At 70.2% G+C, this 111578-nt stretch carries 123 protein-coding genes and 1 pseudogene (1 of these 124 running past the window's edge); 92 read left to right on the top strand and 32 right to left on the bottom strand.

The window, feature by feature from the left end; translation table 11 throughout:
* The 5 genes from AB0M56_RS33220 to AB0M56_RS33200 form a co-directional block, all read right to left on the bottom strand.
* Positions 1-1160, bottom strand: the 5' portion of a protein-coding gene (locus AB0M56_RS33220) for a hypothetical protein (protein ID WP_364183418.1). Its footprint begins 340 nt before the window's first position; only the first 1160 of its 1500 coding nucleotides appear in the window; it begins with the start codon at positions 1158-1160; its stop codon lies off the left edge, out of view.
* Positions 1161-2318, bottom strand: coding sequence for a hypothetical protein (locus AB0M56_RS33215; protein WP_364183415.1), 1158 nt, complete (start codon positions 2316-2318; stop codon positions 1161-1163).
* Positions 2319-2334: 16 nt separating this feature from the next.
* Positions 2335-2658, bottom strand: coding sequence for a hypothetical protein (locus tag AB0M56_RS33210; protein WP_364183412.1), 324 nt, complete (start codon positions 2656-2658; stop codon positions 2335-2337).
* Complete coding sequence (locus AB0M56_RS33205) at positions 2655-3221, bottom strand: YbaB/EbfC family nucleoid-associated protein (protein ID WP_364183410.1); 567 nt, start codon at positions 3219-3221, stop codon at positions 2655-2657. The genes AB0M56_RS33210 and AB0M56_RS33205 overlap by 4 nt, the downstream gene beginning before the upstream one ends.
* A 182-nt stretch (positions 3222-3403) precedes the next feature.
* On the bottom strand, positions 3404-3892 hold the full coding sequence (locus AB0M56_RS33200; protein WP_364183407.1) for a GNAT family N-acetyltransferase: 489 nt from the start codon (positions 3890-3892) through the stop codon (positions 3404-3406).
* Positions 3893-4033: 141 nt separating this feature from the next.
* Here AB0M56_RS33200 and AB0M56_RS33195 point away from each other — a divergent pair, with 141 nt between their 5' ends.
* From AB0M56_RS33195 to AB0M56_RS33000, 40 genes are all read left to right on the top strand, one after another.
* Positions 4034-4192 (top strand): hypothetical protein, encoded by a 159-nt coding sequence (locus tag AB0M56_RS33195; protein ID WP_220246074.1) that lies wholly within the window; start codon positions 4034-4036, stop codon positions 4190-4192.
* A 370-nt stretch (positions 4193-4562) separates the two neighbouring features.
* On the top strand, positions 4563-4937 hold the full coding sequence (gene rpsL, locus AB0M56_RS33190; protein WP_003102113.1) for a 30S ribosomal protein S12: 375 nt from the start codon (positions 4563-4565) through the stop codon (positions 4935-4937).
* Positions 4937-5407 carry a 30S ribosomal protein S7 gene (rpsG, locus tag AB0M56_RS33185; protein ID WP_220246075.1) on the top strand — a complete coding sequence of 157 codons (471 nt, stop codon included), beginning with the start codon at positions 4937-4939 and terminating at the stop codon, positions 5405-5407. The genes rpsL and rpsG overlap by 1 nt, the downstream gene beginning before the upstream one ends.
* A gap of 63 nt (positions 5408-5470) precedes the next feature.
* Positions 5471-7570 (top strand): elongation factor G, encoded by a 2100-nt coding sequence (gene fusA / locus AB0M56_RS33180; RefSeq protein ID WP_364183403.1) that lies wholly within the window; start codon positions 5471-5473, stop codon positions 7568-7570.
* 126 nt (positions 7571-7696) lie between these two features.
* Entirely contained in the window at positions 7697-8890 is a 1194-nt protein-coding gene (gene tuf / locus AB0M56_RS33175) for an elongation factor Tu (protein WP_086675505.1), read from the top strand.
* Positions 8891-9313: 423 nt separating this feature from the next.
* Entirely contained in the window at positions 9314-9619 is a 306-nt protein-coding gene (rpsJ, locus tag AB0M56_RS33170; protein WP_003102098.1) for a 30S ribosomal protein S10, read from the top strand.
* Between the two features lie 31 nt (positions 9620-9650).
* Positions 9651-10307, top strand: a complete 657-nt coding sequence (gene rplC / locus AB0M56_RS33165) for a 50S ribosomal protein L3 (RefSeq protein WP_220246078.1) — start codon at positions 9651-9653, stop codon at positions 10305-10307.
* Complete coding sequence (gene rplD, locus AB0M56_RS33160) at positions 10304-10993, top strand: 50S ribosomal protein L4 (protein WP_220246079.1); 690 nt, start codon at positions 10304-10306, stop codon at positions 10991-10993. The genes rplC and rplD overlap by 4 nt, the downstream gene beginning before the upstream one ends.
* Entirely contained in the window at positions 10990-11301 is a 312-nt protein-coding gene (gene rplW, locus AB0M56_RS33155; RefSeq protein ID WP_220246080.1) for a 50S ribosomal protein L23, read from the top strand. Before rplD ends, rplW begins: the two co-directional genes overlap by 4 nt.
* A 15-nt stretch (positions 11302-11316) precedes the next feature.
* Entirely contained in the window at positions 11317-12153 is an 837-nt protein-coding gene (gene rplB, locus AB0M56_RS33150) for a 50S ribosomal protein L2 (protein WP_354878480.1), read from the top strand.
* 18 nt (positions 12154-12171) lie between these two features.
* A complete protein-coding gene (gene rpsS / locus AB0M56_RS33145) occupies positions 12172-12453 on the top strand; it encodes a 30S ribosomal protein S19 (protein ID WP_153035997.1) in 282 nt (93 codons plus the stop codon).
* 31 nt (positions 12454-12484) lie between these two features.
* Positions 12485-12904, top strand: coding sequence for a 50S ribosomal protein L22 (rplV, locus tag AB0M56_RS33140; protein WP_220246082.1), 420 nt, complete (start codon positions 12485-12487; stop codon positions 12902-12904).
* Positions 12904-13758, top strand: coding sequence for a 30S ribosomal protein S3 (rpsC, locus tag AB0M56_RS33135; RefSeq protein WP_220246083.1), 855 nt, complete (start codon positions 12904-12906; stop codon positions 13756-13758). Before rplV ends, rpsC begins: the two co-directional genes overlap by 1 nt.
* Positions 13759-13761: 3 nt before the next feature.
* Positions 13762-14181, top strand: a complete 420-nt coding sequence (rplP, locus tag AB0M56_RS33130) for a 50S ribosomal protein L16 (RefSeq protein WP_004558864.1) — start codon at positions 13762-13764, stop codon at positions 14179-14181.
* Positions 14181-14426: a 50S ribosomal protein L29 gene (gene rpmC / locus AB0M56_RS33125; RefSeq protein ID WP_220246084.1), complete on the top strand. Its 246-nt coding sequence runs from the start codon at positions 14181-14183 to the stop codon at positions 14424-14426. The genes rplP and rpmC overlap by 1 nt, the downstream gene beginning before the upstream one ends.
* Entirely contained in the window at positions 14423-14701 is a 279-nt protein-coding gene (rpsQ, locus tag AB0M56_RS33120; RefSeq protein ID WP_220246085.1) for a 30S ribosomal protein S17, read from the top strand. The genes rpmC and rpsQ overlap by 4 nt, the downstream gene beginning before the upstream one ends.
* A 73-nt stretch (positions 14702-14774) precedes the next feature.
* The gene (rplN, locus tag AB0M56_RS33115; protein WP_004558867.1) at positions 14775-15143 is read left to right on the top strand and encodes a 50S ribosomal protein L14; all 369 of its coding nucleotides are present in this window, start codon (positions 14775-14777) and stop codon (positions 15141-15143) included.
* Between the two features lie 3 nt (positions 15144-15146).
* Positions 15147-15461: a 50S ribosomal protein L24 gene (rplX, locus tag AB0M56_RS33110; RefSeq protein ID WP_204091700.1), complete on the top strand. Its 315-nt coding sequence runs from the start codon at positions 15147-15149 to the stop codon at positions 15459-15461.
* A 1-nt stretch (position 15462) separates the two neighbouring features.
* Positions 15463-16026 (top strand): 50S ribosomal protein L5, encoded by a 564-nt coding sequence (rplE, locus tag AB0M56_RS33105; RefSeq protein ID WP_220246086.1) that lies wholly within the window; start codon positions 15463-15465, stop codon positions 16024-16026.
* A 4-nt stretch (positions 16027-16030) separates the two neighbouring features.
* Positions 16031-16216: a type Z 30S ribosomal protein S14 gene (locus AB0M56_RS33100; RefSeq protein WP_220246087.1), complete on the top strand. Its 186-nt coding sequence runs from the start codon at positions 16031-16033 to the stop codon at positions 16214-16216.
* An 82-nt stretch (positions 16217-16298) separates the two neighbouring features.
* A complete protein-coding gene (gene rpsH, locus AB0M56_RS33095) occupies positions 16299-16697 on the top strand; it encodes a 30S ribosomal protein S8 (protein WP_220246088.1) in 399 nt (132 codons plus the stop codon).
* Between the two features lie 16 nt (positions 16698-16713).
* Positions 16714-17253: a 50S ribosomal protein L6 gene (gene rplF / locus AB0M56_RS33090; RefSeq protein ID WP_220246089.1), complete on the top strand. Its 540-nt coding sequence runs from the start codon at positions 16714-16716 to the stop codon at positions 17251-17253.
* Entirely contained in the window at positions 17250-17657 is a 408-nt protein-coding gene (rplR, locus tag AB0M56_RS33085) for a 50S ribosomal protein L18 (protein WP_364183395.1), read from the top strand. The genes rplF and rplR overlap by 4 nt, the downstream gene beginning before the upstream one ends.
* Positions 17658-17688: 31 nt before the next feature.
* Entirely contained in the window at positions 17689-18336 is a 648-nt protein-coding gene (rpsE, locus tag AB0M56_RS33080; protein ID WP_155548876.1) for a 30S ribosomal protein S5, read from the top strand.
* A gap of 1 nt (position 18337) precedes the next feature.
* Positions 18338-18523 carry a 50S ribosomal protein L30 gene (rpmD, locus tag AB0M56_RS33075; protein WP_364183392.1) on the top strand — a complete coding sequence of 62 codons (186 nt, stop codon included), beginning with the start codon at positions 18338-18340 and terminating at the stop codon, positions 18521-18523.
* Positions 18520-18966, top strand: coding sequence for a 50S ribosomal protein L15 (rplO, locus tag AB0M56_RS33070; RefSeq protein WP_354878493.1), 447 nt, complete (start codon positions 18520-18522; stop codon positions 18964-18966). The genes rpmD and rplO overlap by 4 nt, the downstream gene beginning before the upstream one ends.
* Positions 18967-19584: 618 nt before the next feature.
* Positions 19585-20892: a preprotein translocase subunit SecY gene (gene secY / locus AB0M56_RS33065; RefSeq protein ID WP_220247338.1), complete on the top strand. Its 1308-nt coding sequence runs from the start codon at positions 19585-19587 to the stop codon at positions 20890-20892.
* Complete coding sequence (locus AB0M56_RS33060) at positions 20889-21443, top strand: adenylate kinase (protein ID WP_364183388.1); 555 nt, start codon at positions 20889-20891, stop codon at positions 21441-21443. The genes secY and AB0M56_RS33060 overlap by 4 nt, the downstream gene beginning before the upstream one ends.
* Before the next feature lie 44 nt (positions 21444-21487).
* Positions 21488-22264, top strand: coding sequence for a type I methionyl aminopeptidase (map, locus tag AB0M56_RS33055; protein WP_364183385.1), 777 nt, complete (start codon positions 21488-21490; stop codon positions 22262-22264).
* Positions 22265-22593: 329 nt separating this feature from the next.
* On the top strand, positions 22594-22815 hold the full coding sequence (infA, locus tag AB0M56_RS33050; RefSeq protein WP_004558881.1) for a translation initiation factor IF-1: 222 nt from the start codon (positions 22594-22596) through the stop codon (positions 22813-22815).
* Between the two features lie 38 nt (positions 22816-22853).
* Positions 22854-22967: a 50S ribosomal protein L36 gene (gene rpmJ, locus AB0M56_RS33045; RefSeq protein WP_004558882.1), complete on the top strand. Its 114-nt coding sequence runs from the start codon at positions 22854-22856 to the stop codon at positions 22965-22967.
* A gap of 204 nt (positions 22968-23171) precedes the next feature.
* Positions 23172-23552 carry a 30S ribosomal protein S13 gene (gene rpsM, locus AB0M56_RS33040; protein ID WP_204091690.1) on the top strand — a complete coding sequence of 127 codons (381 nt, stop codon included), beginning with the start codon at positions 23172-23174 and terminating at the stop codon, positions 23550-23552.
* Positions 23549-23734 (top strand): hypothetical protein, encoded by a 186-nt coding sequence (locus AB0M56_RS33035; RefSeq protein WP_354878502.1) that lies wholly within the window; start codon positions 23549-23551, stop codon positions 23732-23734. The genes rpsM and AB0M56_RS33035 overlap by 4 nt, the downstream gene beginning before the upstream one ends.
* 18 nt (positions 23735-23752) lie before the next feature.
* On the top strand, positions 23753-24160 hold the full coding sequence (rpsK, locus tag AB0M56_RS33030) for a 30S ribosomal protein S11 (protein WP_004558885.1): 408 nt from the start codon (positions 23753-23755) through the stop codon (positions 24158-24160).
* Positions 24161-24183: 23 nt separating this feature from the next.
* Positions 24184-24789, top strand: coding sequence for a 30S ribosomal protein S4 (gene rpsD, locus AB0M56_RS33025; protein ID WP_326568113.1), 606 nt, complete (start codon positions 24184-24186; stop codon positions 24787-24789).
* A 107-nt stretch (positions 24790-24896) separates the two neighbouring features.
* Positions 24897-25970 carry a DNA-directed RNA polymerase subunit alpha gene (locus AB0M56_RS33020; protein ID WP_220246098.1) on the top strand — a complete coding sequence of 358 codons (1074 nt, stop codon included), beginning with the start codon at positions 24897-24899 and terminating at the stop codon, positions 25968-25970.
* 43 nt (positions 25971-26013) lie between these two features.
* On the top strand, positions 26014-26583 hold the full coding sequence (rplQ, locus tag AB0M56_RS33015) for a 50S ribosomal protein L17 (RefSeq protein ID WP_364183381.1): 570 nt from the start codon (positions 26014-26016) through the stop codon (positions 26581-26583).
* 73 nt (positions 26584-26656) lie between these two features.
* Complete coding sequence (gene truA, locus AB0M56_RS33010) at positions 26657-27493, top strand: tRNA pseudouridine(38-40) synthase TruA (protein WP_364183378.1); 837 nt, start codon at positions 26657-26659, stop codon at positions 27491-27493.
* 11 nt (positions 27494-27504) lie between these two features.
* A complete protein-coding gene (locus tag AB0M56_RS33005; RefSeq protein ID WP_364183375.1) occupies positions 27505-28143 on the top strand; it encodes a class I SAM-dependent methyltransferase in 639 nt (212 codons plus the stop codon).
* A 112-nt stretch (positions 28144-28255) separates the two neighbouring features.
* Positions 28256-28930 (top strand): alpha/beta hydrolase family protein, encoded by a 675-nt coding sequence (locus AB0M56_RS33000; RefSeq protein WP_364183372.1) that lies wholly within the window; start codon positions 28256-28258, stop codon positions 28928-28930.
* Positions 28931-28988: 58 nt separating this feature from the next.
* Here AB0M56_RS33000 and AB0M56_RS32995 read toward each other — a convergent pair whose 3' ends face one another.
* Entirely contained in the window at positions 28989-29708 is a 720-nt protein-coding gene (locus AB0M56_RS32995; RefSeq protein WP_220246102.1) for a hypothetical protein, read from the bottom strand.
* Positions 29705-30943: a type VII secretion protein EccE gene (eccE, locus tag AB0M56_RS32990; RefSeq protein ID WP_364183369.1), complete on the bottom strand. Its 1239-nt coding sequence runs from the start codon at positions 30941-30943 to the stop codon at positions 29705-29707. The genes AB0M56_RS32995 and eccE overlap by 4 nt, the downstream gene beginning before the upstream one ends.
* A gap of 534 nt (positions 30944-31477) precedes the next feature.
* Between eccE and eccB the strand changes: the two genes are divergently transcribed.
* The 3 genes from eccB to AB0M56_RS32975 are packed head-to-tail and all read left to right on the top strand — an operon-like array spanning position 31478 to position 34614.
* Positions 31478-33118 carry a type VII secretion protein EccB gene (gene eccB / locus AB0M56_RS32985; RefSeq protein ID WP_364183366.1) on the top strand — a complete coding sequence of 547 codons (1641 nt, stop codon included), beginning with the start codon at positions 31478-31480 and terminating at the stop codon, positions 33116-33118.
* 54 nt (positions 33119-33172) lie between these two features.
* Entirely contained in the window at positions 33173-33502 is a 330-nt protein-coding gene (locus tag AB0M56_RS32980) for a hypothetical protein (RefSeq protein ID WP_364183364.1), read from the top strand.
* Positions 33499-34614, top strand: a complete 1116-nt coding sequence (locus AB0M56_RS32975) for a WXG100 family type VII secretion target (protein ID WP_364183361.1) — start codon at positions 33499-33501, stop codon at positions 34612-34614. Before AB0M56_RS32980 ends, AB0M56_RS32975 begins: the two co-directional genes overlap by 4 nt.
* A gap of 390 nt (positions 34615-35004) precedes the next feature.
* Here the strand turns inward: AB0M56_RS32975 and AB0M56_RS32970 are convergent, their stop codons facing one another.
* Together AB0M56_RS32970 and eccD are read right to left on the bottom strand one after the other, a co-directional pair.
* Complete coding sequence (locus AB0M56_RS32970; RefSeq protein WP_364183359.1) at positions 35005-36666, bottom strand: S8 family serine peptidase; 1662 nt, start codon at positions 36664-36666, stop codon at positions 35005-35007.
* A gap of 8 nt (positions 36667-36674) precedes the next feature.
* A complete protein-coding gene (gene eccD / locus AB0M56_RS32965; RefSeq protein ID WP_364183356.1) occupies positions 36675-38042 on the bottom strand; it encodes a type VII secretion integral membrane protein EccD in 1368 nt (455 codons plus the stop codon).
* A 404-nt stretch (positions 38043-38446) separates the two neighbouring features.
* On the opposite strand from eccD, the gene eccCa reads away from it, so the two are divergent.
* The 5 genes from eccCa (at position 38447) to AB0M56_RS32940 (ending at position 45839) form a co-directional block, all read left to right on the top strand.
* A complete protein-coding gene (gene eccCa, locus AB0M56_RS32960; protein WP_364183353.1) occupies positions 38447-42457 on the top strand; it encodes a type VII secretion protein EccCa in 4011 nt (1336 codons plus the stop codon).
* 58 nt (positions 42458-42515) lie between these two features.
* Positions 42516-44552: a type VII secretion-associated protein gene (locus tag AB0M56_RS32955; RefSeq protein ID WP_364183350.1), complete on the top strand. Its 2037-nt coding sequence runs from the start codon at positions 42516-42518 to the stop codon at positions 44550-44552.
* Positions 44553-44562: 10 nt separating this feature from the next.
* Entirely contained in the window at positions 44563-44928 is a 366-nt protein-coding gene (locus AB0M56_RS32950; protein WP_220246109.1) for a hypothetical protein, read from the top strand.
* Between the two features lie 244 nt (positions 44929-45172).
* A complete protein-coding gene (locus AB0M56_RS32945; protein ID WP_220246110.1) occupies positions 45173-45496 on the top strand; it encodes a WXG100 family type VII secretion target in 324 nt (107 codons plus the stop codon).
* A 58-nt stretch (positions 45497-45554) separates the two neighbouring features.
* On the top strand, positions 45555-45839 hold the full coding sequence (locus AB0M56_RS32940) for a WXG100 family type VII secretion target (RefSeq protein ID WP_364183346.1): 285 nt from the start codon (positions 45555-45557) through the stop codon (positions 45837-45839).
* 149 nt (positions 45840-45988) lie between these two features.
* On the opposite strand, the gene AB0M56_RS32935 is transcribed toward AB0M56_RS32940, so the two are convergent.
* Positions 45989-46804, bottom strand: a complete 816-nt coding sequence (locus AB0M56_RS32935) for a DUF4333 domain-containing protein (protein ID WP_364183343.1) — start codon at positions 46802-46804, stop codon at positions 45989-45991.
* Positions 46805-46826: 22 nt separating this feature from the next.
* Positions 46827-47717: a hypothetical protein gene (locus AB0M56_RS32930; protein WP_364183340.1), complete on the bottom strand. Its 891-nt coding sequence runs from the start codon at positions 47715-47717 to the stop codon at positions 46827-46829.
* A gap of 269 nt (positions 47718-47986) precedes the next feature.
* Between AB0M56_RS32930 and rplM the strand changes: the two genes are divergently transcribed.
* From rplM to AB0M56_RS32885, 9 genes are all read left to right on the top strand, one after another.
* On the top strand, positions 47987-48439 hold the full coding sequence (rplM, locus tag AB0M56_RS32925) for a 50S ribosomal protein L13 (RefSeq protein ID WP_220246114.1): 453 nt from the start codon (positions 47987-47989) through the stop codon (positions 48437-48439).
* A gap of 50 nt (positions 48440-48489) precedes the next feature.
* Positions 48490-48960 (top strand): 30S ribosomal protein S9, encoded by a 471-nt coding sequence (gene rpsI / locus AB0M56_RS32920; protein WP_364183552.1) that lies wholly within the window; start codon positions 48490-48492, stop codon positions 48958-48960.
* A gap of 442 nt (positions 48961-49402) precedes the next feature.
* A complete protein-coding gene (gene glmM, locus AB0M56_RS32915) occupies positions 49403-50740 on the top strand; it encodes a phosphoglucosamine mutase (protein WP_364183337.1) in 1338 nt (445 codons plus the stop codon).
* A 134-nt stretch (positions 50741-50874) separates the two neighbouring features.
* Positions 50875-51186 (top strand): hypothetical protein, encoded by a 312-nt coding sequence (locus AB0M56_RS32910; RefSeq protein ID WP_364183334.1) that lies wholly within the window; start codon positions 50875-50877, stop codon positions 51184-51186.
* On the top strand, positions 51183-53795 hold the full coding sequence (locus AB0M56_RS32905; protein WP_364183331.1) for a hypothetical protein: 2613 nt from the start codon (positions 51183-51185) through the stop codon (positions 53793-53795). The genes AB0M56_RS32910 and AB0M56_RS32905 overlap by 4 nt, the downstream gene beginning before the upstream one ends.
* Positions 53796-53818: 23 nt before the next feature.
* Positions 53819-54277, top strand: coding sequence for a hypothetical protein (locus tag AB0M56_RS32900; RefSeq protein ID WP_364183328.1), 459 nt, complete (start codon positions 53819-53821; stop codon positions 54275-54277).
* Between the two features lie 122 nt (positions 54278-54399).
* Entirely contained in the window at positions 54400-54699 is a 300-nt protein-coding gene (locus AB0M56_RS32895; protein WP_364183325.1) for a hypothetical protein, read from the top strand.
* A complete protein-coding gene (locus tag AB0M56_RS32890) occupies positions 54696-56081 on the top strand; it encodes a hypothetical protein (protein ID WP_364183323.1) in 1386 nt (461 codons plus the stop codon). The genes AB0M56_RS32895 and AB0M56_RS32890 overlap by 4 nt, the downstream gene beginning before the upstream one ends.
* Before the next feature lie 453 nt (positions 56082-56534).
* Entirely contained in the window at positions 56535-56906 is a 372-nt protein-coding gene (locus tag AB0M56_RS32885; protein ID WP_364183320.1) for a hypothetical protein, read from the top strand.
* Positions 56907-57708: 802 nt separating this feature from the next.
* Here AB0M56_RS32885 and AB0M56_RS32880 read toward each other — a convergent pair.
* Both AB0M56_RS32880 and AB0M56_RS32875 read right to left on the bottom strand, forming a co-directional pair.
* Positions 57709-58539: an alpha/beta hydrolase gene (locus AB0M56_RS32880; protein ID WP_364183318.1), complete on the bottom strand. Its 831-nt coding sequence runs from the start codon at positions 58537-58539 to the stop codon at positions 57709-57711.
* Positions 58540-58595: 56 nt separating this feature from the next.
* Complete coding sequence (locus tag AB0M56_RS32875) at positions 58596-59180, bottom strand: dihydrofolate reductase family protein (RefSeq protein WP_364183315.1); 585 nt, start codon at positions 59178-59180, stop codon at positions 58596-58598.
* 917 nt (positions 59181-60097) lie between these two features.
* On the opposite strand from AB0M56_RS32875, the gene glmS reads away from it, so the two are divergent.
* The 8 genes from glmS (at position 60098) to tsaE (ending at position 69612) form a co-directional block, all read left to right on the top strand.
* Positions 60098-61960: a glutamine--fructose-6-phosphate transaminase (isomerizing) gene (gene glmS, locus AB0M56_RS32870; RefSeq protein WP_364183312.1), complete on the top strand. Its 1863-nt coding sequence runs from the start codon at positions 60098-60100 to the stop codon at positions 61958-61960.
* A gap of 14 nt (positions 61961-61974) precedes the next feature.
* A complete protein-coding gene (locus AB0M56_RS32865; RefSeq protein WP_364183310.1) occupies positions 61975-63456 on the top strand; it encodes an NAD(P)H-hydrate dehydratase in 1482 nt (493 codons plus the stop codon).
* Between the two features lie 85 nt (positions 63457-63541).
* Positions 63542-64345, top strand: a complete 804-nt coding sequence (locus AB0M56_RS32860; RefSeq protein ID WP_364183307.1) for a DeoR/GlpR family DNA-binding transcription regulator — start codon at positions 63542-63544, stop codon at positions 64343-64345.
* Positions 64335-65798 carry a xylulokinase gene (gene xylB, locus AB0M56_RS32855; RefSeq protein ID WP_364183304.1) on the top strand — a complete coding sequence of 488 codons (1464 nt, stop codon included), beginning with the start codon at positions 64335-64337 and terminating at the stop codon, positions 65796-65798. Before AB0M56_RS32860 ends, xylB begins: the two co-directional genes overlap by 11 nt.
* Positions 65799-65801: 3 nt before the next feature.
* Positions 65802-66905 (top strand): sn-glycerol-3-phosphate ABC transporter ATP-binding protein UgpC, encoded by a 1104-nt coding sequence (gene ugpC, locus AB0M56_RS32850; RefSeq protein WP_364183301.1) that lies wholly within the window; start codon positions 65802-65804, stop codon positions 66903-66905.
* 42 nt (positions 66906-66947) lie between these two features.
* A complete protein-coding gene (gene alr / locus AB0M56_RS32845; RefSeq protein WP_364183299.1) occupies positions 66948-68066 on the top strand; it encodes an alanine racemase in 1119 nt (372 codons plus the stop codon).
* Positions 68063-69154, top strand: a complete 1092-nt coding sequence (locus AB0M56_RS32840; RefSeq protein WP_364183297.1) for an alpha/beta hydrolase — start codon at positions 68063-68065, stop codon at positions 69152-69154. Before alr ends, AB0M56_RS32840 begins: the two co-directional genes overlap by 4 nt.
* Complete coding sequence (gene tsaE / locus AB0M56_RS32835) at positions 69139-69612, top strand: tRNA (adenosine(37)-N6)-threonylcarbamoyltransferase complex ATPase subunit type 1 TsaE (protein ID WP_364183294.1); 474 nt, start codon at positions 69139-69141, stop codon at positions 69610-69612. The genes AB0M56_RS32840 and tsaE overlap by 16 nt, the downstream gene beginning before the upstream one ends.
* On the opposite strand, the gene AB0M56_RS32830 is transcribed toward tsaE, so the two are convergent.
* From AB0M56_RS32830 to AB0M56_RS32820, 3 genes are read right to left on the bottom strand one after another with little or no spacing between them, the layout of a single operon-like run.
* Positions 69609-70115 (bottom strand): NAD-dependent epimerase/dehydratase family protein, encoded by a 507-nt coding sequence (locus AB0M56_RS32830; protein ID WP_364183291.1) that lies wholly within the window; start codon positions 70113-70115, stop codon positions 69609-69611. The genes tsaE and AB0M56_RS32830 overlap by 4 nt on opposite strands.
* A 32-nt stretch (positions 70116-70147) precedes the next feature.
* Positions 70148-71464 carry a carboxyl transferase domain-containing protein gene (locus AB0M56_RS32825; RefSeq protein ID WP_364183288.1) on the bottom strand — a complete coding sequence of 439 codons (1317 nt, stop codon included), beginning with the start codon at positions 71462-71464 and terminating at the stop codon, positions 70148-70150.
* Positions 71461-72882 (bottom strand): acyl-CoA synthetase, encoded by a 1422-nt coding sequence (locus tag AB0M56_RS32820; RefSeq protein ID WP_364183549.1) that lies wholly within the window; start codon positions 72880-72882, stop codon positions 71461-71463. The genes AB0M56_RS32825 and AB0M56_RS32820 overlap by 4 nt, the downstream gene beginning before the upstream one ends.
* Before the next feature lie 156 nt (positions 72883-73038).
* Here AB0M56_RS32820 and tsaB point away from each other — a divergent pair, with 156 nt between their 5' ends.
* Genes tsaB through tsaD form a run of 3 tightly spaced genes read left to right on the top strand, consistent with a single transcriptional unit; the run spans position 73039 to position 75229 of the window.
* Entirely contained in the window at positions 73039-73704 is a 666-nt protein-coding gene (tsaB, locus tag AB0M56_RS32815) for a tRNA (adenosine(37)-N6)-threonylcarbamoyltransferase complex dimerization subunit type 1 TsaB (protein WP_364183285.1), read from the top strand.
* Positions 73701-74183: a ribosomal protein S18-alanine N-acetyltransferase gene (gene rimI, locus AB0M56_RS32810; protein ID WP_364183283.1), complete on the top strand. Its 483-nt coding sequence runs from the start codon at positions 73701-73703 to the stop codon at positions 74181-74183. Before tsaB ends, rimI begins: the two co-directional genes overlap by 4 nt.
* Positions 74183-75229, top strand: a complete 1047-nt coding sequence (gene tsaD, locus AB0M56_RS32805) for a tRNA (adenosine(37)-N6)-threonylcarbamoyltransferase complex transferase subunit TsaD (protein ID WP_364183280.1) — start codon at positions 74183-74185, stop codon at positions 75227-75229. The genes rimI and tsaD overlap by 1 nt, the downstream gene beginning before the upstream one ends.
* Positions 75230-75312: 83 nt before the next feature.
* On the opposite strand, the gene wecB is transcribed toward tsaD, so the two are convergent.
* The 3 genes from wecB to AB0M56_RS32790 form a co-directional block, all read right to left on the bottom strand.
* Complete coding sequence (gene wecB / locus AB0M56_RS32800) at positions 75313-76473, bottom strand: UDP-N-acetylglucosamine 2-epimerase (non-hydrolyzing) (protein ID WP_364183546.1); 1161 nt, start codon at positions 76471-76473, stop codon at positions 75313-75315.
* Between the two features lie 627 nt (positions 76474-77100).
* The gene (locus tag AB0M56_RS32795; protein ID WP_364183276.1) at positions 77101-77274 is read right to left on the bottom strand and encodes an LPXTG cell wall anchor domain-containing protein; all 174 of its coding nucleotides are present in this window, start codon (positions 77272-77274) and stop codon (positions 77101-77103) included.
* A gap of 21 nt (positions 77275-77295) precedes the next feature.
* Positions 77296-78060 carry a choice-of-anchor P family protein gene (locus AB0M56_RS32790; protein WP_364183273.1) on the bottom strand — a complete coding sequence of 255 codons (765 nt, stop codon included), beginning with the start codon at positions 78058-78060 and terminating at the stop codon, positions 77296-77298.
* A 346-nt stretch (positions 78061-78406) separates the two neighbouring features.
* Here AB0M56_RS32790 and xrtP point away from each other — a divergent pair, with 346 nt between their 5' ends.
* Positions 78407-78949, top strand: a complete 543-nt coding sequence (xrtP, locus tag AB0M56_RS32785) for an exosortase P (protein WP_364183270.1) — start codon at positions 78407-78409, stop codon at positions 78947-78949.
* A 53-nt stretch (positions 78950-79002) separates the two neighbouring features.
* Positions 79003-80331: a glycosyltransferase gene (locus AB0M56_RS32780; protein ID WP_364183543.1), complete on the top strand. Its 1329-nt coding sequence runs from the start codon at positions 79003-79005 to the stop codon at positions 80329-80331.
* Between the two features lie 49 nt (positions 80332-80380).
* On the opposite strand, the gene AB0M56_RS32775 is transcribed toward AB0M56_RS32780, so the two are convergent.
* From AB0M56_RS32775 to AB0M56_RS32750, 6 genes and pseudogenes are all read right to left on the bottom strand, one after another.
* A complete protein-coding gene (locus AB0M56_RS32775) occupies positions 80381-82300 on the bottom strand; it encodes an N-acetylmuramoyl-L-alanine amidase (RefSeq protein ID WP_364183268.1) in 1920 nt (639 codons plus the stop codon).
* A gap of 98 nt (positions 82301-82398) precedes the next feature.
* On the bottom strand, positions 82399-82935 hold the full coding sequence (locus tag AB0M56_RS32770; RefSeq protein ID WP_364183265.1) for an SAM-dependent methyltransferase: 537 nt from the start codon (positions 82933-82935) through the stop codon (positions 82399-82401).
* Positions 82936-82945: 10 nt separating this feature from the next.
* A complete protein-coding gene (locus tag AB0M56_RS32765) occupies positions 82946-83113 on the bottom strand; it encodes a hypothetical protein (RefSeq protein WP_364183263.1) in 168 nt (55 codons plus the stop codon).
* A 179-nt stretch (positions 83114-83292) separates the two neighbouring features.
* Positions 83293-83679 (bottom strand): annotated as a pseudogene (locus AB0M56_RS32760) (arsenate reductase ArsC); the annotation flags it as partial.
* Complete coding sequence (locus AB0M56_RS32755; RefSeq protein ID WP_364183260.1) at positions 83676-84368, bottom strand: MIP/aquaporin family protein; 693 nt, start codon at positions 84366-84368, stop codon at positions 83676-83678. The gene AB0M56_RS32755 and the pseudogene AB0M56_RS32760, both read right to left, overlap by 4 nt.
* Complete coding sequence (locus AB0M56_RS32750; RefSeq protein WP_364183257.1) at positions 84365-84715, bottom strand: metalloregulator ArsR/SmtB family transcription factor; 351 nt, start codon at positions 84713-84715, stop codon at positions 84365-84367. The genes AB0M56_RS32755 and AB0M56_RS32750 overlap by 4 nt, the downstream gene beginning before the upstream one ends.
* An 85-nt stretch (positions 84716-84800) precedes the next feature.
* On the opposite strand from AB0M56_RS32750, the gene arsM reads away from it, so the two are divergent.
* From arsM to AB0M56_RS32720, 6 genes are all read left to right on the top strand, one after another.
* On the top strand, positions 84801-85538 hold the full coding sequence (gene arsM / locus AB0M56_RS32745) for an arsenite methyltransferase (RefSeq protein ID WP_364183255.1): 738 nt from the start codon (positions 84801-84803) through the stop codon (positions 85536-85538).
* Positions 85539-85566: 28 nt separating this feature from the next.
* The gene (locus AB0M56_RS32740; RefSeq protein WP_364183253.1) at positions 85567-86145 is read left to right on the top strand and encodes a cadmium resistance transporter; all 579 of its coding nucleotides are present in this window, start codon (positions 85567-85569) and stop codon (positions 86143-86145) included.
* 214 nt (positions 86146-86359) lie between these two features.
* A complete protein-coding gene (gene groES / locus AB0M56_RS32735; protein ID WP_009072407.1) occupies positions 86360-86653 on the top strand; it encodes a co-chaperone GroES in 294 nt (97 codons plus the stop codon).
* A gap of 97 nt (positions 86654-86750) precedes the next feature.
* Positions 86751-88367 (top strand): chaperonin GroEL, encoded by a 1617-nt coding sequence (groL, locus tag AB0M56_RS32730; RefSeq protein ID WP_364183250.1) that lies wholly within the window; start codon positions 86751-86753, stop codon positions 88365-88367.
* A gap of 81 nt (positions 88368-88448) precedes the next feature.
* Entirely contained in the window at positions 88449-89117 is a 669-nt protein-coding gene (locus AB0M56_RS32725) for a hypothetical protein (protein ID WP_364183247.1), read from the top strand.
* Positions 89118-89143: 26 nt separating this feature from the next.
* Entirely contained in the window at positions 89144-89650 is a 507-nt protein-coding gene (locus AB0M56_RS32720) for a PadR family transcriptional regulator (RefSeq protein ID WP_364183244.1), read from the top strand.
* Positions 89651-89678: 28 nt separating this feature from the next.
* Here AB0M56_RS32720 and AB0M56_RS32715 read toward each other — a convergent pair whose 3' ends face one another.
* The gene (locus AB0M56_RS32715) at positions 89679-90419 is read right to left on the bottom strand and encodes a 3-oxoacyl-ACP reductase family protein (protein WP_364183241.1); all 741 of its coding nucleotides are present in this window, start codon (positions 90417-90419) and stop codon (positions 89679-89681) included.
* Positions 90420-90513: 94 nt separating this feature from the next.
* Here AB0M56_RS32715 and AB0M56_RS32710 point away from each other — a divergent pair, with 94 nt between their 5' ends.
* Complete coding sequence (locus AB0M56_RS32710) at positions 90514-91167, top strand: TetR/AcrR family transcriptional regulator (protein WP_364183238.1); 654 nt, start codon at positions 90514-90516, stop codon at positions 91165-91167.
* Between the two features lie 6 nt (positions 91168-91173).
* Here AB0M56_RS32710 and AB0M56_RS32705 read toward each other — a convergent pair whose 3' ends face one another.
* Positions 91174-91494: a WhiB family transcriptional regulator gene (locus AB0M56_RS32705; protein WP_364183236.1), complete on the bottom strand. Its 321-nt coding sequence runs from the start codon at positions 91492-91494 to the stop codon at positions 91174-91176.
* 190 nt (positions 91495-91684) lie between these two features.
* On the opposite strand from AB0M56_RS32705, the gene AB0M56_RS32700 reads away from it, so the two are divergent.
* The 5 genes from AB0M56_RS32700 to AB0M56_RS32680 all read left to right on the top strand — a co-directional run bounded on the left by AB0M56_RS32700 (position 91685) and on the right by AB0M56_RS32680 (position 96219).
* Positions 91685-92626 carry a MerR family transcriptional regulator gene (locus AB0M56_RS32700; RefSeq protein WP_364183234.1) on the top strand — a complete coding sequence of 314 codons (942 nt, stop codon included), beginning with the start codon at positions 91685-91687 and terminating at the stop codon, positions 92624-92626.
* Between the two features lie 9 nt (positions 92627-92635).
* Positions 92636-93496, top strand: coding sequence for a hypothetical protein (locus AB0M56_RS32695; protein WP_364183231.1), 861 nt, complete (start codon positions 92636-92638; stop codon positions 93494-93496).
* Between the two features lie 131 nt (positions 93497-93627).
* Positions 93628-94224, top strand: a complete 597-nt coding sequence (locus tag AB0M56_RS32690) for a response regulator transcription factor (protein ID WP_020662719.1) — start codon at positions 93628-93630, stop codon at positions 94222-94224.
* A 435-nt stretch (positions 94225-94659) separates the two neighbouring features.
* Positions 94660-95232 carry a sigma-70 family RNA polymerase sigma factor gene (locus tag AB0M56_RS32685; protein WP_220247347.1) on the top strand — a complete coding sequence of 191 codons (573 nt, stop codon included), beginning with the start codon at positions 94660-94662 and terminating at the stop codon, positions 95230-95232.
* 54 nt (positions 95233-95286) lie between these two features.
* Positions 95287-96219 carry an anti-sigma-D factor RsdA gene (locus tag AB0M56_RS32680; RefSeq protein WP_364183540.1) on the top strand — a complete coding sequence of 311 codons (933 nt, stop codon included), beginning with the start codon at positions 95287-95289 and terminating at the stop codon, positions 96217-96219.
* A 130-nt stretch (positions 96220-96349) separates the two neighbouring features.
* Here the strand turns inward: AB0M56_RS32680 and AB0M56_RS32675 are convergent, their stop codons facing one another.
* Complete coding sequence (locus AB0M56_RS32675; protein WP_220247349.1) at positions 96350-96745, bottom strand: DUF5319 domain-containing protein; 396 nt, start codon at positions 96743-96745, stop codon at positions 96350-96352.
* A gap of 129 nt (positions 96746-96874) precedes the next feature.
* On the opposite strand from AB0M56_RS32675, the gene guaB reads away from it, so the two are divergent.
* Positions 96875-98386, top strand: a complete 1512-nt coding sequence (gene guaB, locus AB0M56_RS32670) for an IMP dehydrogenase (RefSeq protein ID WP_220246151.1) — start codon at positions 96875-96877, stop codon at positions 98384-98386.
* A 278-nt stretch (positions 98387-98664) separates the two neighbouring features.
* Positions 98665-99162 carry a hypothetical protein gene (locus AB0M56_RS32665; protein WP_364183228.1) on the top strand — a complete coding sequence of 166 codons (498 nt, stop codon included), beginning with the start codon at positions 98665-98667 and terminating at the stop codon, positions 99160-99162.
* On the opposite strand, the gene AB0M56_RS32660 is transcribed toward AB0M56_RS32665, so the two are convergent.
* Entirely contained in the window at positions 99065-100342 is a 1278-nt protein-coding gene (locus tag AB0M56_RS32660) for an MFS transporter (RefSeq protein WP_364183225.1), read from the bottom strand. The two genes, AB0M56_RS32665 and AB0M56_RS32660, sit on opposite strands and share 98 nt — an antisense overlap.
* A 279-nt stretch (positions 100343-100621) precedes the next feature.
* Here AB0M56_RS32660 and AB0M56_RS32655 point away from each other — a divergent pair, with 279 nt between their 5' ends.
* Entirely contained in the window at positions 100622-101761 is a 1140-nt protein-coding gene (locus tag AB0M56_RS32655; RefSeq protein WP_364183222.1) for a GuaB3 family IMP dehydrogenase-related protein, read from the top strand.
* Between the two features lie 54 nt (positions 101762-101815).
* On the opposite strand, the gene AB0M56_RS32650 is transcribed toward AB0M56_RS32655, so the two are convergent.
* On the bottom strand, positions 101816-102403 hold the full coding sequence (locus AB0M56_RS32650) for a GNAT family N-acetyltransferase (protein WP_364183538.1): 588 nt from the start codon (positions 102401-102403) through the stop codon (positions 101816-101818).
* 172 nt (positions 102404-102575) lie between these two features.
* Between AB0M56_RS32650 and AB0M56_RS32645 the strand changes: the two genes are divergently transcribed.
* The 6 genes from AB0M56_RS32645 to AB0M56_RS32620 all read left to right on the top strand — a co-directional run bounded on the left by AB0M56_RS32645 (position 102576) and on the right by AB0M56_RS32620 (position 108120).
* A complete protein-coding gene (locus tag AB0M56_RS32645; protein ID WP_364183219.1) occupies positions 102576-104282 on the top strand; it encodes a GMC family oxidoreductase in 1707 nt (568 codons plus the stop codon).
* 16 nt (positions 104283-104298) lie between these two features.
* Positions 104299-104991 carry a maleylpyruvate isomerase family mycothiol-dependent enzyme gene (locus AB0M56_RS32640; protein WP_364183216.1) on the top strand — a complete coding sequence of 231 codons (693 nt, stop codon included), beginning with the start codon at positions 104299-104301 and terminating at the stop codon, positions 104989-104991.
* A 197-nt stretch (positions 104992-105188) separates the two neighbouring features.
* Positions 105189-105434, top strand: coding sequence for a hypothetical protein (locus AB0M56_RS32635; RefSeq protein ID WP_364183213.1), 246 nt, complete (start codon positions 105189-105191; stop codon positions 105432-105434).
* A gap of 10 nt (positions 105435-105444) precedes the next feature.
* Positions 105445-105993 (top strand): hypothetical protein, encoded by a 549-nt coding sequence (locus tag AB0M56_RS32630; protein WP_364183210.1) that lies wholly within the window; start codon positions 105445-105447, stop codon positions 105991-105993.
* A gap of 33 nt (positions 105994-106026) precedes the next feature.
* Positions 106027-106608, top strand: coding sequence for a hypothetical protein (locus tag AB0M56_RS32625; RefSeq protein ID WP_364183207.1), 582 nt, complete (start codon positions 106027-106029; stop codon positions 106606-106608).
* Between the two features lie 54 nt (positions 106609-106662).
* Positions 106663-108120 (top strand): FAD-dependent oxidoreductase, encoded by a 1458-nt coding sequence (locus AB0M56_RS32620; RefSeq protein ID WP_364183204.1) that lies wholly within the window; start codon positions 106663-106665, stop codon positions 108118-108120.
* A 41-nt stretch (positions 108121-108161) separates the two neighbouring features.
* Here AB0M56_RS32620 and AB0M56_RS32615 read toward each other — a convergent pair whose 3' ends face one another.
* On the bottom strand, positions 108162-109607 hold the full coding sequence (locus AB0M56_RS32615) for an aldehyde dehydrogenase family protein (RefSeq protein ID WP_364183201.1): 1446 nt from the start codon (positions 109605-109607) through the stop codon (positions 108162-108164).
* A gap of 89 nt (positions 109608-109696) precedes the next feature.
* Positions 109697-110740 carry an alcohol dehydrogenase catalytic domain-containing protein gene (locus tag AB0M56_RS32610; protein WP_364183198.1) on the bottom strand — a complete coding sequence of 348 codons (1044 nt, stop codon included), beginning with the start codon at positions 110738-110740 and terminating at the stop codon, positions 109697-109699.
* A gap of 136 nt (positions 110741-110876) precedes the next feature.
* Here AB0M56_RS32610 and AB0M56_RS32605 point away from each other — a divergent pair, with 136 nt between their 5' ends.
* Positions 110877-111488 (top strand): rhomboid family intramembrane serine protease, encoded by a 612-nt coding sequence (locus tag AB0M56_RS32605; RefSeq protein ID WP_220246162.1) that lies wholly within the window; start codon positions 110877-110879, stop codon positions 111486-111488.
* The last annotated feature ends 90 nt before the right edge of the window (positions 111489-111578 follow it).

Raw genomic sequence — 111578 nt, 5'->3', positions numbered from 1 at the left:
TCGAGAACAGTCAGCTGGGTCTGGGGCGACACGTCGACCAGCGCGGCCAGGGAGGTCAGGACGGGCAGCAGCCCGAGCAGCACCAGGGCCAGCGCGATGACCGTGCGCGTGGTCAGAGAAACCGAGGTGACCGGCTGCCGGTCCGCCGCCTCGCGGAAGCGGTTGACCGGCGTCCGCAGGAACCCGCCGCGACCGCCGTTCCAGGAGTTGTAACTCGTGTCGGACCCGGCGGCGATCGCGGCGAACGCCTTGTCCCCGGCCCACACCTCCCACACCGGCGCGGGCACGACCGCGGCCAGCATCGCGAGCCGGCGGGAGTTGCCGAACATGCGGTCCTCGGTGAGTGCGCCCGACTCGGTGGTCCACATCGCGTCGCCGTGGAAGGCCACCGAATGCACGCGGAACCACAGGTCGTTCAGCATGAAAGCGCGCACGTCGTCGGTCAGGGCGGCCGCGGCGAACTCGGGGTCCGAGGTCGTCACGGTGAACCGGCGGTCGAACTCGGCGTCGACCTCGAAGCTGTCCAGCCCGAGGTCGGGCTTCAGCCAGCCGAACGAGTTCCGGGTGATCCGGGCGTCTTCCAGAGGAGTGAAGTGCTCCGGCTCGAACGCCCCGGTCCGCGGCGAGATCACCAGCGCCGGCACCTTCGGGATCCGCAGCTGCACCGATGAGTTGATCGAGTCGATCTGCTCGGCCACCTTGGCGATCGCGGCGCCCCGCTCGTTCGGGTCGACCGGGTCGCTCGAGTACTCGCTACCCAGGACCCGGTGGCCCTGCTGGTCGAACTCGACCGTCGTGCGCACGGGACCGGGGTCCGGGTGGTCGAGCGCCACTCCGCGGCCGCGGTGGGGGAGCACGCCGAACGTCTGCTTCCTGGTCGAGCCCGCGATCCGGGCGATCCACGTGCGCTGCCGCCAGCCTCGCCACACCACCAGGGCGGCGAACGCGACCGGGAACGCGATCCAGACCAGCTGGGGCACGAAGCTGCCGGTGCCCGCGGAAAGCCAGTACAGCGCCGTTGCGGAGAACGTCACGCCGCACAGGGCGTACAGCACGGTCGCGGCCACGCCGCTGCGCCGTTCAAGCCGGCCGGCGAGCCACAGCAGCACGAAACCCAGCACGAAACCGCCGACGACGAACCACGGTTCGAACAGGTCCATCTACTGGTCCATGTCCAGGTTCTCGCGGGTGTCCTCTTCGGAGTGGTAGCCGGCCGCGTCGCTCCCGCCGCGGGACTTCAGGATGTCGCGGGTGTTGTCGACCGCCTTGTTGACGAAGTCGAAGCCGGCCTTGCCGCTGTAGGCCGAGCCCTTGTCGAGATCGCCGAGCTTTACGCCGGTCACCCCCTTGAGGGCCTCTTCGCCACCGGCCTTGAGCGAGTCCTTCAGCGCCTCGACCGTTGCCATGCCGCGGGAGTTCGTCGCCGAGGCGATCGCGCCGGTGGCGGCCTTCTCCATGCCGGGCGTCATGCCGGGGGCGCCCGACGGGGTGAGCTTGCGGCCCTGCTTGATCAGGTCGTCGGTCCACTTCGAGAGAAAGGTCATGAACTTCTGGAGCAGCTCGCCCAGCTTCCCCAGTTTCGAGGTGATCCTGGTGAACGCACTGGCCGTTTTGGCGATCGAGGCGGTCATCGCGGCGGCGACCGACGAGCCGAGGCTCACGATCGAGGCGGCCAGCGCCGGCAGCCAGATGTAGATCAGCCAGCTGACCAGCTCGCTGATGATCGCCTTCACGACCTCTTCGATGACGGTCATGACCATCGACCACATCTGGAGCGTCTCGCCGACCCCGCCCGTGGTCGAGCCGATGCCCTTGATGCCCTCGGAGAACTGGTCCAGCGAACTGCGGGCCGCGTTGCCGCCGTCGCCCTGCCAGGTCCGCAGCTCTTCCTTGCCCTTCTTGGCGAAGTCGTCGCCGAGCTTGACGAAACCGACACCGATCTCGCTGAAGTTGCCGGCCGCCTCCTTGAGCGCCGGGCCGTCGCCCGTCACGAAGTGCAGCGCGTCCTGCAGCGGCGAGATCAGCTCCAGGAGCATGTTCAGGCCGTTGCTGACCAGCCAGCCGACGGGGTCGAGCGCGAAGCTCGCCACGTCCACCGCGGCGCCGGCGACGAAGCCCGCGCCGTCCTGGAGCATCTGTCCGGTGGCCGCCGCGAACTCGCCGGCGTCGTCGGCTTCGCTGAAGCCCTTGATGCCTCGTTCGACGCCCTCGACCCCCTTGCCGATGATCGGCGCCTTCTTGGCGGCTTCGTTGGCGTCGTGGAGGAAACCCTCGTCCTCGTGCTCCAGCTTGACGCCGTCGGTGATGCTGTCGGCCATTTCGGTCTCCCCCTGCTCAGAGCGGTCCGTCGATGTTCGCCTTGAACTTGCCGAAGGTCACGACGGTGTCCTTCTCGTGGCCGTCGTAGATCTCCGCGGCCTGGTTCACTTTCCCGCCCAGCGTGTCGACGCCGGTTTTCATCAGTTCGAGCATCTGGCGGAGGTCCTCGAGCTTGCTCGTGTACGTCTGCTTCACCGCCAGCCCGATCAGGCCCCACGACTTGTCCGTGACGTCGGCCTGGCTGACGAGATTGCCGAACTTCGTCGCCTCGTCCTTGTAGTGCGGCAACGTGCCGGAGGCGTAGGTCTTCAGGATCTGGGGGTCTACGTCGTGGCTCACCGGTCCTCCTCGTGGTCCCACAGGCGCCGGACGCCGTCTTCGGCGGGGCGAGCCGGGGGAGGCGGCGGGGCCGCGGCCGGGGGCTCGTCGCGGCGCAGGATGTCGCCGTGTTCGAGGTCTTCGTCCGTGAGCCGGCGCGGGGCCGGCTGCGCCTCCGCGGCTTTGGACTTCAGATCTTCGGCCGTGGTTCCCATGGCTTCGGCCTGGGCTTCGAGGACCTGGCCGGACACGTCGAGGCCGAAGGCGGCGCCCACGTGCGCGTCGACGATGCCGGCCTGCTTCAGCGTGGCGTCGGCGACGGCGCGGTGCAACGTCGCCAGGATGGCCGACGCCAGCTGCTGGGGCTGTTGCTTGAGGGCGTCGGCGGTGAGTCGGATGTCCTTCACCGAGCCGCCGGCGCCCGCGACGACCGTGATGGCGCGGTCGGGCGACATGGCGGTGGCCTCGAGGGCGGTCACCTCGTCCTGCATGTCGCCGACTTTGGCGAAGCTCGCCTCGGCCTGTTTGATCTTGCTCTGGAACTTCTCGAACTCGGCGACGAGACGATCCATCTCAGCCGACACGGCGGCCCCCTCACGTGCACGACGGGTGTGCGGACGTGCGGATTATGCCGCTTCTGTCGCGTTCGCGCTGCGGAGTCGTGAATGTTTTCCCAAAAGGGACGACGGCGTCGTCCTTGTGCCCGGCTGCCCGTAGTGGTCCGTTGTGGATGAACAAGATCCAGTGTGGACGGAGCGGAACCGTTTCACCCCAGCGACTTCGAGAACCAGTGCTCCGCGTACTTGTCGTCGTTGAACGGCTCGACCTCGACGTAGCCCACCCGCGCGTACAGCGCCCGCGCCTCGACGAGGTCGTTGCGGGTGTCGAGCCGCAGCACCTCGGCGCCCAGCGCCCGTGCCGCCTCCTCGGCCGCCGCGACGAGGCGCGCGCCGCCGCCCCGGCCGCGGTGGGCCGGGCGCACGTACACCTTCGTGAGTTCGTTCAGCCCCGGCCGCACCACGCGGGTGCCGGCACAGCCGGTCACGGTGCCGTTCGGCAGGCGGGCGACGAGGAACGCGCCGGTCGGGGCCACGAGGTCGTCGCTGGGCGCCTCGGCCAGCGCCTGGTCGACCTCGGCGTCGGTGGCCGGGCGGCCCCAGTAGCGGCTCGCGACGTCCGTGAGGTATTCGCGCAGGATCGCGCGCGCGTCGAAGTCGTCGACGGAGATTCGCGTGATGGTCCAGTTCGCGGTCACCGAATCATCGTGACCTGTTCGTCCACTGGTTAACCGGCAAGTCGATCACCTCCGGAAAGCGACGTTCGGTCCCCGTGTGTCACCCGTTCGTGGAAATGGGTAGCGTGCGAGCCGCAGGGAAACCGACTTGAGGAGTGCGTGATGGACGGCAACGGCACCGCCGACCGGCCTGAAGAGGGGCAGAAGGACACCAAGGGGAGCCACGCCGCGCCTGAGGGGGCCGGCGTCCACCCGCTGATCGATTTGTCGCGCGACCCCCACCCGGGGCGGCCCGACCACGCGAAGCCGGACGAGGAATAGCCGAGGAATAGGGGGGACGTCCGTCACGTTCTGGATGACGGGTCCTCCGCGCGGCTCTGGCCGCAGAGCCCTCATCTGGGGTTACGATGGGCGGTCACCGTCAGTTCGGACCCCCCGCCCGGACCGGTCGTCAAGTGGCCGGGTATCTTTGGAGACCGTGCCCGGCAGGCGTCGGGCCGCTCCGCGTGCCGTACGGCATGAGCGGGGTGCTCGCGCACCCGGTTCACCGGCCTCGTCCACGTGGGGTTCCGACGGAAAACCCCTTCGGGAAAGTACCGGTCGAGAGACCGTGACGCGGGCCGACACGCCCGACCGCGGGGGCCGGTGAAGACACGAAGAAGCAGCAAGAACGCGACAGAAAGCTGGTCCATTGCCCACGATCCAGCAGCTGGTCCGCAAGGGCCGCCAGGACAAGGCTGCCAAGCAGAAGACCGCGGCCCTCAAGGGGAGCCCGCAGCGTCGTGGCGTGTGCACCCGCGTGTACACCACGACCCCGAAGAAGCCGAACTCGGCGCTGCGCAAGGTTGCGCGTGTGAAGCTGACGAGCGGCATCGAGGTCACGGCGTACATCCCCGGTGAGGGCCACAACCTGCAGGAGCACTCGATGGTGCTCGTGCGCGGTGGTCGGGTGAAGGACCTGCCGGGCGTTCGCTACAAGATCATCCGCGGTTCGCTCGACACCCAGGGTGTGAAGAACCGCAAGCAGGCGCGCAGCCGCTACGGCGCGAAGAAGGAGAAGAGCTAATGCCCCGCAAGGGTCCGGCCCCGAAGCGGCCGCTGATCTCCGACCCGGTCTACGCCTCCCCGCTGGTCACCCAGCTGGTGAACAAGGTGCTGAAGGACGGGAAGCGGTCGCTGGCCGAGCGCATCGTGTACGGCGCGCTGGAAGGCGCTCGCGAGAAGACCGGCACCGACCCGGTCGTCACGCTGAAGCGCGCGCTCGACAACGTGAAGCCCACCATCGAGGTGAAGAGCCGCCGGGTCGGTGGCGCCACCTACCAGGTGCCGATCGAAGTCAAGCCCAACCGCTCCACCACGCTGGCGCTGCGTTGGCTGGTCTCCTTCTCGCAGGCTCGCCGCGAGAAGACCATGATCGAGCGGCTGCAGAACGAGCTGCTCGACGCGAGCAACGGTCTTGGCGCCAGCGTCAAGCGCCGTGAAGACACGCACAAGATGGCCGAGTCCAACAAGGCCTTCGCGCACTACCGCTGGTGATGACCGCCCGGCTGCCGATCCAAGCCATGCCGGGCCCCACGTTCGAGACAGGGGAACACTCTCGTGGCACGTGAAGTGCTGACCGACCTGAACAAGGTCCGCAACATCGGGATCATGGCGCACATCGACGCCGGTAAGACCACCACCACCGAGCGGATCCTGTTCTACACCGGGATCAACTACAAGATCGGTGAAGTCCACGACGGCGCCGCCACCATGGACTGGATGGAGGAGGAGCAGAAGCGGGGTATCACCATCACCTCGGCTGCCACCACCACGTTCTGGGCCGATCACCAGATCAACATCATCGACACCCCCGGGCACGTCGACTTCACCGTCGAGGTGGAGCGCTCGCTCCGCGTGCTCGACGGCGCCGTGGCCGTCTTCGACGGCAAGGAAGGTGTCGAGCCGCAGTCCGAGCAGGTCTGGCGGCAGGCGGACAAGTACGAAGTTCCGCGCATCTGCTTCGTCAACAAGATGGACAAGCTGGGTGCCGACTTCTACTTCACCGTGCGCACCATCGAGGAGCGCCTCGGTGCCCGGCCGCTGGTCATCCAGCTGCCGATCGGCGCCGAGAACGACTTCGAGGGTGTCGTCGACCTGGTCCGCATGAAGGCGCTGACCTGGCGTGGCGAGGTGAGCAAGGGCGAGGACTACTCGGTCGAGGAGATCCCGGCCGAGCTGGCCGACCGCGCCGCGGAGTACCGCGAGAAGCTCGTCGAGGCCGTCGCCGAGACCGACGACGCCATGATGGAGAAGTTCCTCGAGGGCGAGCAGCTCACGGAAGCCGAGATCAAGGCCGGCATCCGCAAGCTCACCGTCGCGCGCGAGGCGTACCCGGTGCTCACCGGCTCCGCCTTCAAGAACAAGGGCGTGCAGCCGATGCTGGACGCGGTCATCGACTACCTGCCGTCCCCGCTGGACGTGCCGGCCGTCGAGGGCACGCTGCCGGACGGCGAGACCCCGGTCCTGCGCAAGCCGTCGGTCGACGAGCCGTTCGCGGCCCTCGCCTTCAAGATCGCCGCGCACCCGTTCTTCGGCAAGCTGACCTACATCCGGGTCTACTCGGGCAAGGTCTCCGCGGGCACCCAGGTCGTCAACGCGACCAAGGAGCGCAAGGAGCGCATCGGCAAGCTCTTCCAGATGCACTCCAACAAGGAGAACCCGGTCGAGGAGGCCCAGGCCGGCCACATCTACGCGGTCATCGGCCTGAAGGACACCACGACCGGTGACACGCTGGCCGACCCGCAGAGCCCGGTCGTGCTCGAGTCGATGACCTTCCCGGATCCCGTTATCCGCGTGGCCATCGAGCCGAAGACGAAGGCCGACCAGGAGAAGCTGTCGCTCGCGATCCAGAAGCTGGCCGAGGAAGACCCCACCTTCCAGGTCCAGCTCGACGAGGACACGGGCCAGACGATCATCGCGGGCATGGGCGAGCTGCACCTCGAGGTGCTGGTGAACCGCATGAAGTCCGACTACAAGGTCGAGGCGAACATCGGTAAGCCGCAGGTCGCCTACCGCGAGACGATCAAGAAGACGGTCGACAAGCTCGACTACGTGCACAAGAAGCAGACCGGTGGTTCCGGCCAGTTCGCGAAGGTCATCGTGAAGCTGGAGCCGCTCGAGACGACCGACGGTGCACTCTACGAGTTCGACAACAAGGTCTCCGGCGGCCGCGTGCCGCGGGAGTACATCCCGTCGGTCGACGCGGGCGGGCAGGACGCCATGCAGTACGGCGTGCTGGCCGGCTACCCGCTCGTCGGGTTGAAGTTCACCTTGTTGGACGGCGCGTACCACGAGGTCGACTCTTCGGAGATGGCGTTCAAGATCGCCGGTTCCATGGCGATGAAGGAAGCCGCGAAGAAGGCCGGCCCGGTCATCCTCGAGCCGATGATGGCCGTCGAGGTCACGACTCCCGAGGACTACATGGGTGACGTGATCGGTGACCTCAACTCCCGCCGTGGCCAGATCCAGGCCATGGAGGAGCGCGCCGGTACCCGTGTCGTCAAGGCAGTGGTACCGCTGTCGGAGATGTTCGGTTACGTGGGCGACCTGCGGTCTCGCACCCAGGGTCGCGCGAACTACTCCATGGTGTTCGACTCCTACGCCGAGGTTCCCGCGAACGTCGCGAAGGAAATCATCGCGAAGGCGACGGGGGAGTAGTTCCCCCGCGCTCGCGGGCATAAGGAACACTCCTGAACGTCCGCAGCAAAGACGAGAAACAATCAGCGGTTGGCAGCCACGCCGGCCGGTGAGCACAAAGCGAAATCAGTCCAGGAGGACATTCCAGTGGCGAAGGCGAAGTTCGAGCGGAGCAAGCCGCACGTCAACATCGGGACCATCGGTCACGTCGACCACGGCAAGACCACGCTGACCGCGGCGATCACCAAGGTTCTGCACGACAAGTACCCGGAGCTCAACGAGTCGCGTGCGTTCGACCAGATCGACAACGCGCCCGAAGAGCGCCAGCGCGGTATTACGATCAACATCTCGCACGTCGAGTACCAGACCGAGAAGCGTCACTACGCGCACGTCGACGCCCCCGGTCACGCGGACTACATCAAGAACATGATCACCGGTGCCGCCCAGATGGACGGCGCGATCCTGGTCGTGGCCGCCACCGACGGCCCGATGCCGCAGACCCGCGAGCACGTGCTGCTCGCCCGCCAGGTCGGCGTGCCCTACATCGTGGTCGCGCTGAACAAGGCCGACATGGTCGACGACGAGGAAATCCTCGAGCTCGTCGAGCTGGAGGTCCGCGAGCTGCTGTCCTCGCAGGAGTTCCCGGGCGACGACGCGCCGGTCGTGCGCGTGTCGGGCCTGAAGGCTCTCGAGGGTGACGAGAAGTGGGCCGAGGCTGTCCTCGAGCTCATGACCGCTGTCGACGACAACGTGCCGGACCCGGTGCGCGAGCTCGACAAGCCGTTCCTCATGCCGATCGAGGACGTCTTCACGATCACCGGTCGCGGCACTGTCGTGACCGGCCGCGTCGAGCGTGGCGTGGTCAACGTGAACGAAGAGGTCGAGATCGTCGGCATCAAGGAGAAGTCGACCAAGACGACTGTCACCGGTGTCGAGATGTTCCGCAAGCTGCTGGACCAGGGCCAGGCGGGCGACAACGTCGGCCTCCTCGTCCGCGGCATCAAGCGCGAGGACGTCGAGCGCGGCCAGGTCGTCGTGAAGCCGGGTACCACCACCCCGCACACCGACTTCGAGGGCCGGGTCTACATCCTGTCGAAGGACGAGGGTGGTCGTCACACCCCGTTCTTCAACAACTACCGCCCGCAGTTCTACTTCCGCACCACCGACGTGACCGGCGTCGTGACCCTCCCCGAGGGCACCGAGATGGTCATGCCGGGCGACAACACCGACATCTCGGTGGCGCTGATCCAGCCCGTCGCCATGGACGTGAACCTGCGCTTCGCGATTCGCGAGGGCGGCCGCACCGTGGGTGCGGGTCAGGTCACCAAGATCATCAAGTGATGTCGACGCCCTTGACCGGGCTACTACACCCCCCGGTCAAGGGCGTCAACTCACGTGTGCGACACTATTCAGGTTGCTCGTCCCGGGGCGGCCGAATCCTCGAGTTGTTCGATTGACTCACGGGGTTCCGGCCGCCCCTGTACGAGTGGCCACGGTCCGTCCAGCTCTTCCTTCGGGGTGCGGCTAGCGGGCAAAGGCCAAGTGGTCGGCGGTGCTTGCAGTTGATGCGGCGCGGCGGGCTCGCGGCCTCCTCACGTTGAGGAAGACCAGGCAGGACGATCCCACGGGATCCGTCTGTGCGTCGGGCGCGACACGCCCGACCGCGTGGACCGGGGACAGGGCCGTTGAACTGCTGAAACCGGGGCTCAGGCCCGGGTTGACGAGACAAAGCGGCACGAGACGACGAAGGAACGAGCAGCCACCATGGCGGGACAGAAGATCCGCATCCGGCTCAAGGCCTACGACCACGAGGCGATCGACACCTCGGCGCGCAAGATCGTGGAGACGGTCACGCGCACCGGCGCCCGTGTTGTCGGGCCGGTGCCGCTGCCCACCGAGAAGAACGTTTACTGCGTCATCCGCTCGCCGCACAAGTACAAGGACTCGCGCGAGCACTTCGAGATGCGCACGCACAAGCGTCTGATCGACATCCTCGACCCGACGCCGAAGACGGTCGACGCGCTCATGCGCATCGACCTGCCGGCGAGCGTCGACGTCAACATCCAGTAGCGGCTGGCGAGCGGCGGAGAGTAAGAGACTCATGTCTGACAGGCAGATGAAGGGCATCCTGGGCACCAAGCTCGGCATGACCCAGGTCTTCGACGAGCAGAACCGGGTTGTCCCGGTCACCGTCGTGAAGGCCGGTCCGAACGTGGTCACCCAGGTTCGGACCCAGGACAAGGACGGCTATGCGGCCGTGCAGCTGGCTTTCGGTGCGGTCGACCCGCGCCGGGTGAACAAGCCGCGCACTGGCCACTTCGACAAGGCGGGCGTGACCCCGCGGCGCTTCCTCGCCGAGCTGCGTACCACCGACGCGGACACCTACGAGGTCGGTCAGGAGATCACCGCCGAGGTGTTCGCCGCCGGCGTCGAGGTCGACGTGACGGGTACCAGCAAGGGCAAGGGCTACGCCGGTGTCATGAAGCGCCACGGCTTCAAGGGCCAGGGCGCGAGCCACGGTGCCCAGGCCGTGCACCGCAAGCCGGGTTCCATCGGTGGCTGTGCCACCCCCGGCCGCGTCTTCAAGGGCCTGCGCATGGCGGGCCGGATGGGCTCCGACCGGGTCACCACGCAGGGTCTGACCGTGCACGCGGTGCGTGCCGAAGACGGCCTGCTGCTGATCAAGGGCGCGGTGCCCGGTCCCAAGGGCGGCCTGCTGTTCGTGCGCAGCGCCGCGAAGGGTGGTAACTCCGAATGACAAGCGTCGAGCTGAAGACCCCGGCCGGTAAAGCCGACGGCACGGTCGACCTCCCCGCGGAGATCTTCGACGTGCAGGCCAACATCGCGCTGATGCACCAGGTCGTGATCGGCCAGCTGGCCGCCGCGCGCCAGGGCACGCACGACACGAAGACCCGTGGTGAGGTCTCCGGTGGCGGCAAGAAGCCGTACCGGCAGAAGGGCACCGGTCGTGCCCGCCAGGGTTCGACCCGCGCGCCGCAGTTCGCCGGCGGTGGCGTCGTCCACGGCCCCACGCCGCGTGACTACACGCAGCGCACCCCGAAGAAGATGAAGGCCGCCGCTTTGCGTGGCGCCCTCTCCGACCGGGCACGCGCCGGCCAGCTGCACGTCGTGACCGAACTGGTCACCGGCGAGAAGCCGTCGACCAAGGCCGCCAAGACCGCGATCGCCGCCGTGACGCAGGCGAAGCGCGTGCTCGTGGTGCTGCACCGGGCCGACGAGCTCAGCTGGGTCTCCCTGCGGAACCTCCCCGAGATCCACATCCTCTGGGCGGACCAGCTCAACACCTACGACGTGCTGGTCAACGACGACGTCGTGTTCACCAAGGCCGCGTACGACGCGTTCGTCGCAGGCCCCGCCAGTGGCAAGGCCGTCAAGGCCTCCGCTCGGTCGGGCGAAGTTTCGGAAGGGAGTGACGAGAAGTGAGCTCGGTCGCCATTCCGGACCACCGCGACATCCTGCTCGCGCCGGTCATCTCCGAGAAGTCCTACGGGCTGCTCGAGGACCACAAGTACACGTTCATCGTCCGCCCGGACGCCAACAAGACCCAGATCAAGATCGCGGTCGAGAAGGTGTTCGGTGTCAAGGTGGTCAGCGTCAACACGGCCAACCGTCAGGGCAAGCGGAAGCGGACTCGCGCAGGCTTCGGCAAGCGCAAGGACACCAAGCGCGCCATCGTGACTCTTTCGCCTGAGAGCAAGGCGATCGAGATCTTCGGCGGACCCACCGCGTAAAGGACTGAGCTGACAATGGGCATCCGCAAGTACAAGCCGACGACCCCGGGTCGTCGCGGTTCGAGCGTCTCGGACTTCGCCGAGATCACCCGGTCCACGCCGGAGAAGTCGCTGCTGCGTCCGCTGAGCGGTTCGGGCGGTCGCAACTCGTCGGGCAAGATCACCACCCGTCACAAGGGTGGTGGCCACAAGCGCGCCTACCGCGTCATCGACTTCCGTCGTAACGACAAGGACGGCGTGCCGGCCAAGGTCGCGCACATCGAGTACGACCCCAACCGCACCGCGCGCATCGCGCTCCTGCACTACGCCGACGGCGAGAAGCGCTACATCATCGCGCCGGACAAGCTGAAGCAGGGCGACACCGTCGAGAACGGCCCTCGCGCCGACATCAAGCCGGGCAACAACCTGCCGCTGCGCAACATCCCGGTCGGCACCGTGGTCCACGCGATCGAGCTCCGCCCCGGTGGCGGCGCGAAGATGGCGCGCTCCGCCGGCGCCAAGGTGCAGCTGGTGGCCAAGGACGGGCCTTACGCCCAGCTCCGGCTGCCCTCGGGTGAGATCCGCAACGTCGACGTGCGCAACCGCGCGACCGTCGGCGAGGTGGGCAACTCCGAGCACGCGAACATCAACTGGGGCAAGGCGGGTCGTAACCGCTGGCGCGGCAAGCGCCCCACCGTCCGTGGTGTCGTCATGAACCCGGTCGACCACCCGCACGGTGGTGGTGAGGGTAAGACCTCCGGTGGTCGCCACCCGGTGAACCCGAACGGTAAGCCCGAGGGCCGCACGCGTCGCCGCAAGGCAAGTGACGCGATGATCGTCCGCCGCCGCCGTACCGGCAAGAACAAGCGCTGAGCAGGGAGGTAGAAGAACATGCCACGCAGCCTTAAGAAGGGGCCCTTCGTGGACGACCACCTGCTCAAGAAGGTGGACGCGCTCAACGAGGCCAACAAGAAGACCGTGATCAAGACCTGGTCGCGTCGCTCGACGATCATCCCGGATTTCCTGGGTCACACGATCGCCGTGCACGACGGCCGCAAGCACGTCCCGGTGTTCGTCACCGAGGCCATGGTGGGTCACAAGCTGGGCGAGTTCGCCCCGACGCGGACCTTCAAGGGTCACATCAAGGACGACCGCAAGTCGCGCCGCCGCTGAGCGGGCACGAAACAAGACAAGGGAAGTAGCGATGAACGCCCAGAACGACGCGACGGTCGAGGCTCTGCCTACGGCTTACGCGCGGGCTCGCTTCGTCCGGGACTCGCCGACCAAGGTGCGCCGGGTGATCGAGCTCATCAAGGGACGTAGCGCCGCCGACGCCTTGGCCGTGCTCCGGTTCGCCCCCCAGGCGGCCAGCGAGCCGGTCGCGAAGGTGCTCGCCAGTGCCGTGGCCAACGCCGAGAACAACCTTCAGCTCGACCCGGAGACGCTCTGGGTCAAGAACGCGTACGCCGACGAGGGCCCGACCCTCAAGCGCATCCGCCCGCGGGCCCAGGGCCGTGCGTACCGGATCCGCAAGCGGACCAGCCACATCACCGTCGAGGTGGAGTCGCGTCCGAAGGCCGACGTGAAGAAGGCGCAGAGCAAGAAGAAGGCAGGTGGCCGGTAGTGGGCCAGAAGATCAACCCGCACGGCTTCCGCCTGGGTATCACCACGGACTGGAAGTCGCGCTGGTACGCCGACAAGCAGTACTCGGAGTACGTGGCCGAGGACGTGAAGATCCGCAAGCTGCTGTCCACGGGCATGGAGCGCGCCGGCATCTCCAAGGTCGAGATCGAGCGCACCCGTGACCGCGTTCGCGTCGACATCCACACCGCCCGGCCGGGCATCGTCATCGGCCGTCGTGGTGCGGAGGCCGACCGGATCCGTGGCGCGCTGGAGAAGCTGACCGCCAAGCAGGTCCAGCTCAACATCCTCGAGGTCAAGAACCCCGAGTCCGACGCCCAGCTCGTTGCGCAGGGTGTCGCGGAGCAGCTGAGCAACCGCGTGGCGTTCCGCCGTGCGATGCGCAAGGCGATCCAGACCTCCATGCGTTCGCCGCAGGTCAAGGGCATTCGCGTGCAGTGCGGCGGTCGTCTCGGCGGTGCCGAGATGTCCCGCTCGGAGCACTACCGCGACGGCCGGGTTCCGCTGCACACGCTGCGGGCCGACATCGACTACGGCTTCTTCGAGGCCAAGACGACGTTCGGTCGCATCGGCGTGAAGGTGTGGATCTACAAGGGCGAGCTGGTGGGTGGCCTCAAGGCCCGCGAGGCGCGCGACGCCGCCGCGGCCGCCGAGCGGGCCCCGCGCCGCGACCGCGGTGACCGTCCGTCCCGCCCGCGCCGCTCCGGCGCCTCGGGCACGACGGCGACCTCGACCGAAGCCGGTCGCGCTGCTGCCGCCGCGAAGAACGAAGACGCGGCACCCGTGGCGACCGAGGCGGCCCCGGCTGCCGAGACCGCAGAAAAGACGGAGGGCTGAGACGTGCTCATCCCGCGCAGGGTCAAGCACCGGAAGCAGCACTCCCCGAAGCGCCACGGCGCCGCCAAGGGCGGTACGAAGGTCAGCTTCGGCGAGTACGGCATCCAGGCGCTTGAGCACAGCTACGTGACGAACCGGCAGATCGAGTCCGCTCGTATCGCCATGACTCGTCACATCAAGCGTGGCGGCAAGGTGTGGACGACCATCTACCCGGACCGCCCGCTGACCAAGAAGCCGGCTGAAACCCGCATGGGTTCCGGTAAGGGTTCGCCCGAGTGGTGGATCGCCAACGTGAAGCCGGGTCGCGTGATGTTCGAGATCTCGTTCCCGAACGAGGAGACCGCCCGCGAGGCGCTCCGTCGCGCGATCCACAAGCTGCCCATGAAGTGCCGCATCGTGACCCGTGAAGGTGGTGAGTTCTGATGGCCAACGGCGCCGCCCAGGCTTCGGAGCTTCGTGAGCTCACCGCGGAAGAGCTCGTGCTGCGTCTGAAGGAATACAAGGAGGAGCTCTTCAACCTCCGCTTCCAGATGGCGACCGGGCAGCTGGATAACAACCGTCGGCTGCGCACCGTCCGCACGGACATCGCGCGGATCTACACGGTCATGCGCGAGCGTGAGCTCGGCCTGTCCGTGGCCCCCGACAGCGAGAGTGAAGGTGCCGCATGAGCGAGCCCACCACCGAGAAGCTCGCGCGTAACTACCGCAAGGTGCGCGAGGGCTACGTCGTCTCGGACAAGATGGACAAGACGATCGTGGTCGAGCTCGAGGACCGCAAGAAGCACCCGCGCTACTCGAAGGTTCTGCGCAGCACCACCAAGGTCAAGGTGCACGACGAGAACAACGAGGCGGGCGTGGGCGACCGGGTCACCCTGATGGAGACCCGGCCGCTGTCGGCGACGAAGCGCTGGCGCCTCGTGCAGGTCGTGGAGAAGGCCAAGTAAGCAGGGCTCTTCGGAGTCCTTGGTTCCGCAAGGCTCGCGCGAGCGAGAACCAGCGCGACATACAGGAGTTGACGTGATCCAGCAGGAGTCGCGGCTTCGGGTTGCCGACAACACCGGTGCTAAGGAGATCCTTTGCATCCGTGTTCTCGGTGGCTCCGGGCGGCGCTACGCGGGCATCGGTGACATCATCGTCGCCACCGTGAAGGACGCCATCCCGGCTGCCGGGGTGAAGAAGGGCGACGTCGTCAAGGCGGTCATCGTCCGCACGGTGAAGGAGCGTCGTCGTCCGGACGGTTCCTACATCCGCTTCGACGAGAACGCCGCCGTGCTCATCAAGAACGACAACGAGCCTCGCGGCACCCGCATCTTCGGCCCGGTGGGCCGCGAGCTGCGCGACCGAAAGTTCATGAAGATCATTTCGCTCGCGCCGGAGGTGTTGTAAGCCATGAAGGTGAAGAAGGGCGACACGGTCGTCGTCATCGCCGGCAAGGACAAGGGCGCCAAGGGCAAGGTCATCCAGGCCTACCCGGAGCGCGACCGCGTGCTGGTCGAGGGCGTGAACCGGATCAAGAAGCACACCCGGATCACCCAGACCCAGCGTGGTGCGCAGTCCGGTGGCATCGTGACCCAGGAAGCGCCCATCCACGTGTCGAACGTGATGGTCGTGGACTCGGACGGCAAGCCGACCCGCGTGGGCTACCGCATCGGCGAGGACGGCAAGAAGGTCCGGGTCTCGCGCCGGAACGGCAAGGACATCTGACATGACCACCGCAGAGAAGATGGTGCCGCGTCTGAAGACCCGGTACCGCGAAGAGATCAAGGGCGAACTCCAGAAGGAGTTCTCCATCCCCAACGTGCACCAGATTCCCGGCGTCGTGAAGGTCGTCGTGAACATGGGTGTGGGTGACGCGGCCCGCGACAGCAAGCTCATCGAGGGTGCTGTCCGCGACCTGTCGCTGATCACCGGCCAGAAGCCGGAAGTCCGGAAGGCCCGCAAGTCCATCGCGCAGTTCAAGCTGCGTGAAGGCCAGCCGATCGGTGCGCGCGTGACGCTGCGCGGCGACCGGATGTGGGAGTTCCTCGACCGGCTGCTCACCATCGCGCTGCCCCGTATCCGCGACTTCCGCGGTCTGTCCGGCAAGCAGTTCGACGGCAACGGCAACTACACGTTCGGTCTCAACGAGCAGTCGATGTTCCACGAGATCGACCCCGACGCCATCGACCGTCCGCGCGGCATGGATGTCACGGTCGTCACCACCGCCACCACCGACGACGAGGGCCGGGCGCTGCTGCGCAAGCTCGGCTTCCCGTTCAAGGAGAACTGAGCCGATGGCCAAGAAAGCTCTGGTCCACAAGGCCGCCAAGAAGCCGAAGTTCGCCGTGCGGGGTTACACCCGTTGCAACCGTTGTGGTCGGCCGCACTCGGTGTACCGCAAGTTCGGGCTCTGCCGGATCTGTCTCCGGGAGATGGCGCACGCGGGCGAGCTGCCCGGCGTCCGCAAGTCCAGCTGGTAAGAGGCTCGAAACTATTTCCCAGTTCGCCACAGGCCCCGCCCGAGAGGGCGGGGAACCAGGCGAGAAAGGTTGACAGGTCACCATGACGATGACCGACCCCATCGCAGACTTCTTGACTCGTCTGCGTAACGCGAACTCGGCGTACCACGACGAGGTCGTGCTTCCCCACTCGAAGATCAAGGCGAACATCGCCGAGATCCTCAAGCGCGAGGGCTACATCGCGGGCTACCGCGACGAGCCGGGCGAGAAGCACAAGAACCTCATCGTGGAGCTGAAGTACGGCCCCAACCGCGAGCGCAGCATCGCCGGCCTCCGGCGCGTGTCCAAGCCGGGTCTGCGGGTGTACGCAAAATCGACCGAACTGCCGTCCGTGCTGGGTGGCCTCGGCGTCGCGATCATCTCGACGTCCGGTGGCCTGCAGACCGACCGTCAGGCCAAGCGCAACAACGTGGGCGGCGAAGTCCTCGCCTACGTCTGGTAAGGAAGGGGGCACAGACATGTCACGCATCGGAAAGCTGCCGGTCGCCGTCCCCTCCGGGGTCGACGTGACCATCAACGGTCAGCACATTCAGGTCAAGGGGCCCAAGGGCACCCTCGAGCACACCCTCGCGGAGCCCATCACCGTCGAGCGCGGTGAAGACGGCACCCTGCAGGTGAAGCGCCCGGACGACGAGCGCACCTCCAAGGCGCTGCACGGTCTCACCCGCACGCTGGTGAACAACCTCGTCGTCGGCGTCACCGCCGGCTACGAGAAGAAGATGGAAATCCACGGCGTTGGTTACCGTGTGCAGGCCAAGGGTTCGGACCTCGAGTTCGCCCTCGGCTACAGCCACCCGGTGAAGATCGAGGCGCCGGAGGGCATCACCTTCAAGGTGGAGACGCCCACCCGGTTCTCGGTGTCCGGCATCGACAAGCAGAAGGTCGGCCAGATCGCCGCGGTCATCCGCAAGTTGCGCCGTCCCGACCCGTACAAGGGCAAGGGCCTGCGCTACGAGGGTGAGAAGATCCGCCGCAAGGTCGGAAAGACGGGTAAGTGATCATGAGCGACACGACTACCACGAAGCGCAAGCCGGTCGGCAAGGACATCTCGACCCGCCGCCGCGTCGCGAAGACCCGTCGGCACTTCCGCCTGCGCAAGAAGGTCAGTGGCACGCCGGTTCGTCCGCGCCTGGTCGTCAAGCGGTCCTCGCGGCACATCGCCGTGCAGCTGATCGACGACCTCGCCGGCCACACCCTGGCGTCGGCGTCCACCCTCGAGGCGGACGTCCGGGCGACCGACGGCGACAAGAAGGCCAAGGCCGCGAAGGTCGGCGAGCTCGTCGCCGCGCGCGCCAAGGCGGCCGGGATCTCGGCTGTGGTGTTCGACCGTGGCGGCAACGCCTACCACGGCCGCATCGCCGCGCTCGCCGACGCCGCCCGTGAGGCGGGGTTGGAGTTCTGATGCAGATGCTCGTCAATGGAAGGAAAGCCTGATGCCGGGACGTACGCGGCAATTCGGCGGCGGCCAGGGCGGACCGGGCGGTCAGGGCGGCAACGACCGCAATGATCGCCGCGGTGGCGGCCGGGACCGGCGCGACAGCGGCCGTGGCGGGGCCGGCCAGGACAAGACCCCGCACCTCGAGAAGGTCGTGACGATCAACCGCGTCGCCAAGGTCGTCAAGGGTGGTCGTCGCTTCAGCTTCACCGCTCTCGTCGTCGTCGGCGACGGTGACGGCCAGGTCGGCGTCGGCTACGGCAAGGCCAAGGAAGTTCCCGCGGCCATCGCCAAGGGCGTCGAGGAAGCGAAGAAGAACTTCTTCCGCGTGCCTCGCGTCGGCGGCACCATTCCCCACCCGATCCAGGGTGAGGAAGCCGCCGGTGTCGTGCTGCTGCGTCCGGCTTCGGCCGGTACCGGTGTCATCGCCGGTGGCCCGGTGCGCGCGGTGCTGGAGTGCGCCGGTGTCCACGACGTGCTGTCGAAGTCGCTCGGCTCCGACAACGCGATCAACATCGTGCACGCGACCGTGGCGGCCCTGAAGGGTCTGCAGCGTCCCGAAGAGGTCGCGGCCCGCCGCGGTCTCCCGCTCGAGGACGTCGCTCCGGCCCGGATGCTGCGCCAGCGCGCGGGCCAGGGGGTCTGACATGGCTCAGCTGAAGGTCACCCAGATCAAGAGCAAGATCGGCACGAAGCATGCTCACCGCGAGTCGCTGCGCACCCTCGGGCTGCGCAAGATCCGCCAGAGCGTCGTGCGTGAAGACACCCCCCAGGTGCGCGGCCTGATTCTCACCGTCCGCCACCTGGTGGAGGTCGAGGAGGTCCAGGCATGACGGCCATCAAGATCCACCACCTGCGCCCGGCTCCGGGCTCGAAGCGCGAGAAGATGCGCGTCGGCCGTGGTGAAGGTTCGAAGGGCAAGACGGCCGGTCGCGGCACGAAGGGCACCAAGGCCCGCAAGAACGTGCCCGCCGGCTTCGAGGGTGGGCAGATGCCCATCCACATGCGGCTGCCGAAGCTGCGTGGCTTCAAGAACCGCTTCCGCACCGAGTACCAGCCGGTGAACGTGGGCGACATCGCCCGCGTCTTCCCGGACGGTGGCACGGTCGGCGTCGAGGAGCTCGTCGCGGCGGGTCTCGTTCGCAAGGGCAGCCTCGTGAAGGTTCTCGGCAACGGTGACCTCAACGGCGTGAAGCTGGACGTCACCGCGGACGGTTTCTCCGGCTCTGCCAAGGAGAAGCTCGAAGCCGCCGGTGGCACCGCCACCGCCAACTGAGGCGACTGAGGCAACTCAAGCACCGGTAAACGACTCGGGCCCACCCAGCGAACAGCTGAGTGGGCCCGAGTCGTTTCTGCCTGTGTGGCCCGGCGGCGCGCTTCCACAGCGCGGCTCCACAACGTGCCTCTGCCCCCGCGGCGGAGGCAAACCCCCGCCCTCCCAGGGGGGCGTCCCCGATCCCATTCTACCGGCGAGCACTGACAAAACCGGCCGTGCGCCCGAGCTGTCCACAGGCGAGCCGAGTTGTGGACAACTGCGAGCACGAAGGCGGGATCCGTTGCGCGCCAACGAAGCAACCCTCGTCGTGCCCGTACGTCCTCGGTGTAGCGACCACCGGGAACCTACCGACGACCGGGGCCGAACAGGTGATCATTTCGCCTGCGAACGGTCCAACCTGCGACGTCGTCTCAGGGCTTCGAGGGCAGCCTGAGACGGAAAACGCACACGCGCTGCGGACACGCCCTGTGAAGCTGTTAGAGTCGGCGACACGCTTCGGGACCACTGTGCCCTGAGGCGTTCCTGGCTTGCCTGCCAGTGAGCTGTGTTCCCGCCGGCCCCGTGCCGGCCAAGCCGATCGTCGGTAGGACAGCCGACGACGCCGAGGAGGTCCCCCGCGTGCTCAGCGCCTTCCGCTCGGCTCTCGCGACGCCGGATCTACGCAAGAAGATCCTGTTCACGCTAGCCATCGTCGCGGTCTACCGGATCGGTGCCGCCATCCCGGCCCCGGGGATCTCGTTCTCCGCTGTGCAGGCCTGTAGCTCTCAGGCCGACCAGCAGGGCGTCTACCAGCTGCTGAACCTGTTCAGCGGTGGTGCGCTGCTCCAGCTGTCGCTGTTCTCGACCGGCATCATGCCGTACATCACGGCGAGCATCATCATCCAGCTGCTGACCGTGGTGATCCCGCGGTTCGAGGAGCTGAAGAAGGAAGGCCAGGCCGGCCAGAACAAGCTCACGCAGTACACCCGGTACCTCACGATCGCCCTGGCGATCCTGCAGGCCACCGGCGTCGTCGCGCTGGCCGACCGCGGCACCCTCTTCCAGGGCTGCCAGCAGCAGATCATCCCGGACAACAGCGTCTACTCGCTGGCCCTGATCGTCTGCACGATGACCGCGGGCACCGCCGTCATGATGTGGCTGGGCGAGCTCATCACCGAGCGCGGCGTCGGCAACGGCATGTCGGTCCTGATCTTCCTGAACATCGCGGCCCGCATCCCCACCGAGGGCGCCAACATCATGAGCAACGGCGGCGCGGTCGCCCTGGTCATGATCTGCGTGTTCGGTTTGGTGATCATCGCGAGCGTCATCTTCGTGGAGCAAGGGCAGCGCCGGATCCCGGTGCAGTACGCCAAGCGCATGATCGGGCGCCGGATGTACGGCGGCACGTCCACGTACCTGCCGATCAAGGTGAACCAGGCCGGTGTCATCCCGGTCATCTTCGCGTCGTCGCTGCTGTACTTGCCGCAGCTGCTCAGCCAGCTCATCGGCGACCCGAACAGCAACTCCGGCTGGCAGTCCTTCATCCAGAACTACCTGGTCAACCAGAGCAGCTGGGTGCACATCCTCGCGTACTTCGCGTTGATCATCTTCTTCACGTACTTCTACATCACGATCACGTTCAACGTCGACGAGCGTGCGGACGAGATGAAGAAGTTCGGTGGCTTCATCCCGGGTATCCGCCCGGGCCGCCCCACCGCCGAATACCTGAGCTACGTCCTCGGCCGCATCACGCTGCCGGGCTCGCTGTACCTGGGCATCATCGCGATCCTCCCGAACTTCTTCCTGTCCCTCACCGGCAGCGGGAACAACCAGAACTTCCCGTTCGGTGGCACGGCTGTGCTGATCATGGTGGGTGTCGGCCTCGACACCGTGAAGCAGATCGAAAGCCAGCTGATGCAGCGCAACTACGAAGGGTTCTTGAAGTGACGCGTGTGGTTCTCGTCGGCCCGCCCGGCGCGGGTAAAGGTACGCAGGCGGTGGCCCTGTCGGAGCAGCTGCGGGTTCCGCACATCTCGACGGGCGATCTATTCCGCGCGCACGTCGGTCAGGAGACGCCGCTCGGCCAGGAGGCCAAGCGCTACCTCGACTCGGGTGAGCTCGTCCCCGACTCGGTGACCAACGAGATGGTCCGCGAACGGCTCGCCGAGCCCGACGCGAAGGCCGGCTTCCTGCTCGACGGCTTCCCCCGCAACACGAAGCAGGCCGAGGTCCTCGGCGAGATGCTGAAGGAAGCCGACTGCGCGCTCGAGTCCGTGATCCAGCTTCAGGTGCCTGAAGACGTCGTCGTGTCCCGGCTGATGGCCCGTGGCCGCGCCGACGACACCGAAGAGGTCATCCGCCGCCGGCAGCAGATCTACTGGTCCGAGACGGCCCCGCTGCTGGAGTACTACGCCGACATCCTGGTGGCTGTCGACGGCGTGGGCGACGTGCAGGAGATCTCGGACCGCGTGCTGAAAGCGCTGCGCGACCGCACGTGAATCACGGAGGGTTGCGTGTTCTGCAAGTGCTCCGCCGTGGGCGCATGATCGAGGTCAAGACGCCGGGCGAGCTGCAGGCGATGCGGGCGGCCGGGCTGGTCGTCGCGAGGACGCTGGCCGCCGTGCGCGAGCGTGCGCAGGTGGGTGTCAGCACCGCCGAGCTCGACGAGCTGGCCGAGCAGACGATCCGCGACGCGGGGGCCGTGCCGTCCTTCAAGGGCTACCACGGGTTCCCCGCGTCGATCTGCGCGTCGGTGAACGAGCAGATCGTCCACGGCATCCCGTCGAGCCGGCAGGTGCTGGCCGACGGTGACCTGATCTCGGTCGACTGCGGCGCCATCCTCGACGGCTGGCACGGCGACTCCGCCGTGACGCTGGCGATCGGCGCCGTCAGCGAGAAAGACCTCGCGCTGTCCGCCGCCACGGAGAAGTCCATGTGGGCCGGCATCGAGGCCGTGCACGCGGGCGGCCGGCTCACCGACATCTCGTTCGCCGTGCAGACCGCGGCCGAGAAGGCGGGCCGCGACAACGGCGTCGAGTACGGGATGATCCTCGAGTACGGCGGCCACGGCATCGGCCGCCAGATGCACATGGACCCGTTCCTGCCCAACGTCGGCAAGCCCGGCAAGGGCCCGCGGCTCAAGGTCGGCATGGCGCTCGCGATCGAGCCCATGCTCACCGGGGGCGGCGGGGAGACCGTGGAGCTCGAGGACGGCTGGACCGTGGTCACGGCCGACGGCTCCCGCGCGTCGCACTGGGAGCACACCGTCGCCATCACCGAGGACGGTCCCTGGGTGCTCACCGCGCCCGAAGAGGGCTGACGAGGGCTGACACTGCCGCTCACCCGGCTGGCAAAGTTCACCTGACCAGGCGATTCTCGCAGGTCGGCTCGCTTTCAGGCATACTGGAACCCTGGCGCCCGACCGCCGGCTTGTAGCACAGTTACCCCCCGTTTGGGGGTCGCGACACGAGTTGCGTACACTGACAAGTCGGCGTACTTATCGCGCCGGTTCCTGCGCGCTCGTGAACTCTCGCGAACACTCGGAGTCGGGGTGGAGTGTGCCGGAGCAGCACCCCAGTAAGCAAGGGACTCAAGCTCAAACCGATCACGCTGTGTGCATCAAGCGTGCATTCAGGGATTGCGGAGGACATGGCTAAGAAAGACGGGGCCATCGAGGTCGAAGGCCGCGTGGTCGAGCCGCTCCCCAACGCGATGTTCCGCGTCGAGTTGGAGAACGGCCACAAAGTTCTTGCCCACATCAGCGGCAAGATGCGGCAGCACTACATCCGCATCCTGCCCGAGGACAGGGTCGTCGTGGAGCTTTCGCCCTACGACTTGTCTCGTGGTCGCATCGTCTACCGCTACAAGTGATCACGAAGAGCTGAGAAGAAGCAGGAGAGTCGACAGACGTGAAGGTCCAGCCGAGCGTCAAGAAGATCTGCGACAAGTGCAAGGTGATCCGCCGCCACGGTCGGATCATGGTGATCTGCGAGAACCTGCGTCACAAGCAGCGTCAGGGCTGAGCACCGCACTCCAGCAGAGCGGATTGACGGCTACACACCCTCCCCGCACCTGCCGGGCCGCGTGAGCGGTCCGGTGCACCCCCGGACTTCAGGCCGGGGCCGGGACACCCGCAGCGCAAGCGGCGGGCACGACAGGCGAGTCGGTTCCGGAACCGGACGGGGAGAAGACCTGAAGACGAAATCGAAGAAGGAGCTATAGCGCCCATGGCACGACTCGCTGGCGTAGACCTCCCCCGCGAAAAGCGGTTGGAGATCGCGCTGACTTACATCTACGGCATCGGCCGTACGCGCTCGAAGCAGATGATCGCTGCTGCCGAGCTCAACGCGGACACCCGTGTGAAGGACCTCAGCGATGAGGACCTCATCAAGCTTCGTGACTACATCGACGAGAACTTCAAGGTCGAGGGTGACCTGCGTCGCGAGGTGAACGCCGACATCCGTCGCAAGATCGAGATCGGCACCTACCAGGGCCTGCGCTGGCGTCGTGGTCTGCCCGTCCGCGGTCAGCGGACCAAGACCAACGCCCGCACCCGCAAGGGTCCGAAGAAGACGGTCGCCGGCAAGAAGAAGGCTGGCAAGAAGTGAGCCTCAAGGGCAAGAAGGTCGTGCAGATGGGCGGCGGGAACCGTCGCGGCACGGCTTGTGTCTCGCCCAAGGCGCTCTACGCCCGCCCGATGGCGCTGCGCAACCTGTACACCGACGCCGGGTCGATCATCCGGCGCGGACAGGCCGAAGCGGCTGCCGCTCACCAAGAGAACGCGCGCTAACAGGAGAACCCTCAGAACATGCCACCGAAGTCTCGTACTGCGGCGGGGGCCAAGAAGGTCCGCCGCAAGGAAAAGAAGAACGTTGCGCACGGTCACGCGCACATCAAGAGCACGTTCAACAACACCATCGTCTCGATCACGGACCCCACGGGCGCTGTGATCGCGTGGGCGTCAAGTGGTCACGTGGGCTTCAAGGGCTCGCGCAAGTCCACCCCGTTCGCCGCGCAGATGGCCGCCGAGAACGCCGCCCGCAAGGCTGCCGAGCACGGCATGAAGAAGGTCGACGTCTTCGTGAAGGGCCCGGGTTCGGGCCGCGAGACGGCGATCCGCTCGCTGCAGGCCGCCGGTCTCGAGGTCGGCACCATCCAGGACGTGACCCCGCAGCCTCACAACGGCTGCCGCCCGCCCAAGCGGCGCCGGGTCTGAGGAACGGGGAGGAGTAAGAAGAAATGGCTCGTTACACCGGCCCCGCGACGCGTATTTCGCGTCGCCTCAAGGTTGACCTCATCGGCGGCGACCAGGCTTTCGAGCGTCGCCCCTACCCGCCGGGCCAGCACGGCCGCGGGCGCATCAAGGAGTCCGAGTACCTCCTGCAGTCGCAGGAGAAGCAGAAGGCTCGCTACACCTACGGCGTTCTCGAGCGCCAGTTCGTCCGGTACTACAAGGAAGCCGTCCGGCGTCCCGGTAAGACCGGTGAGAACCTGCTGCAGATCCTCGAGTCCCGGCTGGACAACGTGATCTACCGCGCCGGCATCGCCCGCACGCGCCGCCAGGCGCGCCAGCTGGTGAGCCACGGCCACTTCCTGGTCAACGGCGTGAAGGTCAACGTCCCGTCCTTCCAGGTCTCCAAGTGGGACATCATCGACGTGCGACCGAAGTCGTTCTCGATGCTGCCCTTCGTGGTGGCGAAGGAGTCCTTCGGCGAGCGCCCCATCCCGGCGTGGCTGCAGGTCGTCCAGTCCAACCTCCGCGTGCTGGTCCACCAGCTGCCGGAGCGTGCGCAGATCGACGTTCCGGTTCAGGAACAGCTGATCGTCGAGCTCTACTCCAAGTAACACAGCTTCCGGGCTGAGTTACGGGCGGCGGCGCCCGAAGTGCGCCGCCGCCGCGCCATCCCTTCGACGTCATATGGCGGGCGTCGTCTGGAAAGGAATTAGGAAAAATGCTGATTTCCCAGCGGCCGGCTCTCGGCGAAGAGACGGTCAACGAGACCCGCTCCCGGTTCACCATCGAACCGCTGGAGCCCGGCTTCGGCTACACGCTCGGCAACTCGCTGCGGCGCACGCTGCTGTCGTCCATTCCGGGTGCGGCCGTGACGAGCATCCGCATCGACGGCGTGCTGCACGAGTTCACCACCGTTCCCGGGGTGAAGGAAGACGTCACCGACATCATCCTGAACCTCAAGGAGCTCGTGGTGTCCTCGGAAGAGGACGAGCCGGTCACCATGTACCTGCGCAAGCAGGGCCCCGGTGAGGTCACGGCTGCCGACATCGTGCCCCCGGCCGGCGTCACCGTGCACAACCCGGACCTTCACATCGCGGCGCTGAACGGCAAGGGCAAGCTCGAGATCGAGCTCGTCGTCGAGCGTGGCCGCGGTTACGTTCCGGCCCTGCAGAACAAGCAGGCCGGCGCCGAGATCGGCCGCATCCCGGTCGACTCGATCTACTCGCCGGTGCTGAAGGTGACGTACAAGGTCGAGGCCACTCGTGTCGAGCAGCGCACCGACTTCGACAAGCTGATCCTGGACGTCGAGACCAAGCCGTCGATCACGCCGCGCGACGCGGTCGCGTCGGCGGGCAAGACGCTGGTGGAGCTGTTCGGTCTCGCTCGCGAGCTGAACGTCGACGCCGAGGGCATCGAGATCGGCCCGTCGCCGCAGGAAGCGGACACCATCGCCGCCTACGCGATGCCGATCGAGGACCTGGACCTCACCGTCCGGTCGTACAACTGCCTCAAGCGCGAAGGCATCCACACGGTGGGCGAGCTCGTCTCGCGCAGCGAGGCGGACCTGCTCGACATCCGCAACTTCGGTGCGAAGTCGATCGACGAGGTCAAGCTGAAGCTGGTCGGTCTCGGCCTGGCGCTCAAGGACAGCCCGCCCGGGTTCGACCCGACCGCGGCTGCCGCCAGCTACGACGGTGAGGGCTGGTCGGGAAGCGTCGCCGGCATCGGCGGCGGGATTTCGGACGAGGGCCACGACGATGGCCAGGACTACGCAGAGACGGAGCAGCTGTAAGGCCGCGTAGGCCTGGAGCTGTGCAGCTGAACTAGGAGAACCAATGCCCACCCCTACCAAGGGAGCCCGGCTCGGCGGCTCGTCCGCGCACGAGCGGCTGATCCTGGCCAACCTGGCCTCGCAGCTGTTCGAGCACGGCAAGATCACCACGACCGAGGCGAAGGCCCGCCGGGTGCGCCCGCTGGCCGAGAAGCTGATCACCAAGGCGAAGCGGGGCGACCTGCACAACCGTCGCCAGGTGCAGAAGGTCGTCCGTGACAAGGACGTCGTGCACAAGCTCTTCGCCGAGATCGGTCCGCACTTCGCGGAGCGCGCCGGCGGTTACACCCGCATCACCAAGACGATGCCGCGCAAGGGCGACAACGCCGCCATGGCCGTCATCGAACTGGTCGCGGAGAAGACCGTGACGTCGGAAGCCGAGCGGGCTCGCAAGACGAAGTTCGCGAAGGACGAGAAGCCGGCCGCGGCCGCTGTGGTCGAAGAGACCACGTCGGAAGAAGCCGTCGCCGAGGCTCCGGCCGAGGAGACCACCGAGGCCGCGGCTTCGGAGGAGGCTTCGGCCACGTCGGACTCGGACGAGGCCGCTGACGACGCGGACGCCAAGAAGGACTGAAGTCCTGACGGCACAGTCGACACCGGACGAGCCCGCCACTCCCTCCGGGGAGGGCGGGCTCGTTCGTCTGCGCTTGGACGTGTCCTACGACGGCACGGACTTCTCCGGCTGGGCCCGCCAGCCCGGCCGGCGCACCGTGCAGGCCGAGCTGGAAGCGGCCCTGCAGCGCCAGCCTCCGGGCGCGTCCGTGCCCAAGTCCGTGGTGGTCGCGGGCCGTACGGATGCCGGAGTGCACGCGACGGGTCAGGTCGTGCACGTCGACGTCGTCCCGCTGGAGCCCGGTGCTCCCGGCCGCGTGCCGGTTGACGCGCAAGGCATCCCGGACCTCACGCGCATGACGGGCCGCTGGAACAAGCTGATGCCCGCGGACGTGCGCGTGCTCCGCGCCCGAGTCGCCCCTGCGGGCTTCGACGCCCGCTTCTCGGCCATCCGCCGCCACTACCGCTACCGCGTCTCAGACGCGCCGTGGGGCGTCGATCCACTGCGCCGCAACGACACCCTCGCCTGGGGCCGTCCACTGTCGACGGATGCGATGAACGAGGCCGCCGCGGACCTGCTCGGCCTGCAGGACTTCGCCGCCTACTGCAAGCAGCGCGAGGGTGGCACCACGATCCGCGAGCTGCAGCAGCTGGAGTGGACCCGGCTCGATGAGCACCTGCTGGAAGTCCGCGTCTCCGCCGACGCGTTCTGCCACTCCATGGTCCGCAGCCTCGTCGGCGTGCTGCTGATGGTCGGCGACGGCCGCCGCCCCCGCTCCTGGCCCGCCGAGGTCCTCGCCAGCGGCACGCGGGACAGCGCCGTCGCCCCGCCCCACGGCCTCACGCTCACTGCCGTGGACTACCCGCCGGACGCAGAACTCGCCGCGCGCGCCGAGCAGACGCGCAACGTCCGCTCCGCCGAAGACCTGTAGCTTCTCTCCGCGTGGGAGACGCGGCGGAGCACCAGGACCAGACCAGGGCGGCCTACGACGGCGTCGTCGAGCTGTACGCGTCGCTCTTCGCCGACCGGCAGTTGGAGACGATGCCGTTCACGCGGACCATGGTCCGCACCTTCGCCGAGCTGGTCGCCGCGACGGGCAACTCGCGCGTGGCCGATATCGGCTGCGGTCCCGGGCACATCACCGCGTTTCTGGCCGACCAAGGGCTGGAGGCCCGAGGTCTCGACCTCTCCCCGGGCATGGTCGAGCACGCCCGGAAGTCCTTCCCGGCCCTGCACTTCGACGAGGCCCGCACGGAAGCCCTGCCGCTCGAGGGCGGCTCCCTCGGCGGCGTGGTGGCCCACTACTCGCTGATCCACACCCCGCCGGCGGAAGTGCCCGCGCTGCTCGCCGAGCTGACGCGCGTCCTGGCCCCGGGCGGCCTGGCGCTGATCTCGTTCTTCGCGACCGACGCCCCGGAACCGATCCGCTTCGACCACAAGGTCGCACCCGCCTACAGCTGGCCGGTGGACCGCTTCGCCGAGCTGCTCGCCGACGCCGGCCTCGCCGAGTCCGCCCGCCTCGTCCACGATCCGCGGTCCGAGCGGGGTTTCCTCGACGCGCACCTGCTGGCCCGCCGCTAGCGGTCTCGTGGCGGCGAATGGGCATCAGGGGGCAGCCTATCGGTGGTGAGCCACGCCCCGGGGGTGATGACCTGGTGTGGTCCTCCCTCGCGAGCCAAGAAGGAGATTTGCCATGGCGACGTTCGTCCTCGTGCCCGGTGCGTGGCACGGTTCCTGGATGTTCGAGTCGGTCATCCCGCTGCTGGAGCGTGCCGGTCACACCGTCCACGCCCTGACCCTGACGGGATTGCGGCCCGACGATGACGACGCGACGGTTGCGAGCGCCAACCTCGACACCCACGCCGGCGACGTCGTGAGCCTTCTCGATCGCGCCCGGATCACCGACGTGACGTTGGTGGGGCACAGCTACGGCGGGATGGTGATCTCCGCCGCTGCCGACCGCGCGGGCGGCCGCGTCTCCCGGCTGGTTCACCTCGACGCCTATGTTCCGCGCGACGGCGAGTCGTGCTGGTCGTTGACCACGGAGGCCTACCGGCAGTCCTTCGTGGCCGGTGCGGCTGACACGGGCCACGCCGTCCGTCCGCCGTTCCGCGCCCCGCACGGCGGCGATCCCCGCCGCCGTCCCCATCCGCTGGCCTCCCTCGTGCAGACGATCCGGCTCACCGGCGTCGTCGATCGGGTGCCCCGGCGCGACTTCGTCTACTGCTCCGGCTGGGAAGACGGCACGCCCTTCGCCGGACTTCGCGCCCGGCTCGAAGCCGATCCGGGCTGGCGCGTCCATGACCTCCCCACCGCCCACAACGCGATGCGGGAGGCCCCGGGTGCCGTTGCCGAGCTCCTGATCTGAACACAGCGAAGGCCTCCTCGAACGCGTCGAGGAGGCCTTCACCACAAGCGAAACCGGCTCAGTCGCCCCGGCGCACCGGGCCGAGCAGCTGCTGTTCCTTCTGTGTCGTCACCAGGCGCAGCGGCCGCCACAGGTTGCGGCCCAGTGCCACGACCTGGTCGTCCTTCAGCGTGGTCAGCTGGCGCATCATCTGCGGCGGCAGGCGCCAGATGCGGGCCGCCAGCTCGGCCTGGCCGGCGGGCAGGCGCTGCATCAGCACGAGGTCCGCGGCGTTGGCCGTCGCGCCGGCCTGCGGGTGCAGGTACGGCAGGACGTAGACGGTCGTCTGCCACGGCGAACGCGGCGGGAAGAGATCCTGCGGGGTCGGGCCGCCGTCCGTGACCACCAGCAGCGGCGCGTCCTCCGACGGGCGCGGCAGCTCGACCGGCGACAGGCGCCGGATCTGCACCAGGGGGGAGGGCCGGCCGTCGCGGTTGCCGGCGGCCTGGGACAGCACCTGCCAGGCCGCGGGACGCCCGGTGGCCACCACCACCCACGCACCGACCGCCATCGCGCGCAGCGCCACCTGACGGGCCAGGTACAGCCCGCCCACGAGCACGATGCGCGTCGGCGTGGAGCGCAGGGCGGAGATGGTGAGGGGTTCGCCCTTCAGGCCCGAGCCGAGGACGATGCCGCCACGGTCGCCCGAGGGGCTGATCGCGTCGAGCATCGCGGGGTCCACGGTGAACTCCGGGGCCACGCCGGGGTTCTGCCCGGCGTCGCGAAGGCGGGTGCTCATGCCGTACCTCCGATCGGCAGGGTCGCGGCGAACGCGGAGATCTGCAGGCCCCGCAACGGCGTCAGGTCGACGTCGAGCCGCTCCGAAATGGACTTGAGCCGCTGGTCGGCGGCTTCGAGCTCACGCGGGTTGCGGGCGCTCACGCGCACCACGCCGCGCAGGCCGATGCGGCCCTCGTCCGCGGCGGGGGAAATCGACATGGCGACCGTGGCCGACAGGGCGCGCACGCTGGTGAGCGCGTCGAGGCTGCCGGTGATCTTGCCCTTGGGCCAGCTCGTGATCGCGTAGCTGGAGTGCCCGATGCCGGCCGCCGTGACGCCCGTCCAGCTCTCCTGCAGCGTGACCTTCGTCGACGAACCCGCCACGGCCGTGAGCTCCGCGGCGGAGATGCTGGCACGCAGCAGCTCGTCCGGGTCCAGCGGCCGCGTCGGCACGCCCTGCGACTCCAGCGCGTTACGCACGCGCGACAGCGCACCGATCAGCGCGCGGTGGGCGCCGACGACACCGCCACCGCGTTCCCGGATCGCCTCCGGGCAGCGGCGCGGGTCGAGGCGGATCGCGATCCACGTGGTGCGCCGGGCCGCCGCGGGCAGCGGGCCGAGCACCTCCATGTACGAGCTGAGCGCCGGCGAGTCCGACGGCAGCGCCGCGGAACCCGGGTAGCTGTGCCAGATCATCTGGATGGAGTCGAGCACCACACCGCGGTCCTCGAGGCACGGCGCGAGCGCCGACAGCGGCAGACTCGGCGCGCCGCCGGCCTGGGTGATCAGCGCGGGCGTCGGCTCCACGAGGAGCACCGCCGTCCACGTGCCGTCGTTCCAGGCGAGGCCGACCTGCTGGCGCTCGTGGTCGACGCCGTGCGCCACCACGAGGTCCGGCACGGCCAGGCGCAGGAGGTTCACACGCGCGTCGTCCGGGCCCGTCACCGTGGTGTTCTCCGCGGCCAGCTCTTCGAGGCTGCTGGGCGGCGGCGGGGTCGCGACGCGGTCGTGCGAACGGAAGCGGTAGCGCAGCGTGAGACCGAGCCACTGGGTGAACCAGCGCCCGCCCCAGCGCAGGAACGCGAACATGAGGAAAACGGCGGCGACGCCGATGGCGATGTACTTCAGCTGCTCCATGTTGATCGCGAGCAGCACGAGTCCGATCGTGACACCCACTTCGAGGAGCACGAGGTTCGACACGGGCAGCGGGCCGAGGTTGATGCCGCCGGACCGCTGACGCGAAGGCGGGGCCATGCGCGTCGCGGTCGCGGTGCCACCGCTCTGCGGCGAGCCACCGGAACCGGGGCCGTCAGGACCGGGTCCGCCGGAACCGCCGCCAGGCCCGCCAGGTCCCCCCGGACCTCCAGGGCCACCGGGTCCTCCGGGCCCACCTGGGCCGCCAGGTCCTCCGGGACCACCCGGGCCGCCGCCACGGGGGCCGGGTCCGCCGGGTCCGCCCGGGCCACCGGGTCCACGCGGGACTCCGCCGGGTCCGCCAGGACCGCCCGGCACGCCACCGGGTCCGCCCGGTCCGCCTGCTCTGCCCGGCCGCTGCGGCGGGCCCGGAGGACGTCCTCCGGGCGGCGGTGGCCCGGGGGGCCCTGGCGGACGTGGAGGCGTGGTGACGGACATCCGCGCGTTCTCTTCCCCTCGTGAGTGCTACGTTCCCGGAAAGCCGGTCCCGAGGTGTCCGACCCTAGCTTGAGTTGGTAGAAACCCCACACCAGACGGTCCCCGTACGGCTATCCTGCGGAACCGTACCGCGACGGGGAGGACTGTAGGTCGAGAATGCCATCAACACCCACGACTAAGAGTCAGGTTCAGGCCTACAAGTTCGTCATGCGCCGGATGCAGTCGGCGCTCGTCCGCCGCGACGCGGTGATGCTCCACGACCCGATGCGCACACACTCGCGGGCGACCGTCGTCGGGGTGATCCTCGGTGTGCTCGGCGCGGTGGTTTTCGTGCTGATCGCCCTGCTCAGCCCGGCCCCGGCGGTTCCCGCGTCGGGCGGCATCGTGATCGGTGAGCAGTCCGGCACCGTTTACGTGGTCACGGGCAATCCGCAGAAACTGATTCCGACGTTCAACCTCGCTTCCGCGCGCCTGATCCTGCTCGCGCAGTCGCAGCAGCAGACGCAAGGCGCAGAAGGCGGAGCGCAACCCGCGGCTAATGCCGCGCCGGCCGCGGCGGTGAATCCGACCGTCGTCTCCGATGAACAGCTCAAGAATATTCCGCGCGAGAAGCTGACCGGCATTCCCGACGGGCCACAACTTCTGCCCGATTTGACCCAGCGCATTTCCCCCAACTGGGCGGTGTGCGACCAGGTGGCGCTCGACCCGCGGCTGCCGCTACCCGACAGCGTGGACCGCACCGACACCACGGTGATCGGCGGCGTCGCGAACGTCGGCACCGAGCTCGCCAAAGGCCAGGCGCTGCTCGGCCGCGCGGAGGACGGCAAGACCTACCTGATCTACCGCCTGCAGGCCACGCAGGCGCGGCCCGACGCCAACACCGTGCGCGCCGAGGTCGACCTCGGCGACAACGACCCGGTGCGGGCGGCGCTGCAGCTGCCGGCCAAGGCGCGCAAGGCTTCCCAGGCGTTCCTCAACGCGATCCCCGACGTCGGCAAGCTGGTGCCGCCGGCGGTCGACGGTGCCGGTGAAGCGCCGCAGCAGGACTTCGACGGCCTCACCGTCGGCGACGTGTTCTCCACGAGCCCGTCCGGGGCTGCGACGGACTTCTGGCTGATCACCCGCAACGGCATCCAGAAGGTGTCGTCCGCGGTCGCCGACATCGTCCGCACAGCGAAGAACGGCGGCGGGACCAAGATCACCGACCTCGGCCTGGAGAAGATCAACAACGTCCCGCGGCTCCAGCCCACCGACCCCGGGTTCGTGAAGGTCGACAACTACCCCGAGCAGACCCCGACCGTGCTCGACGCCACCCAGGGCTCGCCGGTGGCGTGCCTCGGCTGGTCGTTCGACGGCAAGAACACGGCCCACACGTCGGTGTACGTGAGCAAGGGCCTGCCGGCCGAGACGACGAACGCCGACGGATCGAGCAAGGTCCAGAGCGTCAGCAACACCGGGCCGAACGGCCTGCCGATCACCGGCTTCTACATGCCGCCGGGCTTCGGCGCCGTGGTGCAGTCGGCCACCGAGTCGAGCGCCACGTTCAAGAAAGGCCCGATCCAGCTGATCAGCGACCGCGGCCTCCGGTACGGCGTGCCGGACCAGGCGACGGCCGCCGCGCTCGGCCTGACCGACGCGCAGCCGGCGCCGGAGTCGATCATCGGCCTGCTCCCCACGGGTTCGTCGCTGAACACGCAGGACGTGATGAAGCAGTTCGACTCGGTGCCGATCGACCCGAACGCGGGTTCGTTCCAGGCGCCGGCGAACCAGCAAGCCGGCCAGCCGGCCGGGAACTGAGGCGGGTCCGCGTCCGTCACACTCGAAGACAAGTCGGGTGAGCGGAGGGATGTCGTGGCAGCGGGGAACAACGCGCTGAACATCGACGGCGAAATCGTCGGCGGCTACGCGACCAAGGTCGCGGTGGCCGCCGACGAGCTGGACACGGCCGCGGCCGTCGTCGGTGCGGGAGCGATCACGGTCGAGGCGTACGGAGAGCTCGGTGGCCGACTCGGTCTGGACCAGTCGTACGCGCGAGCGTCCGGGGCGTTGCGGCAGCAGCTGCAGGCAGGCGCGGCTGCGCTGCGGTCGGCTGCGGAGGCACTGGACCAGCTCACCGCCGGCCACGCGCAGCGTGACGCCGATGCGGCCGAGCAGATCAAGCGTGCCGGGGGGTTGTCGTGACCGAGCCGTCGCTGACGTTCGTGTCGGAGCTCGCGGGTGAGCTCGGCGTGACCGACCCAGTCGAGACGTACTACCGGCCGCTCGTCGGCCGCTGGGCCGAGCTCGACGAAGAAGCGCAGCGCCTGCGCACCGCGGCGAAGACGGCGGGCGGTGTCTCCGCCGACCTGGCCGACGAGCTGGGCCGGCTCGACGCGTCGTGGTCCGGGGAGGACGCCGACGCGTTTGTCACCTATCTGAGTGAAATCCGGTCCGCGAGCGAAGGCGTCGAAGACGCGCTGGACGAGCTGGCGGGCGCGCTGGAGGAACTGGCCGGATCGCTGCGCAAGATCGTGGGCGACGCCACCGACGTGCTCGTGGACTCGGCCGACCTGCTGTCGGAGTCAGCGATGCTGCCTGTCGGGGGCGTCAGCCGCTCGCGCACGCAGCTGCGCGAGACCGAGCAGTCGGTGAAGTCGTTGTACGACGCGGCGGAAGACGTGCTGCAGCACTTCGCCCAGCTCTGCGACGGCGTGGACGCGCCGGCGGGGGAGCAGTCGAGCATCGCGGTGCGGCAGCACTACCCGCAGGAGCAGTTCCAGCTGCACGAAAGCGATTTCGCGCCGGCGCAGCCGCCCTCGGTGGTCACCGCGGGGCCGTCCACATCGGAGCAACCGACGCACGACGACGCGGCTCAGCAGGCCGCGACTCACACCGGCGTGGCCCAGACCGAAGCCGCGACCGCGCCGACCCACACCGACACCACGACACCGTCGGCCGACGACTCCGTCACCGCGTCCGCGGCCGAAGAACCCCACCAGGGCAAGGAAACCGGCGCCGACCCGCGCCTCACGCAGGGGCAGGCGGGCGCGCTGCCGATCGGACCCGAGGGCCTCGCCCCGGCGCCCGTGCCGGCCGCCCAGAGCGAGTCCGGCGGCATGTCGATGATGCCCATGATGCCGATGGGCGGCATGGGCAGCGGCGGGATGGGCGGCGGTGGTGGCGGCTCGCGCCAGGCCAAGAACCGCACGCCCGCCAAGCCTTCCGAGCTCCTCGGCGATCCCGCCCCGGTCACGCCACCCGTGATCGGCGAGGACCCTCAGAAGCCCGCCAAGGCCAAGAAACCCCAGAACTGACAGAAGGGGCCGTCCACCGCTTTTCCGCGGTGTACGGCCCCCTTCAGCGTCCAGGGGCAGGCGGGCGCGCTGCCGATCGGACCCGAGGGCCTCGCCCCGGCGCCGGCGCCGGCCGCCCAGAACGAGTCCGGCGGCATGTCGATGATGCCCATGATGCCGATGGGCGGCATGGGCATGGCGGCGGTGGTGGCGGCTCGCGCCAGGCCAAGAACCGCACGCCCGCCAAGCCTTCCGAGCTCCTCGGCGATCCCGCCCCGGTCACGCCACCCGTGATCGGCGAGGACCCTCAGAAGCCCGCCAAGGCCAAGAAACCCCAGAACTGACAGAAGGGGCCGTCCACCGCTTTTCCGCGGTGTACGGCCCCCTTCAGCGTCTTCGGGCGGGTATCGCTCAGCTCGGCGGGCCGGTCGGGCGGTTGCGCCTGATCGTGTGCATCACGAAGAGCGTGATCAGCAGCGCCACGATGCCACCGCCGGTGCCGGCCAGCGCCACGATCATCGGCGTCGAGCTCATCGAGTCGGCCGGCGGCAGCACCGCCGTCTGTACCACGGGTTTCGGCTTCGCGAGCTCGCCGACGTCGTTCGGCAGATTCGCGGTGAGCGCGGCCACGGGGTCGATCACGCCGTAGCCCACGAAGTCATCGCGCCCGCCCGGTGCGGCCGGGTGCTGCGCGGTGGTTTCGATGCGCTGGATCACCTGGCGGGCGTTGAGCTGCGGGTACATCTGACGCACGAGCGCGGCCACCCCGGCCACGTACGGCGAGGCGAAGCTCGTGCCCTGGATGGCCGACTGCTGGGTGCCCTCGATCGTCAGGTTGGCCAGGCCCGTCGACCCCTCGGCCGGGTCGAGCGAAATGATGTTGGTGCCCGGCGCGGCGACGCCGACCCACGGTCCGTGCACGCTGAACGACGCGACGCCGCCCGTTTCGTCGATCGCACCGACCGACAGCACGTCGTCGGCGAACCACGGCGGCGTGACGATCGAGCGCGGCTTGTTCGGGTCGGCCTGGTCGTTCTGCGGGCAGTCGTCGGAGACGTTGCCCGCGGCGGCGACGACCACCACGTTGTGGTCGGCCGCGAACTTCACCGCGGCCTGCACCTGCTGTTCGCCCTTCTGGATGCTGCCGGTCCCGTCGGCCGCGCGGCAGTGGTCCACCGACATGTTGATCACGCTGGCTTCGCCCCGCTCGGCGATGCCGTGGATGATCTCGGCCAGCGTCTGCAGCGTGCCCGCGGTGCCTTCCTTCTGCAGCTGACGGGTGTCGCCCTTGTCGTCCTGCTGGGGAGCGGTACCGGCCTGCTCACCGCCGACCTGGCCGCCACCGCCGCCGTTGCCCGGGAGCTGACCGCCGTTCTGGCCACTGGGCGGGGTGCTGCCGTTCTGGTTGCCGGGCGGAGTGCCGGTGTCGCCACCGGGCTGCCCGGTATTGGTCGAGGCGTTCTGGTCGACGGCGTAGTTCGAGCTCAGCTGCCGGTACGACACGATCGTGGCGTCGGGGGCGACGCCGATGAAGCCGACCTTCGGGTCCTGCGGGTTGCCCGCGATGATGCCGGCCACCTCGGTGCCGTGGCCGTCGCAGTCTTGCAGGCCGCCGGGCTGGCCGTTGTCCGGTTTCGCGACGTACTCACCGCCGCTTTCGACCCGGCCCTCGAACCACGGGTGCGGCGTGACGCCGGTGTCGACCACCGCGACCTTGATGCCCCCGCCGACGGTGCCCTTGGCCGCGCGCACGATCTGCTGCGCCTTGTCCAACTGCAGGTAGCTCTGGCCCCACGGGATCGTGTTGATCTCGACGTTCTGCCCGAGGCTGCGCTTCACGCACTCGATCTTCTTCTGGTAGGTCTTGTCCGGTTTACGCTCGTCGGGCGGCAGCGTGTTCAGGTCGACCTGCGGCGGCGTGGCCCAAGTGCCCGCGGCACCCGTGTCCTGCTGCGCCGAAGCGGGCGAGACGAGCGCGAATGGCGACAGCACCCCGAGCCCGGCCGCGAGCAGGACCACACCTGTGCGGCCGCCGAGCCCGAGCCGCCGGACGATCGGACGTCGTGCACGCATCTGCTGCCTCACTTGAGGTTCAGGTGGCGCAGCGTCGTGTAGAGGTCCATCACGCCGAGCGCGAGTGGTAGCACGACCGCGATGCAGATCGCCTCGAGGATCTCCACGGTGCGCCGCAGCGGCGGCGAGAAGCGCTGGTTCGGGAAGATCACGCCGACCACGAGCGAGCCCGCGGCGACCACGATAAGGGCGCCGAACACGTACAGCAGCCGGAACTCCGCCGTGGTGGCGAAGAGCCAGCCGACGAGGATGCCGGCCGCGGACACCATGCCGGTGGTGAGCAGCGCGATGGCCTGCGCGCCATTGGCGTACGCGCGGGCGCGCAGCAGCAGCACCAGCGTGGCGATCACACCGAGGATCACCCCGAAGTAGCCCGGTGCGGTCGCGGCGAACACGGCGGAGATCGCCGTGGTGGCGCCGCAGCCGATCATCAGACCGGTCATGTAGTCGTGGGCGACCGCGGTGCGCTGCTCGATGGCCTCGTAGTCCGGGAAACCGGAGTCTTCCTTCAGCTCCTCCGCGGTGCTGGGCACGTGCGGCAGCGGGAGCTTCGCAAGCCAGATCGTGGCGCGCGGCAGGATCGAGATGCAGGCGAGTGACACGGCGACCGCACCGGCGCCCACGCCCGCAGGGGTCGCGCTGGGCACGAGCGTGGCGACGAGGAACGCGATCGCGCCGAACGCGCCGGCCGTGGCGGCGGCGATGAAGACGCGGATGCCGGCGCCGATGATGAGGATGCAGACCGCCGAGACGATCAGCACGAGCACCGCGCCCAGCAGCAGGTTCGCCCGCACCGAAAGGCCGGGCACGATGTAGAAGCCGCTCACGAACGCCAGCGGCAGGCCGCCCGCGGCGGCGATCAGCACGCCGGTGGCTTCGGCCTGGTAGCCCTTCGCGAGCGTCGCGCCGACCGCCACGCAGGCGATCGCGCCGAGGCCGCCGGCGATGGCCGCGCCGAGCGCGCTGCCGCCGTAGAGCGAGCCGCTCATGAACAGCGCCAGCGCGGAAATGAACAGCGCGAGGCCGCCGGCGACGTGGCCGAAGCGGCGCGCCGTCTCCTTGGTCCACGGGCGGAAGCTGTCGGGCGTCGACTCGGCGATGGCGTCGACCACGTCGTCGTACAGCGGCGGCGGCGGGTTCTCGTTGCGCTTGCGCAGCTGCAGCAGTTCGCCGTCCACGACGCCGAGCGACGCCAGCGTGCGGCTCGGGTCGAGCGGGGCGTCGCCGAGCTTGGCCAGTGCCCAGCCGCCGTGGCGCGCGCCGCCGTCGGGCGAGGTCTCCTTGGCCATCTCCAGCAGCATCGGCAGCAGGTCGGCCACCGCGACGTCGGCCGGTAGCGCGACGTCGATCCGGGTGTTCGGTGCGACCACCGTCACCCTGCTGAATACCGTCGTGCCCGTTGCCACTAGATGCCCCCGCTCTGAAGAGTCAACTCCCGGGGCAACTTATACCGAACCCGGGAGCCGGGATCATCGACTGTCCGAAAATCCTTGGCGAAAGTACACCGGCCGGACGACGGACGGGCGGCGCGACCAGGTGGGATCGGCCGATTCGGGTCCTTGCTGTCGGTGGTGGGCCGTACACTCCGGGGATCAGAGGAAACGGGTTCGCGGGCGAGATGCCGGACGTGCCGGTGTCCGTCAGTATCCGATGAGGGGGCAAGCTCGGTGCACTTCCGGGCGTTGGCCGGAATTCCCCGGCGACGTTCGATAGGTTGTCACGCGCGCCCGAGCGCAGGAGCCGGCCGGCATTCGTCGAGTTGGAATAGAGGGGTCCTTCGATGAGCACGCTTCAGTTCAAGAAGTCGCCACGGCTGGCGGCGCCGCGTCCGCCGGGCGGCGAGGTGCACCTCGAACCCCCACCCGAAGTACCCCGCACGATCCCGGGCAACATCGTCGCGAAGGCGATTCCGGGGGTCATGATCTTCGCCTCGCTCGGGATGATGGTCTTCATGTTCACGGCGGGTGGGAAGAACCCGACCACGATCATGATGAGCGGCATGATGCTGATGGGCACCGTCGGCATGCTCGCCGGTGGTGGCGGCAAAGGCGGCGGGGCCAAGAAGGCCGAGATGGACGAGGACCGCAAGGACTACCTGCGGTACCTGGGCCAGATGCGCGACCGCGCCCGCGAGGCGATGGTCGACCAGCGCGCCGCGCTCGAATGGGTGCACCCCGACCCGCAGTCGCTGTGGTCGCTCGCGGCCAGCCGCCGCATGTGGGAACGCCGGCAGAACGACCAGGACTTCCTGCACCTGCGCGTCGGCCGCAGCTCCCACCGCCTGGCCACGCGGCTCGTGCCGCCGCAGACCGGCCCGGTCGACGAGCTGGAGCCGATCGCCACCCTCGCGCTGCGCCGGTTCGTGCGGGCGCACTCGATCGTGCCCGACCTGCCCACGCAGATCACCCTGCGCGGGTTCGCCGCGGTGAGCATGCAGGGCGAGCGCTCGCTCACGCGTGGCCTCACCCGCGCGATGCTCGCGCAGCTGGTCGCCTTCCACAGCCCCGACGACGTGATGATCGCGATCGCCACCGCGGGCCGCGCGAAGGAGGAGTGGGAGTGGGCGAAGTGGCTCCCGCACGTCCAGCACCCCACGATGTCCGACGGCATCGGCCAGCTCCGCATGATGGCCGGCTCGCTCGCCCAGATCGAGCAGTGGCTCGACGAGGAGCTGCGTGACCGGCAGCGGTTCTCCCGCAACGCCACGCCGGCGCCCGACCAGCCGCACGTCGTGATCATCATCGACGACGCCGAGGTCACGCGCGAAGAGCAGATCATCCTCGAGGAGGGCTTGGTCGGCGTCACGCTGGTCGACCTGTCCGACACCCTCGGGAACCTGTCGGCCCGCCGCGGGCTGCGGCTCGTGGCCGAGCCCGACCGCCTCGGCGCGCGCAGCGCCGGCGGCGTCGAGTGGTTCGGCCGGCCGGACACGCTGTCGGTGGTCGAGGCCGAGGCGCTCGCCCGCCTGATCGCGCCGTACCGCGTCGGAGGCGGTGGCGGCACGGAGGCGTCGGACGACGAGCCGTTGCTCTCGAACCCCACGCTGCTGGAGCTGCTCGGCATCCCGGGCGACCCGATGACGTTCGACGTGCAGGGCGCCTGGCGCCCGCGGCCGGTGCGCGACCGCTACCGCGTGCCGTTCGGCGTCGGTGAGTACGGCCAGGCCGTCGAGCTGGACATCAAGGAAGCGGCGATGGAGGGCATGGGCCCCCACGGCCTGTGCATCGGGGCGACCGGTTCCGGTAAGTCGGAGTTCCTCCGCACGCTGGTGCTGGGCCTGCTCGCCACGCACTCGAGCACGTCGCTCAACATGATTCTCGTCGACTTCAAGGGTGGTGCGACGTTCCTCGGCCTGGACAAGGCCCCGCACGTCGCCGCCACGATCACCAACCTCGCGGGCGACCTCACGCTGGTCGACCGCATGAAGGACGCCATCGCGGGCGAGGTGTCCCGGCGCCAGGAAGTGCTGGCGAAGGGCAACTACAAGAACGTGTGGGACTACGAGAAAGCGCGCGAGAACGGCGCCGACCTCGACCCGCTGCCCGCGCTGTTCATCTGCATCGATGAGTTCTCCGAAATGCTCACGGCGAAGCCGGACTTCATCGACATCTTCCTCCAGATCGGCCGTGTCGGCCGGTCGCTGCAGATGCACATGCTGCTCGCGTCGCAGCGGCTGGAGGAGGGCAAGCTGCGTGGTCTGGACACCTACCTGTCCTACCGGATCGGTCTGAAGACCTTCTCGGCCGCGGAGTCGCGCGCGGCGATCGGCGTGCCGGACGCGTTCGAGCTGCCGTCGATCCCGGGTTCGGGCTACCTCAAGTACGACACGTCCACGATGGTGCGGTTCAAGGCGTCGTACGTGTCGGGCCCGTACCGCCCCGCCGGTATCAAGGCGGCCGGGCCGGTGGCCACGGTCGTGCGCGCGGACAAGCGCCCGCAGCTGTTCGTGCCCGACTTCGTCGAGCTGCCGCCCGAGCCGGAGCCGCAGTTCGAACCGGTCGAAGAGGTGGCGAAGCCGAAGGAGTCGGAGGAGGCCACCGAACCGAGCGAGCTCGAGGTGATGGTCGACCGGTTCATCGGCCAGGGCCCGCCCGCGCACGAGGTGTGGCTGCCGCCGTTGGACGAGTCCAACTCGCTCGACACGATGCTGCCGAACCTCAACCCCACCGACGACCGCGGCCTGTCCCCGGTCGGGTTCTTCGGCAACGGTCGGCTGCAGGTGCCGCTGGGCATCGTCGACCGGCCGTTCGAGCAGCGGCGCGACCTGCTGTGGGCCGACTTCTCCGGTGCCGCCGGTCACGCGGTGATCGCCGGTGGTCCGCAGGCCGGCAAGTCGACCATGCTCCGCACGCTGATCATGTCGATGGCGCTCACGCACACGCCCGATGAGGTGCAGTTCTACGCACTCGACCTCGGTGGTGGCACGCTCGCCGGCCTTGCCGATCTGCCGCACGTCGGTGGCGTGGCCGTGGCCCGGCGCGAGCCTGACAAGGCCCGCCGGATCGTGGCCGAGCTGACCACGCTCATGACCGAGCGCGAAGGCCGGTTCGGCGCGCTGGGCATCGACTCGATGACCGAGTTCCGCAACCGCAAGCGCCGCGGCGAGATCCCCGCCGAGCAGGACCCGTTCGGCGACGCGTTCTTGATCGTGGACAACTGGCGTGCGATCCGCGACGACTTCGACGAACTCGAGGCGTCGATCACGCGGCTGGCCCAGCAGGGTCTGTCATACGGCATCCACGTGGTCATCTCCGCCAACCGGTGGGCCGACCTGCGCCCGGCGATCAAGGACATGCTGGGCACCCGGTTCGAGCTGCGCCTCGGTGACCCGACCGAGTCGGACATCGACCGCCGCATCGCGGTCAACATCCCGGCCGGGCGTCCCGGCCGTGGTCTGACCCGCGACAAGCTGCACATGCTCACGGGACTGCCGCGCATCGACGGCTCCAGCGACGCCGAGTCGCTGGCCGCGGGTGTGGCCGACGCCGTCGCGAAGATCCGCGGCGCCTGGCGTGGCCGCACCGCACCGCAGGTCCGCCTGCTGCCCGAGATGATCACCTACGAAGAAGTCCTCAAGATCGACGCCAACCGCAACACGAAGCTGGTGCCCTTCGGCGTCAACGAGGACAACCTTGCTCCGGTCTACCTCGACTTCGACGCCGAGCCGCACTTCTTCGCGTTCGCCGACGGCGAGTCGGGCAAGACGAACCTGCTGCGCCAGATCGGCCGCGGGATCGCCGAGCGGTACTCGCCGCAGGAGGGCGTGATCCTCCTGGTCGACTACCGGCGCACAATGCTCGGCTTCCTCGAGGGCGACTCGCTGCTCGGGTACGCCGTGTCGTCGAACCAGCTGGACAGCATGGTCAAGGACGTGCACGGGTCGATGACCCGGCGCCTGCCGGGCCCGGACGTCACGCAGGACCAGCTGCGCAACCGGTCGTGGTGGACCGGGCCGGAGCTGTTCATCCTGGTCGACGACTACGACCTGGTGGCCACGCAGACGTCCAACCCGCTCAAGCCGCTGGCCGACTTCCTTGCCCAGGCGAAGGACGTCGGCCTGCACCTGATCATCGTGCGCCGCACCGGTGGTGCGTCGAGGGCCTCCTACGACCCGGTCATCGGCAAGCTCAAGGAGATCGCGGCGCCGGGCATGGTCATGAACGGCTCGAAGGACGAGGGCGTGCTGATCGGCAACATCCGGCCCGCCGCGATGCCGCCGGGCCGGGGCGTGATGCTCAGCCGCAAGAACGGCCGGCAGCTCGTGCAGGTGTCGTGGATCCAGCCCGACTGATTTCGGTGGCCGGCCGCGGCGTGCGCGGCCGGTGCCCGGGCGACGGCAGGAGTGACGGGTGACGGTGCGGGTCGCGGTGGACTTCGGGACCACCAGCACCTGCGTCGTCGCCTCCGTCAACGGCCGCGAGCCGCAGGTCGTGGTGATCGACGGCCAGCCGTTGATGTCGTCGGCGGTCTTCGCGGCCGCCGACGGCACGCTGTTCGTCGGCCAGGAGGCCGAGCGGCAGGCGGCCGTCGACCCGTCGCGCTACGAACCGAACCCGAAGCGGCGCATCGACGAGGGTGACCTGCTGCTCGGCGACTCCGTGCTGCGGGTCACCGACGTCGTCCACGCCGTGCTCGGCCGGGCGGTGGCCGAGGCGCGCCGCATCGCGGGCGACGCCGAGGTCGACCTCCTCGTGCTCACGCATCCCGCAGACTGGGGTGCGATCCGCACCCGGCTGCTGCGGCAGGCCGCGGGCGGGCTGGCGCGCGAGGTCGCGCTGGTGCCCGAACCGGTGGCCGCGGCCGTGTACCACGCGGCCACCTTCGCGCCCGTCGCGCAGCCGGACGGGCGGACCGTGGAGTTCAGCGGCCGCCCCGGCGAAGCGCTCGCGGTGCTCGATCTCGGGGCCGGCACGGTCGACGTCAGCGTCGTGAGGCGGCTGCCCGAGGCCGGGCGTGGGCCGGGCGCTCGTGGCGGCTTCCAGGTACTCGCGACCCGTGGCGACCCGAGCTTCGGTGGTGCCGACATCGACCAGGCCCTGCTGGAGCACATCGGCTCGCTCGTGTCGGGCGCCGATCCGGACGCGTGGCAGCAGCTGGTCACGGGCCGCGAGCTCGCCGACCGGCGCCGTCGCCGCGTGCTGCGCCAGGACGTGCGCGGTGCGAAGGAGACGCTGTCGCGCCACACGTACACCGACGTGCCGATGCCGCCGCCGTTCGCCGACGCGCACGTGACGCGCGAGGACCTCGAGAAGCTCATCGCGGCGCCGCTCGGGCGCACGGTGGAGCTGACCAGCGCGGCGATCGCCGACGCCGGGCTGCGGCCCAAGCAGCTCACCGCGATCTTCCTCGTCGGCGGTTCGAGCCGGATCCCGATGATCTCCCGCCTGGTCCACGAGCGCACCGGCGTGGTGCCCACGAGCCTCGACCAGCCGGAGACGGTGGTGGCGCGCGGCGCGCTGCGGGCGGTGCTCGTGGACCCCGACCGCACGGGCGCGCTGCCCGGCGCTTCGGTGGGGCGCCGGGCCGGTGCGCCCGGCGGCGTTCCGGCGGCCGAGCAGCGCACCGAAGTCGTGCGCCCCGGCGGCGAGCTGCCGAGCGCGCAGGCCGACGGTGACGGCCGCACCGAGCTGTTGTCGCGGCCGGCTGCGCCACGGGTTCAGCCGAGGCCCCAGTCCGTGCCTCAGTCAGGGTCGCCGGTTCCGGTCGTCCGGCCGACGCCGGGCCGAGGTTTCGCCGGACCTGCGCCAGGTGGGCCGCGTCCCGCTCAGCCGGGTGGTCCAGGCCGCCCGCCGGGACAGCCGTGGCCGCCGGAGAGCGGCGGCACCGGCAAGAGCGCCGGCCGGAAGCGGCTGTGGGGGATCGGCGCGGTCGTGGCGGTGGTCGTGGTCGTCGCCGCGGTGGTGCTGTTCGTGGTGAACCAGGGCAGCGGTGACGACCCGGCGGGGCTGCCGGGCAAGACGTTCGTCCAGTACGACTTCAGCGTCAGCGCGCCCCAGGACTGGGTCCAGACCTCCGACCAGGTCGCCGATCGCCAGGTGATCCTGCACCCGCAGGACGCGTCGGCCGGCAACGACCTCGTGGTCGCCCAGGAGTTCGTGATGGACTACGACGCGACCGTCGACCGCGCGCAGCTCGTGAACTCTTTGCAAGCGCAGGCGGCCAGGGACCCGAACTACAGCGCCTTCGATCCGAACCTGACGTACGGTGGCCGCACCGTGATCGGGTACCACCAGCGCAAGAGCGACCAGCTCACCGTGAGCTGGTACGTGGTGGTGCAGGGGAAGATCCGGGTGCACGTGGGGTGCCAGTACGAAGCCCCCGCGTTGCGGCAACGCGTCGACACGGCCTGCGAGCAGATCGTGTCGACGCTGAAGATCACCAGCTGAAGGAGTGCCCGTGCCGTCGGAACCCGAGTCCGCCGCGGCGGCTTTCACGCGAGCGGGGCAGGACGCGGTCACGCACGCGCGCCGGGTCGCCGGCACCGCGCTCGCCCGCAACGTCCGCCACCGCGAGGACAACCGGGAACTGATGAAGGCCTACGCCCGCCACCGGCTCGCGGGCGGCGGCGCCGTCGAACCGACTCCGCGGGTGCTGCGCGGTGCCGCCGCCCGGTTCCGCGCGGCGTGCGGCCTGCCGATGCCGCACCTGCCGACGGAGGCCGAATTGGTCCGGTCCGAGCCCGAAGTTCCCTCGCCGGCCGCACGAACGAGTGATGACGAAGAGGACTTTTCGCAGTTGCGAATCATGAGCCGGGAACCGTGAAACTGGTTCATTCCGGCTGTGCGTGTGCTAATTGCCCAGTAGGCCAAGGGTTTTGCGACTTTTCCCGGCGGCGTCGCGCTCGGCTCGGCGGCGTCGGTTCCCCCGAGTGGCGTTCACGCAAGCAACTACTTGGGAAATCTCGCACCAAGGGTGAACCGAACCTGGCACTGTCTTCGTCGTAGGGGTGTACGGCGGAAACAGGACGCCGGTACGCACGACCAATGAGATGAAGGGGGTAGTTCCCATGGCGGCTGGCGGCTTTGAAGGAACTCCGGAAGAGTTCACCAACGCTGAGAACCAGGTCACCGATGTTCGCGTCGCGATGGACCAGCGGCTCTCCACGCTGCAGGGCGAGATCGAAGCCACCCGCGCGGGCTGGGACGGCGAAGCGGCTCAGGCGTTCAACAACGTCATGCAGCGCTTCGACGAGTCGGGCAAGAAGCTGAACCAGTCGCTCCAGCGCATTGCGGACCTGCTGCAGGAAGCCGGCTCCAAGTACCAGCGCACTGAAGCCGAGCAGAACGAAATCGTGAGCAGCTTCAACAAGGGCTTCGGCGTCCTCGGCTGAGTCGAGCGTCAACGTTCAGTTCATCCATTCCACACCCCGACTTTGACAGGAGTACGACATGGCACGCATCCTCGTTGACCCGGCCACGATCCACCGGGCGGCTGACGACTGCAACTCGACCACCAAGGACCTGAAGTCCTCGTTCGACCGGCTCAAGGAAGACCTGAGCAAGCTCACGAACACCTGGACCGGTGCGGCCAAGGACAACTACCTGAAGGCCCAGGCCGACTGGGACAACAGCTTCAACGACCTCACCCAGCTGCTGGCGCAGATCGCCATCGCGCTGCCCGAGATCGCCGACGGTTACACCAAGACCGACAAGGACGTCGAGAACCTCTTCTGATTCTCGGGTTCTGACGAAACCACGGCGGGCTCCGCACTTCGGTGCGGGCCCGCCGTTTTCGTTGTGGCGCAATCGTGTGCGGGGCAAGTTTTCGTGTGTGGGAAAGGCGATTCGCCGCGTCCGGTGTGGACTGGCGCGTCCCCGGGCACTCAGTGCGGCGCGCCGATCTCGTACTCGGGCTTGTCGTTGAGCACCCGCACAGTGACCTTGCGCGGCTGCCCACCGAGCTGCAGCGTGCAGTCGAAGGTGGTGCCGTTCTGCGTGGACTCACCCGAAGGGCAGGCCACGTTCTTCACGTCGGGTTCGCCGTAGTTCTCGGCGAGCACGCGGGAAACGCCGTCCTGCAACGACTTCTGGTCGAGCGTGTCCCCTTGGAACGCGCCAAGCAGCCACGCCGCGCCGCCGCCGATGATCACCACGGCCACGGCCGCGCCGGCGATCACCCACGGCCGCTTCGAGCGCGGGGCCTTCTTCACGGCTTCGGCGGAGAACGCGCCGAGTCCGCCGTACGTCGTCGGCTGGAACCCGCCGCCGAACGCCGCGCCCGGCTGCTGCGGCGGCACGCCCGGCACCTGCTGCGCCTGCTGTCCGGTGGCGTAGGGCTGCTGCTGCAGTCCGCTCGCCGGGTTCGCGTACGGCTGCGGACCATTCGCCGCATACTGCTGCGGGGCGACACCGGGGTACGACTGCGCTCCCGGGTTCACGTACTGCTGGGGATTGGCGTACGGCTGCCCGCCGGTGTTGGGGTACTGCGCCGGCGTTCCCTGCGACCACGGGTTTTGCTGCTGCGGCGGGTTTTGCGGCTGCTGCCACGCACCCTGCTGAGCGCCACCTTGCTGCGTCGGGCCCTGCTGCCACTGGCCGGCGTACTGGGCTTCCTGCGCACCAGGGCCGCCGGCTGCGGGCGCCGCGGGGGGTTGCCACCACTGCTGTGGTTGCCGGTGCTGCTCGGGCGGCTGGGTCATCGGAGGTCACCTCGGGTGCTCATCAGTTGCCCTGCAGCTGGGCGAGCCGGTTGTAGAAATCCTGCTTCGCGGCGTCGTCCGGCAGCGCGGTGATCTGGCTCGCGTCCGGCAGCTTCGGCAGGTCCTGCACGGTCGCCTCGCCGGTGAAGCGGAAGTCGTAGTTGAGCTCGATGTTGTGGCCGTCGCCGGAGAACTTGGCGGCCATCACGAACTCGGCGAGCGAACCGTCCGGCTTGAGCTTGATCGTGGTGGGGATCACGGACTTGTTCAGCTGCGGCCCCACCTCCTTGAGCAGCGAGTCGGGCAGCAGCTCCACGCGTTTGTCGAGGAACTGCGAGAAGGGGACGTTCACGGTCAGCTCCGCCGAGCCGTCGGCCGAGCTCTTCGCGCCGCGTACGGCCTTCTTGTCGGCGTTGTACGAGTCGTCTACGGCGTTGGCCATCTTGCAGGCCGTGAGCACGCCACCCCACGCGCACGGCTGGATCAGCCCGGCCTCGGGCTTCGGCATCGACACCCACGCCGTCGGCTCGAGCGACTTGTACGTGGGGCCGAGGTAGACGTACTCGAGCGTCCCGTCGGCGGGGGTGAACGTGTCGATGATCTCGTCGGGGTTCTTCTGCGACCGGTTGTGGACCACGCGGCTCTCGGGGCTGCCGGTGCGGGCCGAGGTGATCACGCTGTGGATCCACTTGTCGTCGAACTTGAAGTAGGCGTCGGCGGAGTTGGTGACGTCGCGCGCGTCGAGGATGGAGTTCTCGAGCTTCGACATCGCCTTCTCGAACTTGGCGCCGACGTAGGCCGAGGCCTGGTCGCCGTTGGGCAGCGCGGTGCCGGCGCGGGCCTGCCCGCACGCGGTCGCGAGCACCAGCACGGCGCCCAGGGCGAGCGCCGCTTGGCGTGCCCGTTTCGTCATCGCTTTCCCCCGGGGGTGTTCGGCTGTCCGCGCGGATCGTCTCATCTTGACGGGTCACGCGGGCCCGCGTGGGTGGTTCGGTGACGTCGGCCGGTAGAATCATCGGTGCGGTCCGAGGTGCCCGGTTTCGGGGGTCTCGACCGGCGGGCACCCCCCGCTGCACGGGTCACGTAAGCAGAGGCGTATCTTCATATGTCGTTGTGCGTTGCGGCGCGTCAGCGCTAGGCCCGCACAGAACCCACACGCAATGTTGACGACGAGGTAGACCCTTGCCCACGTACAGCCCCAAGCCCGGCGACGTCACTCGTGCCTGGCACGTGATCGACGCCGAGGATGTCGTGCTCGGCCGGCTCGCGACCGAGGTCGCCACGCTGCTGCGCGGCAAGCACAAGCCGACTTATGCCCCGCACGTGGACACCGGCGACTTCGTCGTCATCGTCAACGCCGAGAAGGTCGCGCTCACTGGTAACAAGCGCGACCAGAAGTTCGCGTATCGCCACAGTGGCTACCCCGGTGGTCTGCGCAAGCGTTCCTTCGGCGAGCTGCTCGACACCAAGCCCGAGCACCTTGTCGAAAAGGTCGTGAAGGGCATGCTGCCGAAGAACAAGCTCGGCCGCGCCATGGCCAAGAAGCTGAAGGTGTACGCCGGCCCGCAGCACCCGCACGCCGCGCAGCAGCCGCAGGCGCGCGAGATCACCAAGATCGCGCAGGTCGCGCAGTGAGTGAGGAACAGTCTGTGACCAGCACCGAGACCGAGGCCGTCGAGGCCGTTGTGGCCACGTCGGAGACCCCCGCGGTCGGCGACGCTGTCGCGACCAGCGAGACGCCCGCCGCCCCGCGCCCGTCGCGTGCCGCGGGTGGCAACGCCCAGACCGTCGGCCGTCGCAAGGAGGCCGTGGTCCGCGTCCGCGTCGTCCCCGGTACCGGTGAGTTCAAGCTCAACGGCCGCACCCTCGCGGAGTACTTCCCGAACAAGGTGCACCAGCAGCTCATCCGTGAGCCCCTGGTCACGGTCGACAAGCCGGACTCGTTCGACATCTTCGCCAACCTCCACGGCGGCGGCATCTCGGGCCAGGCCGGCGCTCTGCGCCTCGCCATCGCCCGCGCCCTGGTCGAGGTCGACGCCGACGACCGCCCGGCCCTCAAGAAGGCCGGCTTCCTGACTCGTGACGCGCGCGCCACGGAGCGGAAGAAGTACGGCCTCAAGAAGGCCCGTAAGGCTCCGCAGTACTCGAAGCGCTGATGGCGTAGGTGGTCGTGGGGGAGTCTGCGGCTTCGTTCGCAGGTGAGCCATGCTCACGCCTGGCGGCGCTTCGCCGGGGCTCTCTCCACGATCACATCGGGGGTCGAACCCCCAAACCCCCGCCAGGGGGCAAGCCCCCTGGACCCCCAGTGGGTCGCGCTGGCTTGGTGCGTTGCCGGCCGCGCGGGGTCTGAAGTGCTTGGCCTCGTGAGAGGCAACCTCGGGAGCGCCCATCCGTCCACCGGATGGGCGCTCTCGTGCTTTCCGCAGTGGTCACGAATGCTGTCTGAACGTGTTCTCTGGGACCTCATGCGTCCCATCTGCCCCACAGTGATGCATTTCGCGCGCGGTCCGCGACATTCCTGGGGTGGGGGCAGGGCCCGGCCGGGTCGCAGCCGCCGCTAGGTTGTCGTGGTCGATTTGGACCTAGGAGGTCGTGGAGATGGCCCGACTGTTCGGCACCGACGGGGTACGAGGCGTGGCCAACGCCGAGCTGACCCCCGAGCTGGCGCTTTCGCTCGCGGCCAGCGCCGCGCGTGTGCTCGCCGCGCACGACCGTTCGCACCGCCCGGTGGCCGTGGTCGGCCGCGACCCGCGCGCCAGCGGCGAGATGCTGGAGGCCGCCGTGGTGGCGGGACTCGCGTCGGCCGGCGCTGACGTGCTGCGTCTCGGCGTGCTGCCGACGCCCGCCGTCGCGTACCTCGTGGGCGCGCTGGAGGCCGATCTCGGCGTGATGATCTCGGCTTCGCACAACCCCATGCCGGACAACGGCATCAAGCTCTTCGCCGCGGGCGGGCACAAGCTCCCCGACAGCATCGAGGACGAGATCGAGGCCGGCCTCGGCGGCGCCGACGTCGTCCGCCCGACGGGCTCGGGCGTCGGCCGCGTGTCCGACGTCTCCGACGCGCTCGACCTGTACGTCGACCACCTGGTCTCGGCCACGCCGCACCCCCTCGACGGCCTGAAGGTCGTGGTGGACTGCGCCAACGGCGCGTCCGCCGTCGCCGCCCCCGAGGCCTACCGCCGCGCCGGCGCCGAGGTTGTCGCCCTCCACGCGGAGCCCGACGGCATCAACATCAACGAGCACTGCGGTTCGAACCACCCCGACCTGCTCCGCGCCGCCGTCGTCGAGCACGGCGCCGACCTGGGCATCGCCCACGACGGCGACGCCGACCGCTGCGTCGCCGTGGACGCCTCGGGCGAGCTCGTGGACGGCGACCAGATCATGGCCGTGCTGGCCCTCGCGCTGGCCGAGGACGGCGAGCTGGTGAAGGACACGCTCGTCGCCACCGTGATGAGCAACCTGGGCCTGCACCTCGCGATGAAGGCCCACGGCATCACGGTCATCACCACGTCCGTCGGCGACCGCTACGTGCTCGAAGAGCTCCGCGCCTCCGGCCTCGCCCTCGGCGGCGAACAGTCGGGCCACGTGGTCCTCCCCGCCCACGCCACCACCGGCGACGGCCTGCTGACCGCCCTGCGCCTCATGTCCCGCATGGCCGCCACCGGCAAGAAGCTCGCCGAGCTGGCGTCCGTGATGAACCGCCTGCCCCAGGTCCTCGTGAACGTCCCCGTCGCGGACAAGGCAGCCGTCGCGGGCTCCTCCGAAGTCCGCGACGCCGTCGGCGAGGTCGAAGCCGAACTCGGCGAAGAGGGCCGCGTCCTCCTGCGCCCCTCGGGCACCGAACAGCTCGTCCGCGTCATGGTCGAGGCCCCGGCCCACTCCACGGCCCAAGCGGCGGCGGACCGGCTGGCCGGTGTGGTGTCCGCGGTCTCCTGATCGTCCCGGATCGCCGAATCGCTGCGCCCGTCGTCACAGCCCGGGTACATTCCGTGTGCGAGTGCGATGGCACCGGGGGCGGGTTCCGTGCGTCCTAGAGTGCTGGAACACAGGTGCTCTAGGGAGGGCGAGTGATGGCGGGCGGCCACAAGGTCGATACTGAGGCGCTGACGAGGGCCGCGAAAGCCGTGAGCGAAATGCCGCGGAACACGCTGCAACAACCTCTCGCGGCGGTCAAGGACGTGCAGATCGTGGCCGCCGACTTCGGTGAAGCGCACGGCACCAACTTCAGTCCGTACCACTCGGGTGTCCTCCGGTTGGCTGGAATGGCCGACGCCTATCTGAAGGCCTCCGATGCCTTCGCCCAGAAGCTCAACTCGGCGGGCGGCCACTACCAGGTCAATGAGGACGCTTCCGGCTCCGCGGTGAAGGCGGCGGGCAAGTGAGCGCCGGCGAGGGCGACGACGTTCCGTCCCGCCAGGAAGTCGAGCAGATCCTCTACGACCACGATCTCGGGAAAACCCAGGCGGGCTCGGATCTGGCCTGGAAATACCTCACCTACCTCGACGGTGCCGATCCCACCAAATACGGGTTCAAGGACCAGCACGAGTTCGAGCAGTGGCGCGACCGGATCAAGCGGGACATGGGGTTGTCCGCCGATCCGCCGTCGGACGTCAACACGCACCACAGCAACAGCGACGTCTACAAGGCCTATTCGCAGGCGAAGGGCGACTACGACAAGAACCAGTCGGACGCGCGGGCGGCGGACAAGAAGGCCGCCGACGACGCCAAGGGCAAGCTCGACGCCCAAGCCGCGAAGGCTTCGCCGACGAACGCCGGCGCAAACACCTCCGACGAGATCCTCGAACTGGGCCTGCCCGGGATGAAGACATTCGACATCTGGGTGCCGCTGTTCAACCGCGCCGTCGCAGTGGTCGGGACCTACCAGCCCGCCGGCAAGGACGACCTCTACAAGCTCTACAACGAGCAGCGGAAGATCCCGTTCACGAAGTTCATGACGGGTGCCGACGAGTTCACGGCCTTGAGCGGGGCCGTGGTCAACGCCTCGACGGACGTCGAGGGCCAGCTGTCGACCAACCTCGCGGACTGGCACGGCAGCGCGGCCGACTCAGCGGGTAACTTCCGCAAGAACTACACGGCCGACGCGAAGATCGTGTCCGATTCCGCCACGCACGCGGCCGAAGCGATGAAGTCGGCCTGCGGGTCGGTCGGCAAGGCCTGCCGCGACAAGGCGAACTGGATGATCAAGTACCGGGTGGAGTCGCTCGGCCAGGTCACCGCACAGGACCTCGACCGGATCATCCGGATCGCCGAGCTGCGCAGCAACGCCAGCCAGGACGACTTCAAGCACTGCGCGAAGTTCCTGGACCAGGAATCGCAGCGGATGATCGACGACGACTCGTGCGACCTCAACGACGACACGATCAACCACATCGTCGACCAGTGCAACATCTACCTGAAGGACAACTTCGGGAAGTTCTTCGACGGGTACATCCGCGATTTCAAGACGATGTGCACCAACACGCACACCGCGGTCGACGGTGCCTGGCGCGCGCTCACCGACTTCTTCGCGCAGCTGCCGCAGGATCCGTTCTCGAACGTCGACCAGGCCGCGCCGCCGGACCCGGGCAGCACCCAGCCGTCCAGCAGCAGTGGCGGCGGTGGTGGCGGAGACAACGGTGGCGGCGGGATGCCCTCGGCCGGTGGCGGCGGTGGGACGCCGGCGATGCCGAAGGTCGACCTGCCGAAGACGCCGGACGCGACCGACCCGGCCCTCAACCCGGTCACGCACCAGCCGCTCGAGACCGACCCCGCCACGGGCAAGCCGTACCCGATCGACCCGCGCACCGGCGAGGCGATCAAGACGGCCGAGCCCGAGACGATGACCGTCGAGCAGGGCGACCACAAGATCGCGATGACCGAGCCGGACTCCGACGGCCGCATGGGCATCACCGTCGACCACGGCACCGGGCACCCCAAGCAGTACAACCTGGACTTCGACGATCCGAAGGACGGTGCTGCCGCGGTTCCCGGGCAGCCGGGCCAGCCGGGCCAGCCGGGTCAGCTCGGTCAGCCGGGTCAACCGGTCCACTCAGGTCAGCCCGTCCAGCCGGGTCTTCCCGGCCAGCCCGGTCCGCCTGGCCAAACCACTCCCGGCTTCGGCCCCCAGGGTCACGATGGCGCTCAGCTCACCGACGCGTCCGGCAAGACCTACGAGCCAGGCCCGGACGGCAAGATCCACATCGAGGACGGCGGCCTCAAGATCACCGCGGAACAGCCGTCGGGGCCGGACGGGCCGACCGTGGTGACCGTCGACGACGGCAGCGGCGAGCCCGTCAAGTACACCCTCGGCGACGATGACAAGCCGGACGCGCTCGTGGGTGCCGACCCGACGGGCACCGCTGCGCCGGGCACCACGGCGCAGCACGGGCTGCCGGATGTGCCGGGCGCCTCCCACTCGGGCGACCTGGGCGGCCCGCAGGACGGGGCGGGCCACTCGGCCGGCACCGGCGGTGGGCTCGGCGGCCAGGACTCGCCGGCGCCCTCGAACGGGCAGGAAGCCGTCCCGCTCCACGCGGCGGACGGCGGCCCGCAGCACGCCGCGGACGTTCCGCAGCCGGCCGGCTTCACCGCCGACGCGGCGAGCCACACCGGGCAGGACGGACCCGCGGCGGTCGACGACTCGACCACCGCTCAGTCGCTGACCAACCCGCTCGACAGTCACAGCGGTTTCGAGGCCCCGGACGACTCGCTCGGGACGAGCCCGGACGCGAGCGCGCCCCTGGGCGGTGGCGCGGCCGACCCGTCGACGTCGCCGCTCGGCGCCGCGCCGACCATGGGCGACCACCCGGGCCAGCAGTCCTCCTCGATGGGGATGATGGGCGGCGGCATGATGGGCGGCGCGGGCGGAGGCGGCCAGGACCAGGAGCGGTCTTCGAGCGCGTACCGAGTCGACCGCGGGCTGTTCGAATCGACGAAGTCCGGCAACCGCATCAGCGGTTCGCTCGACGATGACCCCGTGATGGGCCGCTAGCTGGAGTCGGGAAGGGGAGTCCGATGAGTTCGCAGGACGCGCTGGCCGCGATGCGTGCCAAGCTCGCGACGTTGGAGGCCGAGAACAGCGCCCGGTCGGCCTTACTCGACCGCAACCGCGCCGAGGCGGTGGTTGAGAGCAAGGAGAAGCTCGAGAAGCAGGGCAAGATCCAGGGCGAGGTGTTCGTCCGGCTGCAGGAGCGCAACCGTCGCGCGAACGCGGCCGGCGGCTGGGCGACGGAGAAAACCGTCGGGAACCGGGCCGACGACGAGAACGACTACGGGTTCGAGGAAGACGAGACCGAGAACGAGCGCCGCGCCGGGTTCCGCACCGCCGACGATCCCGAGGTCCGCTACGGCAGGCGGCCCGCGGCTCCGGCGCCCGCGGAACAGCCGGCCGAGCCGTCCGGGCGGCATCGGCGGGCCGCGCACGCCGTCGACGACGACACCGACTTCGCCGAGACCAACTGGCTCGCGAACTGAGCTCTTTGTCGACGTCGACTCGAGCCTTCTGACTCGCTAGATTTCCGGTGCACGGACAGCGGCACCGGGCGCCGTCGGCGTGCGTCGGAGTGGGTGCGGGTCGGCGGAGTGAGGGGGTGGCCATGCCGGAGGGCAGCCACCGGGCGGACGCGGAGGCGATGCGCGCCGCGAAGGGCGCGCTCGAGGCCGCGGCCGGGCGGGTGTCCGGGGTGGCGTCGCAGGTGGTCGAGGCGGATTTCGGGCGCGGGCACGGCGGGGCGTTTGCCGCGTACCGCAACGGGTTCGCCGCGCTGGGTGACGCCGTCCAGGCTTACGCGGGCGAACTCGCGTCGTTCGGCAGCAGCGTCGAAGTGGCGGCGGGGCGTTACGCGTCCGTCGAGGGCGAGCACGTCGACACCGCGCGGAACACGGCGAGCCGATGACCGGCGCGCTGCGTGGACCCGAGCCCGGTGGCGTCGGGGTGGTGACGTCCGACGAGGTGCTCGCGCTCGCCGCGCCGGCGCTGGATTATTTCGCGCAGTGGGCCACGGTCTGGAACGCGTTCGCGGCCACGAAGATCGATGTGGACAAGGACATCCGGGACAAGTTCCAGGACAGCGCCGGCCTCGACTTCCGCAAGTTCCTCGCCGACGCCGACGCGCTGGCCCACACACGCGACACCCTCGACTCCACCCACACCGACGCGACCACCGCCTCCACCACCCTCTTCCGCGACTGGCAAAGCCCCGCCGCGACGGCCGCTCAGAGTGCGTACAGCCGCCTCCGCCCCGGCGCCTTGCTCGACCACCTCGCCGGCGCCGCCCAGCTCATCCCCGAGACGATGACCCACGTCTTCACGGCTCTGAAGACCAAAGTGGACGAAGCGCTGAAACTCCGCACCGACTCGATCGCGGGCGCGCCTTTTCCGGTGGCGCAACGGGTTGCCGTCGTGGCCCAAGGCGGCGCCGTCTCGAAGGACGAGCTGCTCGACCTCGCCCAGTGGCTCGACTCCACCAGCCCCGGCAACGACCTCCACAACCGCCTACGCGACTGCGACCCCGGCGACAACGACTACGCCACCCGCGCCGCCCGCCAATGGCTCAATGGTCCTTTCGCGACCGAGTTCAGCAGCCGCTACGCCGCGTTCCAGGGTCTGTGCGCGACGGCCACCTCCACCATCGACGGCCTTTTCCGTGTCTTGGCGGGATTTCTGGCTATTCCGGTTGATACGTCTACAGTGGACCCTTCGGTGGGTTCGCCCACTCGCACCCCTGGCCCGCCGACTCCCGCCCTCGGCATTCCCGCGGGCTCACCGACTCGTGCTCGGGGTCTTCCTGCGGACTCACCGACTCCCGCTCTTGGTCCTTCTGTGGGCTCGCCGACTCCCGCTCTTGGTCCTTCCGTGGACTCACCGACCCCCGCCCTTGGTCTCCGCGTGGTCCCGGCCGACTTCGACCCGTCGTCAGGCTCGACCTCGGGCCACCTGAACGTCCCAGACGACAGCACCACGGCCTCGGCCTCCCTCTCCGACCTCGGCGCCCACATCGTCGACCCGCCCCAGGACCAGCACCCCTCCGCGGAACTGGGCACGGCCCCCGGCGGCGACGTCACCTTCGACCCCCTCGGCCCCGGCCCCGACTCCCTCCCGGACGGCATGAACGGCTTCGGCGCCCTGCCCCTCCCCGGCCCGAGCGGCCTCGGCACCGCCCCCGGCGACCAAACACGCACGGCCGCCCGCCTCGGCACGGACGTCTTCGACACCCGCGGCTCGGCCGGCCGCATCAGCGGCTCCCTCGACGAGGGGCCCGGCGTTGACCGCCGCTGACCCGCCCGCCCCACGTCGGCCCTCGACCACCGTCGGCCAGCCTGGATCGCGGATTTCGAGCATGGCGGGCCAGCCTGGATCGCGGATTTCGAGCATGGCCGGCCAGCCTGGATCGCGGATCTCGAGCATGGCCGGCCAGCCTGGATCGCGGATCTCGAGCATGGCCGGCCAGCCTGGACGTCGGCCCTCGACCACCGCCGACCAGCCTGGACTGTGGATCTCGAGCATGGCCGACCAGCCTGGGCCGCGGATCTCGAGCATGGCCGACCAGCCCGGACGGCGGAGCTCGCGCACCGCCGCCCGGCCCGCCTCACGCCGCACGACCGCTGGCGCCCAGCCGGCCGAATACCGGGGGTTGACCGCCGCCTACCGACTGCCCGGCCGGATCCCGACCCCTCCCGGCCGGCACGCTTTGACCGCTGCCCAGCAGCTCACGGGACGGCGGAACCGACCTTGACCGCCGCGGACCGACTCGCCGCCGCCCGCGCGGCCCAGAACGCCGCCACCCGCGAACACCAGGAACAACGAGCCCTCCGCGACCGCCAGGTCACCTCGGCCACGTCCGCCGCCACCGAGTCCCTCCACCGCGACGCCGCCACCCACGGCCGCTACCTCACCCGCGCCCAGGACCTCCAGCGCCGCCACCGCGAAGCCGGCGGATGGCTCACCGAGAAAGCCATGACCGACCGCACGCACACCATCGACCTCACCCCACCCGCCGACCCACAGCCCGACGAGCCCACCCCGCCGACCCCGGGCCACCCCACCCGCCCCGGCCGCTTCGACGACCAAGACTTCTCGAACAACACCTGGATGGTCGACTGACCCCATCCGGTCGCCGCGTGAAGGCGTGAAGGGTCCCTTCAGGCCTGCTCGTGCCACGCAACCCGCCCCTGCGAGACCCCGCAGCCCTCAGTTGGCGTGATGAATGTCCCCTTCACGCGGCCACATGTTCGCGACCGGCCCCTTCGCGACGGGAAGAGACAGCGCGACCCACCCTGGCCCGCACCGGCCCGATCAACGACAACCAACCGTCGACCCGGCGCCGATCCACTCAACACCGCGGCGAGCGCGCGGCGGGTCCCTTCGTGCGGCGGCGGGGCGCGAGAGGTCCCTTCGCGCACGTTCTACCTCGCCAAGCGAGCCCGTGACGCGCACCCCGTGAGCCGATGACGGTTCCGTTCGTGCGGCGGCGGAGGGCCGCGAGGTCCCATCGCGCGCGGCCAACATCGGCACCCAGCCCACGAGTAGCCCGGCCAGCCGCGCCGAAAGCGATGACGGTCCCTTCGTGGGGCGGCGGAGCGGCGAGCCGCGAGGTCCCATCGCGCGCGGCCAACATCGGCACCCAGCCCAGGAGTAGCCCGGCCAGCCGCGCCGAAAGCGATGACGGTCCCTTCGTGGGGCGGCGGAGCGGCGAACGGTCCCTTCGCGCTCAGGCAAATCGTGCCAAACCGAGCGCAGCCCTCACCCACATCCGAAGCGATGAAGGTCCCGTCTCACGGTGGCAGAGTGGCGAAAGGTCCATCCGCACCCAGAGCGAAGCGCCGCCAAGCCAGACCCAGCCCAGCTCTTACTCGCCGGCAGAAGCGATGAAAGTCCCCTTCACCCCAACCCCGGTCACCGCCCGTCAGGCAGCCGGCTCTTCCGTCAGCTCGATCGGCGCCCGCTTCACATCCGCGTCCAGCAGCGGCAGATACCGATCCGTACCCGTCAGGTGCGTCAGAAAAAACGCCGTGAACAACGCCCGCGTCAGTTGTTGCGTGCGACGGTTCGGTTTGCCGTGGAGCAGAAGCTGGCTCCAGTGCCGCCCTTCGGTCACGCCGAGGTGCGAGGACTTCCCCAACGTGCGCAGCTGAACAGGCCCAGCCCACGCCGTGGCAATCGCTTCCGCATGGCCCACGGCCGGCGCGACCAGGTCCTCCTCCGCCGCGAGGTGCAGGCCGGGAGCGGTGATGAGCCGGGCGGCGGCCGAGGCGGAGGGGAGGGTCTGGGCGGCAGTGATCGTCGCGACGGCGCGGATGCGCGGGCGCACCGAGTCGTCGGCCGCGGCGGCTTGGGCGGCGGCGAGGACGGCGGACCCGCCGCCGGTGGAGTGGCCGGCGAGGCCGAGCTTGGCGGGGTCGACGCTGATTCCGTCGGGGCCGAGGCGGACGGTGGTCACCACGTCGAGCGTCGTCAGCAGGTCGCTGGCCAGCAGGCGGTACGACGGCAGCGGCCCGCCCTGCGTCGCGGGTGCGGCGGCGACCACGCCCCAGCTCGCGAGGTGGTGCAGCAGGTGCCGGTACCGCGACGCGGGCTGCAGCCACCCGTGCCCGAACGCGATGGCCGGCAGCCCCAGTCCTTGGCGCGGCGTGAACACGACCCCCGGTAGCCCGACCAGGGCCAGGTTGCCGCGCAGGACCTCGTGGGGCCCCGGGTGTGACAGCTCCGCGAGCAGTTGCTTGGGCTTGCTGGCCATGCGCGTGACCTTACTGCCCGCGCCCGGCCCCGGCCCGCCCGCCGCTCCGGGCCAGGTCACGCGCGCTCGTAGTACGCGATGAGCACGCCCTTCGTGGTGGCGACGCTGCGGGTGAGCCTGAACTCGGTCAGCGGCGCCGGGCCTTTGAACAGCCGCGCGCCGACGCCGAGGGTGAGCGGGTGGATGACCAGCGTGTAGCGGTCGACCAGCCCGGCCGCGTGCAGGCTCCGCACGAGCGCCGCGCTGCCGACGATCGCCAGGTCGTTCCCCGGCTCGGCCTTCAGCTCGGCGACGGTCTTCGTCGCGTCGCCGGGCAGGAGGATCGAGTTCTGCCACGCGCCGGCGCTGCCGAGGGTGGTCGAGGCCACGTACTTGGTGGCGGCGTCGAGGTGCGCGGTGAACGGGTTGCCGTCGTCGCGCCCCGCCCACGCGCCGATGAAGTCCTCCCACGTCCGGCGACCGAACAGCATGTCGCCGGGCTGGTTCATACCCCTGGCCATCTCGCGGCCGAGGACCTCGTCCTGGAACCTCGTGCCCCAGCCCCCGTGCGGGAACCCGCCGCGCGTGTCCTCGTCGGGCCGCCCGAGGCCCTGCACGACCCCGTCGAGGGTGACGTTCATGGTGACGCTGAGGGAACGCATGTTTTCTCCTCTCGTTTGCCCTCTACACGAGCGGGAATCGGCTGATTCGACACCCGCCGGCCGCGGAGTTGTCCACAACTCGCCACGCCTGTGGACAACTCGGCTCGCGCGCCGGTTTCGTCGGTGGTGGCCGGTAGAATGGACATGGGCGCGCCCCCCTGGGAGGGCGGGGGCTGTGTGTCGGTCGGCTGCCCCCGGCACAAGAGGTGCGGCGTGCTTGATCCGGAGGCGACGGCCTGCGTGAAAGTTGTCAATCGCGCGCGGTGAACGCTGGTGGAAGGGACTTTCGCGCAGCCGGGAACTTGCGACGGCCCTCGCGAGGGTTGAGCGCGTGGCGTGCGCCGATGGTTAACGCGAAAGGGCTGTTCACTACGGCTTGGCGAGGTGAGGGGACCGTTTACGCCGGGCGCGACACACCACAGGACGCCGTCGCGCAGGTAGCGGGTTGCCAGGGGACCGTTCGCCCCGATCGAATGCTGTTGGGGAAGCCGGCTGCTGAGCCGGCACGGCAAGTGAGATTGGACGGGCGCGATCGGTCGAGCCGAGCGAGCACGCCGCGACCCTCGCCGACGCCCCGGCGCGACGTCTGAGCGATCGACACACCACGACAGCTGATCGCGAAAGCCATCACGACGACCGCCGCCGCAGCACCTCAGTCCGCGCCGCCCGAAGCCGCACAACCCACCCACAAGCCACCCCGAGCCGCCCGAAACCCCCACCCGACGCACCCACCCGAAGCCCCACAACTCACCCCCACCCCAGCTCCCACAAGCCCCAGAACCCCACCGATCAGGGGTCCAAACCAACCCACCCCACTCCACACCGTCACCATCCGATCTCCCCTGGTCAGGTGGGTTGAAAAGCCTCGGGAAGGTACCGGAGTAGGGGACTGGACATCCCTCGTTAGGCTTGTTCGCGTGTGTGGAATCGTGGGATATGTCGGACACCGGCCGGCGCTGGATGTGGTCCTCGGTGGCCTGCGGCGGATGGAGTACCGCGGCTACGACTCGGCCGGGGTGGCGGTGCTCGACGGCGCCGGCGCGCTGAGGGTCGAGCGCAAGGCAGGGCGGCTCGCCAACCTGGAGGCGCAGCTCGACACCGTGGGCAGGGACGGCTTCACCGGCACCGCCGGCATGGGCCACACCCGCTGGGCGACGCACGGCGCGCCCGTGGATCGGAACTCGCACCCGCACCAGGACGCCTCGAAAAAGGTCGCCGTGGTGCACAACGGCATCATCGAGAACTTCGCCGCCCTGCGTGCGGAGCTCGAGGCCGACGGTGTCGAGATGGCGAGCGACACCGACACCGAGACCGCCGCGCACCTGGTGGCCCGGGCGTACAACAGTGGGGAAACCGCCCAAAACTTCGCCGCCAGTGTCGCGGCCGTGTGCCGGCGGCTGGAGGGCGCGTTCACGCTGGTCGTGACGCATGCCGACCAGCCCGACACCATCGTGGCCGCGCGTCGTTCGTCGCCGCTGGTGGTGGGGGTCGGGGAGGGCGAGCACTTCGTCGCGTCCGACGTCGCCGCGTTCATCGAGCACACGCGCGAGGCCGTGGAGCTGGGGCAGGACCAGCTGGTCGTCATCACCCGCGACGGTTACGAGGTCACCGATTTCCACGGCGACGCCGCGCAGGCCAAGCCGTTCACCGTCGACTGGGACCTGTCCGCCGCCGAGAAGGGCGGCCACGAGTACTTCATGCTCAAGGAGATCGACGAGCAGCCCGAAGCCCTCGCCAACACCCTGCGCGGCCACTTCGAGGCCGGCCGCATCATCCTCGACGAGCAGCGCATCTCCGACCAGGACCTGCGTGACGTCGACAAGGTCTTCGTCGTCGCCTGCGGTTCCGCCTACCACTCGGGCCTGGTCGCCAAGTACGCCATCGAGCACTGGACGCGCCTGCCGGTCGAGGTCGAGCTCGCCAGCGAGTTCCGCTACCGCGACCCGGTGCTCGACCGCGACACGCTCGTCGTCGCGGTCTCGCAGTCCGGGGAGACGGCCGACACGCTGGAGGCCGTCCGCCACGCCCGTGAGCAGAAGGCCCGCGTGCTCGCCGTCTGCAACACCAACGGCGCGCAGATCCCGCGTGAGTCCGACGCCGTCCTCTACACGCACGCCGGCCCCGAGATCGGGGTCGCGTCGACGAAGGCGTTCCTCGCGCAGATCGCCGCCAACTACCTCGTGGGCCTGGCGCTCGCGCAGGCACGCGGCACCAAGTACCCCGACGAGGTCGCCCGCGAGTTCGCCGAGCTGGAGGCCATGCCGGCCGCCGTGCAAAAGGTGCTGTCCACTGTGGACCAGGTCAGGGACCTCGGCCGCCGGATCGCCGACTCCAAGGCGGTGCTGTTCCTTGGCCGGCACGTCGGGTTCCCGGTCGCCCTGGAGGGCGCGCTGAAGCTCAAGGAGCTCGCCTACATGCACGCCGAGGGCTTCGCCGCCGGCGAGCTCAAGCACGGTCCGATCGCGCTGGTTGAGGAAGGCCTGCCGATCGTCGTGGTCATGCCCTCGCCCAAGGGCCGCGCGGTGTTGCACTCGAAGCTGGTGTCGAACATCAGCGAGATCCAGGCCCGCGGCGCCCGCACCATTGTGATCGCCGAGGAGGGCGACGAGGCGGTGCGGCCGTTCGCCGACGAGCTGATCGAGATCCCCGCCGTGCCGACGCTGCTGCAGCCGCTGGTGTCCACCGTGCCGCTGCAGGTGCTGGCCGCGGAGATCGCCCGCGCCCGCGGGTACGACGTCGACAAGCCGCGTAACCTGGCGAAGTCCGTGACTGTCGAGTAAGCGGGGGGCCCGCCGTGCAGGGAATCTGGACCACGGAACGGATTCGCGAGGCGGAGGGCAAGCTGTTCGCCGTCACGCCCGACGGTGAGCTGATGCGCCGGGCGTCGTTCGGCCTGGCCACACACCTCGCGGGGTTCCTGACCGAACGCACCGGCGGCGTCGCCGGACGACGGGTCGTGCTGCTCGTCGGGTCCGGCGACAACGGCGGTGACGCGCTGTGGGCCGGGGCCTTCCTGCGTCGCCGCAGCGTGGCCGTCACGGCCGTGCTGCTGAAGCCGGAGAAGGCGCACGCTCGGGGATTGGCGGCGCTCAAGCGAGCCGGCGGCCGCGTGGTGTCCGTCGAGGACAGTCCACAGTGGATCAAGAAAGCCGACGTGGTGGTCGACGGCATCGTCGGCATCTCCGGCAAGGGTCCGCTCCGGCCAGACGCGAAAGAACTCGTTGACCAGGTTCGGGCCCCCATCGTCGCCGTAGACCTCCCCAGCGGCGTCGACCCCGACACTGGCGCCACCGACGGCCCCCACGTCACCGCGGACCTCACCGTCACCTTCGGTGCCCCCAAACCCGTCCACGCACTGGCGCCCCAGCAGTGCGGCGACGTCGTGCTCGTCGACATCGGCCTGCGCCCCGAGCTCGGCGAACCCGACCTGCGCCGCCTGGAGCTCACCGACCTCGCCGACCTGTGGCCCATCCCCGGCGCGGGCGACGACAAGTACACCCAGGGCGTCGTCGGCATCGCCGCCGGCTCCGCGACCTACCCGGGCGCGGCCGTGCTCGCCTCGGGTTCCGCCGTGCGCGCCACCGCCGGCATGGTCCGCTACGCCGGCCCCGCGGCCGACGTCGTCCGGAGCCGCTGGCCCGAGATCGTCGCGACGGGCTCGGTCACCGACGCCGGCCGCGTGCAGGCCTGGGTCGTCGGCCCGGGTATCGGCACCGGCTCCGAAGGCCGCGACGTGCTGCGCCACATCCTCGGCCAGGGCGTGCCGGTCTGCGCCGACGCGGACGCCACCACGATCATCGCCCAGCACCCCGACGTCCTCGACGCCCGCGACCCCGACACCCCGCTCGTGCTCACGCCCCACGCCGGCGAGTACGAACGCCTCATGGGCACCCGTCCCGGCGCCGACCGGGTCAAGGCCGCTCGCGACGCCGCCAGGAAGTACAACGCCGTCGTCCTCCTCAAGGGCCACTGCACCGTGATCGCCGCGCCGGACGGCCGCGTCGCCGTCAACACCCCGCGCGGCTCCTGGCTCGCGACGGCCGGCTCCGGCGACGTCCTCACCGGCCTCGTCGGGTCGCTGCTCGCCGCCGGCCTCGACCCGTGGCTGGCCGCCGCCGCGGGCGCGCAGGTGCACTCGCTCGCCGGGGCGCTGGCCGCGGACGGCGTGCCGACCTCCGCGTCCGGCTTGGTCGATGCCATCCCCGGTGCCCTCAAGCTCGTCCGCGGCACCACCGGCAACACCGACGTAGAAGTTATCGAGTTACCCGTTAACTAGTGCGACAAAATCTGGTAAGAACGAGGTGTGAGCACTGGCGCCCCCGTTCAGGTGACCCTCAACCGGGTCGACGGTGAGGTGCGCCGTGCCTAGGACCCGACCGTCCGACGCGGCCGTCGAGCAGCGCCGGCAGGACATCCTCGACCACGTCATCGAGCACGGCGAGGCGCGGATCGACGACCTCACCACCCGCTTCGGCGTGAGCCTCATGACGATGCACCGCGACCTCGACGACCTGGCCGACCGCCGTCTCCTGCGCAAGCTGCGCGGCAAGGTCGAGGCCTACCCGGCGCTCACGATGGAGACCGCCAGCCGCTTCACGCTGCACTCCGCCGAGAAGGAAGCACTCGCCGAGGCGGCCGTCAAACACGTCGAACCCGGCCAGACCGTGTTCGTCGACGACTCCACCACGCTGTTCCCCCTGGTCGAGCGCCTCGCCGATATCGACGGCCTCACCGTGATCACCAACTCCCTGCGCGCCGCCAAGCTGCTGGGTGACGGCGTGAACGTCGTCGTCGCCGGCGGCCGGTACCACGCCGAGTACGACTCCTGCTCCGGCCCCGACGTACTGGCGCTGCTGGAGCGCACCCGCGCCGACATCGCGTTCGTGTCAGTCAGCGCCGTCGCCGTCGGCCGGCTCTTCCACCCCGTGCAGGACTACGCCGAGCTCAAGAAGGCCGTGCTGCGCGCCGCGAACCGCAACGTGCTCGTGCTCGACCACTCGAAGTTCGGCCGCACCGCGACCTTCGCGCACGGCGACGTCGGCGACTACGACCTCCTGATCACCAGCGAGATCACCCCGACCGAGGAGATCGAGGCCGCGCTCAATGCCGGCACGGCCGTGGAGACCGTGGAGCACGTCGAGGAGGGGCAGCCCTATGACAGCTGAGCTGGTGGCCGGGATCGACTCGTCGACCCAGTCGACGAAGGTCGTGGTCTGCGACGCGCGCACGGGCGCCGTCGTGCGCACCGGCCGCGCGCCGCACCCCGACGGCACCGAGGTCGACCCCGCGGCCTGGTGGCAGGCGTTCGGCGAGGCCACCGACGGTGTGCTTGACGGCGTGAAAGCCCTCGGCATCGGCGGTCAGCAGCACGGCATGGTCACCGTCGACGAAGCCGGCGAGGTGGTTCGCCCCGCTTTGCTCTGGAACGACACGCGCTCCGCGCAGGCCGCCCAGGACCTCATCGAGGAACTGGGCGGCGCCGGTGTCTGGGCCAAGTCCGTCGGCTCCGTGCCGGTTGCGAGCTTCACCGTCACCAAGCTGCGCTGGCTCGCCGAGCACGAGCCCGCCAACGCCGACCGCGTCGCGCGCGTGCTGTTGCCGCACGACTGGCTCACCTGGCGCTTGCTCGGCAAGCCCGAGCAGGCCGTGACCGACCGCGGCGACGCGTCGGGCACCGGCTACTTCTCGCCGACGGAGAATGCCTACCGCGTGGACGTCCTGGCCCACGCGTTCGGCGGCCGCACGCCTGAGCTGCCGACCGTGCTCGGCCCGGCCGACCGCGCCGGACACACCGCGGGCCACACTGGGTTCGATCTTCCAGACGGCCTGCTCGTCTCCGCCGGCACCGGCGACAACATGGCCGCCGCGCTGGCGCTGGAGCTCACGCCGGGCGACGCCGTGATCTCCCTCGGCACCAGCGGCACCGTCTTCGGGGTGACCGAGACGGGTTCGGCCGACGCGAGCGGCCTGGTCGCCGGGTTCGCCGACGCCACCGGCCGCTTCCTGCCGCTCACCGCCGCCCTCAACGCCGCCCGTGTGCTCACCGCGGGCGCGGCCATGCTCGGCGTCGACCTCGCCGAGTTCGACCGCCTCGCGCTCGCTGCCGAAGTGGGCGCCGGCGGGCTCACGCTCCTCCCGTACCTCGACGGCGAGCGCACCCCGAACCTGCCGGATGCCACGGGCTCGCTCTACGGCCTGACCAGGGAAAACATGACGCCGGAGAACCTGGCCCGCGCCACTGTCGAGGGCATGCTGTGCGGCCTGGCCGCGGGCCTCGACGCCGTGCGCGCGCAGGGCATGGACGTCCGGCGCGTGCTGCTGATCGGCGGCGGCGCGCAGTCGGCGGCCGTGCGGGCCGTGGCGCCGATCGTGCTCGGCGTGCCCGTGGTGATCCCCGAGACGGGCGAGTACGTCGCCCTCGGTGCCGCGCGCCAGGCCGCCTGGGCGCTGGCCGGCACCGCCGAACCACCCGCGTGGGTGGCCGAAGGACCTGGAAACCGGCTCGTGCTGGACGAGCCGGCCGAGGCGCAACGCGCCGCGGGCAAGGAGATCCAGCGACGCCACCTCGAAGCGCGCGAAGCCGCGCACGGGGTTCCCGCGAAATTCGGAGAGGACTGACCGATGGCCACCATCACCTACGACAAGGCGACCCGGCGCTACGCCGGCACCGACCGACCTGCCGTCGACGCACTCGAGCTGGAGATCGCCGACGGCGAGTTCCTCGTGCTGGTCGGCCCGTCGGGTTCGGGCAAGTCGACCGCGCTGCGCATGCTCGCGGGCCTGGAGGACGTCGACGAGGGCTCGATCTGGATCGGCGACCGCGACGTGACGCAGCTGCCGCCGCGTTCGCGCGACATCGCGATGGTGTTCCAGAACTACGCGCTGTACCCGCACATGACCGTCGCGCAGAACATGGGCTTCGCGCTGAAAATCGCGGGCCGTCCGGCGTCGGAGATCAAGCAGAAGGTGCTCGAGGCCGCGAAGCTGCTCGACATCGAGGATTACCTCGACCGCAAGCCGAAGGCCCTCTCCGGTGGCCAGCGCCAGCGCGTCGCGATGGGCCGCGCGATCGTGCGTGAGCCGCAGGTGTTCCTCATGGACGAGCCGCTGTCCAACCTGGACGCGAAGCTGCGTGTGTCCACGCGTACGCAGATCGCCGCGCTGCAGCGCCGCCTGGGCGTCACCACCGTGTACGTGACGCACGACCAGGTCGAGGCCATGACGATGGGCGACCGCGTGGCCGTGCTGTCCGACGGTCTGCTGCAGCAGTGCGACACCCCGCGCGCGCTCTACGACCACCCGGCCAACGTGTTCGTCGCCGGCTTCATCGGCTCGCCCGCCATGAACCTCGTCTCGGCGAAGCTCACCGCCGACGGCGCCGAGATCGGTGGCGCGAGCGTCCCGCTGGCGGCGTCGATCCGCTCGGCCGCCGACGGCGACACCGTGACCTTGGGCTTCCGTCCCGAGTCGCTCGAAGCCACCACCGACACCAACGGAACGCTGCCCATCAAGGTGGACCTGGTCGAGGAGCTGGGTTCCGACGCGTTCGTCTACGGCAAGCTCGCCGGCGGCGCGGGTGACCTGGCCGCCGAGGGCGCGTCGAAGAACGTCGTCGTGCGCGTGGACCCGCGCCAGACCCCGTCGATGGGCGACACGCTGCACCTGCGGATCCGTCCCGACGAGCTGCACGTGTTCTCGGGTACCAGCGGGCTCCGCCTGCCCTGACGCACAGCACTCTCGGACCCGCGTGGGAAACTGGCGGTCGCTATGACTGCCAGTTTCCCGCGCGCGGAGGTCGTGATCGACCTCGACGCCGTGCGCCACAACGTCGCCCTGCTGGCCGGCCGCGCCGCCGGTTCGGCCGTGATGGCCGTGGTCAAGGCCGATGCGTACGGGCACGGCGCGGTGCCCGTCGCGCGGGCTGCGGTGGAGGCCGGCGCCACCTGGCTGGGCACGTGCTCGCTCGGTGAGGCGCTGGACCTGCGCCGCGCCGGGCTGTCCGTGCGGCTGTTCAGCTGGCTCGACGTGCCGGAAGTCGACTTCGGGCCCGGCATTCTCGCCGACATCGACCTGGGTGTGAGCTCCGTCGACGAGCTTCGGCGGATTGTTTCGGCGGCGCGGCAGGTCGGTCGCCGCGCTCGGGTGCACCTCAAGATCGACACGGGCTTGTCGCGCAACGGTTGCCAGCCCGCCGAGTGGCCCGAGCTGGTCGCGGCCGCCGCGGCTTCGGCCGACGTGGACGTGGTCGCCGTGTGGTCGCACCTCGCGTGCGCCGACGAGCCGGGCCACCCGTCGATCGACATCCAGGCCAAGCGCTTCGCCGACGCGTACGACGCCGCGCGCGCCGCCGGTCTGGACCCGCTGCGGCACCTGGCGAACTCCGCGGCCGTGCTGACGCGGCCCGACTTGCACTTCGACCTCGTGCGGCCCGGCATCGCGATGTACGGGCTGAACCCCGTGCCACAGCACGAAGACCTGCGGCCGGCGATGACGTTCCGCGCGGCCGTGGCGCTCACGAAACGCCTGCCCGCCGGCGAGTCCGTCTCCTATGGACACACGTGGACGGCCGAGCGCGACACCACCGTGGCGCTCGTGCCCGCCGGATATGCCGACGGTGTGCCGCGGTCGCTGTCGGGCCGCATGGACGTGTGGCTGGGCGGGCGGCGCCGGGCGGTCGTCGGGCGCGTGTGCATGGACCAGCTCGTGGTCGACTGCGGTGACGACGCCCCGGCCGTCGGCGAGGAGGTCGTGTTGTTCGCTTCCGGTGCGAGCGGTGAGCCGACCGCGCGCGAGTGGGCCGACAAGCTGGGCACGATCGACTACGAGATCGTCACGTCGATGTACCGCCCGCGCGTGCAGCGGCGGTACCTGGGGGAGAGGCCGTGAGCCCTTCGGCTCGGTTGTGGGCCATCGTCGGCGGTCTCGGCGCGGTGGCCACGGGTACGGCCGCCGCGGCCCTCGTCGCGGCGCAACAGCGCAGGCAGAGTGAGGACCAGTACGTGGACGAGCAGCTGGGCGAGCTGAAGCCCGACCGCACGTCCACGGTCGCGGCCGAGGACGGCACGCCGCTTTCGGTGGAGGAGATCGACCCCGAGGACGGCGGCGAGCCCGAGCTGACGCTGGTCGGCGTGCACGGGTTCGCGTTGTCCCGCAAGTCCTGGCACTTCCAGCGCCGCGCGATCGCTTCGCTGCGGCTGCCGCGCGTGCGGCAGGTGTATTACGACCACCGCAGCCACGGCCTGTCCGGCGCGGCGACGGCCGAGACCAGCACCATCGAACAGCTGGCGCACGACCTCGACAGCGTGCTGCGCGCGATGGTGCCCGAAGGGCCGATCGTCCTCGTGGGACATTCCATGGGCGGCATGGTGATCATGGAGCTGGCCGCGGAGAACCCTTCGCTGTTCGAGGATCGCGTGTGTGGCGTCGCGTTCATCGCGACGGCTGCGGGCGAGGTGGGCGCGCGCGGGCTGCCGCGTTCGCTGCTGTCGAAGTACAACCCGTTGACGCGCGGCGTCGGCAACCTCGCGGGCTGGCAGCCGGGCCTGGTGGAGTTCGTGCGGGCGGCCGGTGGGCAGCTGGAACGGCAAGCCGTGCGGCGCCTCGCGTTCGGCAGCCGCGACGTCTCGCCGCGGCTGGTGGACTTCATGATCGAGATGCTCGCCGTGACGCCCGTGCGGGGCCTGGTGAACTTCGTCGACACGCTCGGCAGCCACAACCGCTACGCCGCCCTGGCGGGCCTCAAGCACACCCAGGTCCTCGTGATCGGCGGTGACTCCGACCGGTTCACGCCGTTCTCGCACGCCGAGCGCATCGCGGCCGAGCTGCCCGAGGCCGAGCTCGTGCGCGTGCGCGGCGCGGGCCACATGGTGCAGCTCGAACAGCCCGACCTCGTCACGGGCCGGCTCATCGATCTTCTGCAGCGCTGTTCCGGGAGCGCCGCACCCAACCGGCGGAACTGGTGGTGGACACGGTGACGTTCCTTCTCGCGACCCCCGACGACACGATGGCCTTCGGCAGGTCCCTGGGCGCGTCCCTGCGCGCGGGCGACCTGGTGCTGCTCGCGGGCCCCCTGGGCGCCGGCAAGACCACGCTCACGCGCGGCATCGCCGACGGCCTCGGCGTCGGCGGCCGCGTGAGCTCCCCGACGTTCGTCCTGGCCCGCGTCCACGCCGCGGGTCCCCTCGGCGTGCCCTTGATCCACGTCGACGCCTACCGCCTCGGCGGCGACCTCGCCCAGCTCGACGACCTGGACCTCGACACGGACCTGGAACGCTCCGCCGTCGTGGTGGAGTGGGGCGAGGGCTCGGCGGAACGACTGTCGTCCGACTACCTGGTGGTGCGGATGTCCCGTCGGGACGACGACGTGCGCGAGGTTTCGCTTGAGCCTCACGGATCTTGGGCGGCACGGATGTCGGCGTTGCCGTCGGCTTAGGTGGCTCCGGCTCCGGCTCCGGCCCCGGCTTCGGCTTCGGCCCCGGCGCGCCGCCGCACGTCCGGCGAGGTGCCAGGCCAGGGGTGGGTGGCTTCGCCAGTGGCAAGGTGCCCGGCTTCGTGGCAAGGCTGCCAGTCGTGCGGCAAGGCCATACCGCGGATGGCAAATCTCATCGGTGATCGGCAAGTCTCGCTGGCGGGTGGCGTCTTGTCGCGCCGGTGGCAGGCCGGCTGCGGCTGCGCCGCGCCGCCGCACGTCCGGCGAGGTGCCAGGCCAGGGGTGGGTGCCTTCGCTGGTGGCAAGATGCCCCTAGCCGCACAGCACACCACGGCGTCGACCTGCGGCACCGCGCGGAACAGCGCCTCGATCGACGAGGTGTCCTCCAGATCCACCTGCACCGGCCCCCGCCGCGACGCTCGCACGACCCCGTGCCCGGCCGCCTCCAGCGCCGCGGCGACCGCGCTGCCGACGGTCCCGCTCGCCCCCACCGCGATGATCTTCACGCCCCCATTATCACCGCGGGCGCAACACCGTTTCAGGCTTCCACGATCCCCCGCGCCAAGCCGAGTTCGACGAGGTCCTGAGGCCGTAACCGCAGCTGGTCGGCCGTGGCCGGAACCTCCGTCATCGGGCGTTTGAGGATCGCGGCGGCAGCCTCGGGCGAGGTGACGGAGAAGTAGGCGTCCGGCGCGATCCACGTGTTGTCCGGTGCCGCGAAGGCCAGCGCGCCGCCGGAGCCGCCCTCGCCGATGACGAGGGTGGTGATCGGGACGGCCGCGGTGGCGATCGCCTCGAACAGCGACGCGATCGCAGGGCCGGCGCCGCCCTCTTCGGCGTCGGCGTCGTTGGCGGCCCCCGGGGTGTCGACGAGCGTCAGCACGGGAATGCCGAGCCGCGAAGCCAGGCGCACGAGGCGGGCGGCCGTGCGGAAGCCCGCCGGACGCGTGGCGGTGCCGCACTGCGCGGCGAAGGCCACCGCACGGCCCTCGCGCAGGCCGAAGCCGCAGAGGACGCCGTCGTCGACCGCGCCGGTACGGTCGCCGCGAAGGGTTTCGTGCCAGTCGAAGTACGCGTCCACGTACGAAGCCGCGCGGGGGCGGCGCGATGACCTCGCGGCGCGGACAGCGTCCCACCCCGTCTCCGGCAGCGGTACCGAACGCAACGCGCCCGGGGGAGCAGCCGCCGAGGAAGAACGGGAAGTCAGCAACACCAGCCACCGCTCCAGCACCGACGCCAGCGAAGACGGCGACACCAGCTGATCGACCTGCCCCCACTCGTACTTCGCCTCGACCGTGTAGGCCTCCGAAGGCGACGTCGCCGGCCGCACGCGCGAGCCCGCGAACCCCACCTGCGCCAGCGGCAGCCCCAGGACCACGTCGGCGCTCGCGCCCAGCGTCGCCCAGCCGCCGCCGGTCGTCGGGTCGCGCAGCACGGAGATCTGGGCGACGCCGTCCGCCCGCGCCGCCGCCGAAGCGCGCGCGATCCGCTGCAGCTGGGACAACGCGCGCATGCCGTGCTGCATGCGGCTGCCGCCCGTCGCGATCAACGCCACCACCGGCAGTTTCCGCGACCGCGCCCAGGAAAAAGCGGCCTCCACCCGGTCACCGGTCCGTCGCCCGATCGACCCGCCGAGGAACCCGAATTCCCACACCACCAGCACCGCGGGCGTCGCACCCACCAGCGCCTCGCCGACGACCACGGACTCCGTCTCACCCGTCCGCGCCACGGCCGCCGCGTGGGCCTCGCGGTAGCCGGGCCAATCGAGGGGGTCGTCCACACCACTATCCACATCGGACAACTCAGTGAACCCGGTCGACACCTGCGCGATGACCTCGCGGGCCGAGGGCCTCACCCCAGCGCTCGCTTCAGGATCTTGCCCATGTCGTTGCGCGGCAACGCGTCCAGGTATCGCACGACTCGTGGCCGCTTGTGCGGCGCCAGCAGTTTCGCCACGTGATCCGCCAGCTCCGAAGCCGACGGCCGCGCACCGGCAGGCACCACCCACGCCACGATGCGTTCACCGAGATCGTCGTCCGGCTCACCCGTCACGGCCGCCTCGGCGACGCCTGGGTGCTCCAGCAGCGCGTTCTCGATCTCGCCGGCGCCGATCTTGTACCCGCCGCTCTTGATCAGGTCGGTGGCCTTGCGCCCGACGATCTTCACGTAGCCGTCGGCGTCGCGCGTCGCCATGTCGCCGGTGCGAAACCAGCCGTCGGCGAGCGCGGCGGCCGTCGCGTCGGGGCGGTTGAGGTACTCGGTGAACAGGTTCGGCCCGCGCACGTGGATCTCGCCGACGGTCTCCAGCTCGGTGATTCGGGAGCCCGCCTCGTCGACCAGCCGCAGCTCGACGCCCGCCAGCGGCACGCCGACCGTGCCCGGCTTGCGCTCGCCGTCGGCGCGGACGCTGGTGTTCATCAGCGTCTCGGTCATCCCGTAGCGCTCCACGACCTGCTGCCCGGTCGCCGCCGTGATGCGCTGGTGGTCGTGCACGGGCAGCGCCGCCGACCCGGACACCAGCAGCCGCGCGCCGCGCAGGGCCGAGGCCAGCTCGGCGTCGTCCGCCACCGTCTCCGCGATCCGGTGGTACATCGTCGGGACGCCGAACATCATCGTCGCGCCGCTGGTCAGCTCACGGGCGACGCCCTCGGTCGAGAACCGCCCGAGGTGCCGCACCGAGCCGCCCCGGCGCAGCGGGCCGAGGACGCCGAGGATCAACCCGTGCACGTGGAACAGCGGCAGCCCGTGCACCAGCACGTCGTCGCCGGTCCACTCCCACGCGTCCTCCAGCGCGTCCAGCGTGGACGAGATCGCGCGGCGGGGGAGCACCACGCCCTTGGGCGGGCCGGTGGTGCCGGAGGTGTAGACGATGAACGCGGGCGCCTCGGCGTCCGGCTCGTCAGCGGGCACGGACCCCGACCCGGTGAGCGGGATGTCGCGCCGCTCGAGCCCGGCCAGCCCCTCAGGCAGCTCGGCGCCGGCCTCGGCCAGCACAAGCGCCGGCGTGCTGTCGGCCAAGATGTGAGTCAGCTCGCGTTCACCGATCTTCGGGTTCAGCGGCACCACGGGCACCCCCGCGAGCAGCGCGGCGACCACGGCGACGCTGGTGTGCAGCGTCGGCGTCGCCCACACCGCGACCCGGCCGGCGGGCAGCTCGTTCGCCAGGGAACCGGCGACCGCGCCCAGCTCGGCGTAGGTGAGCGCCTGGTCACCGAAGCGCACCGCCTCCTTGCCAGAGCCGTCGGTGATCGCGGGGAACAGCGGATCGGGCACGGTGAGGACCTCCTGCGGCGCGGCGTCGGCGGGCGTCTCACCGGCACCGTACCGCGCCGTGACCTCGGCCACCTGCGACGCGATTCACACGGTTGCGGGGTTGCCCCTTCGGCCCGCCAGCCTGTCACTTCGAGACTGGACGTAAGCTGGGAAACCGTGCTGGTACTGGCGATCGACACCTCGACCCCGGCCGTGACCGCGGGCATCGTCGCCGTGGACGAGTCGGAACTGACCACCCGGGCCGACCGCGTCACGGTCGACCCGCGAGCCCACGGCGAGCTCATCACGCCCCACGCCCTCGCGGCGGCCGAAGCAGCGGGGGTGACCCTGCGCGACCTCGACGCGATCGTGTGCGGCGTCGGCCCCGGCCCGTTCACGGGCCTGCGCGCCGGCATGGCCACGGCCGCGGCGTACGGCCACGCGCTCGGCATCCCCGTCTACCCGGTCGGCAGCCTCGACGCGATCGCCGCCGAGGTGGTGCGCACCGACAAGCCGTTCCTCGTGCTCACCGACGCCCGCCGTCGCGAGGTGTACTGGGCCGAGTACGACGCGGCCGGCACGCGCGTGAGTGGTCCCCACGTTCAGCGGCCCGCCGAGGTCGAGACCACTTCCCGCGTCGCCGCGGGTGACGGTGCGCTGCAGTACGCCGACGCGATCGGCGTGGTGCCCATCGAGCCGCGGTTCCCGTCGCCGTCCGGGCTGGTCCGCGTCGCCCGCGAAGCCCTGCTCGCCGGCGCGACGCCCGAGCCGCTGACGCCGCTGTACCTTCGCCGCCCCGACGCCGTCGAGCCGACGGCCCGCAAGCGGGTGACCTCGCCGTGAAGCTCGACCGCCTGCGCCGCAGCGACCTGAAGCGCTGCGCGGAGATCGAGCAGGTGCTCTTCCCCGGCGACGATCCGTGGAGCGCCCGCGCGTTCCACTCCGAGCTCGACCAGGGCCACTTCTACCTGGCCGCGCGCACCGACGACGGCACCGAGCTGCTCGGCTACGGCGGCGTCGCCGTGGTCGGCCGCCGCGGCGAGTACGAGGCGGAGATCCACACCATCGGTGTGGTGCCCGAGGCGCAGGGCCAGGGCATCGGCAAGGCGCTGCTGCGCGCCCTGCTGGACCGCGCCGACGAGGTGTCGGCGCCCGTGTTCCTCGAGGTGCGCACCGACAACGACACGGCCGTCGGCCTCTACGAACGGCACGGTTTCGAGAAGCTCGGCATCCGGAAGCGCTACTACCAGCCCTCCGGCGCCGACGCGTTCACCATGGCCCGCCCGGCGCGGACCCCGGCACGAGATGAGGTGGCCGGCTGATGTCGCGCGTCATCATGGGTATCGAGAGCTCCTGCGACGAGACCGGCGTCGGCCTCGTCCGCCTGCACGACGACGGCGCGGTGGAACTGCTCGCCGACGAGGTCGCCTCCAGCGTCGAGCAGCACGCTCGCTTCGGCGGTGTGGTGCCCGAGGTCGCCAGCCGGGCGCACCTCGAAGCGATGGTGCCCACGGCCGAGCGGGCGTTCGCGACGGCCGGGCTGAAGCTGTCCGATGTGGACGCCATCGCCGTGACGGCGGGGCCTGGGCTCGCCGGTGCGTTGCTGGTCGGGGTGTCGGCGGCGAAGGCCTACGCGTCGGCGCTCGACGTGCCGCTCTACGGCGTGAACCATCTGGCCGGGCACATCGCCGTGGACACGCTGCAGCACGGGCCGTTGCCGTCGCCGGTGCTCGCGCTGCTGGTGTCCGGCGGGCACACGCAGCTGCTGCGCGTGGACGACATCGCGTCGAAGATCACCGAAATCGGGTCCACTGTGGACGACGCCGCCGGTGAGGCCTACGACAAGGTCGCCCGCGTGCTGGACCTGCCCTACCCGGGTGGGCCGCCGATCGACAAGGCGGCTCGGCTGGGCAACGGCTCGGCCATCGCGTTCCCACGCGGGATGACCGGCCCGCGCGACGCGAAGTTCGACTTCTCGTTCTCCGGCTTGAAGACCGCGGTGGCGCGGTGGGTGGAGAACGTCGAACGCGACGGTGGCGAGGTGCCGGTGAACGACGTTGCGGCTTCGTTCCAGGAGGCCGTGGCGGACGTGTTGACCGCGAAGGCCGTGAAGGCGGCGAAAGAACAGGGGATCGGGACCATCGTTATCTCCGGCGGCGTCGCGGCGAACTCGCGGCTGTCGGCGCTGGCGGCCGAACGCTGTGCCGCTGCGGGCATCGAGCTGCGCGTGCCGCGGCCCCGGTTGTGCACGGACAACGGCGCGATGATCGCGGCGCTGGGCGCCCACGTCGTCGCGGCCGGGCGGCCGACGGCGCCGTGGGAGTTCTCCGCCAACCCCGGGCTTTCGGTGGAGATCGTGTCACTTTAGTAATCCGGCCAAAAGCAGGCCGACCCCCACGCGGCAGGTAACTGTTGCTACGAAGCCATTCGGCCGTGACTGTGGTCGGATTACTAACGATCGGCACAGTAGGAGCGGGCCTGCTCCAGCGCGGTTTCGACGCCCAGCAGGCGCTCGATCGCGATGGTGGCCTTCTCGGCGGCATGGCCGTCGCCATAGGGGTTCGGCGTCTGCGCGGGGCACAGGCTCCCGGCCAGCAGCCGGGTCGCGGTGCCGATGATCTTCTCCGGATCCGTGCCCACCAGCCACGCGCACCCGGCGTCGACGGCCTCGCCGCGTTCCGTGACTTCGCGCAGCACCAGCACGGGCGTCCCGAACGTCGGCGCCTCCTCCTGGATGCCGCCTGAATCCGTGAGCACGAGCGACGCCAGCCGCAGCGCGCGCACGAGGTCGGGGTACTCGAGCGGCTCGGTGATCGTCACGCGCTCGACACCGCCGAGCGTCGCGGTGACCTGCGCCCGCACCGCCGGATTGGGGTGGACGGGGTACAACACCTGCACGTCCGGATGGGTTTCGACGATCCGCCGCACGGCGCTCAGGGTCTGGTTCAGCGGCTCACCCCAGGACTCCCTGCGGTGCGACGTCACCAGCACCAGCCGCTCCCCGGCCTCCGCGATCTCCATCTCCAGCAACGCCAGCGCCGGATCGTGCGCGGGCAGGTCGCGCGCGGTGATCGCCAGCACCGCGTCGACGACCGTGTTCCCGGTCAGCACGATCTTCTCCTCGGCGATGCCCTCCGCGCGCAACGCCTTCGCCGCGGCTTCGGTCGGCGCCAGGTGCAACGCCGCGATGCGTGCCACCATCTGCCGCGTGCCTTCTTCGGGGAACGGCGCGGTGAGATCGTTCGTCCGCAGCCCGGCCTCCAAGTGCACCACCGGGATCCTCAGCCAGAACGCCGCGAGCGCCCCCGCCAGCCCCGTCGTCGTGTCCCCCTGGACGACCACCGCCGCCGGCAGGAGGCTCCGCAACTGCGCGTCCAACGCCGGCAGCAGCCCGCTCACCAGCTCCGCCTGCGTCCCGCTCACCCGCGCCGGCACGTCCAGCCACGCGTCGACACCCAGCCCGAACGGCACCAGTGCCTGCTCCACCATCCCCTGGTGCTGGCCGCTGTGCACCAACACGGGCCGCACCCCGTCGCGCCCCTCGAGCGCCACAATCAGCGGCGCCAGCTTCACCGCCTCCGGCCGCGTGCCGGCCAGCAACATCACGTCCACGTGTCCCACACTTTCGAGTGTCCCGGAAACCCCAGCCCACCGACGTTCGAGCGAACGGCCGGGTCTTTCACCGCGCGCCACACACGCGTCGCAGCGAGGTGCGGCTGACGGGGGTTTTGTGCTGTTCGGTTGTGCGTACTGCTGCCGCGCGCCCTGAGGCTCCGCGGTTCGCGCCGTTGCCGGGCGACCGGCGGGTGCCGGTCGCCCGGGTCCTGCCGGTTGCCTGCGCCCACGCTGCTTGCGACGACTGCGCCGGGTGGTCGCCGAGGTGGCCTGGGAAGGTTCCCCAGGTTCGTATCCACCCCGGGACGATCGGCGCGTGCCGATAGTCGGCGCGCGGCGCCGGTCGATGGCGGCCGCGGTGGTACCGCCGTTGCGATCACGTGCGGGCGTTAGTTGTGGTCTTCGGTTCGTTGCCGTCGCATCGGCCCGGGAGCGCCGCGTGGGTGGCGCCGGCTCTGCGCGCAGCCGACGGTGGCGCCGCGATTGCTGTCGCTTGTGGCCGGTCGCCCTCTTTTTGTAGTTCGGCCTGTGAAGTGGCGCCGGGCTGCCCGTGGGGGCGAGCAGCCCGGCGCACGTATCGCGCAACCGTGGGCCACCGGCTGGATCCGGTGGCCCACGGCGCTGCTAACCGCGGGCGAACCGCCGGTTGCGGCGGTAGGCGGCGATCACCGCGACGGTCCCGAGGACCACGAGGAGCGCGCCGACCGTGATCCACCAGCCGACGTCGGCGCCGGTGGCAGCGAGGGTGCCCACGCCGCCACCGGCGACGCCGACGCCCGCACCTGGCATCTTGTACATCAGTCGATCACCCCGGACCGGTCAGGCGACCGAGCGACGACGGGTGAACCGCAGGCCGACCGGCACGGCGACGGCCGCGAGCACGCCGAGGCCCACCCACAGGCCGGCGCCCGACGCGAGCGGCATCGGCGGAGCGGCCGGGCCGCAGGTCGCCGACGACACGATGACGTCGCCGCTGCCGAGGGCGCCGACGACGCCGCCCAGCAGCTTCAGGTGCAGCGCGTTGACGGTGAGGCTGCCGTCCTTGTTCTTGATCTGCTCGTTGAGGATCAGCGTCGCCACGTTGACCGGGCCGAGGCCGACCTTGATCTGCGTGTTCGGCGCCGGGTTCGAGTCGACGTCGCCGACGCTGCCCAGATCGGCTCCGACCAGCGTGGAGCTGCCCTTGACCCCTTCCTGGGTCGCGGTGCAGACGGCCTCCACGGCCTTGATCCCGACGTTGCCCAGAGCCGCCTTCAGCAGCGGCAGCCCGACGTTGGCGGTGCTCGCCTTCGCCGTGACCGCGCCCGAGTTGTCGTCGCGGACGGCCGAGGTGTTGATGACCCCGGCGGTGAGGATCCCGGCGGCGTTGGCGCTGACCGTGCTGTTGCTCGTCGGTCCGTCGGTGTTCGCCGCCGCCAGCGGGCCGAGCTTGACCGCGGACGCGCCGAGCAGCTTCACGTCGACGTTCACGCCGTAGGCGGAGCCGTCACCGGGCGCCGCCGAAGCCGGAACTGCTCCGGCGAGGGCGATGCTCGCCACCACAGCGGCGAGCATCCCGCCTCGTCGCAAGAGGTGTTTCTTCACTGGTCCTCCGATTTTTGTCAGGGCGAGCCGGTGCACGGACGAATCCCGCTGAACAAGAGTCGGCACGCTGACCGAATATCGGTGGCGTTGCCGGAAATGGCACACAATTCCGGGGAGACCACCGTATCGGGTGGTTTCGCCGGACCGGTCCCCACGTCGGTGCGGGCATCACCTGAACGGCCTAGCAAGGTTCTCGCCATTCGTGCCGAAAGGCGCTGGGAGATCCCTGATAAGGGGGATACCTGTCGAAAGTTCCGGCACCCCTGTCCTACGCTGGCGCCGGGGTCCGCCGTTCTTCCGAACGTTTCCGGCTGAGAGGGTCGTCGTGGCAGTAGCGAACACACCTGTGTCCCCCGTCTCCCGGTTTCCGCTGCGTATGGCGGTTCTCGGGGTGGTCGCGTTCGGCGTGGTCCTCGTGCTCGTGGAGCGGTCCTACCGCGAACTGGAAGTGCAGCTCGCGGGCGCGATACTGAGGGTCATCACCTCATCGGGTGTTTATGTGGCCGGTAGTCGCGAATCTGTGTACTTCGGGTTGACCGGCGCTACTCCGTTCGGGTTGAGAATGACCCCGGAATGCTCTTCTGTATTCCTCTTACTGCCACTTCTGCTCGTGACCGCGGTGCTCCTCTACTTCCGCCCGCAGAATGCGCGACGACTGTTTCTCTCGCTGGTAATTTCCGCGATCGCCGTCATTCTCGTGAATCAGTTGCGTATTCTCACCATCGTCGGTCTGGTCCACGCACTGGGCACCGACGAGGGCTACTACTGGGGCCACACCCTGCTCGGCTCGATGGTCAGCGTCCTCGGCGGCGCGGTGTCGCTCGTGCTGTTCGTCTGGCTCGCGACCCGCAGGACGAAGGCGGAGAAGAACCAGGGCACCGCCGCGTGAACGACACCGGCTTCAAGGTCCTGCTCTCGATCACCCAGGCGTTCGCGCTGACGATGAGCGTCGCGTTCGTCGTCTACGTCGCGATGATCGTGGTGCCCTACCTGCGCCGAAAACCGGCCCCGGTGGGCAACCCCGAAGCGTTCGCCTGGCACTTCTTCGTGCCGTGCCGCGACGAGGAAGCCGTGATTCGGGAGACCGTGCGCTACCTGCGCACCACCTTCCGCCGCGCGCACGTGTGGGTGGTCGACGACGACTCCGACGACCGCACCGCCCGCGTCGTCCGCTCGGTCTGGCGGCGCAACGGCGGCTACGACCCCAACCTGCACCTGGTGGCGCGCAAGCGCCCCGAGGCGCGCACGGGCAAGGGCGACGCCCTCAACGCCGCCTACCAGGCCCTCAACGAATGGCTCGAGCCCGGCACCGATCGCGACCGCGTGGTCGTGGTGGTCGTCGACGCCGACGGCCGCCCCGCCGCCAACTGCCTCGAAGTCTGCGCGGCCGAGCACCTCTTCGGCGACGAGAAGATCGGCGCGGTGCAGCTCGACGTGCGCATGAGCAACGTCCGCACCCGCCCGCCGGGGCACACCTGGTTCGCGCGCGCGTTCGGGCTCAAACTGGCGCAGCTGCAGGACCTGGAGTTCCGCACGGCGATCGCCGCGATCCAAACGTCCCGCGGCTTCACCGGCACGATCTCCATGGGCGGCAACGGCCAGTTCACCCGCCTCGCCGCCCTCGACTCCATCGGCGGCGACGAGCACCAGCCCTGGCGCGGCTCCCTGCTGGAGGACTTCGAGCTCGGCGTCCACCTGCTCACGGCCGGCTGGCGCACGGGCTTCACCCCGGATTCCCATGTGGCGCAGGAAGGCCTCTACAGCCTGCGGCGTTTCCTCGTGCAGCGCACACGCTGGGGCCAGGGCACGATGCAGTGCTCGCGGTACCTGCGCCGCATCTGGGACTCGCCGCACGTGTCCACTTTGGGCGCTGCGGAGATGATGTACTACCTGGCGCAGCCGTGGATGCAGCTGCTCGGCTCGCTGCTCTACCCGGTGCCGTTCATCCTCCTGCTGGTGACCACGGCCGGCGACCCGTCGCAGGTCTGGACCTGGTTCACCGGCGGCGCCTGGATCCTCTTCGCCATCTACGGCTCGTTCGGCCTGCTGCCGTTCGTGGTGTGGGGCCCGATCTACCAGATGAAATGCCTGGGCAGCAAGAACATCTTCCGCGGCCTCGGCATGGGCCTGCTGTACGCGGCCTACATCTACACCTTCTACATCACGTCCTGGCGCGCCGTGATCCGCCTCGTGCGCGGCCGCAACGGCTGGTCCAAGACGCGGCGCAACACCGAGGTCACCAGCGGCGTGAAGGTGGCGCTGGACAGCTGAGACGAGAGAAGGGCCCCTCCGCGGAGGGGCCCTTCTTCGTTGTGCAGACTCAGAAAGCCGGCTTCAGCACCACGTCGTCGAGGTTCACGTACTCGACGCGGTGTCCGAACTGCACTTCCACGTACTTCATCTTGCCGCGCACCACCACGTGGTCCGACACGTCGAACGTCGTCGCCGAGTAGTACTCCGACGGAACGACGCCGCCGACGGAGTACTTCTGGCCCGCCGCGAACGTGTAAGGCATGGGCGCCAAGGCCTGCACCGCGACGTTCGCCGGGTAGGCCGACGCCTCCGGGAACGCCCGCCCGTACACGGGGATCGTCGCCTTGCCGGGTTTCGGCGTGGCCACGAGACCGCTCGCCGGGACCACGGTGTTGCTCGGCAGCCAGCCCTTCTGGCCCAGATACCAGATCGCGGTCCAGCCGCCCTGGCGTCCGGCCACGGCGTACTGCTGGCCGGTGGCCACGCGGCTGCCGACGTCGGAAACATCCATAGTGGACGGTCCGGTTCCGTGCAGCCCGGCGTCGGACAGCAGGGGAGACGCGGCGTCCGGCGCGGTGTGCAGCACCACGGCCTCCGAACCGCGCGCGGCGCACGGGGTGCCGGAGCCGATCTTGTCGCAGCCGGTGAACACGGGCTGGTTGGCGGCGAACTTCGGCGCGATCGTCACCATCGGCGAGCCGGCCCGGCCGGTGGCCTTGATCGGCGCGCCCAGCAGGTCGAAGTAGTGCGACCAGTCCCAGTAGGGGCCTGGGTCCCAGTGCATGCCGGCGATCGTGGCGGGCGTGGTGCCCGGCACGTTGTCGTGGCCGATGATGTGCGCGCGGTCGAGCGGCACGTCGTAGCGCTTCGCCAGGTAGCCGACGAGCTTCGCCGACGACCGGTACATCGCTTCGGTGTACCAAGTGCCCTGCGCGGCGAAGCCCTCGTGCTCGACGCCGATGGACTTCGCGTTGACGTACCAGTTGCCCGCGTGCCAGCCGACGTCCTTCGTCGGCACGTGCTGCGCGATCAGGCCGTCCTGCGAACGCACGGTGTAGTGCCACGCGAGGTAGGTCGGGTCCTGCGCCAGGGCGAGCGCGTCGTCCCAGTAGCCCTCGGTGTCGTGGATGACGATCGTGTTGATCTTCTGGCTCTGCGGGCGGTTCGCGATGTCGTGGTTGCCGTAGTCGCCGCCGGGCAGCTCCTGGTAGGGCGCCGGCACGGACTCGCAGGCCACGGACTTCGGGCATTCGGTGGCGGGCGGGGCGTCTGTGCGCAGGCCCAGCCGCTCGGCCTGTGCCTTGTCAGGTGCGACGCCGGGGGTCGCGGCGAGCGTGACGGCCTGGCCGTCGTCTGTCGTGCGCGTCTCGCCGGTGGCGATGGTGCTGTAGACCTCGTCGGCGAAGGTCTGTGCCGCCGTCACGTCCTCCGAGCCGCTGTACGCGGCGACGGCGCCATACCAGTCCTTCGCGTCTTCGCTGCGTACGCCGAGCTTGCGCTGGTACTCGGCCAGCAGGGCCGCGCCGCCGCGGACGTTCTGCTTCGGGTCGGTGCGCAGCGTCGCCGCGTCCGTGTGCAGCAGGGCGGCGGCCTGGTCCACGGTCTGCAGGCCGGGCGGGATGGCCGCGGGCTGCTGCGTCGGCTTCGGGTGCAGCGCCGGCCGGGCGTCGTCGCCGCGCGGGTCTTCGCCGTTCTGGTCGAACTCACTGGTCACGACGCCGGCCGTGCGCAGATCCGTGAGGTGCATCGGCCCGTAACCGGCGGCGGTGCTGGGCGTACCGGCGTTGTAATCCCAGCGAGACTCCAGGTACGAGACGCCGAGCAACACGTCCAGCGGGACGCCGAACTCCTGCGCGGCGCTCGCGAAGTCCTGCTGGCGCTGTTGGTTCGCTGGTTGGGCTTGGGCAGGTGCCGACGTCGCCAACGCGACCGCCAGCAACCCCGCCCCGCCCGCGACGGCCAGCCGCCGCGTAACGGAGTGGAACATCGGTGGGACCCCCAGGTGTCGGTGCTTTTCCGGCAAAACTTAACCAGAAACGGCGGCGCCTCGTAAGCCTCCGCGACGGCGGTTTCGCCCAGCGGTCGTCAGCGGCTGATCACGAGCACGAGGAAGCCGTCGAACGCGGGTTGCTCCTTGAGCGCGCCGTACTTCGCGGCCCAGGTCCCGTCGGCGAGATCGCTGGTCAGCTTGCGGGTGAAGCGCTCCTCGGCCGCTTCGTCGACAAAGCTCCACGCCGAACACGCCTGACGCGCCGCCGGCTCCAGCAGCATCTCCGGCCGCGCGAAGTACGCCTCGTTGAACCCGTCGACGCAGTCGTGCGGCACCGGCACGGGCACGACCACGGTGTCGCCCAGGTACTTCGCGATCTCGCCGATCGCCGGGTACCTTCGCGCCTCCGTGTCGAGTACTTCCGGGGCGTACTCGTACAACCAGAAGTCCCGCACCCGATCGGGATCGCAGGTCAGGATCACGACGGGACCCTTCGTGACGCGCCGGACCTCGCCCAGCCCCTTCGCGAGATCCGGCCACTGGTGCACGGTGAACGTCGCCATGGCCGCGTCGAAACTGATCTCGCCGTAGTCCGCGTCGCCGGCGCTGCCGTCGGCCAGCCTGCTGCTCACGGGCGCGAGCCTAGCGATCTTCGGCCGCGCTCAGGCGATATTCGTCCAACAGCCGGAAGAACACGTCCAGCGGGTCCTCGTCCCCGGCGTGCCTCTCGATCGCCGCGGCCCAGCCCAGTGACATCGACCAGCCGGTTCGCCCGCGGACCCACTCGGCGAACGGTCCCGTCGGCTCCATCACGAACTCCTCGTCCACCCAGTGCACGAACAGCGCCGCGCTGTACCCGACGAGGTAGGTCTGCAGCTCCTGCAACGACCCCTTCCGCACCCACATCCGCGGCCGCAACCGGACCTGGTCGAGCAGGTCCTCGCGTTCCGGCACTCTTCGAGGAGCTTGGGCCGCCCGCCGCCGTAGGTAAGTTCGCGGACGAGCGCCCGCACACGGTTGCGGATCTCGTCGCGGATCACGCGGACCTCGGCGAGGGTTTTGCCCGCCGGGTCGTCGAGCGCCCAATCGCGGTAGGTCTTGCCGGGGAACACGGGGCAGGCGTCGCCGCAGCCCATGGTGATGACGACGTCGGACGCTTGCACCGCGTCGGCGGTGAGGACCTTCGGCGTCTCCGCGGTGAGGTCGATGCCGACCTCCGCCATGGCCTCGACCACGACGGGGTTGAGGCTGTCGGCCGGTGCGGACCCGGCCGAGCGCACCTCGACGAGGTCACCGCCGAGGTCCGCGAGGAACGCGGCGGCCATCTGCGACCGGCCCGCGTTGTGCACGCAGACGAACAGCACGGACCGAGTCATGACAGGGCCTCCTGAGGGGTACGGGCAACGCGGAACAACAGCGCGACGAGTCCGATGCCGACTGCGGCGCCGACGACTTGCGCGGCGACGAACGGACCCACCGAACCTGGCGCGATCCCGGCGAACGTGTCGGTGAAGGCGCGCCCCACGGTCACCGCCGGGTTCGCGAACGACGTGGACGAGGTGAACCAGTAAGCGGCGCCGATGAACGACGCCACCGCCACCGGTGCGTGGTGCCCGCGTCCGGTGCGGTCGAGCCCGAAGATCAGCACGAGCAGCCCCGCCGTCGCCACCACCTCGCCGAGCCACAGATTTCCGGTCGCACGGTCGTGCCCGGACCACTGAACGAGCGGGCGGGCGAACATCGCGTTGGCCAGGATCGCGCCGCCGATGCCGCCGGCAAGCTGCGCGGGCACGTAGGCCGCGACGTCGCGCAACGCGAACCCATCGCGACGGGTGAGCCAGGCCGCCAGCGAGACCAGCGGGTTGAAATGCGCGCCGGACACCGGCCCGAACAACGCGATCAGCACACCCAACCCGAAAACGGTGGCCAGCGAGTTCGCGAGCAGCTGCACACCGACGTCACGCGACAGCTCGGCGGCCTGGGCGCCGGAGCCGACGACGACGGCCGCCAGGGACGCCGTTCCGATGGCCTCGGCGACGGACCGCCGCCAGACCGACGTGGTCACCGTTGCGGCGCGCGCAGAACAGCCGCGAGACGCTCCATTGTGGACGGAAGAGCCCAGTAGTACACCCACGTCCCTCGTCGCTCGCAGTCGATCAAACCGGCCTGGCGCAACAGTTTCAGGTGGTGCGAGATCGTCGGCTGCGCAAGGTCGAACGCGGGCGTCAGCTCGCACACGCACATCTCGCCGCCCTCGCGGGAGGCGATCATCGACAGCAGCCGCAGCCGCACCGGGTCGCCGAGCGCCTTGAACACGCGGGCCAGCTCGGCGGCTTCGGCTTCGGCGAGCGGTGCGGAGGTCAGTCCCGCGCAACACCCCGCGGACTGGTCGACCAACTCCTGCATTGACATCTTTCTATATTGACATCCGCCGATCCAAGGCACAAGCTTATTTCCACAAACATCGATACAAGCTGATCCAGCAAGGAGAAGCACGATGACCGACCTGCGCGAAACCGTGCGACAGCGCTACGCCGCGGCCGCTCTCGAAGTCACCTCAGGTGGGGCCGGGTGCTGCGGCCCGTCGCCGGTCGAGGTGGACGAGAAGTTCGGCTCGACCCTCTACGCCGCCGACGAACGCGACGCACTTCCCGCCGATGCCGTCGCCGCCTCCCTGGGCTGCGGCAACCCGACCGCCGTGGCCGACCTCCGACCCGGCGACCACGTCCTCGACCTCGGCTCCGGCGGCGGCATCGACGTCCTGCTGTCGGCCCGCCGTGTCGGGCCCACCGGCAAGGCCTACGGGCTGGACCTGACCGACGAGATGCTGGCGCTGGCCACCGCCAACGCCGCCAAAGCCGGCGCCACGAACGTCGAGTTCCTGCGCGGCGCGATCGAGTCCATCCCGCTGCCCGCGAACACCATCGACGTCGTCATCTCCAACTGCGTGATCAACCTGTCCACCGACAAACCCGCCGTCTTCGCGGAAACCTTCCGCGTCCTCAAGCCCGGCGGACGGATCGGGGTGTCCGACGTCGTCTCCGACGACACCCTCAGCCCGACCCAGCGCGCCGAACGCGGCGACTACGTCGGCTGCATCGCGGGCGCCCTGTCCTTCGCCGAATACCGCCATGGCCTCGAAGCGGCCGGCTTCACCGGCATCGAGATCGCCCCGACCCACCCCATCGCCGACGGCATGCACTCCGCGATCATCCGCGCCACCAAACCCGCCTGACCGACCGGATCCTGGCACTGTCGCAAGGGTGAACCTGACCGTCGTCGGCCAGGCCGTGGGCCTGTTCGCCGTGACCAACGTCGACGACCTCCTGGTGCTGGCCCTGTTCTTCGCCCGCGGCGCGGGCCTTCCCGGCGCGACCCGAGCCGTCGCGATCGGCCAGTACCTCGGGTTCCTGGCGATCCTCGCCGTCGCCGTGGCGGCCGCATTCGGGGTGACGTTCCTGCCGGCCGGCTTCGACCCGTACCTCGGCCTGCTGCCGATCGCGCTGGGGATCCGCGCCGCCGTCCGAGCCTGGCGCCACCGCGGCGACGACGGGGAAACCAGCCGGCCCGGCCGCCCGCGGGCCCTCGAAGTCGCCGCCGTCACGTTCGCCAACGGCGGCGACAACATCGGCGTCTACGTCCCCGTCTTCGCCACCGCCGGACCGGGCGGCACGATCGTCTACGCGGTCGTGTTCCTCGTGCTGGTCGCCGCCTGGCTCGCCGCCGGCCGCCACCTCGCCACGCGCCCCGCCGTCGCACGGGCGCTCGCGCGCTGGGGCCACATCGTCCTGCCCGCCGTGCTGATCGGCATCGGCCTGCTCATCCTGACCGACGGCGCCTAGCCGCGGGTGGCGGAACCAGTGCGAAACAACCCCCGGTCAGCCCGCTTCGCCGAGGATTCCCCCACGTCAGATGGACCCTCCTTGCAATGCTGGCACTCCCATGGCTAGAGTGCTAATCGAACGGCCCGAACACGCCCGGCACCCGCGACGGCGGGGGTGGTAGGAGCCGTAAGTCATCCTGCCGACGCTTTCGACGACCGTGGAGGTCAACCCGGTGAGCGTGAACATCAAGCCGCTCGAGGACAAGATCGTTGTCCAGACGAGCGAGGCCGAGGAGACGACCGCTTCCGGCCTCGTCATCCCCGACACCGCCAAGGAAAAGCCCCAGGAGGGCAAGGTTCTGGCCGTGGGCCCGGGCCGGATCGACGACAAGGGCAACCGCGTGCCGCTCGACGTGGCCGTGGGCGACGTCGTGATCTACTCCAAGTACGGCGGCACCGAGGTCAAGTACAACGGCGAGGACTACCTCATCCTCTCCGCCCGCGACGTGCTGGCCGTCATCAACTGACGTCCGCTCGAAGCGCATGACGCCCCGGGCCCCGCACAAGCCGGGGGACGGGGCGTTCTTGCGTTCAAAAACCCCTGAAAGGTAAGCGGAACACGCTATGCCCAAGCAGATCAGTTTCGACGAGGACGCTCGTCGCGCGCTCGAGCGCGGGGTGAACAAGCTCGCCGACGCCGTCAAGGTGACCCTCGGCCCGCGTGGTCGCCACGTCGTTCTGGACAAGAAGTTCGGCGGCCCGACCATCACCCTCGACGGCGTGACCGTCGCCCGTGAGATCGAGCTCGACGACCCGTTCGAGAACCTCGGCGCGCAGCTGGCCAAGAACGTGGCCACGAAGACCAACGACGTTGCCGGTGACGGCACGACCACCGCCACGGTGCTCGCCCAGTCGCTGGTCAAGCACGGCCTTCGCAACGTCGCCGCCGGCGCCAACCCGACCTCGGTCGGCAAGGGCATCGAGGCCGCGGCCGAGAAGGTCATCGAGGTCCTCAAGTCCAAGGCCACCCCGGTCAAGGGCCGCGAGAACATCGCGCAGGTCGGCACCGTCACCTCCCGCGACGCCACGATCGGCCAGCTGCTCGGCGAGGCCGTCGAGCGCGTGGGCGAGGACGGCGTGATCACCATCGAGGAGTCGTCGACCCTGGCGACCGAGCTCGTGATCACCGAGGGCGTGCAGTTCGACAAGGGCTTCCTGTCGGCGCACTTCGCGACCAACCCCGAGGACCAGAAGGCGATCCTCGAGGACGCCTACATCCTGCTGTCCCGCGAGAAGATCTCGGCGCTGGCCGACCTGCTCCCGGTGCTGGAGAAGGTCGTCGAGGCCAAGAAGCCGCTGCTGATCATCGCCGAGGACGTCGACGGCGAGGCGCTGTCCACTCTCGTGGTGAACTCGCTGCGCAAGACGATCACCGCCGTCGCGGTCAAGGCGCCGTTCTTCGGCGACCGCCGCAAGGCGTTCCTGGACGACCTCGCGTTCATCACCGGCGGCGAGGTCGTGTCCGCCGAGATCGGCGTGAAGCTGTCCGAGATCGACCTCAGCTCGCTGGGTCGCGCGCGCCGGATCGTCGTCACCAAGGACGACACCACGATCGTCGACGGCGCGGGCTCCAAGGACGCCATCACCGGCCGGATCGCGCAGATCCGCAAGGAGATCGAGACCACCGACTCCGACTGGGACCGCGAAAAGCTGCAGGAGCGGCTCGCGAAGCTCGGCGGCGGCGTGGCCGTGATCAAGGTCGGCGCGGCCACCGAGACCGAGCTCAACGAGCGCAAGCACCGCATCGAGGACGCCGTGGCGTCCACGAAGGCGGCCGTCGAGGAGGGCATCCTCCCCGGCGGTGGCTCGGCTCTGGTCCACGCGGTCAAGGAGCTCGAGGGCGACCTCGGCCTGACCGGTGACGAGGCCACGGGCGTCCGCATCGTCCGCGACGCGCTCACCGCCCCGCTGTTCTGGATCGCGACCAACGCGGGCCACGAGGGCGCGGTCATCGTGAACAAGGTCCAGGAGCAGAGCTGGGGCCAGGGCTTCAACGCGGCCACCGGTGAGCTCACCGACCTGATCGCGGGCGGCATCGTCGACCCGGTCAAGGTGACCCGCTCCGCGGTCGCCAACGCCGCGTCCATCGCCCGGCTCGTGCTCACCACGGAGAGCGCCGTGGTCGAGAAGCCGGTCGACGAGGAACCCGACGCCGGCCACGGCCACGGTCACTCGCACTAGTTCCACCAGCACGCCGAACCGGGGCGGTACTCCCTTCCGAGGGGGTGCCGCCCCGGTTTCGTGTGCGCCAAGGGATCTGCCGTGAACCTCGCCACTTCGCTCGACGTCGACGGCGACCGCGCGACCTACGAGGTCCGCACGAATGTGCAGCTCTACCAAAATCGCTTGGTGCACCTGGGTTTCGCGCCCGCAGGCGACCGGTTCCTGCGCACGCTGTCCGCCACCGGCGACGTCCGGCGCACACACGCCAACTTCGCCCGCCACCTCGAGGAAATGCTGCTGCAGAGCGTCCGCCGCCGCCCGGTGCCGTGGGAGGACGCGCTGGAGATCTTCCTCGATCGCGTCGAAGGCAGCCGCCTGAGCTGGTTCCTCTACGGCTCCGGCGCCTTGGCCGTGCGCGGGATCGACGTCGGCCCCGGCGACCTCGACTTCTCCGTCGTCGACGCCCACCTCGCCGGCAGGCTCTTCGAAGACCTGCTCGTCGAGCCGGTCACCGAGTTCACGGGCTGGGTCGCCGACCGTGGCGGGCGGGCGTTCGCGGGCTGCGTGATCGAGTGGATCGCCGGCGTCCACGAGACGGGTGAGCCCCACGAGCAAAGCCCCACCGGTCGCCTCGACCACGTGCGCCGGCGCGGACACGACGTGCCGGTCGCGCCGCTCGACCTGCAGCTCGCCGTCAGCCGGCGCCGTGGCCTGACCGATCGCGTGCGGAAGATCCTGGCCGCCGGTTTTCCCGACGCCGTCCAGTAGTCTCAATGTAACTACTGGAGGCGCCGATGACTTCGGGAACGCGAGAGCTTTCCGCCACGGCCTACGTGGTGCTCGGCATGGTCGCCCAGCTCGGCGTGACCACGCCGTACGCGGTGAAGCAGGCGTTGCGCCGCTCGATCGGGCGGTACTGGCCCATCCCGCACGCGCAGCTGTACGCGATTTCCGGCCAGCTGCAGGAACAAGGCCTGCTCGAAGGTGCCCAGGAGACGTCCGGCCGCCGCCGCAAGACCTACTGCGTCACCGAAGCTGGCCATCGCGTGCTGCGGGAGTGGCTGAGCCGGCCCGACGCCGAGCCGGCCGAGATCCGCGGCGTGGCCTGGCTCAAGCTCGCGTTCAGCGACCTCGCCGACCCCGAGAGCCTTTCGCTGCTCGCGGCCGAACAGGCCGAGCAGCACCGCAGCCGCATCGCCCGGCACGGCGCCGCCGCGTCCGACCACGCCACGCAGCTGGCCCTCGAGCTGGACCGCGCCGCCCTCCGGTTCTGGACCGGACTGGCGGCGCGGCCACGGTGAGCGCCGGCCGGAACCGGCGCCCCGCGGCTCAGGCGGTGAACCCGCCGTCGACCGTGATCGCCGTGCCCGTCAGGTAGCGGCCGTCCGGGCCCGCCACGTGGGCCACGGTCGCGGCGACGTCCGCCGCTTCCGCGTAGTGACCGAGTGCGATGTGCGGCACCTGGGCCGCCGAAGCGGGACCGTCGACCGGGTTCATGTCGGTGTTGGTCGAGCCCGGGTGGACCACGGTGGCGGTGATGCCCCGCGGCCCGAGGTCGCGCGCCAGGCCGCGGGTGAAGCCGATCAGCGCCGCCTTGCTCGCCGAGTACAGGCTCATGCCGGGGAACGGCACGCGCTCGGCAAGGTCGCTGCCGATCGAGACCACGCGGCCGCCGCGGGGGAGGTGCTTCAGCGCCGCCTGCGTGGCGACCAGCACGGCGCGCACGTTCACCGAGAGCGTGCGGTCGATGTCGTCGAGCGAGAGCCCGTCGAGCGGCCCCGCGATGGAGATGCCCGCGTTGTTGACCAGGATGTCGAGCCCGCCGAGCTCCTCGGCGACACGGTCGACGGCCGAGGTCACCGCGGCGGCGTCCGCGGAGTCGGCCTGCAGCGCGAGGCCGCGCCGGCCCTGTTCCTCGACCTCGGTGACGACCTTGGCCGCCTTGTCCGCCGAGCGTTCGTAGGTGATGGCGACGTCGGCGCCGTCCGCGGCCAGCCGCTTCGCGATCGCCGCGCCGATGCCCCGGCTGCCGCCTGTCACCAGGGCGACCTTGCCGTCCAGCGTTCCCATCAGAAGGTTCCTTTCTGTATCGATGACTACATAAAAGACGCCGTACGATGGCGTCGTCAAGTTTTTCTGTATCGCTCACTAAAGAAGGTGGTCCATGTCACCGCGCGGCCGGCCGCGCGCGTTCGACCGGGAACGCGCGCTCACCGAGGCCATGTTCGTCTTCTGGGAGCGCGGCTACGAGGGCGCCTCGCTGGCCGACCTCACCGGCGCGATGGGCATCAACCCGCCCAGTCTGTACGCGGCCTTCGGTGGCAAGGAGGCGCTGTTCCGCGAAGCGGTGGAGCAGTACAGCGCCACCTACGGCAGCCACACGCCCCGCGCGCTCGCCGAAGAGCCGACGGCCCGCGCCGCCGTTGAAGCGATGCTGCGCGACAACGTCCGCGTGTACGTCGATCCTGCGCACCCCACCGGCTGCATGGTCGTGCTCGCCGCCACGAACTGCTCGCCCGCCAACCGGCCCGTGTGCGAGCTTCTCGGCGAGGCCCGCGCCCACGTCCGGGACCTGATCCGCACCCGGCTGAGGCGCGGCGTCGAGGCCGGCGAGCTGCCGGAGACCACCGACGTCGAAGCGCTCGGCGGCTACTACGCGACCGTCCTGTTCGGCCTGTCCGTGCAGGCCCGCGACGGTGCCGGCCTGCCGGAGCTCACGGCGGTCATCGACACCGCCCTCACGTGCTGGCCGGAAAACCCCGGAAACGACACCGGGGCGATGTCCGAAGTGGACACCGCCCCTGTCGCGAGTTCGTGATCGCGCTCAGCCGCCGGACATGCTCAGCACTCGTTTGTCCTGTTTGATCAGGTTCTCCCGCTCGGACTCGGACAGTCCGCCCCAGATCCCGTAGGGCTCGTGCACGGCCAGTGCGTGCCGCCGGCACATGTCCAGCACCGGGCAGGCCAGGCAGACCGCCTTCGCCCTGGCCTCGCGGCGTGCCCTAGCCGGCCCCCGCTCGCCGTCCGGGTGAAAGAACGCCGCGCTGTCCATCCCCCGACACGACCCCTCCAGCTGCCAGTCCCACATGTCCGCGTTGGGACCGGGAAGCCTGCGCGTGTCTGCCATCCTGACCGCCTCCGTCATCCGGTCGATGCCATTAGCTGCTCTGCTGTGGTGCCGATACTCCATTCGGTGCAACGGCGGTAACGTTAGAAGCGCGCCAATAGTTGTTCAAGGGCTTCGGGATGATTCAGCCGTTAGGCATCCCCCGGAATGGTGAGCAGGGGTTTTGGCTCCGGTTGCCGTGACTCTCGCGGGCCTGGATATTGGCCGGGTGGGATCCGGAGCGCGTGAAGGAGAACCCACCCTGCCGGTGGCCTCGGTCGCTCGCCGGCTCGGGGTCGCCCCGTCGACCCTCCGTACCTGGGACCGTCGCTACGGGCTGGGCCCCAGCCGCCACACCGACGGCCGGCACCGCCGCTACGGCAGCTCCGACATCGACCGCCTCGAGCTCATGCAGCGCGCCCTCCTCCGCGGCGCCTCGACGGCCGAAGCCGCCCGCTACGCGCTGCAGCAGATGCCGCGCGCGGAGATCGTCCAGCCCGCTGACGAACTCGCGACCCCGGCACACGCCGCGCCCGCCGACGGTGAGGTCCCGTCGCGCCTGGCCCGGCGCCTGAGCACGGCCGCGCTGGCCATGGACGTCGGCGCCGTGCAGCGCATGCTGGCCGAGGCGCTCGACGAGCTAGGCGTGCTCGCCGCGTGGTCGGGCGTGGTCGAGCCGGTGCTCACGGCGCTCGGCGCGCGCTGGCGCGGGGTCAGTGCCGGCGCCGAGGTCGAGTACCTGCTGGCCGAGTGCGTGTACGCGGCGCTCGTGCGCGCGACGCCCGTGCTCGACGCGCCGCTCAACCTGCGTCCGGTGCTGCTCGCGTGCGTGCCGGAGGAACGGGACACCATGCCGGTCTACGCGCTCGCGGCCGCGCTGGCCGGGCGGCGGATCGGCGCGCAGCTGTTCGGCGTGCCGCTGCCCGCGGAGGTCCTGGCGGTGGCCGTGCGACGCAGCGCGCCCGCCGCGGTGGTGCTGTGGGCGCACCGGCGCGATGTGGGGGACCCGCGGCTGTTCGCGCGGGTGTCGCGCGGCCGCCAGCGCAGCCGGTTGTTCGCGTGCGGGCCCGGCTGGGACGTCGCCACGCTGCCCGACAAGGTCGAGCTGCTCGCCGATCTGCCCGCCGCCGCGGGCCGCGTCGAGCACGTTCTTGTCGGGGCGGGGCGCTAGAAAGGTCCCGTGCTCCGAACCTCTCTCGTCGAGCTCGCGTTCGGCGATCTCGTGCCGCCGCTGGTGCCGGTCACGGCGCCGCGCTCCGCCGCGCCCCGGCACCGGCTGCTGGCCGCGGTCGTGCTCGGCGCCCAGGGCCGCTACGCCGCCGCGGCCACCGCGCTGGCCGACCTGCGCCGGGGTGCCGACCCGGTGGTGGCCTCGCTGGCCGCGACCACGCTGGCGTCGCACCGCCGTCAGCTCGGCGGGCACGTCGCCGCGCGGGCGCTGGACGGGGAGGCGCTGGTGGCCCTCGACGGTGCCGGCGCGACTCGCGTGGATCCGGACGGCCTCGACGCGGCCGGCGCGCGAGCCGACGCCCTGCTCGGCCTGGCCGCCGACAACCTCGCCCTGGGCCGCCTCGCCGCCGCCCGGCGTCTGGCGGCCCGCGCGGCGGAGGCCGACGACCGGTGGCGCGCGACCGTCCGCGGCGGCTGGGTCGGGGCCGAGATCGAGCTGGCCGCCGGCCGCCCGCGAGAAGCGATCGCGCCCGCGCGGCGAGCTGCGGAAACCGCGCGGGTGCGCGGCTCGTCTCGCCACGTCGTCAAATCCGACATCGTGCTCGGAGTCTCACTCGCGACGGCCGGGGAACCGGAGCAACGCGCTACTGCACTCGACGTCGTCACAAATGCCGCCATGGCCGCCGAGAAATACGAACTCCATTCACTTATTTGGGTGGCGACACGCGTGGCGGCCGATCTGGACCCCGGACACGCCGAGAAGTATCGATTCAGAAGCCTTGAGGTGTTGCACGCAGTGTTACGGCACGCAGATCCTTGCGTGATGCGGATCGCAGAGGATTCACCATGGGTGCCCGAGAGGCCGGGTTGAGCCCTCTGGAAACGCCGTTCCGGCATCCGGGCTAAGAAACTTCAAAAAAAGCCACCGGATCGTGTCAAGGTTCGGGCTAAAGCGTCCGATAGGGGAAGTGGAATGTCACCCGGCTGCAGGAAGGAAACCCCGTGACGACGGTCTTGATCTGCGACGACCGACGCAGTGTCCGCGAAGGGCTCACCCGTGTGATGTCCGCGGTCCCTGGGGTCAGTCGCATCGACTGCGTAGCGCACGGTGACGAGCTGTTGGCCCGGTACACCCGTCAGCCGGTCGACGTCGTGCTGGTCGGGACGCAGCGCGCGGTCCCGACGGGCGTCGAAGCCACTCGGCGGCTCGTCTCCGCGAACCCCCAGGCGAATGTCATCGTCTTCGGTGCCCCCGACGACGCCGGCAGCATCGCTGCCGCCATCGCCGGCGGTGCCCGCGGCTACCTCCGCTGGGACGCCTCGCGCCCCGAGCTGGTCGCCGCACTGGCCCACACGCTCGCCAGCACCTCGGTTCCGGCGCCGCGCCAGCCGTCGGACCCCGGCGTGCAGCTCACCGAGCGCGAGCTGCAGGTGCTGCGCGGCATGAGCCAGGGCAAGAGCAACGGCCAGATCGGCCGTGAGCTCTATCTGTCCGAGGACACGGTGAAGACGCACGCGCGGCGGCTGTTCCGCAAGCTCGGCGTCCGCGACCGCGCCCAGGCCGTGGCCCACGGTTTCCGCCGTGGCCTCGTGTCCTGAGCGCTGCGTCCTGAAATCAGTAACTGCTAAACCACGCTCCGCGTGACAGGTTGTCCGTTCTGACGCCACGGTGACGACGGGCCAGGGTTGCCGCCCTGGCCCGTACCTGTGTCCTCGGGTCTTGACCCGTGTCATCGGTGACAAATGTGTCACCTGTCACGTTCGTCGCCTTCGTCCCCACCGCTCGGGCAGGCTCCCCAGCCGGCGCCACCCTCCCGGGCAGCAAGCCGTACCCCGCAGGTCAGCCGCTCGTTGGTCTTCTGGTCGACATGTGCGGTGCGGCCGGGTCCACGGACGCGGCACACCGGTGACCACCTCTGGCGGTTGTCGGAAAGGTCGCCGACGGTACGGTAACTGTCACCGGCGGGCGGGGCACGATGACCACGCGCCGGATTCTTTGCACGCCTACACGTAACACTGGGACTGTTGTCTGCGATGGCCAATGTGGGGGACGGATTGGATGAGCCGGTCGCCGCTGCCGTGGAGGGAGACCCCCAGGCAGTCGATCGGCTGCTGGCGGCCATCCGCCCCCTGGTAGTGCGGTATTGCCGCGCTCGAGTTGGCAGGCAGGAGCGTTCGTTCGCTTCGGCAGACGATGTTGCGCAGGAGGTGTGTCTCGCGGTGCTCACGGCATTGCCTTCGTACCGTGAACAAGGCCGCCCGTTCCTGGCTTTCGTCTACGGCATCGCCCAGCACAAGGTCGCCGACGCGCACCGCGCGGCGGCCCGCAACCGGGCTGAACCGGTGGCCGAGGTCCCCGACGAGGTCGAGGTCGGCGTCGGTCCGGAACAGCGCGCGTTGCAGGGCGAGCTGAACGAACGGATGGCGCAGCTGCTGCAAGTGCTCCCCGACAAACAGCGCGAGATCGTCGTGCTGCGCGTCGTGGTGGGCTTGTCGGCGGAAGAGACCGCGGAGGCCGTCGGGTCGACCCCGGGTGCCGTTCGAGTGGCCCAGCACCGAGCGCTTGCTCGCCTGCGTAAGGTGCTCGCCGCCGAGGAGGTGATCTGAGTGACCGATCACGACGACGATCGTGACCTGTCGCCGTCCGCGTTCACGAGCGGCATGACGGCCTACGACCCGGAGGCCGACGGTGATCTCACGGCCATCCAGGCCGACGACGCACTGCTCGACGCACTCGGCGGCACGGACCCGGCCATCGCCGACGGGCTCGGCGACCAGGATCTCAACGCGCTGCTGCTCGCCTGGCGCCGCGACATCGACAGCGAGCCGCTGGCCGAGCTGGTCGACGTCGACACCGCCGTCACCACGGTGAAGACGGCCTCGCTGGCGCGCAAACGCGCCGACCGCAGCCGACGGCGCCGCATCCTGGTGCCGGTCGCCGCCGCGTGCGCCGCGGTGGCCATCGCGTTCGCCGGCACCGGCCTCGCCGCACGTGACGCCCAGCCCGGCGACACGCTGTGGGGCCTGACGAAGGTCCTTTACACCGACCACGCCCACTCGGTCGAAGCCGCCGCGGCGGCGAAGCTCGACCTCGAGAAGGCGAACCTCGCCCTGGCCGACAACCGCCTCGCCGACGCCCGCAAGGCCCTCGACGACGCGCAGGCCGCCCTGAACCAGGTCACCGACGACGAGAACCGCGACCAGCTGCTCGAGCAGCACCGCCAGCTCGCCGCCCAGCTCGGTGCCCCCGCCGTGCCCACCACGGGCCAGAACCCGCCGAACGACCCGTCCACGCCGCCGCCGGTCAACAACCCGGCCAACACGGCGTCGCAGCAGTCGAGCGGCCAGCCGACGTCCCTGCCCGGCACCGGCTCCACCAGCCAACCGGACACGACCAGCGTCACGGCGCCGCCGCCCCCGCCTCCGCCGCCCCCGGACACCACCACCGACACGCCCACGCCGCCCACGACACCCACCGACGCCACGGGCAACGCGACGGGCAACGACCCCGGCAGCGGCGGCGTCAGCCCCCGCAACGAATCCTCGGAAAGCGGGAGTGCCGGCGGTCAGAACAGCTCGTCGGAGAACCCGTAAGACCTCACCTCGAAAACGCCCTGGCTCCGGCCGGGGCGTTTCTCGTCTCCGGCCCGGCTCGGCCCTGCCGCAGACGAGAGCGGCCCTGGTGAGCAGTCTCACCAGGGCCCGTTCAACGCAACCACAAACCTCAGTACGCGCTCTCGTTCGCCGTCACACCGTCGGCGAAGCCGCGGCAGTAGTCCCAGCTCACGTAGTCGCCGGGGTTCGGGTCGAAGGCCGGCTCGTGGGGTCGCATGCGGCCGTCCGCGAGGAGCTGTTCGAGGCTGGCACGCAGGAGGTGCCAGTCGTGATAGTGGGGTTCGTCGCATTCGCCGCAGTCCACGACGATGCCGCGGACGCCACGAGGCTCCAGGAGGGCTTGGTACACCGCCAGGTCGGAGAGGTCGGCCAGCAGCTCGGTGCGTTCGTCCGGGCTGATGGGCTCGTCCAGCTGGTCTTCGGGATCGAGGAACGCCCGAGCCGGATCGTCCGGGTCGTCCGCGAAGGGGTCGGGGGGCAACACGTCGTGCGGCACGGCCTGCACGGTACCCGCCGTGTGGCGCCCGTCCCCACCCACCCGGGTCAGGGGTGAACCCCGGATATCATGAGGGGAAGGCTCAGCCAGCCCCTCGGCCAGATCGCTCACCCCCGCCAGGAAGGCCCTTCGCCCGCTATGACCAGCGAAAGCATCACCGCCCCCGTGCCCAGCAAGTTCGCGATGCTGGGCCTGACCTTCGACGACGTGCTGCTGCTGCCGGCCGAATCCGACGTGGTGCCCAGCGGGGTCGACACCAGTACCCGCCTCACACGCAACATCACCCTCAATGTCCCGCTGGTCTCCGCCGCCATGGACACCGTCACCGAAGCCCGCATGGCGATCGCCATGGCGCGCCAGGGCGGCATCGGCGTGCTGCAGCGCAACCTGCCAATCGACGAGCAGGCCGCCGCCGTCGAGGTGGTGAAGCGGTCCGAGGCCGGCATGGTCACCGACCCGGTCACCTGCTCGCCCGACGACACGCTCGCCGAGGTCGACGCCCTGTGCGCCCGCTTCCGCATCTCCGGCGTCCCGGTCACCGACGCGTCCGGCTCGCTCGTGGGCATCATCACCAACCGCGACATGCGGTTCGAGGTGGACTACACGCGCCTGGTCAGCGAAGTCATGACGAAGGCGCCGCTGATCACCGCGCAGGTCGGCGTCACGGCCGACGCCGCGCTCGGCCTGCTGCGCCGGCACAAGATCGAGAAGCTGCCGATCGTCGACGGCGCGGGCAAGCTCCGCGGCCTGATCACGGTCAAGGACTTCGTGAAGACCGAGCAGTACCCCAACGCCACGAAGGACACCGACGGCCGCCTGATCGTCGGCGCGGCCGTAGGCGTCGGCGCCGACGGGCACAAGCGCGCGATGACGCTGGCCGAGGCCGGCGTCGACGTGCTGATGGTCGACACCGCCCACGGCCACTCCCGCGCCGTGGTCGAGACCGTCAAGCTGCTGAAGAAGGAGCTGGGCGACACCGTCGACATCGTCGGCGGCAACGTCGCCACCCGCGCGGGCGCGCAGGCGCTCGTGGACGCGGGCGTGGACGGCGTGAAGGTCGGCGTGGGCCCGGGCTCGATCTGCACGACGCGGATCGTCGCCGGTGTCGGTGTGCCGCAGATCTCCGCGATCTACGAGGCCGACCAGGCCTGCCGCCCGGCCGGCATCCCGGTGATCGGCGACGGCGGCATCCAGTACTCCGGCGACATCGCCAAGGCCATCGCGTCCGGCGCGTCCAGCGTGATGCTCGGCAGCCTGCTCGCCGGCACCGCCGAGTCGCCCGGCGACCTGATCCTCGTCGGCGGCAAGCAGTTCAAGGTCTACCGCGGCATGGGTTCCCTGGGTGCGATGCAGTCGCGCGGCCAGGGCAAGTCGTACTCGAAGGACCGCTACGCGCAGGACGACGTGCTCAACGAGGACAAGCTCGTCCCCGAGGGCATCGAAGGCCGCATCCCGTTCCGCGGGCCGCTCGCCAACGTCGTGCACCAGCTCGTCGGCGGCCTGCGCGCCGGCATGGGCTACGCGGGCGCCGAGACGATCGCGCAGCTGCAGGAGGCTCAGCTCGTGCGCATCACCGCGGCCGGGCTGAAGGAGAGCCACCCGCACGACATCACGATGACCGTCGAGGCCCCGAACTACTCCGCGCGGTAACTCCGCCCGAACGGATCTTCCCGACATCCCGCCCGTCCCGGCACTCTTCGAGACGTTGATCTTTCTCGAAGGGGACGGGCGGGATGTCGGGCAAGCCGGACGCCGACACCGACCTCGAGCAGATCCGCACCGACTACAAGAAGCTGCTTTCGACAGGAGCCGGTGCTGCGCACGGATTCCGTGGAGCGCGTCTCCTTCTGACGCGGTTTTCGGGGCCCTGAGCGCCGAGCGGCATTTGTCCCCTCACGGCGACGGCCGCGGTGCGGCTGAGTGGTGCGGTGAAAGCGGATCGTCTCGCCGAGTTGTTCGTGGTCGTCGTCGGCTTCGCCGTGCCGGCGACCGTCGCGGCGGGTCTTGTGGTGGAGTACGGAGGACCGGCGCACGTCGAGGCCGCGCAGGTCGTGAGCTGCCGCGAAGTGCCCGGCGCCGGCGACCGCACGATCCGGTACGTGGTCCGGTTTACCACCCAGATCGGCGAAGACGTCGAGGTCTCCGGCGACGACCCGGGCCTCGACGCCGGCGTCGGCGCCTCCGTGGAGCTCACCCGGGCCGACCACTCCGGCGCGGTGCGCGCGGTGCGCAGCGGCGGCGAGACGACGATCGTGCGCACCTCGTTGTTCGTCGGCCCCGTCTGGGGCGGCGTGATCGGGGTGATCGTGCTGGCCTACGCGGTGTTCCTCATGGTGCGGGGCGGGAAGCGGGCGCTGCGGGTGTCGCTGGTGGTGGGCCTGCTTTCCGCGGTCGTGGGGGCCGTGGCGGGCGCGACGTTGTTCTGACCCGCCACAGCAGCACGGGCGTGGCCAGCATCAGCAGCCCCGCCAGGCCGATCGCCTCGCGCGTGCCGAGCCACGCGCCGAGCGCGCCCCACACCAGCATCAGCGCGGCCCGCGTCGCCCCGCCGGTGATGCCCCAGGCGGACAGCACGCGGGCGGCGCGCGAGGTCTCCGTCTCCTGCAGCCGATAGGTGGCCGAAACGGGGTTGAAGATGCCGATCGTGAGGATCAGCCCGAACTCGACGAGCATCACGAACCCCAGCCCCGCCGGCCCGTGCGGCGTGAAGGCGAGTGCGACCGGCCAGATCACGCGTAGCGTCCCCGTCACCAGCAGCACGCGCTCAGGGCCGAAGCGCGCGGTGATCCGGCGCGACAGCCGCGAGCCGAGCAGCCCGCCGAGGCACGGCACGCCGAACGCCAGCCCGTACTGCCACGCCGCGAACCCGAGCTCCCGCAGCAGCAGGATCGCGAGCAGCGGTGACGTCGCCATGATCAGGCCGTTCACCAGCGTCGTGTTGAGGAACAACGCGCGCAGCCGCGGGTGGCCGAGGATGTAGTGCCAGCCGTCGAGGACGTCCCTGGTCCGGACCGTCGCGGGGCGCGCGGTGGGCGGCGGCTCGGGCGTGCGGATGGCGCCGATCGCGAGCGCGGAGAGCAGGTAGCTGACGCTGTCGAGCACCACCGTCGTGAGTGGTCCGAACACGCCGATCAGCGCCCCGCCCGAAGGCGGGCCGACGGCTGTGGCGGTCCACTGCGTGGTCTCGAACCGGCCGTTGGCAACGAGCAGGTCCTCGCCCGTCGCCATGCCCTTGAGGTAGGCGCCGCTGGCCGCCGTGAACACGATGTTCGCGGCCGCCACGACCACCGACACGGCCACGAGCTGCCCGAACGTGAGCCCGCCCAGCGCGTAGCCGAGTGGCAAGGTCAGCAGTGCGACGAAGCGCACAGCATCCATCGCCACCAGCACCGGCCGCTTGCGCCGGAACTCCACCCACGGCCCGAGCGGCACGGCGATCAGCGCGCCGACGGCCAGGCCCGCGGCGGCCAGCACCGAGACCTCCGTGGTGCTGCTGTGGAGCACCGTCACGGCGATGAACGGGAACGCGTCGAGCGCGAGCCACGTGCCCGCGGTGCTCGTGGCGTACGCCAGCCACAGCCGTCGGAAGTCCTGCCCCAGCGCCACTCTGGTCCCCCTGTCGTCGTCCGACGCATCCAACAGCGCGCGAAACGGCGGTGGCAAACAACCTCGTGACGCGGTGCACAACCTGCGGTTGTCAGCCCCTTGCCAATCCGGCCAAAAGTAGGCGGACGCCCAACCGGACGTGCTTGTGCAAGCCGGCGGTCTCCGCTGTGGCTGTGGTCGGATTGGCAAAAACAGCGCAGTACGGGCCCCGTGCGTTGGTCACCCACGCGGACTAGCGACAATGGACGGCGTTGTCGTCGGTGCGAGAAGGGACATCACGTGCGGGATCTGGTCGAGATCGGGATGGGTCGCACCGCGCGGCGGGCGTATGACCTCGATGACGTGGAGATCGTGCCCTCGCGGCGCACGCGGTCGTCGTCGGTGGTGTCGACCTCGTGGCAGATCGACGCCTACCGCTTCGACCTGCCGCTGGTCACGCATCCGACCGACGCCATCGTGTCGCCGGGCACGGCCGTCGCGATCGGCGAGTTGGGCGGTCTGGGCGTGCTCAACGCCGAGGGCCTGTGGGCGCGCCACGCCAACGTCGAGGACGCCATCTTCCGGCTGGTCCGCGCCGCGGAGGACACCGAGGACCCCGCGGCCGTCGTCCGCGAGCTGCAGGAGCTGCACGCCGCGCCGGTCCGGCTCGACCTGCTGAGCGAGGCCATCAAGACCGTCCGTGAGTCGGGCGTCACGGTGGCCGCGCGCGTGAGCCCGCAGCACGCCGCCGAGCTCACCCCCGACCTGCTGGCCGCCGGTGTCGAGATCCTCGTGGTGCAGGGCACGATCATCTCCGCCGAACACGTGCAGCGCGACGCGGAACCGCTCAACCTCAAGGAGTTCATCGGCCGCCTCGACGTGCCGGTGATCGCCGGCGGCGTGAGCGACTACCGCACGGCCATGCACCTCATGCGCACCGGCGCGGCGGGCGTGATCGTCGGCCACGGCTACACCTCGGGCGTCACCAGCACCGACCGCGTGCTCGGCATCGGCGTCCCCATGGCCACCGCCATCGTCGACGCCGCCGCCGCCCGCCGCGACTACCTCGACGAGACCGGCGGCCGCTACGTCCACGTCCTCGCGGACGGCGGCATGACCACCTCGGGCGACATCGCCAAGGCCATCGCCTGCGGCGCCGACGCCGTGATGCTCGGCGCGCCGCTGGCGACCGCCTCCGACGCTCCCGGCCAGGGCCTCTACTGGACCGCCGCCGCGGCGCACCCGTCGCTGCCCCGCTCGCGCGTCGTCGCCGGCCCGGACTCCGACTACGCGGTGGACCTGAAGACGCTGCTCTTCGGCCCGTCCTCGGACGCCGAGGGCGTGGTGAACCTCTTCGGGGCCCTCCGTCGCGCGATGGCGAAGACGGGGTACTCGGACCTGAAGGAGTTCCAGCGGGTCGGACTGACCGTCCGCCGCTGATCGTCGCTTGCCGAGGCCCCCGCGTCCTGGACGTGGGGGCCTCTTTCACGACTTTCAGGACGCCGTGCGAGACGCCCAGTGCCGGCCTCGGCGCGGGGTGCGCCAGTGCCGTCCACGCTCGGGGCGCAGGGGACCGCGCCCGGCCGGCTGGTGCGCGGCGAACCGGGCCGCCGTGAGTCCCATCAGGACGGGATACCGCACTTCCCCGTGGCGCAGCTCGGTGTCGCGCGGCCGGCCTTCCTCGCGGAAGCCGAGTTCTCCGTGCAGCGCAAGGGAAGCGAAGTTGGCGCCGTTCACGCTCACCACGCACTCGCGGTAGCCGTGCTGCTCGAACATGACCGTGAGCAGCACGGTGACGGCGTCGGCGGCATATCCGCAACGGCGGTGCTGCGGGCCGATCCCGATGCCGTAGCTGAAGCGGCGCGTCGCCGGATCGGCCTGGATCCACATGGACCCGACCACTGCCCGGCTGTGCCGCGCCTCGATGGCGAAGTGGAAGTCGTCGCCTGAATCTGCGGCGCGGCCCCGGTGCGCGGCCCAATGCCGGTAGCCGCCGAGGCGCAGGTCGTGGCCGCGTGCCGCGTCGCGGTCGAACCCGGCGAGCACGCGGTGGTCGGCGGGACGGATCTCCCGCAGGCGCACCTTCACGCCGGCCTGGCTCGCCGCGCCGGCCCGCCTCCGGGCTCGGACCGAATTCACCGTCATCGGCGGGCATCGTATCGGTTGGCCGAGCTCGGCTTCCGCGGTTCGGCGATGTAACCGGCGAGTAACTTACCTCTGGTCAGAAGGACATCGCCGGGTTACGCTCGGACCTGTGACTGCCAGTAACACCACCACAGCGCAGGGCGGGCCCGACTACGACGTCGTCGTGGTGGGGTCCGGGTTCGGGGGCAGCGTGGCGGCGCTGCGGCTCACCGAGAAGGGCTACCGCGTCGCCGTGGTGGAGGCGGGGCGGCGGTTCGCGGACGACGAGTTCGCGAAGACGTCGTGGGACCTCAAGCGGTACCTGTGGGCGCCGCAGCTCGGCTGTTACGGCATCCAGCGCATCCACATGCTCAACGACGTGATGGTGCTGGCCGGCGCGGGCGTCGGCGGTGGGTCGCTGGTGTACGCGAACACGTTGTACCGCCCGTTGAAGCCGTTCTACGCCGACCGCCAGTGGGCGCACATCACCGACTGGGAGGCCGAGCTCGCGCCGCACTACGACCAGGCGAGCCGGATGCTCGGGGTGGTCACGAACCCGACGATGACGCCGTCCGACGTGGTGATGCGCGACGTCGCCGAGGACATGGGCGTGGGCGAGTCCTTCCACCCGACGCCGGTGGGGGTGTACTTCGGCAAGCCCGGCGAGACCGTGCGCGACCCGTTCTTCGGCGGCGCCGGGCCTGACCGCGTCGGCTGCACCGAGTGCGGCGCCTGCATGACGGGGTGCCGCGTCGGGGCGAAGAACACGCTGGTCAAGAACTACCTGTACCTCGCCGAGCGGGACGGGGCGAAGGTCATCCCGCTCACCACCGTCGCGTCGGTCGAGCCGGCGGGCGACGGTTACCGAGTGACGCTGCAGAAGACCGGCACGCGCTCGAAGCGCTTCCGCACCACCGTGACCGCGGGCCAGGTCGTGTTCGCCGCGGGGACCTGGGGGACGCAGAACCTGTTGCACCGCATGAAGGACACGGGCGCGCTGCCGAGGCTGTCGCGGCGCCTAGGCGAGCTGACGCGCACGAACTCCGAGGCGATCATCGGCGCCGCGCGCACCGCGGTGGACTCCGCGCGCGACTTCAGCCGCGGCGTCGCGATCACGTCGTCGATCCACCCCGACGAGAACACCCACATCGAGCCCGTGCGCTACGGCAAGGGCAGCAACGCGATGAGCCTGCTGCAGACCGTCTCCACGGACGGCGCTTCGCCGGTGCCGCGCTGGCGGCAGGCGCTGACGTTCCTGGTCAAGCACCCGCTGCAGTCCGCGAAGCTGCTCAACGGCTACCGCTGGAGCGAGCGCACGGTGATCCTGCTGGTGATGCAGAGCCTCGACAACTCCATCACCACGTACACGCGGCCCGGGCTCTTCGGGCGGCGCAAGTACACGTCGAAGCAGGGCCACGGCGAGCCCAACCCGAGCTTCATCCCGGCCGGGCACGAGGCCAACGTCCGCACGGCCGAGCGCATCGGCGGGATGCCGGGCGGCACCTGGGGTGAGATCTTCGACATCCCGCTCACGGCCCACTTCATCGGCGGCGTGCCGATCGGGGACAGCGTGGAATCCGGTGTGATCGACCCGTACCACCGGGTCTACGGCTACCCGGGACTGTCCGTTGTGGACGGTTCGGCGATCACGGCGAACCTGGGCGTGAACCCGTCGCTGACGATCACGGCGCAGGCGGAGCGGGCGTTCTCGTTCTGGCCCAACAAGGGTGAGGCGGACCAGCGCCCGGGGCAGGACGCGGCCTACGCGCGGCTCGACGCGGTGGCACCGAAGAATCCCGCTGTTCCCTCCGACGCCCCTGCCGCACTCCGTCGATAGCTCCTACGATCGCCGGGTGACGACAACGGCGTTGACCCGCGTGCAGGAACTGCAGGACGAGTGGGCCCTGGTCATCGGCTCCCTCGACGAGACCGCGGTGCGCGCGCCGAGCGCGTTGCCCGGTTGGACACGCGCGCACCTGCTCACGCACCTCGCTCGCAACGCCGACGCCGTCGGCAACCTCCTGACCTGGGCGTCCACCGGGGTCGAGCACCCCATGTACGGCCCCGGCACGGCCCGCGACGACGACATCGCCGCCGGCGCTGCCCGCGGCTCGGCCGAGATCCTCGCCGACGTCGTCGCGTCGGGGGAGCGGCTCGTGGACCTGGCTTCGACGCTGCCGGACCACGCGTGGACCGCGCCCGTCCGCGGCCGCGGCGGCCAGCCCATCACCGGCGCCGACGCCCTGACGCTGCGCCTCGCCGAGACCACCATCCACCTCGTCGACCTCGACGCCGGCCACGACTTCACCAGCGCGTGCGCCCTGCTGGGCGGCTACGTCGACGACGTCGTGGCCAACATGATCCGCATGTACCTCGGCGACTTGCCCCCGATCCGTCTCACCGACGGCACCCACACGTGGACCATGGCCGACGGCTCGGCCGGCCTCGTCACGGGCACCCCCGGCGACCTTCTGGCGTGGCTCTCGGGCCGCGGCCCCGGTGACGCGTTGGCGGGCCCCGTGCCGGAGTTCAAGTCCCTGGTGTGAGGCGGTTGGCCTACCACTGGGTGGGCGAGTTCTGCAGCGGCCCTTCGGCGGCGTTTGCCGGCCCTCAAGAACACCGGCTACAACGACATCCCCTACGGGGCCATGGCCGACGCGACCCCCGCCGAGCGCCAGAAAGCCCAGCAGAGCGCCGTGCAGAACCTCAACACGCTGGTCGACGTCGTTCCAACGCGGCCGCCGTGACCAGCGCGGCGCCGAGCCCCACGCGCGACCGCCTGACCGGCGTGTACACCCAATTGCGGACCGACCTCCTCGGCATCCAGCAGCGCGTCACCGCCCTGTCGCCCGCGGCCGCCGCCACCTTCGGCCCCCGGCTCGCGGCCGCCGCCGGCCAGGTCCACGCCGCTTTCGAAGCGGCGCGCCAGGTCCTCGCCGCTGAGCCGGGCACGGCGCGGTTCCTGCGCGACCACCCGGTCTGCTCGTGAGAACGGCCTGGTGGTTGCCGATCGTGGTCGTGCTGGCGGTGGCCTCGGGTTGCGCGGCAGCCCGCCGCCCGCCCCGCCCAAGCCCTCGGCGCCGACCCTTTCGCCGGCCGAAGACCTGGCCTGGCATTGGGTGGGTGCCCTCTGCAGCGCGCCCAAGGCCGACCGGGCGGAGCTGACGAACCTCGGCGCGCGGGCGGCCTACACGCAGGGCGAGCTGACCAGCACGTTCGCCCAGCGCGAGCAGGACAAGCAGAGCGCCGCGCAGATCACCGACGACCTGGTCCAGACCGTGCACGGCAACGCGGCCAAAGTCGCCGCCGCGCCGCACAGCGCGGCGCGTGATCGGCTAATCGCGACCTACCGGAAGCTGGAGGACGCGCTGACCAAGGCCCGCCACCACGTGGACCAGCTGCCGGACACCGAGATCACCCAGTTCGGCACCGCGCTACTGGCGATCTCGAAGGAGGTTGAAGCCGCGCTGCAAACCGCGCGGAAGACCATCGGCGCCGACTCGGCCACCCAACGCTTCATGGCGACGGCCGGTACCTGCCTCCTCTGATCACCGGCAGCGGTGACGTGCTTCACTGATCAAGTGCGGAAAGTGCAGTGGATGCACCTTGGTCCGGTCGTGACCGTGCTGGTCACGGTGCTGGCCGGTTCGGCCTGCTCGACTCCCGCACTACCCCCGCCGGCCGCACCGCCGAAGCCGTCGCCCGTTTCCAGCGCGCCGCCCGCCGATCCCCGTGCCCGGCAGTGGGTCGACGACTTCTGCACGCACCCGAGAAACACCGAGCAGTACCTGTCGTTCCTGCCGGCCGCGACGGACATGTACCCGTCGTCCACGACGTCCGAGATGGAGTCGACGAGGGCCATCGCCGCGCAGAGCGTGCGGAGTATCGCCATCTACCTGCGTGAGAACGCGGCCCAGGTCGCCGCGGCGCCGGCCGGTGCCGTGCGCGACCGGCTGACCGCGATCTACACCCAGCTCGACACCGCCCTCGACCAGGCGCAGCAGACGACGCAGAACCTGTCCACCACCGACTACGACCAGTTCAAGCGCGCGCTGCACGCCGCGGCCGACGAGGTGCACTCCGACGTCGAGCGGGCCCGCAAGGCGATCGAGGCCGACCCCGATCTCGGTGGGTTCCTGGCGGATTACCCGATCTGCTCCTGACACCCGCTCGGGCGACGGAATGAACCACCCTGGTGTCCGGAACGTCTGATCAATATGACTGTCGGGAGAAGGACGTTGCTGCGGGCCGCCGGGCTCACCACGCTCGGCGCGGTGGCGGCAGCGTGCGCGCCGAACTCCGCGCCGCCGCAGCAGCCGCCGGCGAGGACAACGCCGACGACAACAGCACCGCCGCCGTCGACGAAGCCGTCCGGGCCGCCGGACTGGAACGCGTTGAGGAGCAAGCTCAGCGGTGACCTCGTGCTGCCTGCCGACAGCGGCTTCGGCACCGCCAAGCGCGGCTTCAACCCGCTGTTCGACGGCCACACCCCGGCCGCCGTGGCGAAGGTGCAAAAGCCCGAGGACGTGCAGGCCTGCTTCGGCGCGGTGGCGGGAAGGTTGCCGATCGCCGCGCGCAGCGGGGGCCACAGCTACGCCGGCTACTCCGTGCCCGACGGCGGCCTGATCGTCGACGTCGGCAGCATGTCGAGCGTCCAGGTCCAGGGCGACCAGGTCGTGATCGGCGCCGGCGCGCGGCTGGGTGACGTCTACGCGGCGCTCGCCAAAGCCGGCCGCTGCCTGCCCGCCGGCTCGTGCCCGACGGTCGGCATCGCCGGGCTCACCCTCGGCGGCGGTATCGGCGTCGTGGCGCGCAAGTACGGCCTCACCTGTGACCATCTCGTCTCCGCCCAGGTCGTGACGCCGGACGGCAAGCTGCGCACGGCGAGCGCCGACTCCGAGCCCGACCTGTTCTGGGCCCTGCGCGGCGGCGGGGGCGGCAACTTCGGCATCGTCACGTCGTTCACCTTCCGCACCGACCCCGCGCCCGGCATCACGGTGTTCTCGCTGCACTTCCCGGGCGGCTCGGCGGGCGACGTGCTCGACGCGTGGCAGCAGTGGCTCCCGACGACGCCACCCGAATTCTGGTCGAACCTCGTCGTATCGGGCGGTTCGCCGGTCGCGTGCCGCGTCGGCGGCGCGTTCGTGGGCGGCACCAGCGAGCTCACCGCGTTGCTGGGCAAGCTCAACGCGTCGCCGTCCAGCCGCACGATGAAGAGCCTCAGCTACGGCGGCGCCATGAACTACTTCTCCGGCAGCTCCGCGCGCCAGACGTTCGTGGCCTCGTCGCGGATCATCACCGACCCGGTGGCGGGCGGGAAGGTCAGCGACCTCGCCGCCGGCCACAAGGGCATGGACCTGCTCATCGACGGTCTCGGCGGCGCGGTCGCCGACGTCGCCCCGGCCGACACCGCGTTCCCACACCGCAAGGCGCTGGCCAGCATCCAGGTCTACGCGCCCGCCACCACCGGCAACCACACCACCGTCGCCAAGTCCGTGTCCACTGTGGTCAGCGGCCTCGCCGACGCGGGCGCCGGCGGCGGCTACGTCAACTACCTCGATCCCGCCATGCCCGACTGGAAAACCGCCTACTACGGCGACAACGCGGCCCGGCTCGAGCAGGTCGCCAAGACCTACGACCCGGACGGCGTGCTCAAGTTCGCCCAGTCCGCGTAACGAGCTCGTGGGTGCCGGCGCGAGACCGGCACCCACGAGTCCTACAGGTCCACCCCGGTGAACACCGTCACCCGCTCCTCGGTGAGGTCGTTCATCGCCGACAGCACGCCCTCGCGCCCGACGCCCGAGCCCTTCACGCCGCCGTACGGCATCTGATCGGCGCGGTACGACGGCACGTCACCGATGATCACGCCGCCCACTTCCAGCTCGGCCGACGCGTGGAACGCCAGCTGCACGTCGGAGGTGAACACACCGGTCTGCAGACCGTACGCGGAGTCGTTGACCGCCGCGAAGGCCTCGTCCACACCGTCCACAACGGACACCACCAGCACCGGCCCGAAGACCTCCTCCGACCACACGCGCGCGTCCGGCGGCACGTCCGTGAGCAGCGTCGGCGCGACCTGGGTGCCCTCGCGCGTGCCGCCCGTGAGCACCTTCGCGCCAGCGGCCACGGCTTCCTCGACCCACGCGATGATCCGCTCGGCCGCGGCCTCGTCGACGACCGGCCCGACGTCGGTGTTGCGGTCGTAGGGATCACCCGTCTGCTGCGCCTCCACGGCCTCCACCAGCGCGGGCACGAACTCCTCGGCCACCGCCGCGTCGACGATCACGCGCTGCACCGAGATGCACGACTGCCCGGCCTGGTAGTTGCCGAACGTCGCGATGCGCTGTGCCGCGCCCTCGGGGTCGGGCCAGTCGCGCAGGACCACGGCCGCCGCGTTGCCGCCGAGCTCCAGTACCACGTGCTTGCGCGGCGCCGCGTCGGCGATCGACCAGCCGACGGGGCCCGAGCCGGTGAACGACACCACGGGCAGCCGCGGGTCGGCCACCAGCGCCTGGGTCTCCGCGTTTCCCAGCGGCAGCACGGAAAACGCGCCGGCCGGCAGGTCCGTCTCGGCCAGGATCTCGCCGAGGATCAGCGCCGACAACGGCGTGCGCGGCGCCGGCTTCACGATGATCGGCGCGCCGACCGCCAGCGCCGGCGCGACCTTGTGCGCCACCAGGTTCAGCGGGAAGTTGAACGGGGAGATCCCCAGCACAGGCCCGCGCGGCACCCGCCGCGTGAGCGCCAGCCGCGCGTCGCCCGACGGGTCGGCGTCGAGCCGCTGCACGTCACCGCTGAATCGCCGCGCCTCCTCGGAAGCGATGCGGAACACCGAAACCGCGCGGCTGACCTCGGCTTCCGCCCACTTGAGCGGCTTGCCGTTCTCCGCGGTGATCACCTCGGCGATCTCCTCGGCCCGCATCCGCAACCCGCGCGACACGTGCTCCAGCGCCGCCGCGCGCTCGTGCGCGGGGGAGCGGCGGAACTCCCGCGCGACGCCCGCGGCGGCCGCCACGGCGCGCTCCACCTGCTCCGCGCCGGGCACCGCCACGGTCGCCACTTCGCTGCCGTCGACCGGGTGCCGCACGACGAGGGTCCCGGCCCCCTGCTCCGCCCGTCCGGCGACCCACGCGCGCCGCGGCTCCGGGGTGATCATGTCCATGCGTACCAAGGTATGGGGGCCCGGTGCGCGCCGTGTGAACCCCCACCCTTACGGGGCTCACACGGCGCGTCGGTCACGGCGTCACGAGCTCACGGCTTCACGAGGACTTTCAGCGCCTCGCGGTCGGCCATCGCCTGGTAGCCCGCGGGCACGTCGGCCAGCCCGATCGTCCGGTCGAACACGCGGCCCGGCTGGTAGCGGCCCTCGAGCACGTCCGGCAGCAGCTGCGGGATGTAGTGGCGCGCGGGGGCGACGCCGCCGGTGATCGTGATGTTGCGCGTGAACACCGGGCGCCCGATCGGGCCCTCCGGGTACTGCGGCACGCCCACGCGGCTCAGCGCACCGCCTGCGCGCACCACACCGAGGCCCATCTCGAACGCCGCCTTGGTGCCCACGCACTCCAGCACGGTGTGCGTGCCGTGGCCACCGGTCAGCTCGCGCACGCGCGCGATGCCCTCCTCGCCGCGCTCGGCCACGACATCCGCCGCGCCGAACTCGCGGCCCAGGTCGGTGCGCGCCTGGTGGCGTCCCATGAGGACGATGTGCTCGGCGCCGAGGCGCTTCGCGGCCAGCACGGCGGACAGGCCCACCGCGCCGTCGCCGATCACGGTCACCGCCTTGCCCGGCGCGACGCCCGCGGTCACGGCCGCGTGGTGGCCGGTGGAGAACACGTCCGACAGCGTGAGCAGTGAAGCGAGCAAGTCGTCGGAAGTTTCTTCAAGTGCCAGCGGGAGTTTCACGAGAGTGCCGTCGGCCTGCGGTACGCGCACGGCCTCGCCTTGACCGCCGTCCACGCCGTCGACGCCCCAGTTGCCGCCGTGCAGGCACGAGGTCTGCAGCCCCTCGCGGCAGAACTCGCACGTGTTGTCCGAGTACACGAACGGCGCCACGACCAGGTCGCCCTTGCGCACGCTCGTCACGTCGGCACCGGTTTCCTCCACGACGCCGAGGAACTCGTGGCCGATCGGCCTGCCGTTCTCCTGCGCGGGCATGCCGCCGTACGGCCACAGGTCGCTGCCGCAGATGCAGGAGCGCACGACGCGGACCACGGCGTCCGTCGCCTGGGCCACCTTCGGGTCGGCCACCGTCTCCACTCGGACGTCGCCGGCGCCGTAGATGAGTGTCGCTCGCATAAAGATCCTTTCCGGGTTTTCGCGGTCATCTGTTTCGAGTCATCCGGGCCGGGATTCATTCCTCATGACGCATGCCCCGGCCGTGTCATGACAAATGTCCGGGGTGCTCAGCCGGGTCTCCACCTACGTTCAGAGCATGACCAACCCGACCTCGGAACGCTGGCACAGCAACCCGTTCGTGGCCGTCTTCGACCGGATCGGCCCGCGCCGGGCACCCGTCCTCACTGGCGCGGTGTTCCTCGTCACGGCGGCGGCGCTCGTCGCCCAGCTCGCGGTGCCGGGGCTGCTGGAGCACGTCCGGCGCGACGGCGCGGCGATCGACACCGGGCAGTGGTGGCGCCTGCTCACCGGCATGTTCTTCCAGGACGGCGGACTGCTTGGCGGCGTCTTCAACCTGGTGATCCTGGCGATCTTCGGCACGCTGGCGGAGAGCTACTTCGGCCGCGTGCGCATGTTCGTCCTGTACTTCGGGTGCGGGCTGTTCGGCCAGTTCATGAGCTACGTCTGGCTGCAGCCGGTCGGTGCGGGCAACTCGATGTGCGTCGCTGGTCTCATCGGCGCACTGGCCGTGGCGCTGCTGCGGGCGCCGGCACGCCACGGCGTGCAGTTGCCGACGCAGGCGTTCGTGGTGCCGATCCTCGTGGCGCCGCTCGCGGTCGTCGACACGCTCGTGCACGACAACCACGGCCTGCCCGCGTTGCTGGGCATGGCGCTCGGATTCGCGCTCCTGCCCAAGGTGCGCGGCTAGCTGTAGTGCCCTGTGAGGTTGTTGACCCGGGTGATGGGTGGGTGGCCGTTGAGGGCGGTGTGGGCTCGGTGGTGGTTGTAGTGGTGCAGG

Source organism: Amycolatopsis sp. NPDC051372 (assembly GCF_040682095.1).
Taxonomy (GTDB): Bacteria; Actinomycetota; Actinomycetes; order Mycobacteriales; family Pseudonocardiaceae; genus Amycolatopsis.
This window is presented reverse-complemented; position numbering and strand designations above follow the sequence as displayed.

What these genes read in the sequence shown, in the direction of transcription:
- eccCa (WP_364183353.1), top strand. Translation starts at nt 38,447, where the DNA reads ATGAGCACGCTTCAGTTCAAGAAGTCGCCACGGCTGGCGGCGCCGCGT.
- AB0M56_RS32615 (WP_364183201.1), bottom strand. Translation starts at nt 109,607, where the DNA reads ATGGACATGATCACCCCGGAGCCGCGGCGCGCGTGGGTCGCCGGACGG.
- AB0M56_RS32605 (WP_220246162.1), top strand. Translation starts at nt 110,877, where the DNA reads ATGACCAACCCGACCTCGGAACGCTGGCACAGCAACCCGTTCGTGGCC.
- AB0M56_RS33000 (WP_364183372.1), top strand. Translation starts at nt 28,256, where the DNA reads ATGGCGACGTTCGTCCTCGTGCCCGGTGCGTGGCACGGTTCCTGGATG.
- AB0M56_RS32895 (WP_364183325.1), top strand. Translation starts at nt 54,400, where the DNA reads ATGCCGGAGGGCAGCCACCGGGCGGACGCGGAGGCGATGCGCGCCGCG.
- AB0M56_RS32715 (WP_364183241.1), bottom strand. Translation starts at nt 90,419, where the DNA reads ATGGGAACGCTGGACGGCAAGGTCGCCCTGGTGACAGGCGGCAGCCGG.
- AB0M56_RS32720 (WP_364183244.1), top strand. Translation starts at nt 89,144, where the DNA reads ATGACTTCGGGAACGCGAGAGCTTTCCGCCACGGCCTACGTGGTGCTC.
- rpmC (WP_220246084.1), top strand. Translation starts at nt 14,181, where the DNA reads ATGGCCAACGGCGCCGCCCAGGCTTCGGAGCTTCGTGAGCTCACCGCG.
- glmM (WP_364183337.1), top strand. Translation starts at nt 49,403, where the DNA reads ATGGCCCGACTGTTCGGCACCGACGGGGTACGAGGCGTGGCCAACGCC.
- rplE (WP_220246086.1), top strand. Translation starts at nt 15,463, where the DNA reads ATGACCACCGCAGAGAAGATGGTGCCGCGTCTGAAGACCCGGTACCGC.
- eccE (WP_364183369.1), bottom strand. Translation starts at nt 30,943, where the DNA reads ATGGCCCCGCCTTCGCGTCAGCGGTCCGGCGGCATCAACCTCGGCCCG.
- AB0M56_RS32935 (WP_364183343.1), bottom strand. Translation starts at nt 46,804, where the DNA reads ATGACCCAGCCGCCCGAGCAGCACCGGCAACCACAGCAGTGGTGGCAA.
- AB0M56_RS32890 (WP_364183323.1), top strand. Translation starts at nt 54,696, where the DNA reads ATGACCGGCGCGCTGCGTGGACCCGAGCCCGGTGGCGTCGGGGTGGTG.
- rpmD (WP_364183392.1), top strand. Translation starts at nt 18,338, where the DNA reads ATGGCTCAGCTGAAGGTCACCCAGATCAAGAGCAAGATCGGCACGAAG.
- AB0M56_RS32875 (WP_364183315.1), bottom strand. Translation starts at nt 59,180, where the DNA reads ATGCGTTCCCTCAGCGTCACCATGAACGTCACCCTCGACGGGGTCGTG.
- AB0M56_RS32940 (WP_364183346.1), top strand. Translation starts at nt 45,555, where the DNA reads ATGGCACGCATCCTCGTTGACCCGGCCACGATCCACCGGGCGGCTGAC.
- ugpC (WP_364183301.1), top strand. Translation starts at nt 65,802, where the DNA reads ATGGCCACCATCACCTACGACAAGGCGACCCGGCGCTACGCCGGCACC.
- AB0M56_RS32930 (WP_364183340.1), bottom strand. Translation starts at nt 47,717, where the DNA reads ATGACGAAACGGGCACGCCAAGCGGCGCTCGCCCTGGGCGCCGTGCTG.
- arsM (WP_364183255.1), top strand. Translation starts at nt 84,801, where the DNA reads ATGACCGACCTGCGCGAAACCGTGCGACAGCGCTACGCCGCGGCCGCT.
- AB0M56_RS32775 (WP_364183268.1), bottom strand. Translation starts at nt 82,300, where the DNA reads ATGTTCCACTCCGTTACGCGGCGGCTGGCCGTCGCGGGCGGGGCGGGG.
- AB0M56_RS32685 (WP_220247347.1), top strand. Translation starts at nt 94,660, where the DNA reads ATGGCCAATGTGGGGGACGGATTGGATGAGCCGGTCGCCGCTGCCGTG.
- rplF (WP_220246089.1), top strand. Translation starts at nt 16,714, where the DNA reads ATGTCACGCATCGGAAAGCTGCCGGTCGCCGTCCCCTCCGGGGTCGAC.
- AB0M56_RS32610 (WP_364183198.1), bottom strand. Translation starts at nt 110,740, where the DNA reads ATGCGAGCGACACTCATCTACGGCGCCGGCGACGTCCGAGTGGAGACG.
- rplO (WP_354878493.1), top strand. Translation starts at nt 18,520, where the DNA reads ATGACGGCCATCAAGATCCACCACCTGCGCCCGGCTCCGGGCTCGAAG.
- eccB (WP_364183366.1), top strand. Translation starts at nt 31,478, where the DNA reads ATGCCATCAACACCCACGACTAAGAGTCAGGTTCAGGCCTACAAGTTC.
- AB0M56_RS32765 (WP_364183263.1), bottom strand. Translation starts at nt 83,113, where the DNA reads ATGGAGCCGACGGGACCGTTCGCCGAGTGGGTCCGCGGGCGAACCGGC.
- AB0M56_RS33195 (WP_220246074.1), top strand. Translation starts at nt 4,034, where the DNA reads ATGGACGGCAACGGCACCGCCGACCGGCCTGAAGAGGGGCAGAAGGAC.
- AB0M56_RS32780 (WP_364183543.1), top strand. Translation starts at nt 79,003, where the DNA reads ATGAGCGTCGCGTTCGTCGTCTACGTCGCGATGATCGTGGTGCCCTAC.
- xylB (WP_364183304.1), top strand. Translation starts at nt 64,335, where the DNA reads ATGACAGCTGAGCTGGTGGCCGGGATCGACTCGTCGACCCAGTCGACG.
- groL (WP_364183250.1), top strand. Translation starts at nt 86,751, where the DNA reads ATGCCCAAGCAGATCAGTTTCGACGAGGACGCTCGTCGCGCGCTCGAG.
- rpsM (WP_204091690.1), top strand. Translation starts at nt 23,172, where the DNA reads ATGGCACGACTCGCTGGCGTAGACCTCCCCCGCGAAAAGCGGTTGGAG.
- AB0M56_RS32995 (WP_220246102.1), bottom strand. Translation starts at nt 29,708, where the DNA reads ATGAGCACCCGCCTTCGCGACGCCGGGCAGAACCCCGGCGTGGCCCCG.
- AB0M56_RS32910 (WP_364183334.1), top strand. Translation starts at nt 50,875, where the DNA reads ATGGCGGGCGGCCACAAGGTCGATACTGAGGCGCTGACGAGGGCCGCG.
- AB0M56_RS32945 (WP_220246110.1), top strand. Translation starts at nt 45,173, where the DNA reads ATGGCGGCTGGCGGCTTTGAAGGAACTCCGGAAGAGTTCACCAACGCT.
- AB0M56_RS32970 (WP_364183359.1), bottom strand. Translation starts at nt 36,666, where the DNA reads ATGCGTGCACGACGTCCGATCGTCCGGCGGCTCGGGCTCGGCGGCCGC.
- AB0M56_RS33020 (WP_220246098.1), top strand. Translation starts at nt 24,897, where the DNA reads ATGCTGATTTCCCAGCGGCCGGCTCTCGGCGAAGAGACGGTCAACGAG.
- AB0M56_RS32680 (WP_364183540.1), top strand. Translation starts at nt 95,287, where the DNA reads ATGACGGCCTACGACCCGGAGGCCGACGGTGATCTCACGGCCATCCAG.
- tsaD (WP_364183280.1), top strand. Translation starts at nt 74,183, where the DNA reads ATGTCGCGCGTCATCATGGGTATCGAGAGCTCCTGCGACGAGACCGGC.
- map (WP_364183385.1), top strand. Translation starts at nt 21,488, where the DNA reads ATGATCGAGGTCAAGACGCCGGGCGAGCTGCAGGCGATGCGGGCGGCC.
- rpsH (WP_220246088.1), top strand. Translation starts at nt 16,299, where the DNA reads ATGACGATGACCGACCCCATCGCAGACTTCTTGACTCGTCTGCGTAAC.
- rpsG (WP_220246075.1), top strand. Translation starts at nt 4,937, where the DNA reads ATGCCCCGCAAGGGTCCGGCCCCGAAGCGGCCGCTGATCTCCGACCCG.
- rpsK (WP_004558885.1), top strand. Translation starts at nt 23,753, where the DNA reads ATGCCACCGAAGTCTCGTACTGCGGCGGGGGCCAAGAAGGTCCGCCGC.
- AB0M56_RS32620 (WP_364183204.1), top strand. Translation starts at nt 106,663, where the DNA reads ATGACTGTCGGGAGAAGGACGTTGCTGCGGGCCGCCGGGCTCACCACG.
- AB0M56_RS32710 (WP_364183238.1), top strand. Translation starts at nt 90,514, where the DNA reads ATGTCACCGCGCGGCCGGCCGCGCGCGTTCGACCGGGAACGCGCGCTC.
- infA (WP_004558881.1), top strand. Translation starts at nt 22,594, where the DNA reads ATGGCTAAGAAAGACGGGGCCATCGAGGTCGAAGGCCGCGTGGTCGAG.
- AB0M56_RS33100 (WP_220246087.1), top strand. Translation starts at nt 16,031, where the DNA reads ATGGCCAAGAAAGCTCTGGTCCACAAGGCCGCCAAGAAGCCGAAGTTC.
- rplV (WP_220246082.1), top strand. Translation starts at nt 12,485, where the DNA reads ATGAACGCCCAGAACGACGCGACGGTCGAGGCTCTGCCTACGGCTTAC.
- rpsS (WP_153035997.1), top strand. Translation starts at nt 12,172, where the DNA reads ATGCCACGCAGCCTTAAGAAGGGGCCCTTCGTGGACGACCACCTGCTC.
- rpsE (WP_155548876.1), top strand. Translation starts at nt 17,689, where the DNA reads ATGCCGGGACGTACGCGGCAATTCGGCGGCGGCCAGGGCGGACCGGGC.
- rplX (WP_204091700.1), top strand. Translation starts at nt 15,147, where the DNA reads ATGAAGGTGAAGAAGGGCGACACGGTCGTCGTCATCGCCGGCAAGGAC.
- AB0M56_RS32900 (WP_364183328.1), top strand. Translation starts at nt 53,819, where the DNA reads ATGAGTTCGCAGGACGCGCTGGCCGCGATGCGTGCCAAGCTCGCGACG.
- AB0M56_RS32705 (WP_364183236.1), bottom strand. Translation starts at nt 91,494, where the DNA reads ATGACGGAGGCGGTCAGGATGGCAGACACGCGCAGGCTTCCCGGTCCC.
- rpsQ (WP_220246085.1), top strand. Translation starts at nt 14,423, where the DNA reads ATGAGCGAGCCCACCACCGAGAAGCTCGCGCGTAACTACCGCAAGGTG.
- AB0M56_RS32880 (WP_364183318.1), bottom strand. Translation starts at nt 58,539, where the DNA reads ATGGCCAGCAAGCCCAAGCAACTGCTCGCGGAGCTGTCACACCCGGGG.
- AB0M56_RS33215 (WP_364183415.1), bottom strand. Translation starts at nt 2,318, where the DNA reads ATGGCCGACAGCATCACCGACGGCGTCAAGCTGGAGCACGAGGACGAG.
- rplD (WP_220246079.1), top strand. Translation starts at nt 10,304, where the DNA reads ATGACAAGCGTCGAGCTGAAGACCCCGGCCGGTAAAGCCGACGGCACG.
- guaB (WP_220246151.1), top strand. Translation starts at nt 96,875, where the DNA reads ATGACCAGCGAAAGCATCACCGCCCCCGTGCCCAGCAAGTTCGCGATG.
- rplQ (WP_364183381.1), top strand. Translation starts at nt 26,014, where the DNA reads ATGCCCACCCCTACCAAGGGAGCCCGGCTCGGCGGCTCGTCCGCGCAC.
- alr (WP_364183299.1), top strand. Translation starts at nt 66,948, where the DNA reads ATGACTGCCAGTTTCCCGCGCGCGGAGGTCGTGATCGACCTCGACGCC.
- rpsJ (WP_003102098.1), top strand. Translation starts at nt 9,314, where the DNA reads ATGGCGGGACAGAAGATCCGCATCCGGCTCAAGGCCTACGACCACGAG.
- AB0M56_RS32750 (WP_364183257.1), bottom strand. Translation starts at nt 84,715, where the DNA reads ATGTCAATGCAGGAGTTGGTCGACCAGTCCGCGGGGTGTTGCGCGGGA.
- AB0M56_RS32795 (WP_364183276.1), bottom strand. Translation starts at nt 77,274, where the DNA reads ATGTACAAGATGCCAGGTGCGGGCGTCGGCGTCGCCGGTGGCGGCGTG.
- rpsD (WP_326568113.1), top strand. Translation starts at nt 24,184, where the DNA reads ATGGCTCGTTACACCGGCCCCGCGACGCGTATTTCGCGTCGCCTCAAG.
- rplC (WP_220246078.1), top strand. Translation starts at nt 9,651, where the DNA reads ATGTCTGACAGGCAGATGAAGGGCATCCTGGGCACCAAGCTCGGCATG.
- rplB (WP_354878480.1), top strand. Translation starts at nt 11,317, where the DNA reads ATGGGCATCCGCAAGTACAAGCCGACGACCCCGGGTCGTCGCGGTTCG.